Origin of the sequence: Afipia massiliensis (assembly GCF_014203115.1) — a bacterium.
GTDB lineage: Bacteria > Pseudomonadota > Alphaproteobacteria > Rhizobiales > Xanthobacteraceae > Afipia > Afipia massiliensis.
On record NZ_JACHIJ010000009.1, the window covers coordinates 1 to 103,758 of the forward strand.

Genomic DNA, 103,758 nt, shown 5'->3' on the forward strand with positions numbered 1-103,758 from the left:
TCTTCGGTAAACCTGCTCTTACGCATCGTCTGTCTCCTGGCTGGAGAACAGAAATCCTAACTCAAAATCGAGGGCGTTTCAGGGGTGCAGGTCAACGGTACTTGGCTAAACCCTGTAACCAAGTCGGTTTCAGACACCATTTTTTTGGGAACTGTCATCGAAAGCGTTTGGCGATTTCGATAGCTTGCATAATTCGTTACGCTGAACTCTATTAGCATTTGTACTTTTATCCCGTTTAAATGCCATTTTGCGCGCATTTTCTGCACAAGGCAACTTTTATAAAGGATTTGATCCGACCCTTGGTGACCTTGACATTCACGAGAATAGGTTTATATTCCTATTCATCCCGCCCCGTCATGAGGGGCGTTTCGCGATCGTCACGATACGCGGGGCGGGATGCGGTGGCGCGGCAGCGTCAGGCGCGAGCGAGGATGGCCGGGCGCGTTCCTTGTACAAAGGGCGTGTGAGTCATCCGAAGCGGACGCAAGACGGACCACGCTGTGCGCGGGACTGCGAAGCGGTAACGCTTGGCATGAACGCGTAACTCCGCGCCGGCCCAAGTCGTGTGGTCCTGCGAAATCCGGCCTGCTCTTTTCACCTCCAACCGGAGGAGAAAAGTACCGCGGAGACGACGGCGTCAGCCCGAGGGCGTTGCCGGGGAGAGCACGAAGCAAGCCGGAGCACCACCGCGTGCGGAACGCCGGATGACTCCGGCGCGACCGTGGCGACTAACTCGTGTGCTTTCTACCTTTGCACACGAGGCTACGGATGCGCTTGCGCATCCGGCGTTCCGCGCGCCCTCATTGGGGGGCGGATGCGTATAAGAATACCGGGCGCCCCCGCGCCGTCATAACAACAGGGGCGATAACGCACATCTGCATAAAAACGAGGAGATGAAGCACAATGCGCATCACACATGTGATGTCGTCCCCGCGAAAGCGGGGACCCATACTCCCCGGCCGTCGATGCCACCACGATAGCGGGCCAACTCTTTCCTTCATCATCACCACAGGCGGTGGTTATGGGTCCCCGCTTTCGCGGGGACGACCGGAGAGGGATCACGCGCGCGTCTTGCCCCGTCTGGAGCCCGCCGCATAAGATGCACGGCATTTCACCCATTTGTATTCAGCGGATTTTTTGGGAACTTTTGAGCATGACGCGCCGGACCGATCTTGATGCCCTGCGTATCGTGCTGTGTGCGGCGGTGATCCTGCTGCACGCCTTCATGATCTTCTCGGCGGACCCCTACTATCACATCAAGAGCGCGCAGCCCTCGCCGTTCGCCAGCATCGCAGCCGAATTTCTGCGCGTCACCGCCATGGTGACGTTCTTCGCCATCGCGGGCTATGCGGCGGTGACCTCGCTGCGCCGGCGCAGCCCGCTGCAATTCATGAGGGAGCGCGCGCTGCGGCTGCTGGTTCCGCTCGCCGTCGGGATCTGGACCTCGGGCACGATCATCAAGTACGTCGAAATGATGCATGGCCGCGATCTCGGCCTGCACGGCCTGCGCAAGGCGCGCACGCTGCAGGCGATGCTCGACGTCGAGCCCGACGTGCCGCTCGGCTTTTTCGATTTCTTCCCGCGCAATCTCGGCATCCTGAACCTGCTGACCTGGTCGCACCTCTGGTTTCTGGCCTACCTGTTTTTGATTTCGCTGATGCTCCTGCCGCTGCTGTTGTGGCTGGCCCGGCGCGCGCCGAACAGCGCAAAGCTGAACGCCGTGGTGCTGTATCTGCCCGCGCTGCCGCTCGGCCTGTATGTCACGGCGTCTCACGCCTACTGGCCTTATCTGCCGAACCTGATCGCCGACTGGGCCAACTTCATCTACTTCGCGATGTACATGGCGTTCGGCGCGGCGATCGCGGCGTGGCCGGGCATCGAAGTGCAGATGCGCGCGCAGGCGCCGCGCTTCGCGGTGCTGATGGCGCTGGCGTTCATAGGCGTGGCGTATTTCGGCGTCTCAACTGCGGGGCGTGTGTTCGTCGGAGTGACAGCGTGGTTCGCGGTCTGCACTGCGTTGGGCTTCGCCACGCGGTACAAGCCCTCAGCGACTGCGGCGTTGACCTACCTGACCGAGGCGACGCTGCCGGTCTACATCATCCACCACGCAGCACTGCTGCTGATCGGCCTCGAGGTAATGAATCTGCCGCTGCCGGTATGGGGCAAGGTCGCTGTGGTCTGGCTCGCGACCATCGCCGTGTCGCTTGCTGTGTATCACTGGCTGATCCGGCCGTGGCGGCCGATGCGATGGCTGGCCGGGATGAGCACTGCGCCTGCGGTCTCGGCGCGGGACAGCGCAGCAGCCGAACCCGCGCTGTCGCGATGAACGGAGGTGACGCGTTAGTTCAGGCTTGCGACGACGACCAGGCGCCTCACTTCGCCGTTCTGGTAGGCCTTCAGGAATGCGTTGTAGTCCTTGAACGACACGCAGCCGTTCGAGTCGCCGTTCGGTCCCAGCAGGTAGCTGTGCGTCAACAGGCCGGTGCGGCCGTGGATCGCGCCCTCGCCGCCCACCGGCGTCAGCCGCAGCGCCGCCACGCCGTGAAACAGCGCCTCGCGCGGCTTCAGCGTGTAGATATGCGGCGGCGTCGCGCCGTGCATGCGGACGTGGACGTAACGCGGATCGTCCATCTTGCTGCCGAGGCCGGAATGCGCTTCCAGCTTGGTGCCGTTCGGCATGTAGACGGTGCGCGCGGTGATGTCGTAGATCGCGGTCAGCTTGTCGTCTTCGCTCGATCCGCCGGGCGTGGCCGATGTGCCGTCGCTCATCACGCCGCCATCGGAGCCGGCATAGGCGAGCACAGGCCCCGGCGCGGGCGTCTTGCCGAACAGCTTGTCAAACAGGCTCGGGGTCTTGCTTGCCATCGCGGCGAGCGCGGCGTTCTTGGCCCGCTCCACCATCTCGGAGTGACCGGGCTTGACGCGGCTCTGCGGGAATTTGAAGTCGGTCGGTCGCGCCGATGGAAGCGGCACGCTGGCTACGCGCGCAGGCGGCGGCGCAAGTGCTACGTCAGGCGCGCTGGCGATTTCGGCCCGCGATGGCGCGGGCTTCTGATTATCGGGAGCCGCAACAACGGTCGGCTTGAACATGACCGGCGGAGCGCCAAGCGAATGGGTCACGTCGAGCAATGCGGCGTAGTTCTTCTGCTCGACGGTGAGTGCTGGCGGCTCGGCGTCGGCAACGGTCAGCGCGGTGAAGCGATCGGCGAACGCCTGCTGGTCGAGGCCGGGAGCCGCGGCGGTAAACACGACGCGGCGCTCAGGGACAGGCGCATCAACGTAAGCGCCGAACGGGTTGCTGCCGAACACATTGCTGTAGAGCGTCCAGCCGCACGCCAGCGTCACGAACGCAATCGCTGCGCCGCCGACGATATTCAGAGGGCTGGAAGTCCGCGAGGAACGTCCGTCATGGTTGGCCGTGTAGCCGGTACGCGCAACAGAACTGGTACTCATACGCCTTGCATCCAGAACAATCCCACCTTGTCCTGCCGGCTGCATTCGGCGGTTCATGCGCGAACGGCGCATGCGAAAGCGGGCCAGCGTCAGTTGCCGTGCGGAGCTTGGAGTTCCCCACGCAACATCTCGCAAAGGTGCGGAGCGGCATTAAGGCGGCATTTAGTTAAATGCGGATTAAGTGCGGGCAGATGTAAGGCAGGCGGGCAGCCGGGTTCCCCATCAAGCCTATCGGGGCCCGCCAAGCTCAGGCGGCAGGGCGCGGTCCAGCACCTCGCCCTTCGCGCCGTCCAGCAGATCGACCGCGTAGGTCTCGATCGCGACCCCGCTGCGTTTGCGGGTCAGTTCCGCGAGGTTTTCAACGCGCGCATATCGGGCACGATACGCAAAACTTGCGCCCGCCGGGCCGATCAGGAGCGCTTTGCCTTTGAGCAGATTCGCGTCCGGCTCGTTCATGAATGTCCAGCGATAGCGCTGCTGAAACTGGGCAACACACGTTCCTTTCGGCAGATAGAACATCAGCCACGAGATAGTGCCGTAATCCGCTGCAAGCACGCAGTTTGCGTTTTGCTTGAGACGGATCGCCTCGATTTCGTCGGCGAGTGCCGGCCAGCCCACGCCGACGCTGCGTACCGTGGCATCACGCCGAAAGCCCGTGAACAGTCCGGTGTTGGTTTGAACGATCAGCGCGACGAACAGCGCGACGCCGATCGGCAAAGCAAGGCGGCGCGACCAGTTCATCGTGCGCTGCTCACGCGGATTCCACGTCGTGCCCCACGCGGCATATGCGGCCGCGATGGCAAATGCAGGATAGACCGGCCCGAGCCAGTTGGCCTCGACGCGGGCGTGCAGCGCATGCCAGACGAAATAAAGGAAGATTATCCAAACGCTGATATTGATGAGTGTAGCGCCTCCCACATGCGCAGCCTTCGCCCGCGCCAGCGCATAAAGGCCGAAGACCCCGAGAATGAACACCGATGGGGTTGCGAAGGCGAACTGCGTCGGGATCATCTCGCCGAGATACTTGAGCGTCATGCCCTCGACACGCGCGCGGCCGAGTTGCTTGATGAACGACACCCATTGGTGATCGGCATTCCAGAGGATCACCGGCGAGAAGACCACGAATGCGACGATGCCGCCGAGATAAGGCCACGGCGACGCCAGCCAGCGGCGCTGATCCTTGACCAGCACGAGCCACAGCAGTATCTGCGCGCCGAAGAACAATGCGGTGTATTTCGACAGCAGTCCCGCCCCCACCGCCGCGCCGACCGCGAGCCACCAGGCGCCGCGGCCGGTCTGCCAGATCTTGGCAAGGAAATAGAGGACGAAGCTCGCGGCCACCATCAGCGGCGCATCCGGCGTCACGATGGTGGTGCCGACCGAAGCCATTAGCGTTGCGTTGAGAAAGATCGTCGCCGCCGCCGCAATCCAGGCATCGTCAAACAGGATCCTGGCGGCGCGATAGACCGCCCAGCTCATTGGCAGCGCGAGCAGGATCGAGATCAGCCGCACACCTAACTCGGTGTCACCCGCAATCATGATGCCGAGACGGATCACCACCGCAACCATCGGCGGATGATCGTAATAGCCGCCCGCGAGATGCTTGGCCCACGTCCAGTAATAGGCTTCGTCGAAGGTCAGCGGCGTGACGGCTGCGGCGATTAGACGAAGCACCACAAGCGCGGCCACGGTGACAGCGGTCACACGTACCAGCCTCGTCTCGGAGGAAGTCATTTTGCGCGCCAGACAAAGAGACTGGAGACGCCGTAATTCCAGACCACGCCCATCAGCGCGCCGGCTGCGCCCGCCAGCCACCAGATCGGTTCTTGATCGAAGACAGTCGCCGCGACGCCGACATTGGCGAGCAGACCGACGCTGCAGACCAGATAGAACAGCAGCAGGCCACGAATAAGAGCGAAGCCCTTCAGGCGCTGGTCCCGATAGGTCAGCCGGTTGTTGAGCAGGAAGTTTCCGGTCATCGCGACGAACGCAGCGAGGCCCTGCGCCTCGGCGAAAGGAACACTAAGTCCGAGCGCGGTATAAAGCGTGACGAGGTGCACGCCGAGGCCGATCCCACCAACCAGCGCGAACAGCAGGAAGCGCAGCGACACCAGATCACCAGTCAGCTTGGCAAGGACGAGGCCAAGGAAATCCAACACGACCATCGAATCCAGTTTGCTCTCGCCGTGCAGCCGCGCCCCGAAGGAATACGGCACCTCGACGACGCGAAGTTTTCCGCCCGCGGTCGCCACGATATCCAGCAGGATCTTGAAGCCCTGCACCGAGAGCGATGGCGCAAGCTGTTCGAAGCGGTCGCGGCGAAGCATGAAGAAGCCGCTCATCGGATCGGCGATCTCGATATGCAGCAGCTTCTTCGCGATATTGGTCGCAAACACGCTGCCGCCGAGGCGCGCGCTACCGAAACTTCCGGTATCGCCGCCGCTGATATAGCGACTGCCGACGGCGAGTTCGGCTTCGCCCGATTGCAGCAGCGCGAGCATCTTCGGCAGTTGGGTTTCGTCGTGCTGAAGGTCGGCGTCCATGACGGCGACATAGGGTGCGCTCGAGGCCAGGATGCCCTCGATGCAGGCTCCGGACAGCCCGCGCCGGCCGATACGGCGGATACACCGCACCCGGGGATCGGTCTGCGCCAACTGGCGGGCAACTTCCCACGTCCCGTCTGGGGAGTTGTCGTCAACGAAGATGACTTCCCACGCGATGCCGGCAAGCGCGGCGTCCAGCTTTGCGAAAAGCTTGGGGACGTTGTCGCGCTCTTTGAAAGTTGGCACCACGACGCATAGTTGACGCGCAGGTGCCGCCCCAGGTGAGATGGCCTCAGTCATGGACCCAGCGTATATCCGGGGTGCAGGACGATGCCAAGACGCCCTGCCGGGGCGCGATTTCGATGCGACAATACCGGGAAACCGGGTGGCGGCAGGTTGTGATGGGGCCAAAATGCCAACGACCACGGAGGGAAACCGGTGAGAGAATCAAGGCCGCGCGTACATCCGGCGCGCTCAATCTCTCATGGTATCTTCTCGTGGTCGTCCCGGCGACGGAGCGTGGCTGCAACATCGCCGATAGAAACTAGATAGGTACGCAACCGGCGTTCCGCAAGGGGGCCTCAAGGGAAGCGAGAAATGGCAAAAAAATCAGGTCAAATCCACATCGGGATCGGCGGCTGGACCTTCGCGCCGTGGCGGGGCGTGTTCTATCCGGAAAAACTGACCCAGGCGAAAGAACTCTCCTACGCCGCCTCCAAGCTGACCTCGATCGAGATCAACGGCACCTATTACGGGTCGCAGAAGCCCGAAAGCTTCCGCAAGTGGGCCAGCGAAGTCCCGGACGGCTTCGTGTTCTCGGTCAAGGGACCGCGGTTCGCCACCAACCGCCGCGTGCTGGCGGAGGCTGGCGATTCCATCAAGCGCTTCTACGATTCCGGCGTCACGGAGATGGGCGATCGGCTCGGGCCGGTGCTGTGGCAATTCGCGCCAACCAAGAAATTCGACGAAGCCGACTTCGGCGCCTTTCTCGAACTGCTGCCGCGCAAGTTCGACGGCGTCGCTCTGCGCCATGTGGTGGAAGTGCGCAACGACAGTTTCTGCACGCCGTCATTCATCGCGCTGCTGCGCAAGTATAACGTCGCGGTGGTCTACGCCGATCATGCGAAGTATCCGGCGATCTCCGACATAACCTCCGATTTCGTTTACGTCCGGCTTCAGACCGGCCAGGATACCGTCAAGACCGCCTATCCGCCCAAGGTGCTGGATGAATGGGCGAAACGGCTGACGCTGTGGGCACAGGGCGGCGAACCCACCGACCTCGCCCGCGCCGACAAGACGCCTGCGAAGAAAGAACCGCGCGACGTGTTCGCCTATGTGATTCACGAAGGAAAGATCCGGGCCCCCGCCGGGGCGATGGAATTGATCGAACGGGTCCAGTGAGCCGATAATTGAGTTCGCGAGCCAACCAGGCCCAGGAGACAGCATGGCCAAGGCCAAGAAGCTTTTCACCATCGGCTACGAACAAACGCCCGCGAAGGCCGTGCTCGACGAACTTCAGCGTGCCGGTGTGAAACTGCTGGTCGACGTGCGTGCCGTCGCATCGTCGCGCCGGCCGGGCTTTTCCAAATCCCAGCTCGCGGCCGGCCTCGACGCGCGGGGCATCTCCTACATCCATCTTCGGGGCCTTGGCACACCGAAGGATGGCCGCCTGGCTGCGCGCAGCGGCGACATGAAGGCGCTTGCGAAAATCTATCAAGCTCACCTGAAAACGCCGCAAGCCCGTGGGGAAATGGATGAACTGGCGGCGCTTGTGACGAAGGCAGGACCGGTCTGCATCCTGTGCTATGAGCGCGATCACAACGTCTGCCACCGCAAATTCATCGCCGAGATCATCGAGGATCGTGAAGGCGTGAAGATCGAAGACCTGGCCGCCCCGCAGATCTGAGTTATCCACAGGGCCCGCGAATCTTCTGGACCTGTTCGCTTCGCGTTCCCGACCCGTTCGCTAGACGAACCTCCGCTTCAGGGCTCTAATTTCTGCGTATTTTTACGTAAGCATTTCAGTAGCCGGGGCTCGGGGCTCCATGCGTTGCGTTGGATGGGTGTACGCGTTTTGCGTCACCGCCGCCGCTCTGTTTTGCGGAGGCTCTCCAACTGTTGCCGATCCCCTGACCGATCCCTTGCCCTCGTCGAGCCAACTGAGCGGCGGCGCATATCCCGAAAAGTTTCTCTATTTCAGCGGCTTCGATCTCTGGCGCAGCGGTGGCTCGGTCTATGGCGGCGCTCAATGGGCGCCAAGCGGCCTGAACGAGGACGGTTTCACACTCAAGCTGCTACTGGCCGAAGGCACCTATCGTTATCTCGCCGGCAGCGCCAGCATCCGCGGCGCCGGCCTGCTCGCGTCGATCCTTCCCGGCTGGCGGATCAAGCGCGGCGACTTCGAAATCAAGTTCTTCGCCGGGCTCGACCTTCAGAACCACCGCCTGTCGCCGGACGACCCCGGCAACAGCCTGCGCGGCAATCATGTAGGCCTGCGTGTCGCGGCTGATCTGTGGTGGGAGCCGACCCAGACACTCATGCTTGCGTCGTCAATTTCGGGTTCGACCATCGGCAACAGCTTCGGCATCCGTGGAGCTGCGGGCTGGCGCGTCATGGACCGCTTCTGGGTCGGTCCGGAGATCGAGACATCGGGGGACGAAGTCTATCGCCAGTACCGGATCGGCGCTCATATGACTTCGCTGAAGTTTGCAGCGTTTGAATGGTCGCTCGGCGCAGGTTATGTTGAGGACAACAGCCATCGCTCCGGACTCTATGGGCGCATCAGTCTGCTCACGCGTCGATAGCAAGCCAGACTCCGGCAGTCTCTAAAGTCTAATACACAAAAGGTTGAATGGCATGATTCACATCATGCCATAAAAGCCTGCTCCCGACTTCGCTAGGATACACAATGATTTCCGCATGGGTTTCTGCGCGCCTCGCCGATCGAGACATTCACTACGGCTGGGTCATGGTGGCCGTGACGTTCTTCACCGCGCTTGTCAGTTCGGCTTCCGTCGGTGCACCGGGCGTCTTCATCCTGCCGCTGGAAAAAGAATTCGGCTGGAGCACCACGCAGATTTCGTCGGCACTGTCGATTCGCCTGCTGCTGTTCGGGCTGATGGCCCCTTTCGCCGCCGCGCTGATGGTGCGCTTTGGGCTGCGCAACGTCGTGATGTCGGCGCTGACGATCATCACGGTTGGTCTGCTGGCATCGCTGGCCATGACGCAGGCGTGGCATCTGATCGCGCTGTGGGGCTTCGTCGTCGGATTCGGCACCGGCATGACGGCGATGGTACTCGGCGCAACGGTCGCGACGCGCTGGTTCGTCGCGCATCGAGGGCTGGTCGTCGGAATTCTGGCTGCCAGCGTCGCCACCGGCCAGCTCATCTTTCTTCCCGTCATGGCTTACCTGACCGAAGCGTTCGGATGGCGCGCCGCCATGGGCACCATGTGCGTGATGCTCGCCATCGCTGCCGTGGCAGTACTGCTGTTCATGAGCGACAGGCCGTCGGACCTCGGGCTGCGGCCGGTCGGCGATGACGGTACCGCCCCCGTTCCCGCGGCGCCCCCGGCGACGTCGATCGTCTCGGCGGCTTTTACGGCCTTGCGAGATGCATCGAAGACCCGTGTGTTCTGGATTCTGTTCGGCACCTTCTTCGTCTGCGGCGCGAGCACCAATGGGCTGGTCCAGACCCATTTCATTCCGATGTGTGCAGACTTCGGAATCTCCACGACTATGTCCGCAAGCCTGCTCGCCGCCATGGGCATCTTCGACTTTGTCGGAACCATCGCCTCCGGTTGGCTGTCTGACCGTTACAACAATCGCTGGCTGCTGTTCTGGTACTATGGTCTGCGCGGCCTTTCGCTGGTGTTCCTGCCGTTTACTGATTTCTCGTTCTACGGATTGTCGTTGTTCGCAGTATTCTACGGTCTGGACTGGATCGCTACCGTCCCGCCCACCGTCAAACTAACGGCCAAGCATTTCGGACCGGAGCGCGCAGCGATGGTGTTCGGCTGGATTTTCGTCGGCCATCAGCTCGGGTCGGCAACCGCCGCATTCGGCGCCGGTCTGACGCGAACGCTGTACGAAAGCTATCTGCCGGCGTTCTTCGTGGCAGGCATCCTCTGCCTGATCGCAGCGGCGGTGATGATGCTGCTCCGGACCGGTCCGAAAGCCGCAACGGCGTGAAACGGTCAGCCGAGGCGCCAGACCGCCATCGGCTGTTCGTAACCTTTGACCGCGACCTCGCCGAGCGACACGGCGTCGGCGCATGCTTCGCCAAGAGTATCGCGGACGACCGCCGAGATTAGCAGTTGCGAATTGAACTCCTTGTTGAGGGACTCAAGCCGCGACGCAAAGTTCACGGTGTCGCCGATGACGGTATATTCCTTGCGCCGCGTTGAGCCGACATTGCCGGCAACCACATCGCCGAAGTGAACCCCGATCCCGATGCGAAGCGGCCAACTGCTGGCTTCGTTGTTGCGTGTCATGGCCACAAGCATTTCGCGCCCGGCAGCGACCGCATGTTGCGTGGCATCCGACGCCTCGAAGGGGGCTCCGAACAGCGCAAGAAACCCATCGCCCATGAACTTGTTCACAATGCCGCCGTGGCGATCGACAATCTCCACCAGCACAGCGAACGCTTCGTCCAGCCGATCGACAACCTCCTGCGGGCTGCGCGATCGCGCCGCCGCTGTGAAGCTGCGAAAATCCACGAACATGACCGCGACGCGGCGGATGTCACTCGTCGTGCTCGTTCCCTCGGCCAGCAACCGCTCGACAACCTGCGGCGAAACGTGTTGACCGAACAGGTTGGTCACCCGGTCGCGCGCGGTCGCTGCGACGATGCTTTTCTCGAATTGACGCCGCAACAGGACGCCGACAGCGCCTGCAAGCACGCCGCATATGAAGACGATCAGACTCCGTATGACATGATAATCCACATCGGGCGCTGCATCCGGATGATAGAACAGCGCCATACCCAGCAACTGGACGGCGGCCACGAACCCGGTGAAGGTGGATAGCCAGAAATCGAGCCGAAGTGTCGAGAGAATAATGAATATGAAGTAGCTCAACGGCACGATGTAACCAAGCGCCTGAACCGATCCCATATTGTCGATGTGAAGCGCCAATGCGATCGTTGGCGTGCTCGTCTCGATAAAGGCGCTGAGGTATCGTCGGAAAATCGGCAGATCGCGATCGAGCTTCAGCTGCCGATTGACCATGGCATGGACAACCAACTCGAACAGGATAAACGGCACCAGAGTAATATAGAGATAGGCCGGCTTGAATTTTCCGTGCCATAGCTCGTTCAACTGCTCGGGTGCGAGAAAATAGAAGGTCCAGAGCACCAAGGTGAGGACGGATGTCGTCACGATCAGCGCCTTGATACGCACCAGCTCGGTCTTCAGGATCTCCCGCGTCAGCACACGCTGGAAATCATCCGAAACCTCCGCACTATCGGCCTTCCCTCCCCAAATCTTCAGCCAACGCATGCCTCGCCTCACAGTATCTGCCATTCCGCGCACAGGACAACGAATTGCAGGTCGCCCTCAATCCAGCGTTCGCCTGAATCGCGTCACTGCGATGGTCATGGCAACCAACACCAGCACGCACAGCGCAATCGCATCGTATTGGAGATTCTCCAGCGACGCACCTTTGAGCATGATCGCGCGCACTATGCGGATATAGTGGGTGAGTGGCAGCGCTTCGCCGATCCACTGCGCCCACACCGGCATGCCCGCAAACGGGAACATGAAGCCGGACAGAAGAATGTTCGGCAGAAAGAACATCATCGACATCTGCATGGCCTGAAGCTGATTCTGCGCGATGGTCGAGAACGTGTAACCGATCGACAGATTGGCCGCGATAAACAGAGTCGACAGTACCGCCAGCATGGTCAGGCTGCCGAGGATCGGCACCTGAAACAGGAAATAGCCGATACCGATGATGATCGTCGCTTGCAGAAAGCCGACCAGCACGTAGGGAATGATCTTGCCGAGCATCACCTCCACCGGGGTGATCGGCATGGCGAGCAGATTTTCCATCGTGCCGCGCTCGATCTCGCGGGTGACGGACAGCGCGGTGAAGATCAGCATGGTCATGGTCAGGATCGTGCCGACCAGCCCCGGCACGATGTTGAGCCGCGATTCCGCCGCCGGATTGTAGCGGGCATGGGCGCGGATCTCGAACGGCATCTCCGGTGGATCGCCCACCTGCAGATCGTGCTTGAGCGCCGATTGCACCACTTGCCCCAACGCACCGAGCGCCGAGCCCGATGCCACCGGATCGGTCGCATCCGCCGCCACCAACAGCGCCGGCTTGTCGCCGCGGCGCACCCCGCGCTCGAAGCCGCGCGGGATTTCGACGCCGAACAACACCTTGCCGGATTCCAGCAGGCTGTCGAATTCGGCAACGGTATGAACCTCGCGGGTAAAGCGGAAATACGCGGTATTCTGAAGCGCCTTGAGGATCGAGCGTCCGAGATCGCTATCCTCCTGCAACAGGACAGCCGTCGGCAGATAGCGCGGCGTGGTGTTGATGGCATAGCCGAACAGCAGGAGTTGCATGATCGGCAGCATCACGATCATCGCGAACGAAACGCGGTCGCGACGCAGCTGAAGGAACTCCTTCACCAACATGGCATAGGTGCGCTGCCAGAAGCCGCGTGCGCCGCCATTGTTTGTTTCGGTTGCGCTCACTGGAAGTTATCCTTCGCGCGGCCCATCAGTTCGATGAAGACATCTTCAAGCGACGGTTCGGACTTCTGCCATAGAGTGTCGCCGCTGGATTTGTACGGCGCGACCGCGTCTTCGAGCGCGGCAGCGTCGCGCCCGGAAACATGCAGGCTGGTGCCGAACGGCGCGACCATATCGATGCCGGGCCTATCGGTCAGATCGGCTGTGAGCTTGTTCAAGCCCTCGCCCGTCACGGTGTAGGTCGTCAACGCCGAGTTGGCGATGACCTCCTCGACGGTGCCGTGCACCAGCAGATTGCCGTAGGCGATATACGCGATCTCATGACAGCGCTCCGCTTCGTCCATGTAGTGGGTCGAAACGAGCACGGTCAGCCCCTCCGCGGCGAGTGCATGGATCTCGTTCCAGAACTCACGCCGCGCCTTCGGATCGACGCCCGCAGTCGGCTCGTCAAGCAACAGCAGTTGCGGACTCGGCAACGTGCAGGCGCCTAGCGCGAGCCGTTGCTTCCAGCCGCCGGACAGTTCACCGGCAAGCTGCTCCTCACGCCCCGACAACCCGATGCGCTTGATCATTTCGCGCGCGGCCCCGCGCGGATCGGAAACGCCGTAAAGCCGCGCGACGAATTCCAGGTTCTCGCGCACCGAGAGATCCTGATACAGACTGAAGCGCTGGGTCATGTAGCCCACATGCCGCTTGATCTTGTCAGCCTCACGCCGGATATCGTAGCCAAGGCACGTCCCCTCGCCGCTGTCCGGCGTCAGCAGGCCGCACAGCATGCGAATGGTCGTGGTCTTGCCGGAGCCGTTGGGTCCGAGGAATCCGTAGATCGAGCCACGCTTCACCTGCATCGACAGGTCATGCACCACCTCGCGGCCATTGAACGACTTCGACAGGCCGTTGACCTCGATCGCGATGTCTGACTGTGCGATGTCGCGGCTCACGGCGTCTTGCCATTGGTGAAGATGCTGACCGGCTGGCCGACACGCAGGCTGTCCGGCTTGTTCGGCCGCGCCTGGATCAGATAGACCAGCTTCGATCGTTCATCGAGGCTGTAGATCACCGGCGGCGTGTACTCCGCCGTGGTGGCGATGAAGTAGACTTTCGCGGTCAGACCGATGGGACAGCCGTCGCACGTCACCCGCACCTCGTCGCCGACCTTGATCTTTGGCAATTCAGGCTCCGGCACGAAAAAGCGCATCTTCATGTTGCCGGGCGGCAGGATCGAAATCACAGGACGCTGCGCCGCAACGGTTTCGCCTTCGCGGAAGTAGATCTGCTGAATGGTGCCGGCGATGGGGGCCTTCATCCGCCTGCGTTCCAGTTTGGTCTGCGATGTGTTCACGCGCGCTTCGGCGACACGAAGATTCGCCAGCGCCGAATCGAAATTTGCCTGCGTGCCGGAGCCGGTCTTGCTCAGGGCTGCCGCACGGTCATAGGCCTGCTTCGCGTTGGCGAGCGTCGCATTGCTCTGGTTCAGATCGGCCTGCTGGAGATCATCATCCACCGCATAAAGCGGCGCGCCGGGCTCGACATGATCGCCCTCGCGGACGTTGAGCTTGACGACGCGCCCCTGCTCATCCGGACTTACGAAAATCATGTCGGCCTCGATCCATCCCTGATAGCCGGGATTTTTGGAATCCCAGCATCCGGCGAGCGATCCAGCGACGAGCAACAGCGCGACTGTCCGCGCAACACTTCGCGACGCAATCATGCCGCTCTCCCTTCATCAAAAATCAGATCGAGATGAACCCGCAGCATCGCGGCGACATCGAGCGGCGCGTGCTTGCCGAACAGGCCTTGCCAGATCACGGTAACAATCATCGGTCCGACCAGAAGCTGCGGAAAGTTCGCCAATCCCAGATTGCGGATTTCGCCGCGCGCGATGCCGTATTCGATCAGCTTGCGCATTCCGGCGATGCCGTGCGCCACCACCTCGCGGTAATAGAATTCGGCAAGCTGCGGAAAGCGCGTGCCTTCGGAAATAATCATCCGCACAATGTCGGCGCGTTTTGTACCAATGACTTCGCGGGCGAACGTCTCGGCCAACGCTTCCATCGCGGCGCGTGCCGATCCCCCTCCCACGCCGATTGGAGGATTTGCGATCCGCACGATCAGCGGGCCGAGCGCGGTGCGCACCAGTTCCTGAAACAGCGCTTCCTTGTCCTTGAAGTGCAGATAGATCGTACCCTTGGCGACGCCAGCGCGTTTGGCCACGTCATCGAGGCGGGTCGCGGCAAAGCCTTTCGCCGTGAACTCATCGAGACCCGCGGCGACAATCGCCGCGCGGCGCTCCGTCGCGCCGACGGCGCGCTTCGATGGACGCGGGTGCGCGGCACGGTCGGCAGGCGCACGCGCTTTGGTACTGCGCGCGGGCTTGTCTTTGACGGGACGGGTGTCGATCAACGGGAGTTTTGCCATACATTGAATATGACTGACTGGTCAGTCATATTCAATGACAAAAATTGACTCACCTTAAGACACTGATTTCTTGAGATTATTTAGAAATACCCCGAGGTGACTTCACCGCCACGATGCCCATAGCAGTACCGGACGGTCAGCCCTTGGCGTCGCAGGCCCAGGCGCGGATGACGCATTCCTTGCCGCCGAAGGCGTAGCACTTCTTCATCGCTTCATTGAGCGCGCTCGAAATGCGCGGTGCGACGGCATAGCCGTGAGGGCCGCAAGGCTTGGTCATGTCGAGAGACAGCGCGGCACACGCACGTTTCATGGTCACGGCAGTGCAATCGCCCTTGCATTGCTTGAGAGCAGCCGCGCGTGCAGCCTGCTCGGCCGGATAGTCGAATGCCTGGCCATAAGCGCCGCACTTGCCAATCGCCAGCGCGCCGGCTGCGGAAGCCGGTGTAACGGCGAGATGGGCGGCAAAAGCTGAAACCAAAGCAACAATAAAAAGCGCGCGAACATGCGCGACGGTACGGTCGAACAAAATCCCCTCCCCCGAGGCCTAACGGAGTCACTCTACGCAGGAGGGCGTTTCAACTTGGTGAACGAAACGGAAAGGGCGTCGGCTGATCTCTACCCGCGCCGCGCGTCGGCCAGCATTTCCGGCGTGTCGATGTCGAGGAATGCGCTTTTACCTTCGACTTCGACCTCGGCCACCGCTTCCGCGTGCTGCGCGATCAGGTGGCGCGCGCCGATGTCGCCATCAAGCGTCATCAATTCTGGGAAAAATCTCCGCGACCACAACACCGGATTACCGCGCCGTCTACCGGCCACCGGCACCACGATCAGCGAGCCGCGATCGGGCGCGAAAGCATCGACCAGCCGGTCGATCAGTTTCGCATCGATCAGCGGCATGTCGCCAAGACAGACCATCGCGCCATCAGCGGTTTCAGGGACCGCGCCGATGCCCGCTTTCACAGACGTTGCGAGGCCTTCGGCAAAATCCGGATTGCGGGCGAACTCGACTTTCAGTCCCTTCAGCGCGGCCTCGATCTCGAGGCTTTGGTGGCCAGTGACGACGATCACCGGCGAAGCCTTCGAGGCCAGCGCCTGCTCGGCGACGATCCGCACCAGCTTCTTGCCGTTCAGTTCGGCCAGAAGCTTGTTTGGCCCACCCATCCGGGTGGAGCGGCCGGCAGCGAGAATGACCGCAGCGACCTTGCGATTGCCGTCGGCTTCAATCGGCACGCGCGGCTGCGGCCGCGTCACGATTTCCATCAGCAAGCCGCCGACGCCCATGCCGGTGACATCCGCGCGGGTGACCGGAATCCCTGCCAGCAGGCGCATCAGTATCCAGTCGAAACCGTTTTCCTTCGGCGAGCGGGCACAGCCCGGAGCGCCGAGCACCGGTGCATTCTTGACCTTGCCAATCAGCATGAGATTGCCGGGATCGACCGGCATGCCGAAGTGCTCAACCGCGCCGCCGATCAGTTCGATCGCGGCGGGGATCACGTCGCGCCGATCGGCAATCGCGGACGCACCGAACACCAGCACCAGTTCGGCGCCAAGTCCGAGCAGTTCGTCGATGGCCGGCGCAAGCGCACTCTCATCATGCGGAACGCGACGTTCGCCGATAATGCGGGCGCCTGTCGGTGCAAGACGCTCTTCGGTCACGCGCAACGTCTTTTCGATCACCTTAGGGGCCAGCCCCGGCAGCATGGTCGAGACGATACCGACGCGCTTGATCGTGAACGGCGCGACCCGCATCCGCCCCGCGCTGGCGGCAACGACCGCAGCGTCGCGCAGCTTTGCCTCCACGCCGAACGGAATGATCTTGACGGTGGCGATCATTTCACCGGCAACCACCGGCTTGAACGCCGAGAGCGTTGCGAAGGTGATCGCTTCATCCACCCGGTTGATGCGGTCGACGGCGTCGCGGTCCACCACCAGCACGCCGGCTTCCGCCGCGAACAGGTTGGCGCGGCCGGTAAAGGCGCGCTCGACGTTGACGCCCTCGCCCGCGACCGCCGCGGCGATGCTCGCGGCCGCCTCGTCCTCGGACACATCGTCCTTATCGAGGCGCGCGACAACAATTTCCTTCACGCCCGCCTGCATCAGCGCAGCGATTTCCGGCGCACCTATCACAGTGCCTTTCTTGAGAACGAGCGATCCCTGACGAATTGCGTGAACGGTGACGCCGCCAAGCCCGTCTTCAGGCGTAACAGGACCGAACTTCATGCCGCTGACTTCGTCTTGAGTGGCGCATCGGCGGGAAGCCGCAACCGCGCGGTGATCTCTGCCATGATGGCCACCGCGATCTCCGACGGCGACACCGCGCCGATGTTGAGACCGATGGGCGCGTGGATGCGCGCCAGCGCGGCGTCGCTCGCGCCGTGCTCTTTCAGCCGATCCACGCGCTTGGCATGGGTCTTCCGTGAGCCGAGCGCGCCGATGTAGAAGCAATCTCGCTCGAGCGCATGCAGCAATGCCGGATCGTCGATCTTGGGATCGTGAGTCAGCGCGACAAACGCCGTGTAGCGGTCAATGTTAAGCGGCGGCAACGCGACATCGGGCCAGTCGGCGAACAGCGGCACATCCGGAAAACGCTCCGGTGACGCGAAGGCCGTGCGCGGATCCACCACATACACATCGTAATCCAGTGATTGCGCCAGCGGCGCCAGCGCCTGACTGATGTGGACCGCGCCGATGATGACCAGGCGCGCGGTCGGGGCATAGACATTGAGAAACAACTTCTTGCCGTCGCTCTCGATCATGCCGCTCTTGCCCATACGCAAGTGCCTGTCGAGCTCTTCATGCAGCGGATCGGACGCGGCGTCCGCGGCCTTGATCAATCGCTGATCACCAGTGACAACATCGGTCACAACGACCACCGCCCGGCGCGCGGCGCGCTCGGCGTTCAGTTCGGCCAGCGTATTCTGTTTCAAGAGTTGCCCACCTTCTCGACAAACACGCGAATGGTGCCGCCGCATGACAGCCCGACGTTCCAGGCGGTTTCATCGGCCACACCGAATTCCAGCATCTTCGGCTTGCCACTGGCGATCACATCGAGCGCCTCGGTGACCACCGCGCCCTCGACGCACCCGCCAGACACGGAGCCGAGAAACGTCCCGTCATCGCTGATGACAAGGCACGATCCCGCCGGGCGCGGCGCCGAGCCCCAGGTCTCGACCACGGTGGCGAGAGCGACACCGTGTCCGGACTTCGTCCAGGTCTCGGCGGCTTTCAGGATGTCCTCATCACGGTTGAGCATGGTGTGTGTCCTCAGGCTGCGGAGCGGGAGTCGATGCGCCGGGGCGGCTGGTCGGAGGTCAGCGCGGCGATCAGCCCTTCCATGGACTTCAAGTTATGCACGGGACGGAATTCATCAACATGCGGCAGCATCATTTTGATGCCCTGCGCCTTGGCCTCGAAGCCCTCGAAACGCAGCAGCGGGTTGAGCCAGATCAGGCGGCGGCAGGAGCGATGCAGCCGGTCCATCTCGAACTCCAGCCGGGAGTCCGCCTCGCGCTCCAGCCCGTCCGAGATCAGGAGCACCGTGGCTCCCTGCCCCAGCACGCGGCGGCCCCACAGGTTGTTGAAGTTGTGCAGCGAGGTCGCGATCCGTGTCCCGCCCGCCCAGTCCTCGACGCTGCTTGAGCAGGCCGCCAGCGCCTCGTCCGGATCGCGTGCGCGCAAGGCCCGCGTGACATTGGTCAGCCGGGTGCCGAACAGGAACACCGAGACGCGCTTGCGCGCATCGGTGATCGCATGGAGGAACTGCAGGAATAGCCGGGTGTAGTCGGTCATCGAGCCGGAAATATCGAGCAACGCCACGATCGGCGCGGGCTTGTCGATGCGGCCGAGCCGCTGGAGTTTCACGATCTCACCGCCGGTGCGGAGGCTCCCGCGTAACGTGCGCCGCAGATCAAGCCGCTGGCCTCTTGCATCCGGCTTGAAGCGCCGTGTGCGCAATTCGGCCTGCGGCAATTTCATCTGTGCGATGGCGCGGGTGACCTCCGCGATCTCTGCAGCGCTCATCTGCGCAAAGTCCTTGCGCTGCAAGACCTCGCGGTCGGAGACCGAGAGCTGAACGTCCTTCTCCTCGATCTCCGGGCCCTCAATATTGCGGCTGTGGGCGAAGGCTTCCTGAACCCGCCGCGAGGCCGGAGGCGGAGGCTTCTGCGCTTCGGGCGGCAGCGGGACCGAGTCGAGCATGCTTTCCGTGCCTTCGGCGCGGCGAAAGAACAGATCGAACGCCTGCGCGAATATCAGTGCGTGCTCGTGACGTTTGACGAAGATCGATTCGAGCGTCGTGAACAGATCGGCGCGGTTGCCGATGTCGATCAGCCGCATCGCCTTCAGCGCATCGATCACCGCACCCGGCCCGATCGGCAGACCGGCGACGCGCAGCGCGCGCGCAAAGCCGACGACATTGTCCGCGATCAATCCGGCCGCTGGGGTCTCGATGTCATTCGGCATCCTGTCACTCATCATGACGATTTCCGGATTGCGTTCACGCTGCCGGATCGTTGACGGCTTCCTTGATCACCTTGTCGAGCGCAGGCCCCTGCATGCGTCCGATGTCGTCCTGATACTTCAGCAGCGCGCCAAGCGTATCGCCAACCACCTGCGGCGTCAGCGAGCGTGCGTCGAGTTCGGTCAACGCGGTCGCCCAGTCGATGGTCTCGGCCACACCCGGCACCTTGAACAGATCCTGCTCGCGCAACGCCTGCACGAAGCCGACCACCTGTTGCGACAGCTTCGCGCCGATGTTCGGCACGCGCGACTTGACGATGGCGAGTTCGCGCTCAGCGTTGGGATAGTCGACCCAGTGATAAAGGCAGCGGCGCTTGAGCGCGTCGTGGATTTCGCGGGTGCGGTTCGAAGTCACGATCACGATGGGCGCCTGCGGCGCTTTCACCGTGCCGAACTCCGGGATCGTCACCTGAAAGTCGCTGAGAATTTCCAAAAGGTAGGCCTCGAAGGCTTCATCCGCGCGGTCGAGTTCGTCAATCAGCAGCACCGGCGGCCCGGCGACATCCGGCTCCAGGGCCTGAAGCAGAGGACGTTTGATCAGATACTTTTCCGCAAAGACGTCTGCGGACAACTGCTCGCGGTCGGTTTCGCCGCTGGCCTCGGCCAGACGAATGGCAATCATCTGCGCCGCACTGTTCCACTCATACACCGCGGATGCGACGTCGAGACCTTCATAGCATTGCAGACGGATCAGCTTGCGCCCGAGCGCTGCGCTCAGAACCTTGGCGATCTCGGTCTTGCCGACGCCCGCCTCGCCTTCGAGGAACAGCGGCCGGCCCATCTTGAGCGACAGATAGACCACCGTCGCGAGCGAACGCTCCGCGAGATAGCCGCGGCTGGTGAGCAGATCGAGCGTTGCATCGACCGATGCGGGAATTTTGCTCATGCTCACACCGACTCCAAACTCAGGCCTTGGCGGTCGCGGCTTCCACAGCACGGCGCGCGAGTACGCCGATGAGATGCGCGCGATATTCGGCGCTGCCGTGAATGTCGCTGTTGAGACCGTCGGCGGATACCGTCAGCCCGTCGAGCGATTTCGGCGAGAATCGCTTCTTCAGCGCCTCCTCGAATTCCGTCGCACGGAACACGCCGTCCCCGCCCGCGCCGGTTACCGCAACACGAACATCGGACGGACGCCGTGCGACGAACACACCAACGAGCGCATAGCGCGAAGCCTGATTGCGGAATTTCTGGTACGCGGCCTTCTTCGGCAGCGGAAACATCACGCGTGTAATGATCTCGTCCGGCTCAAGCGCGGTGGTGAACAGGCCCTGGAAGAATTCCTCCGGCTTCAGCCGGCGCTTGTTGGTGACGATAGTCGCGCCAAGCGCCGTGACCGCAGCCGGATAATCCGCGGTCGGGTCATTGTTGGCGAGCGAACCGCCAATGGTGCCCTTGTGGCGAACGGCCGGATCGCCGATCAGACCGGCAAGCTCCGCAAGCGCGGGAATGGCCTCGCCGACAATGCTGGAGTTCGCGACTTCAGCATGGGTCGCGGTCGCACCGATCATCAGATTACGCCCCTTCATCTCGATGCCGTTGAGGCCTTCGATGTGGCTGAGATCGACCAGATGCGGCGGACTGGCGAGCCGCTGCTTCATCACAGGCACCAGCGTGTGGCCGCCGGCGATCAGCTTGGCGTCTTCATTCTTGACGAGAAGATTGGCGGCCTGCCGCACAGTCCCCGGACGATGATACTTAAAGTCGTACATGAGCTGTCCTTCGGGAAAATCGTCGATTACGCGAGATCGGATTTGGCCATCGCCTTGGCGCCGGCCGCGATCGACAGCACAATGTTCTGGTAACCGGTGCAGCGGCACAGATTTCCTTCAAGCTCTTCGCGGATGACGTGATCGCTGAGGTCATGCCCCTTGCGGTGCACGAGATCGACAGCAGTCATGATCATGCCGGGCGTACAGAAGCCGCACTGCAGACCATGATGTTCGCGGAACGCCTCCTGCATCGGATGCAGCGGCGCGCCGTCGGCAGCAAGGCCCTCGATGGTTGTCACATTATGACCGTCCGCCATCACTGCCAACGTGGTGCAGGACTTCACCGCCTTGCCGTCGAGATGAACGACGCAGGCTCCGCACTGCGAGGTATCGCAGCCGACGTGAGTCCCGGTCAGACGAAGCTGCTCGCGCAAGAATTGGACGAGCAGCGTGCGCGAATCGACCTTACCCGTCACAGGATTGCCGTTCACGATCAGTGAAATCTTGGCCATCAACACTCTCTTGTTTTCGGCTTGGCGCCCAAGGCTTAGACAGAAGGCTTTGGACACAAGTTTCGCAGCGCCGCATGGCGCGGCGCAAAACGCGTTTAAAATGGTTCCAAATTCATAATATGGGCCATTGCGGCAATGAGCAACCTCACCGCACCGCGCTTTCGGACAAGAAGGCTTGATTTGTGCGAGGACCTGATATGCCGAAACGGGCTCAGCCCGCTTTCACCGCGTCTGCGAACTTCGCGAAGAATTCATCGGCCAGCTTCTTGGCCGCGCCGTTGATCAACCGCTGACCGAGCTGCGCCAGCTTGCCGCCGATCTGGGCCTCGACATTATAGCTCAGCAGCGTGCCGCCATCCTTTTCCGCCAGCGCTACCGTGGCCCCGCCCTTGGCAAATCCGGCGACGCCGCCCTCGCCTTCGCCGGAGATCTTGTAGCTGTTCGGTGGATCGAAATCGCTCAGGGTGACCTTGCCCTTGAAGCGCGCAGACACCGGCCCGACCTTCATCTTGGCGACGGCCTGAAACTGGTTGTCCCCGGCCCGCTCCAATTCCTCGCAGCCTGGAATGCAGGCTTTCAGAACAGCCGGATCGTTCAGTTTTTCCCAGACCACTTCACGAGAAGCAGGAAGCTGCACCTCACCCGTCATCGTCATTGCCATGTGCAAGCCTCCTTCATTCGATAGCCGCATCCCGCGACCCTGCCGGTCTCAATTAGGATACAGCGTCCGCAAAAGAAAGGGTACCGTACGGGAAGGAGCGTTGCAAAAACATCGAACAGCAACCCCTGCCGTGTTGCAGTGCTTTCGGCGAGGGTATCGCGCTATTGGCAGGCGTCGGAGCCTTGGGTAGGGTCCGCGCATCATGAGTTCATCACTGCCTCCCCTGCTCGCACCTTTGCTGTCGAGCGCCGCCATGCGCACTGTGTGCGACGATGAAGTGTATCTGCAGCATATGCTGGACTTTGAGCATGCCCTTGCACGCGCTGAAGCAGCCGTCGGCATCATTCCAGCCAGCGCCGTCGTCAGCATCGCGAAAGCCTGCCATGCCGAATCGTTTGACCGCGTCGCGCTTGCCGAGGCTGCGGTTCACGCTGGAAATCTCGCCATTCCGCTGGTGAAAATGCTGACCGCGAAGGTCGCCGACGCGGATCCTTCCGCCGCGCGCTATGTGCATTGGGGCGCAACCAGCCAGGACGTGATCGACACTGCGACGATGCTGGGCCTGCGCGCGGCGATCAACGCGCTGATTGTCGATCTCGATCGTGCAATCACGGGGTTTGCCCGGATGGCCCTCCAGCATCGCGAAACGGCGGTGGTCGCGCGCACTTGGTTGCAGCATGCCCTGCCGATGCCATTCGGACTAAAGCTGGCGGAATATGCGGCTGCGCTGCATCGTTCGCGCGGGCGGCTGAAGCGATTGCGCAGCGAAACGCTGGCCCTGCAGTTCGGCGGCGCCGCGGGAACGCTTGCCGCTCTCGGCGACAAAGGTCTCAAGGTTGCCGAACAGCTTGCCCAGGAACTGTCGCTGCCGCTGCCGGATGCGCCGTGGCACACGCATCGCGACCGAATCGCGGATGTGGCGTCAGCCCTGGCCATTCTCACAGGCACCTGCGGCAAAATCGCCCGCGACGTGTCGCTGATGATGCAGACCGATGTCGCGGAAGCGTTCGAGCCTGCGGGCGAAGGCCGCGGTGGCTCGTCGACGATGCCGCACAAGCGCAATCCTGTGGCGGCGGTAAGGGTACTGGCGGCGGCGACGATGGCGCCGAATCTTGCAGCGACGATATTCGCTGCGCAGATTCAGGATCATGAACGCAGCGCCGGTCCCTGGCATGCCGAATGGCCGACATTGCCGACGCTGCAACTCGTGACGTCGGGTGCACTCTCCGCGATCGCCGAGATCGCAGAAGGCCTCGAAGTCGATGCCGCGCGGATGCGCGCCAATCTCGATATGACCCAGGGTCTCGTCATGGCCGAGGCTGTAGCGATGGCGCTGGCGGAAAAGATCGGCAAAGGCGAAGCCCATCTCATCGTCGAGGCTGCGAGCCGCAGAGCTATCGAAACCCGGCAGCATCTGCGCAGCGTTCTCGCGGACGACACACGCGTCACCACCCACATCGACACCGATACGCTCGAAAGCCTGTTCGACCCGATGGCCTATCAGGGCGTCGCGCAAACGCTGATCGACCGGCTGCTCGCTTCGCTGGACAGCGAATAACAACAAGAATTCACGGAGAATACATATGCCTATGATCGACGCCGACGGATGCCTGCTCAATGTTTCGGTGGAGGGGCGCGACGGCGGACCGACGATCATGCTGTCGAATTCGCTCGGCGCGACGATGCAGATGTGGGAGCCGCAAATGGCGGCGCTGACGAAGCTCTATCGCGTCGTCCGCTATGACCGGCGCGGCCACGGAAAATCCGGCGTTCCGGCTGGGCCCTATTCGATGGAGCGTTTTGGCAAGGACGTGCTGGCGATCCTTGACGACCTCAACATCGAGCGGGTGCACTGGTGCGGACTATCGATGGGCGGCATGGTCGGCCAGTGGCTGGGAGCGAACGCGCCGGAGCGCATCGACAGGATGATCCTCGCGAATACATCTTGCTATTATCCCGATCCCACCAACTGGCTGAACCGCATCAAGGCTGTCAGCGATGGTGGCATCGCGGCAATCGCCGACGCGGTGATCGCGGCGTGGCTGACCGAGGATTATCGTGATCGCGAACCGCAGATCGCGGCGCGCATGAAGGCGATGCTGATGGCCACACCGGTGCAGGGCTATGTCGCCTGCTGCGAGGCCCTGAGCCGGCTCGATCAACGCGACCTGCTTCCGCAGATCAAGACGCCGACGCTGGTGATCGCGGGCCGCCACGATATGGCGACGCCGGTTGAAGCCAGTGTCTTTATCCGCAGCCACATTCCGAATGCGAGCATGACCCTGCTCGATGCGGCCCATATCTCCAACATCGAGCAGTCGCACAACTTCACCGAAGCCGTGGTTGGCTTCCTGACCCAGCGCTGAGAACATCTCATGGACGACGATCAACGCCGCGATCAAGGAACCGCCCAACGACGCAAGGTGCTCGGCAACGCATGGGTCGACAAGTCCGCGGCGAGCAGGAACTCATTCAACGCCGACTTCCTCGATCTCATCACGCGCTATGCGTGGGGTGAGATCTGGACGCGTCCGCATTTCGACGAGCGGACGCGCCGTGTCCTTGTGATCGGCACCATGGTGGCGCTCGGACAATGGGATGAATTTCGCCTGCATGTTCGCGCTGCCTTGAGCGAAGGCGGATTCACGCCGGACGACATCAAGGAAATTCTGCTGCAGCAGGCGATCTATTGCGGCGTCCCCGCCGCCAACCATGCGGTCAAGGAAGCCGCCAGCGTGGTTCAGGAATTGGGGCTACTCGACAAGTAGTCGTAATTCGGCGCGGCCTGCACCGACGCCCCGTTTTTCCGCTCCTCCACAGGATCGGTGTCGATGATCAACAGGATCGCGGCGCCGATCAGCAGCAGGGACTCGCTGGCGTGAAGGCGCAACGCCGCCAGTTCCCCGACCTTCGAGGCGGCTATCAGGCTTGCCATGCTGATGAACGCCCCAACTCCCAACGCGAAAGCAAGCGCCTCGTCGGCTCCGCCCTTGTTGCGGATCGCAGCACGGATGACCAACAGCAGGAAGACGAGGAAGAATGCAGCGACCGTGATCTTGCAGAGTGCAATCATCCACGCGAGACGGATGGTGCCCATCGCGGAAAGGCTGAGATAATCACTGACATACATCGCAGCAGCGATATTGGTGCGGTCATAGAAGCCGCGGATCGGCGAGATCCAGATCTTCATCGCCGAAATGGTCCACGACGGAATGAAGTAGCACGCCAGAAGCACGCCGTTGATCGTACTGATCCGCCAATCCTTCGACATGCCGCCTGCCCCTGACTTGAGGAACATGGCGTCCGAAACCAAGGCTTCGATGTCATGCTCCGGCCAAAGCCGCGCCGTCGGGCGCCGCATCGGCGGAGCTAACTCCGCTCAAACGCAAGCGGCAATTTAAACCATTCCTTAACCTTAACGGTGCGGCCGGAGCTGTGGACAACCAGAGCGGATCGGCGCGCCCCAAAGAAAAGTCCCGCCTTCCGGCGGGATACCCTCTTCTATCGGATGGCTCAGGTCCCTAACCGGGAACCAAGCTCATCCTGCAAACTAGTGTCCGCCCTTCTGGCTCTGCTGATCCTGCTGGTCGGGCTTCCGGCTTGAACCTGCTGCTGGCCGGGCTTCTGCCCGCCGCCCTGCTGCTGACTTCTGGCCCGGGTTCTGGCTCTGCTGGCCCGGGTTCTGGTTCGGATTGTTCCGATTGCCCATGTTGGCACCTCCATTGTTGAACATGGAGCCAACCGACGGCATCTCCATCGGTTGCGAAGGAACCCCAGTTCCGGCACCGTTTCGCGGCAGCGAAATGTTGGGTGGATGACGACCGGAAGCCGCACCCAGTACGGTTGCCGCCCTCAGTCCCCGCTGTTAGAAAATGGGACGACGCGACGATCCGGCTGCCGGAGCCTTCGACGTGTCGATCGCTTTGCTCAAACACGGCAGCCCATGGATTATTTTGCCCAGCAGCTCATCAACGGATTAGTGCTCGGCTCAATCTATGGCCTGATCGCGATCGGTTACACGATGGTGTACGGCATCGTGGGCATGATCAATTTCGCTCACGGCGACATCTTCATGATCGGCGGCTTCATCGCCCTCATCACCTTTCTCATCCTGGTCTCGATCGGCCTCACCACCGTTCCCGTCATCCTGCTTCTGGTGCTGTTGGTTGCGATGGCGATCACGGCGCTTTACGGCTGGACCGTCGAACGGATCGCCTACCGTCCGCTGCGGCAATCGTTCCGCCTGGCGCCGATGCTGTCCGCCATAGGCATGTCGTTTGTCCTGACCAACTACGCGCAGGTGTCGCAGGGCGCGCGCGTCAAGCCCGTGCCGCCGGTGATCACGGGCGGTCATACGCTGTTCGAAAACGACGGCTTCGTGGTGCGGCTGTCGAACATCCAGATCATCGTCGTCATCACCACGATTATCCTGCTTGCGGTCTTCTCATGGCTTGTGGCGCGCACACGGCTCGGCCGCGACATGCGCGCCTGCGAGCAGGACCAGACCATGGCCTCGCTGCTCGGCGTGGACGTCGACCGCACCATCTCGATGACGTTCGTGATCGGTGCCGCGCTCGCCGCCGTCGCGGGCATGATGTACCTGCTCTATTACGGCGTGGTCGATTTCTTCATGGGCTTCGTCGCCGGCATCAAGGCGTTCACCGCCGCCGTGCTCGGCGGCATCGGCTCCCTCCCCGGCGCGATGCTGGGCGGACTTCTGATCGGCCTGATCGAGACCTTCTGGGCCGCCTACTTCACCTCCGAATACAAGGACGTTGCGGCGTTCTCGATTCTCATCGTCGTCCTTATTTTTCTTCCGACCGGTCTGCTGGGCCGTCCGGAAGTCGAAAAAGTCTGAGAGGCAGCGTGGCGCGCTCCACCGATCCCGCCATTCGTGCGCCAAAAGCCGCCGCGGCCCCACACGGGGTCGCCTTCATTCTCAAGAAATCATTCATCAGCGCCCTTGTGGCGCTGGTTCTGTTTTCACTCATGATCGGCGTCCGGACCGAAGCCGGACCGGAAGGCCAGTTGATCTACTGGACGCGATTCGGTGATCTCGCCGCGATCGTTGCCGCGGTGTTTTTCGGAAGCATCATTGTCGAACTGTTACGGCAATGGATCGGACCGTCGAAGGGAGTTTCGTTTATTCCCGAGTCGGCCAACGGCACGATCGCGACCCTGCGTCGCTTTTTCGCCCCCGCGCTTCTCGTCTTTGCGGCGCTGGTTCCGGTGATTTTCTACGACCAACGCTACATTCTCGATCTCGGCATCCTCGTTTTGACTTACGTCATGCTGGGATGGGGACTGAACATCGTCGTCGGTCTCGCCGGCCTGTTAGACCTCGGTTACGTCGCATTCTATGCGGTCGGCGCCTATTCCTACGCCCTCCTGGCGACGACCTTCGACCTGTCGTTCTGGGTTTGCCTGCCGCTGGCCGGAATTCTCGCCGCATTCTGGGGCGTCTTGCTCGGCTTTCCCGTGCTGCGATTGCGCGGCGACTACCTTGCCATCGTGACCCTGGCCTTCGGCGAAATCATCCGGCTCATTCTGCTCAACTGGCAGTACGTCACCGGCGGCCCGAACGGCATCACCGGCATTCCGCGGCCGTCATTCTTCGGCATTCCGCTCACCAACACTGACGACGGGCTCGCCGCCCGGCTCGGCATCGAGTTCTCCACCACGCATCGCGTGGTCTTCCTGTTCTATCTGATCCTCGCACTCGCGCTGCTGACGAACTGGGTCACCATCCGCCTGCGGCGTCTGCCGATTGGCCGCGCATGGGAAGCGTTGCGCGAGGACGAAGTCGCCTGCCGCTCGCTTGGCATCAACACCACCACGACGAAGCTGACGGCGTTTGCGACCGGCGCGATGTTCGGCGGCTTTGCCGGTGCATTCTTCGCCACCCGTCAGGGCTTCATCAGCCCCGAGTCCTTCACGTTCCATGAATCCGCGCTCGTGCTCGCGATCGTCGTGCTCGGCGGCATGGGCTCACAGCTTGGCGTTGCGCTCGCAGCCCTTGCAATGATCGGCGGGTTCGAGTTGTTCCGCGGTCTGGAACAATTCCGCATGCTGGTGTTTGGTTCAGCGATGGTGCTGTTGATGATCTGGCGGCCGCGCGGCCTGATCGGTCACCGCGCGCCATCGGTATTTCTGGAGCCCTCCGAGATTTCATCCGCAGTGGCCAAGGAAGGCCACGGATGACGACGAACAATACCAGCGACGATATTCTCGACGTCGATCATCTGTCGATGCGCTTCGGCGGCATCGTTGCGGTCAACGATCTGTCGTTCACGGCGAAGCGCGGTGACATCACCGCGCTGATCGGTCCCAATGGCGCGGGCAAGACCACCGTATTCAACTGCATCACCGGCTTCTACAAGCCGACCACCGGCATGATGCGCCTCATTCATGAGGATCGCCGCGAATTTCTTCTGGAGCGATTGTTCGACTATCGCATCTCAAAGGTCGCGAAGGTCGCGCGCACGTTCCAGAATATCCGGCTGTTCGCGGGCATGACCGCGCTGGAAAACCTGATGGTGGCGCAGCACAATCCGCTGATGCTCGCGTCGGGCTACACATTTCTCGGCCTGATCGGCGCACCCGGTTTCCGCCGCGCGGAAAAGAATGCCATCGAGCGCTCACGCTATTGGCTCGACCGTATCGGCCTCACGTCGCGCGCCGATGACGCAGCGGGCAACCTGCCCTACGGCGATCAGCGCAGGCTCGAGATCGCGCGCGCGATGTGTTCTGAACCGGTACTGCTGTGCCTCGACGAACCCGCCGCCGGATTGAACGCAAGGGAAAGCGATGAACTGAGCCAGTTGCTGCTGGCAATCCGCAAAGATCACGGCACGTCGGTGCTGCTGATCGAACACGATATGTCGGTGGTGATGGAAATCTCCGACTGCATCTTCGTGCTCGACCATGGCGTGAAGATCGCGGCGGGCACGCCACAGGAAATCCGCAACGACCCGAAGGTCATCGCCGCCTATCTCGGCGCGGACGAGCAAACCGCGATCGAAGTGATGGAGGGCGGCACGTGAGCGCAGCGCCCCTCCTCTCTATTCGCGGCCTTGTGGCCGCCTATGGCAATATCGAAGCCTTGAAAGGTGTCGATCTCGACATCAACCCGGGCGAAATCGTCGCGCTGATCGGCTCCAACGGCGCCGGCAAGTCCACGCTGATGATGTCGGTGTTCGGGCGCCCCCGCGCCCGCGCCGGGGTCATCACCTTCGATGGCCGGGACATCACGAACGAACCGACCCATCATGTCGCGCGGCTGCGCATCGCACAGTCACCCGAAGGACGACGCATTTTCCCGCGCATGTCGGTCGCGGAAAACCTGCGCATGGGCGCGGACGTCGCCGGTGAGAGCACCGAAGCCGAGCGCAACGAAGATCTGGAACGCGTTTTCACGCTGTTTCCGCGCCTCAAGGAACGCATCGCGCAACGCGGCGGCACGCTGTCCGGCGGCGAACAGCAGATGCTAGCGATCGGACGCGCGCTGATGAGCCGCCCCCGCCTGTTGATGCTGGACGAACCATCGCTTGGCCTCGCGCCCCTGATCGCGCGGCAAATCTTCGATGCCGTCCGCACGCTCAACCGGCAGGATGGCCTCACCGTCCTGATCGTCGAACAGAACGCCAACCACGCCTTGAAGCTGGCGCACCGCGGCTATGTGATGGTCAATGGCCTTATCACGCTCAGCGGAACCGGTGACGAACTCCTCGCCCGGCCGGAGATCCGCGCAGCTTATCTTGAGGGAGGGCGTCATTGATGGCCTTCTATTCCAACGAATCCATTTTTCAGGTTCTGTTCGTTACCCTGGTGCTCGGCGGCGGCTGTGCGTTGCTGGCCGGCCGCGCCATTGCGCTGACCTGGCGGAGCATCTGGATCGCTGCCATCTCGATGGTCCCGCTGGGGATGGCCGTGCGATTCGTGCACTTCGCGCTGTTCAATGAGACCCTGTTGCAGCCGCAAGCCTATGTGGCCGAAACCGTTATCCTGATCGCAGCCGCCTGCCTGTCTTTTCAGCGCACCCGGGCGCAGCAGATGGTCCGACAGTATTACTGGCTGTACGAACCAAGCGGCCCCCTCGGCTGGCGGCTGCGGCAAGATGCGCCAGCCAAGGCCTGAGCGCGGCCCAAAATTGCCGATGACTTGGCGGTAAAATCAGCGGACAATATCCGGGATCTGTTTGTCCGGCGGGCCGTCTGGCCGCGCCATTCGAGACCTGCATGAGGATTACCCTATGAAACCAACCCATATCCTTGGCCTCGCACTCGGCGCGTCGATTGCACTGTCGACTGCTGCGTTTGCGCAAGACATTCCCGTCGCAGTCGCCGGTCCAATGACGGGCGGCGAATCCGCGTTCGGCCGTCAGATGAAGAACGGCGCGGACCTGGCTGTTGCCGACATCAACGCCGCGGGCGGCGTCAATGGCAAGAAGCTCGCGCTCCAGGTCGGTGACGACGCCTGCGACCCAAAGCAGGCCCGCTCAGTTGCCGAAAAGTTCGCAAGCTCCAAGGTCCCGTTCGTCGCGGGCCATTTCTGCTCGTCGTCGTCGATCCCGGCCTCGGAAGCCTACGCCGAAGGCAACGTGTTGCAGATCACGCCGGCATCGACAAATCCGGTCTTCACGGAACGCAAGCTGTGGAACGTGCTGCGCGTCTGCGGCCGTGACGACCAGCAAGGCCTTGTCGCCGCGCAGTACATTATCAAGGCGTTCGCCGGCAAGAATATCGCCATCCTGAACGACAAAACGACCTACGGCAAAGGCCTCGCGGACGAGACCAAGAAGGCGCTGAACGCCGGCGGCGTGAAGGAGAAACTGTTCGAGTCCTACAACAAGGGCGACAAGGATTTTAACTCCATCGTCTCGCGGCTGAAGCGCGAGAACATCGATCTGGTCTATGTCGGTGGCTACCATCAGGAATCAGGACTGATCCTGCGCCAAATGCGCGATCAGGGCATGAAGACGCTTCTGATGGCGGGCGACGCTCTGAACGACAAGGAGTTCGCCTCGATCACGGGCGCGGCCGCGGAAGGCACCCTGTTCACCTTCGGTCCCGATCCGCGCAACAAGCCGACCGCGAAGGCCATCGTCGACAAGTTCAAGGCGAAGGGCATCGATCCCGAGGGTTATACGCTTTACACCTATGCCGCGTTCCAGGTCTGGTCGCAGGCCGCCGCGAAGGTCAAAAGCACCGACTCCAAGAAGGTGATGGAAGCCATCAAGGGCGCTGAATGGGATACCGTGCTTGGCAAGCTTTCTTTCGACGCCAAGGGCGACATCAAGGTGATCGACTATGTCGTCTATCGCTGGGACGCCAAGGGCAACTACGCCGAGATCAACAAGGGATCGTAACGCGTTCCTGCATCCTTAAAGCAACGTCATGGCCGGGCTTGTCCCGGCCATTTTCTTTATGCGCTGATCAGCCAAAATTCTGTAGCGCCGGGAACGTCTCCAGCAGCCAGATGCTCACGTCCGTAACCGCGCCGGTCAGAAACCCGATCCCCACGAGAATCATCAGGACGCCCATCGCACGCTCGACCGTAGCGAGGTGCTTTTTCATGCGCGCGAGCACCGATGAAAATCGCTCGACCATGAACGCCGCGATCAGGAACGGAATGCCGAGACCGGCGGAATAGACCGCGAGCAGCCCTGCTCCCTTCGTGACCGTTGTCTCTGACGCCGCGACCGACAGAATTGCGGCCAGGATCGGCCCGATGCACGGTGTCCAGCCGAACGCGAAGGCCAGCCCCATCACATAGGCGCCCCACAGCCCGACGGGCTTGGGGATTGGCAGGCGTCCTTCGCGCATCAAAAAGCCGATGCGCGTGAGGCCAAGGAAATGCAGCCCCATCAGGATGATCGCGATGCCAGCGACGATGGACAACTGCGCGGACCAGGCGCGGATCCAGCCGCCGATCAGGCTGGCGCTGGCGCCGAGCGCCACGAATACGGTCGAGAATCCCAGCACGAAAACCAGCGCCGACAGCATCACGGCGCGCTTTGAGACCTGCGGCTTCTCGTCATTGGCCACATGCTCGATGGTCGCGCCGGTGAGATAGATCAGATATGGCGGGACCAGCGGCAACACGCAGGGCGAGAGAAAGCTGATGACGCCGGCGGCAAGCGCTGCGGGGATGGAAACGTCTTGAATCATGCCGCTTATTGCACTGTCGCCCATATGCTATGCAAGCTCCGCGCCTGTCCTTCCGCGTGTTGTGATCGAGCGTGATCATAAAAAGGTGAGAGTTATGAAGAACCTGCTGACCGACATTCCCGGCGTCCGGGTCGGCCACGCCCATGACGCGACGATCGCATCCGGCGTGACCGCGGTGATCTTCGACAAGGCCACTGTCACCTCCGCCGATGTGCGTGGCGGTGGCCCTGGAATCCGGGACGGCGCATTGCTCGAACCGGTCAACACAGTCGAGGGCATCGATGCGATCGCGCTTTCCGGAGGCTCGGCTTTCGGGCTGGAAGCGGGCGGCGGCGTACAGGCGTGGCTCGCCGAACAGGGACGCGGCTTTGCCGTTGGCGACGCGCTGATCCCGATTGTCCCGGGTGCCGTGATGTTCGACATGCTGAACGGCGGCGACAAGGCATGGGGCCGCTTCCCGCCCTATCGCGATCTTGGCTATGCAGCGGCGGCGGCAGCAACCGATGACCCGTTTGCACTCGGCAGCGTCGGCGCGGGATTCGGCGCGACCACCGCCAACTTCAAAGGCGGACTTGGCTCCGCGTCCGCGGTGATGACCAACGGCGTGCGGGTTGCAGCCATCGCTTCCGTCAATGCGGTCGGCAGCGTCAACGTCGGCGACGGGCCATGGTTCTGGGCCGCGCCCTTCGAACAAAACGGCGAGTTCGGCGGTCGTGGCCTGCCGCCATCCTTTACGCCGGACATGCTGGCGATGCGGCTCAAGGGCGGGCCCGCCGCGACGGCGATCGAGAACACCACGCTGGCCATCGTCGTCACCGACGCCTTCCTCACCAAGCCGCAGGTCAAGCGCCTTGCGATGATCGCACAGACCGGTTTCGCCCGCGCGATCTATCCGGTACACGCGCCGCTCGACGGTGACATCGTGTTCGCAGCAGCGACCGGCGAAAAACCAGTTGATCCACTTTTCGGGCTCACTGAACTTGGCGCGGTCGCGGCTAACGTCATCGCGCGCGCCATTGCGCGCGGTGTCTATGAAGCGAAGGCACTGCCTTTCGCCGGCGCGCTGCCGTCGTGGAAAGATAGGTTTGGGAAGTAACGGTCAGCGCTGGACATGCTGACCCGATTCAGCCCGCAGGCTAATCCCGGTTACATCAGACCCTGACCGAAACCGATTGCTTCGCAGATGCGGCAAGTGCGTCCGTCTGACGCTGCATCATTTTCTCGACGAGATTGTATTGCGTGGAAGCGCCGGTCGACGTGGTCGATGACGCGGGCTGGCTCAGCGTGATCTTCGATCCGTCGGCATATGTCAGCGTGGTCGAGATCGAGCCGCCGCTGTTTGTCGTCGTCGTGCTCGACGCGCCTTGCAGAGCCTCCTTCAGCGCGTCGGCGCCACCACCGGCCTGATGTGCATGAAGACCGCCACCCTTGCCTTTGAGCGCCGTTGCCATTTCATCGAGACTGACGGAGCCGTCGCCGTTGGTATCCATCCTGTTGAAAACATTATTCGCGGCCGCGATATTGGTGCCGCCCGCGCCGAGCTTGTCCTCGAATTCAGCGCTGGTGATCTTGCCGTCGCCGTTGCCGTCGATCTGCGTGAACAGACGCTTCAACGCCTCCGAGGGATTGGCTTTGCCGTTGGCATCCTGCGCCGACAGCAGCGCGTTGAATGTCGACGGTGACAAGGCTCCGGCCCGCGTCGGACTTGCCGAGGATGAGGACGACACGCTCGATGTGCTGGTGTTCGACCCGATCAAATCGAAGAGGGAATTCGTCTGCTTGACGCCGGTCTTGGCCGCAGCAGCCTTGTTGGGCGTCAGCGAGGACAGCAAATCCAGTGCGCCAATAGCGGCGGCTCCAACGGCACCTGCGGCAAAGAACATCGCGATACTCCCCAAAGCCGGTGACACGCGGCTCAGATCATCCCGAGTAGTATCCAGCAATTGCCGTGCCGCTACGAGAAACCCAATAAATACGGTCATTTCCACCGTCCGGACGGTGCTTCCAGCACGGCAATTTCTGCCGTGACGGCAGGATTTGCCGCCGAATCCGTGCTGTTCCTGTGTACGCCGCCCGCCTCACATTGCCCGCGCCCGGGCGGCGTGTTAGGCGAAACCAGCCGTCCAGAATACGCCAAGGGAAGCACCGGAAGCCGCCATGTCACAGCCCCTTGCACCCCGCCCGCTGATTATCGCGCCATCGATTCTGGCGTCGGATTTCTCGAAGCTCGGCGAGGAAGTCCGCTCCGTCGATCAGGCGGGCGCCGACTGGATCCATCTCGACGTGATGGACGGCCATTTCGTGCCGAACATTTCCTACGGCCCCGATGTCATCAAGGCGATGCGCCCGCATTCCAAGAAGATATTCGATGCGCATTTGATGATCGCGCCGTGCGATCCCTATCTCGAAGCTTTCGCCAAGGCCGGTTGCGACTACATCACGGTCCACGCCGAAGCCGGGCCGCATCTGCATCGCTCGCTGCAGGCGATCCGCGCGCTGGGCAAGAAGGCCGGTGTGTCGCTCAATCCCGGAACTTCCGCGAGTGCCATCGAGTACGTCATCGACATGGTCGATCTCGTGCTGGTGATGTCGGTCAATCCCGGCTTCGGCGGCCAGTCGTTCATCCCCTCCGTGCTGGAAAAGATTTCGCAGGTTCGCGCGATGTGTGCCGGACGGCCGATCGATATCGAAGTCGATGGCGGCGTCACGGCAGACAACGCTGCCAAGGTCGCGGCCGCCGGCGCGAACGCTCTGGTCGCCGGATCGGCCGTGTTCAAGGGCGGCACGATGGACAGCTACAGGGCGAATATCTCGGCGATCCGCAACGCGGCCGTCTCCGCGCGCGGCGAAGCGATTTAGGCCTGAAAAGCCTCGATTTCCTGCCAGAATCGCGGCTCAAGGGTGGCCTCGCCGGAAGCGATCTGCTAAAGCGCGGCGTAATCCCCCAAGCCCAAGAGTTCGCGATGATCCCCCGTTATTCCCGCCCCGAAATGGTCTCCATTTGGGAGCCGCAGACGCGTTTCAAGATCTGGTTCGAGATCGAGGCACATGCAGCCGACGCGCTCGCCGAACTCGGCACCATCCCGAAGGACGCCGCCAAAACCATCTGGGCGAAGGCCAAGGACGCGACCTTCAACGTCGAGCGCATCGACGAGATCGAACGCGAGACCAAACACGACGTCATCGCCTTCCTGACGCATCTGGCCGAGATCGTCGGCCCGGAAGCCCGCTTCGTGCATCAGGGCATGACCTCGTCGGACGTGCTCGACACCTGCCTCAACGTGCAGCTTTCGCGTGCCGCCGATATCCTGATCGCCGACGTCGACAAGGTGCTGGCCGCGCTCAAGACCCGTGCCTTCGAGCACAAGATGACGCCGACCATCGGCCGCTCGCACGGCATCCACGCCGAGCCGGTGACGTTCGGGCTGAAGCTCGCCTACGCCTACGCTGAATTTACTCGCGCCCGCGAACGTCTTGTTCTGGCGCGCAAGGAGATCGCGACCTGCGCCATCTCCGGCGCAGTCGGGACCTTCGCGCAGATCGATCCGCGCGTCGAAGAACATGTTGCCAAGGCCATGGGCCTCGCGGTCGAACCGATCTCGACGCAGGTGATCCCGCGCGACCGCCATGCGATGTTCTTCGCGACATTGGGCGTCGTCGCCTCGTCGGTGGAACGTCTTGCCACTGAAATCCGCCACATGCAGCGCACCGAAGTGCTGGAAGCCGAGGAATTCTTCTCCGAAGGCCAGAAGGGCTCGTCGGCGATGCCGCACAAGCGCAATCCGGTGCTGACGGAAAACCTCACCGGCCTCTCCCGCATGGTGCGCGCTTACGTGACGCCCGCGCTGGAAAACGTCGTGCTCTGGCACGAGCGCGACATCTCGCACTCCTCCGCCGAGCGCATGATGGGCCCGGATGCAACCGTGACCCTCGACTTCGCGCTCAATCGTCTCGCCGGCGTGATCGAAAAGCTGCTGGTCTATCCGGCTAACATGCAGAAGAACCTCGACCGCCTCGGTGGCCTCGTCCACTCGCAGCGGCTGCTGATCGCGCTGACGCAAAAAGGCGCATCGCGCGAGGACGCCTACAAGCTCGTGCAGCGCAACGCGATGCCAGTCTGGCGCGGCGAAGGCGACTTCCAGTCACTTCTGAAGAAGGACGCCGACGTGAAGAAATATCTGTCGGACAAGGAGATCGAGGAACAATTTGATCTCGCGTATCACTTCAAGCACGTCGATACGATCTTCAAGCGGGTCTTTGGTGCATGATTCCGAAAAGTGGATTCCGGTTTTCGGATAAAATCATGCCCACTATCAAAGGAGCTTCCTGAACCGATGGGCATCGTCACCGCGGTGAGCCTGCGCAAAGGCCACCACTTCCGCAAGACCAACAGCCTGAGCATTCGCCTGCTGAGGGGGCTCGGCGTCGACGGTGACGCGCACATGGGCGAGACGGTGAAACACCGCTCGCGTGTCGCAAGGGATCCGACCCAGCCGAACCTGCGTCAGGTGCATCTGATCCACGAAGAGCTGTTTGACGAACTGGCCCCGAAAAACTTCATCGTCCGGCCCGGCGAGATGGGCGAGAACGTCACCACCCGCGGCATCAACCTGCTGACACTGCCGACTGGCACGCGGCTGCATCTCGGCGAGACCGCCCTGGTCGAAGTCACCGGGCTGCGCAATCCCTGCATCCAGATCGACCGCTTCCAGCAGGGCCTGATGGCCGCAACGCTGGACAAGGACGCCGACGGCAACCTGATCCGCAAAGCCGGGGTCATGAGCGTGGTTCTGGCCGACGGCGACGTCCGGCCGGGCGACACCATCCGGATCGTCCTGCCAGAGGGACCGCGCCGCGCCCTTCAGCCGGTGTAGCCGCCCCGATTACAACAAAGTGGTAACCGCACATCGGCTATCATGGCTTTCGTGTCCCAGACGCCCACGATACTGGTTTTCGATTCCGGCCTTGGCGGTCTCACCGTATTCCGCGAGATCGTCAGGCTGCGGCCGGGCGCGCGCTATATCTACGTCGCGGATGACGCCTATTTCCCCTACGGCCAGCACACCGAGGACGAAATCGTCGCCCGTGTGGTGCCGCTGGTCGGCGATCTGATCGCCGAACACACACCGGACCTCGTCGTCATTGCCTGCAACACGGCCTCGACCCTGGTGATGACGCATCTGCGCGAGGCTTACACCGTGCCGTTCGTCGGTACCGTGCCGGCAATCAAGCCCGCCTGCGCCTCATCCAAGACAAAGCGTGTGTCGGTGCTGGGCACGCGCGGCACCGTCAAGCGCGAGTACACCAAGGCGCTGATCCGCGATTTTGCGCAGGGCTGCGACGTGACGCTGGTCGGTGCGGAAAATCTCGCGAGTCTTGCGGAGGCCGCGTTGCGCGGCGAACGTGTCAGCGACGATGCCATCGCGGCAGAGATCGCGCCGTGCTTCGTCAATGGCCAAAATAGTGATGAAGCACGGACCGATACTGTGGTGCTGGCCTGCACGCATTATCCGCTGCTCAGCGGCCAGATGATCGCGCTGGCACCGTGGGTTGTGGACTGGATCGATCCCGCGCCCGCCATCGCACGCCGCGTGAGCGACCTGCTCGGCAGGGCCAACGGCACCGGCGAAGCACTCCCGGCGCGGTTCATCTTCACATCGGGACAGGCACCCTCTCCGGTTCTGGCGATGGCGCTGGAGCCCTTCCTTGGTGCCAGCCCTGTAGGTTGAGACCCTTCCGTAGATACCGTTCGGCTGTTAGCCTCCCGCCCGGTCTGTTCCGAAAGAGAACAGCGAAAGGGAGATTCACATGCTCAAGAAGACAGTGCTTTGCGTTTCTGTTCTCGCGCTCGCCGGCATAGGCGCGGCCCTCGCCCAGCAGCCGCCCGCGGGCATCAAGCGTACGCCACTCCAGACCATCGCTTTCCCCGAGGGCTACAACACAGTCACCGGCCTTGCCGAACTGGCTCCAGGAACAAAGGCCGGACGGCACACCCATCCCGGCGTCGAGACCGGCTACGTCCTTGAGGGCGAACTGGTGTTGTCCATAGACGGGCAGCCCGACAAAACGCTGAAAGCCGGCGAATCCTACCAAATTCCAGCCGGCGCCGTTCACGATGCCGCCGTTCATGGCGATAAGCCTATGAAAGTGCTGGGAGTTTACGTGGTGGACAAGACCAAACCGCTGGCCTCCCCGGCCCCCGCGAAATAGCCGATCTGTTTGACATTACGGGGGATTTTTCATAGAACCCCGTTGCTCGCGGGCCGGTTTCGGCCCGCGTTGCGTTTCGCGACCCGTGGTCTTTCTCATCAAGCTTATGAGGCGGACCTGTCAGCACCGGGATCATATCCCGCTGCACAGGAGGGCGCGTTTCCTCAAAACTCAAACTTACGAAAGAGGACGCGATGACTAAGCGTAGTGAGGCGAAGTATAAAATCGATCGCCGTATGGGCCAGAACATCTGGGGCCGCCCGAAGAGCCCCGTTAACAAGCGTGAATACGGCCCCGGCCAGCACGGCCAGCGCCGCAAAGGCAAGCTCTCCGACTTCGGCACGCAGCTGCGCGCCAAGCAGAAGCTGAAGGGCTATTACGCCAACATTTCCGAGCGTCAGTTCCACGCGATCTACGTCGAAGCCAGCCGCCTGAAGGGCGACTCGGGTGAAAACCTGATCGGCCTGCTCGAGCGCCGCCTCGATACCGTGGTGTATCGCGCGAAGTTCGTCGCCACCATGTTCGCGGCCCGTCAGTTCATCAACCACGGCCACATCAAGGTGAACGGCAAACGCGTCAACATCGCCAGCTACAAGGTCAAGGTCGGCGACGTCATCGAGATCAAGGAATCTTCCAAGCAGCTCACCTTCGTTCTCGAAGCCAACCAGCTCGGCGAGCGTGACACCCCCGACTACCTCGAGGTCGATCACGGCAAGCAGACTGCCAAGGTCACGCGCGTTCCGGGTCTTTCGGAAGTGCCGTTCCCGGTTCAGATGGAACCGCACCTCATCATCGAATTCTATTCGCGCTGATCTCTTCAGCCGAACAGAAATACGAAAGGCCGCCTCATCGGGCGGCCTTTTTGTTTGCGTGAATTCCGTCTGCTATTTCAACGCGCCGTAGATCAGGCTTCTGAGTGCCGATTGAATCCGGCCGCGCTGCGACGGCGACTGGATCATCAGGACAGCGAACATGTCTTCCTTCGGATCGACAAGAAAGTATGTCCCGCTGCCCCCGCTCCACTCGTACTCGCCAACGGAGCCGGCCCAGTGGCTCACGCCCGCTTCCGTCCGCACGGCCACGCCGAGACCGAAGCCATAGCCCGCACCGGGAAAATAATAGACCCACGGCTTGATGCCGGCAGCTTCACCGATATGGTTCGACGTCATCAGGTCGACGGTCTTGCGCGCCAGAATGCGCTTGCCGTTCAGTTCACCGCGATTGAGCAGCATCTGCACAAAGCGCGCGTAGTCCGCGATCGACGACACCATGCCGCCGCCGCCCGATTCCCATTTTGTAACGACACGCGGATCGCGATCCAGCTTGTCATGCCTGTTCGGAAGCGGATCGGCGAGCAGCGCCTGTTTTGCGGGATCCGCGACAAAGAAGCTTGTGTTCGTCATGCCGAGCGGATCGAGCAGGTTTTCCTTTTCGAACTGATAGAGCGATTTTCCTGACACCACCTCGATCACCCGTCCGAGCACATCGGTGGCGTGGCCGTAGGTCCAGTAATCGCCGGGGTGACTGATCAGCGGCAGCGCGGCGATGCGGTTCGCCACCTCCTCATTGGTAAACTTACCCGACATCAAGTCGGCGTCTTCATAAGGCTTCTTCACCACGCCATAGGCCAGCGAAGCGTAGGGTATGCCCGCTGACTGCCGCAGCAGATCGTGGATCTGGATCGGGCGCTTCGGCGCGACCAGGTCAAGCGCGGGCCTGCCGTCAGGACCAGGTTTCTCCTCACCGACCTTGATATTGTAAAAGCCGTGAATGTATTGCCCGACCTCGTCATCGAGCGCGAGCTTGCCTTGCTCCACAAGCATCAGCGCCGCCACCGAGGTGATCGGCTTCGTCATCGAAAACAGCGTGAAGATGGTGTCCGACGTCATTGGCGCCTTGGTGGCGACACTGCGCACACCGAAAGCTTCGTAATAGGCGGGCTGGCCGCGACGCTGGATCAGCACGATGGCGCCGGGGATTTTGCCGGTCGTCACCTCATTGTTGAAGTATTCGGTGATGCGGCCCAGCCGCTCGCTCGAAAAGCCTGCCGCTGCCGGGTCGGTTTTTCCGATGCTGCCGGCTGACGCCTGCGCGACGAAAAAGCCTACCGCCGCCATCTGAAATACGCACATCGCCAAGGCACGGGCGGTCGAGCGATAATCAATTGTGAAATGCAAAGTCAGCCTCATGCGGAAACAGAAATGCAAGCGGCAAGCCTAGCGATTGGCAGCCCCATTGCAAGCAACCTCATACTGGCACGCGGACGGTCATGGACCCGTGGTCCGTTTTTGAATACATCAGGGAACGGCGCAGATCACCGCACAGGACTTTCCGATGAGAATGACCCCAGCCTCGCCAGATCCGAAGCTACCACCTGTTCGCATCAATCTGATGTCTGACACCCAGACCCGGCCGACACTGGCCATGCGCGAGGCGATGGCGCGTGCGGAGGTCGGCGACGAGCAGATCGGCGACGATCCCACCACGATAGCTCTGTGCGAACGCGTCGCCGACATGCTCGGCAAGGAAGCCGCAGTCTTCCTGCCGTCGGGGACCATGTGCAATGTGGCGGCAACGCTGGTGCATTGCCGTCCGGGCGACGAAATCCTGGCGCATCCCTCCGCGCATGTGCTGACCCGCGAAGGCGGCGCGCATGCAGCACTCGGCGGATTTCAGATCACGCCGCTGCCCGGCGAAAACGGAGTTTTCACACCGGAGACATTTCGCGCAGCGATCCAGCCGGTCTCGCGCTACTCGGCGCCACAGCGCGTTGTAACCGTCGAGCAGACCGCGAATGTCGGGGGCGGCACGATCTGGAAAAAATCCACTCTCGACGAGATCACTGCCATCGCGCGCGCGCACAAGCTTATCACTCACATGGATGGCGCGCGGCTGATGAATGCCTGCGTGGCCACCGGGGTATCCGCGCGGGACATGGCAGAAGGCTGGGACTCGGTCTGGATCGACTTCAGCAAGGGATTAGGCGCCCCCATCGGCGCGGTGATCGCAGGGACGGATACTTTCATCGACGAGGTGTGGCGCTGGAAGCAGCGTCTTGGCGGGGCGATGCGCCAGAGCGGAATTTGCGCTGCGGCCTGTCTCTACGCGCTCGATCATCATATCGACCGGCTCGCGGACGACCATGCCAATGCCCGCACGCTGGCCCGCGGTCTCGCGCAAATCCCGGGCATCACGGTCAATCAGCCCGAGACCAATCTGATCTTCTTCGATCCGACAGCAACCGGCATCACGACACAGCGAATGATTTCAGAACTGCGCAAGCGCGGCATCCTGACCGGCGCACTCGATCACCGCATCCGCGCCTGCACCCATCTCGATGTGACGGCAACAATGATCGAAGAGACCGTTTCAGCGATCCGCGATATCGCATCCAAGGCGTGATCTATCGCTCGAAGGCGTCGTAGACCATGGCCTTCAGCGCCGGCTGAATACGGCCGCGCTCCGACGGTGACTGGATCATCAGGATGACGAACATGTCCTGCGCGCGATCAATCCAGAAATAGGTACCGCCCGCGCCGTCCCACTTGATCTCGCCAAGCGATCCCGGAGGCGGCGGCGTGGCGTTGCCGGGTTCGGTGCGAACCCCGAAGCCGAGGCCATATCCAAAGCCGTCGCCGGGGAAATAGTAATCTCCGCGCTTCACCGCCGTTGCAGGCGCGATATGGTTCATGGTCATTGTCGCGAAAGTCTCAGGCTTCAGATAACGCCTGCCGTCGAGTTCGCCGCCATTGAGCAGCATCTGAGCAAACCGGCTGAAGTCGCCGATGGTCGTGACCAGTCCACTGCCGCCGGATTCCCGCTTCGTAAACAGGCGCGGATTCCGCGCACTGCTCGTCCTGAAGTTACCATCACTGGGCAACGGCTCGGCGATGCGGCGATGCTTGGCCGGGTCGGCAACATAGTAGGCCGTGTCGGTCATGCCGAGCGGCTCAAACAGCCGCTCCTTCTCGAATTCGAAAAGCGACTTGCCTGACGCCACCTCGATGACGCGGCCCAGAACATCCATCGAGTGACCGTAGTCCCACAGCGTGCCGGGGTGCTCGGATAGCGGGAGGCGCGCGATCTTTTCTGCGAGCGACGCATTATCGGCTTCGGCGAACAGATCGGCGCTGGCATAAGCCTTTCTGACAAGGCCCTTGCCGTAGAAACCGTAAGTGATTCCGGATGAGTGCCGCAGCAGGTCTTTGATGATGATCGGCCGGTCCGTCGGCACGAGCTTGAGCACGGGATCACCGTTCTCGGCCGTGGCTTCAACACCCACCTTCACCGTCGCAAATGACGGAATGTACCTGTACAGCGGATCGTCGAGTTTAAGCTTGCCGTCGTCCACCAGCAGCATCGCCGCCACGCTGGTCACCGGCTTCGACATCGAGAAAATTCGGAAGATCGCATCCGGCGTCATCGGCTCGCCGGAGACCGTATCGATCTTGCCGAAGGACCTGAGGTAGACCTGCTTGCCGTGGCGCTGAATCAGAACCACTGCGCCGGAAATCTTTGCGTTGGCAACTTCGGTATCAAAATATTCGGTGATCCGTTCAAGCCGCTGCGGAGAGAGGACGGCATCCGGGGGGTAGACCCGCATCGCGCCGTCGGCACATGCATGACTGGCCGCGAGCGCGACTATCGCGGCAGGAAGCAAGCTCCAGATACGCCGCGATCTCATCGGGTTCCTGCTTTCAGTTGGCAGAGATCCATCAGATACGCCCACCGCCCGGCGCGGTTGCACCGGGCAGCCGTAGGCCGGGCCATTACTTCTCGAACGCACCGTAAGCGAGATTCTTCAGCGCGATGCGGTGACGGCCGCGATGCTGCACGGTCTGGGACATGAACACCACGAACATATCTTCCTTCGGATCGACCCAGAAGGTGGTGCCGCCCGCGCCCGACCAGTTCATCTCGCCGGCGCTACCCTCCATGACGCTGACGCCAGGCTCGGTCCGTACCGCGAATCCGAGACCGAAACCGAAGCCTGGACCGGGCAGATAGTATGGACCATTCACCACCCCCGACGCGGGACCGATATGGTTCGACCCCATATAGGCGATGGTCTTCGGGCTCAGGTAGCGCTTGCCGTCGAGCATTCCGCCATTCGCGATCATGCGCGCGAACCGGGCGTAATCGCCGATGGTCGACATCATGCCGCCGCCGCCGGATTCCCACTTGCGCACGATCCGCGGGTCATTCATATCGGCGTCATTACCGATCTTTCGGTCGTTCGCGAACGGTTCGGCAATCAGCGGCTGCTTGGTCTTGTCGGTGACATAGAATGTGGTGTCCTTCATGCCGAGCGGATCGAGAATGCGCTCCTTCTCGAACTGATAAAGCGATTTGCCCGACACGACTTCGACCACACGCCCCAGGATGTCGGTCGAATGGCTGTAGTCCCATGTCGATCCCGGCTGATAGGCCAGCGGCAGCTTGGCGATACGATCCGCGAAGCCGGCGTTGTCGACATCTTCCGAGAAGATTTTCGCATCGACATAGGCTTTCTTGACGAGACCCTCCCCGAAGAAGCCGTAGGTGATGCCCGACGTGTGGCGCATCAGATCCTGCACCGTCATGGGACGGCGGGACGGCACGAGATCGAGCGTCGTCTTTCCGTCCTCGCCCTTCTTTTCGACGCCGACCTTCACATCCTTGAACGCGGGAATGAAATTCGCGACGGGATCGCCCAGCTGGAGCTTGCCCTCCTCCACCAGCATCATCGCCGCCACGGTGGTGATCGGCTTCGACATCGAGTAGATGCGGAAGATCGTGTTCGCCGTCATCGGCGCCTTGGTGGCGGGATCGCGGACGCCGAACGTCTCGTAATAGGCGATCTTGCCGCGACGCTGGATCATCATCACGGCGCCTGGAATCTTGTTGGTGGCGATTTCATTCTTGAGGTAGTCGCCGATCCGTGCGAGCCCTTTGGGCGATAGCCCAGCTTCAATGGGCTGGGTGCGGACAACGCTGTCGGCAAAAGCGCTTTGTGCGGCGAGCAGTGTGGCGGCAACGACAAGCGACGCCGTGGTGTGGCGAGACACGAGCATAGAAAAACCTCCCAAGTCTTTTCAGACGAACGCCCGGATCGTTTGCGTCCGGGCTTGGGAGGACTGTACTGGCCCGAAAGGCCGGCAGACAAGCGAGACGGCGAACGGCCGCCTCGCCCGGAAATATCAGCCAGCGGGCTGCTGGATCGCGACGCCCTTGTCAGCAAGCAACTGCTGCAATTCGCCGGCCTGGAACATCTCGCGGATGATGTCGCAACCACCGACGAACTCACCCTTGACGTAAAGCTGCGGGATGGTCGGCCAGTTCGAATAGATCTTGATGCCGTCGCGCAGTTCGGACGATTCAAGCACGTTCAGGCCCTTGTAGGCGATGCCGACGTGATCGAGAATCTGGACCACCTGGCCCGAAAATCCGCACTGCGGAAACTGCGGCGTGCCCTTCATGAACAGCACGACGTCGTTGGACTTCACTTCGTTGTCGATGAATTGGTCGATGCTCATATTCGCGTCCTTAACTGCCTCGGTCCTGCGGCTGGGCCAGGAATCTTCAACGGCCTGTCGCTCTGACCATATATGTAGCGTGAAACGGTTCCGCAGCCCAATCAAATCGCTGAAAGGGTGCCATGCCACCCCCAGAGGGGGAATGCGGGTCTGCCATGCCTCTCTCTCCGTAACAGCGTCGTAGCCAACGCGTATCCATTTCATGGCCGACGGTGCCTTTTTTCTCCGGCGAGGCGCCCTATCTAGAGCATCCGTTCTGCGGAACCGATCCGCAGAAGCATCGTTCTCTCCTCAACCGGAGAATCTCGTGACGAAACCAGCATCCCAGCCAGACGCCCGTGTCGCCACGTCCTCCGCCAATACGGCCGAATCCAGCCAAAAACTCCTTCAGGAATCCCGCGACGAACGGGCCGCTAGGCTGCTGACGGCCTACCGCACCGTCCGGGACGAGACCGAGCGGCGGGCGGCTCCGTTGTCCCCCGAGGATCAGCTGGTTCAGTCGATGCCGGACGCCAGCCCGACCAAATGGCACCGCGCCCACGTCACCTGGTTCTGGGAGCAATTCCTGCTCGGCGAGCATTCCCCCGGCTACCAGCCCTATCACCCCGACTACGCCTACCTGTTCAATTCCTATTACGTCAGCGCCGGGCCGCGCCACGCCCGGGCCCAGCGCGGTCACCTCACCCGTCCCGGTGCGGACGAGGTGACGGCCTATCGCAAGCATGTCGATGCCGCAGTCGCGGCATTTTTCAGTTCGGCGGATGTGGACACGCTGGCGAAACTAGAGCCGCTGATTGAGGTCGGCCTCAATCACGAGCAGCAGCATCAGGAATTGCTTCTCACCGACATCCTGCATGCCTTCGCACAGAATCCGATCCCGCCGGCCTATGAACCCGGCTGGGCATTCCCGGCTGCGACCCGCACCGGCGACGCATGGGTCACCCTGATGGAAGGCATCCACACCATCGGCCACGCCGACAATTCATTTCATTTCGACAACGAAAAGCCCGCGCACCGCGCGCTGGTCGGCCCCGTCAAGCTGGCGCGCAATCTCGTGACCAACGCCGAGTGGCTCGCCTTCATGAAGGACGGCGGATACACGACGCCGACGCTGTGGCTGATGGACGGCTTCGCGGCCGCCGAACGTGAGGAATGGCAGGCCCCCGGTCATTGGCGCAACATTAATGGCGAATGGAAGATCATGACGCTCGGCGGCTTGCAGCCCATCGATCCCACGGCTCCCGTTTCACATGTCAGCTACTATGAAGCCGATGCTTTTGCGCGCTGGAGCGGCAAGCATCTGCCGACCGAAATGGAATGGGAAGTCGCCGCCCGCGCCGGTCATCTTAACGACGCCTTCGGCATCGTCTGGCAGTGGACCCGCAGTTCGTACTCGCCCTACCCCGGTTACCGCGCCATCGACGGCGCGCTCGGGGAATACAACGGCAAATTCATGGTCAACCAACTGGTGCTGCGCGGCTCATCGCTGGCAACGCCGGACAATCATAGCCGCATTACCTATCGCAATTTCTTCTATCCACATCATCGCTGGCAGTTCACCGGACTGCGGCTCACCGATTACGCCGTTTAAACCCTGAACACACGAGACCGTCATGAATGTGCATGTCAACGCGCGGGCCGAGGCTCCGCTTCACGATCAGATTGACCATTCTTTCGCTCAGGACGTGATTGCTGGATTGTCGCAGCAACCGAAAAAGCTGTCGCCTAAATATTTCTACGACGAGGCTGGCTCGAAACTGTTCGAGCAGATCACGCTGCTGCCGGAGTACTATCCGACCCGCACCGAACTACGCATCCTGCGCGACCGTGGTTCGGAGATCGCCCAGGCGATCCCCGCAAACGCCGCGCTGGTCGAATTCGGCGCAGGCGCCACAACCAAGGTGCGCCTTCTGCTCAAGCAGTGCTCGTTCAAGGCCTACGTCCCGGTGGATATCTCCGGTGATTTCCTCAACGGTCAGGCGAGCGCCTTGCGTGAAGACTTCCTCGATCTCGCGGTTTATCCGGTGACGGCCGACTTCACCAAGCCGTTCGAACTGCCGCTGGAAGTCAAGGACATGCCGAAAGTCGGCTTCTTTCCCGGATCGACCATCGGCAATTTCGATCCGCATGAAGCCTGTGCCTTCCTGCGCAGCGCCCGCGCCATTCTCGGCGAAGGCGCGACGCTGATCGTCGGCGTCGATCTCGAGAAGGACGAGCGCGTGCTTCACGACGCCTACAACGATGCGGCGGGCGTGACCGGCCAGTTCAATCTCAATGTGCTTGCGCGGATCAACCGCGAACTCGGCGGCAATCTCGATCTCGACGGATTCAAGCATCGCGCGATCTACAACCGCCAGCGCCATCGCATCGAGATGCATCTCATCAGCCGCAAGCCGCAGACCGTGCGGGTGCTGGATCACACGGCGACGTTCCGCACCGGCGAGACGATCCACACCGAGAGCAGCTACAAATACAGCATCGAGCGCTTCACGGCGCTGGCGCGGGGCTCGGGATGGACTCCGCGTGCATCATGGACCGATCCTGACGGGATGTTCTCCGTTCACGCGCTGGTGGCGGAAAACGGGGTCTGATTTCAGACCTCGTCGGATAACGTCCGCGAACCAAGCGAGATCGCTTCCCATGTTGCGACGATCAGCATGATGACCGTTGTCGCTGACGACAACAGCAGCGGCGACAAACTGTGCGCGAACGGGATCAGCACGATCAGCAGACCGATACCGACCATATGCGAGAGCTGAAAGATGCCTCTGATGCTGCGCTTGAACAGAATGGTGCCGATCAGAAACAGCAACGGCCCGCCGATCATGGTGAGTATGGTCTTGGTGTCGGCATGGCCATCGGGATGCGCCAGCAGCAACTCGTCGCCGACCGCCGACACCACAATGCCCGCGACAATCGGAAGATGCAGGTAGGTATAGGCGAGCCGCGCCAACCGCCCCGTATCCTTCGCGTGCGAGATATGCTCCGCCCCCGCCTCCGCGCCGATATGGAAGTACACCCACCACATGGCGATGCTGCCGATCAGCGCCACAACGAAGCCCATGATCACCGGCGCTGTCCATGCGGCCGACGCGAAGGTCGCGCCGGTGACCACGAGCGATTCTCCGAGCGCGATGATGATGAACAACGCGCAGCGCTCGGCCATGTGGCCGCCTTCGACCTCCCAGTCTTCGAGAGGTGTGGCGCCTAAACCGGGAAACCGGAACCGCATCACCGGTCCGCAATACTCAATTGCCACCGCGACGATCCACAGGATGAGCCGCGTTTCCCCCTCCGCAAGCCCGCCCGCAATCCAGAACACGCCACTGCATGCCAACCAGCAAGTGATGCGCAACAGGTTCATGCGCCAGCCGGGCTTCGACTTCGGTATCGAAAGGAACGTGAAAGCCGATCGTCCGACCTGCATGACGACGAAGGCCAGCGCAAACGCCAGCCCCCGGCTTTCAAACGCCTTGGGAATGGAGGTGGACAGCAACAGGCCGGCGACCATCAGCCCGAACAGCATCACGCGGACCGGCGTGCGCTCCGGGTCGAGCCAGTTGGTGATCCAGGATGTGTAGATCCAGACCCACCACACCGCCAGAAACAGGATCGTGGTCTGCAGCACGCCCAGCGGCGTGAAATGCGCCAGCAGCGTGTGGGAGATCTGCGTAATGGCAAAAACGAAAACGAGGTCGAAGAATAGTTCGACGTAAGTGACACGGTGATGCTGGTGCGGCGCACGGGCTCGCAACAGGGTTTCGTTTGTCGACACCGTTGTGCCCCCCGCTTTCGACGGTTCAGGCGTCAGGCACGCCCGTCTGCAGCGCCAGCGCATGCAGGACGCCGCCCATCTGCCCCTTCAGCGACTGATAGACGATCTGGTGCTGCTGTACCCGCGATTTACCGCGAAAAGCTTCCGAGATGACGGTGGCAGCGTAGTGGTCGCCGTCGCCTGCGAGGTCGCGGATTTCCACCTTCGCGTCGGGCAACGCAGCCTTGATCATCGTTTCGATGTCCCGCGCGTCCATTGGCATGTCTTTGAATCTCCCGATCTTGAGCCATTCCGGGCCCAGGCAATGCACCGAAATATGACTGATTCTAGCCCTTGCAACCTGCGCCGTCACGCAAGCATTGCGCTAGTGTGGGGGTTCGCAAGTCCGCATTGTTTCCCCGGCGCGTACATATGCGGACTTGCGAACCCAAACCACACTAGAATCATAGTCTTCTAGTGTCCTTTTGAAACCGAAGTTCGCTACGGGAGCCGGAAAATAAGGCGAACTTCGGTTTCAGGACACTAGATCGCACCTATATTGCGACTTCAACAGGAAGCCCGTCATGAACGTTCGCATGAGAATTCCAGGCCCGGACCACCCAATTGCGATCTCAGCGAACTCAAAACGGGTCCGGATCAGCGTCGGCGGCGAGCTCATCGCCGAAACCAGCCGCGCCCTGACCCTCAAGGAAGCCAACTATCCGCCAGTTCAGTACATTCCGCGCGAGGATGCCAACCCTGCCAGGTTGAAGCGCACCGACCACAGCACCTATTGCCCCTACAAGGGCGATGCGAGCTATTTCAGCATCGTTTCCGGCGGCAAGACGCTGGAGAACGCCATCTGGACCTACGAGACGCCCTACGATTCGATGAAAGACATCGCCGGGCATCTGGCGTTCTATCCAAACAAAGTCACGATCGAAGAGATCTAACGCTCCCAATCGTCCTCCGACAAACGGCAACACCCGCCGGAATAACCGGCGGGCGTTGCTCAAGGCGCTTTCGTTGCGCTTTTATTTGACCAGAGGGCACTCGCTTCCGGCGAGCGGCTTGAACGACTGCTCACCCGACATCTCAGCCAACTGCTGATAGAAATCGCCGCGATACTTCGACTGCGCAGGCGACTTCACCTTCATCAGGAAGGTCTTGTGCATGACACGGCCGTCCTGCCGGATCTGGACGTTCTTGTTGTAGAAGTCGTTGACCGGCAGTTCCTTCATCTTTGCCGCCACGGCCTTGCCCTCATCGGTCCCTGCCGCCTCAACCGCCTTCAGATAGTGAAGCACGGACGCGTAGGTTCCCGCGGTGATCAGGTTGGGAATGAAACCACCCGAGCGCTCCATGAACCGCTTCGCCCAGGCGCGCGTTTCGTCATTTGCGTCCCAGTAGAAGGAGGTCGTGAGCGTCAAGCCCTCTGCGATGTTCAGACCAACGCCTTCGATATCGTTGATGTAAACGACGAGGCTAGCGAGGCTCTGTCCGGACTGGACGATGCCGAACTCACGCGCCTGCTTGATGGCGCTCAAAAGGTCCGCACCAGACATGGCAAGACCGATCACCTTGGCCTTGGAGGCCTGCGCCTGAAGCAGGAACGACGAGAAGTCCGGCGAGCCGAACGGGAAGCGCACGCTGCCAAGCACCTTGCCCCCGGTTTCGGTGACGAAGTGACTGGCGTCGCGCTGGAGCGAATGACCGAAGGCGTAGTCGCTGGTCAGGAAGTACCAGCTGTCGCCGCCCTGCTTGGTGACCTGGCTCGCCGTTCCCTTGGCGAACGCATAAGTGTCGTAGCTCCACTGCGATGTCGTCGCCGAACAGGCCTTGCCCGTCAGCTCGGTGGTCGCGGCGCCTGAAATCAGCAACACCTTGCCGCGCGACCGCGCGATTTCCTGAGTGGCAAGGGCGACCGCCGAGCCGGCCACGTCAGTAATGGTGTCGACGCCCTCGGTCTCGAACCATTTGCGGCTCAGCGCGGAAGCAATGTCGGCCTTGTTCTGATGATCGGCGGTGATGACGCTGATCGGCTTGCCCAGCACCTTGCCGCCGAAATCATCGACCGCCATCTGCGTCGCTTCGACAGAGTACTTGCCGACAAGATAGGCGAAGCCGCCCGAATGGTCGGTCAGCACGCCGATCTTGACGGCGTCGTCAGACACCTGCGCCTGCACAGCACTGGATGCCATCAGCATGGCCGCAACCGTCAGTCCGATCCTGGTTGTTCTCACGATATCCCTTCCTCCTTCTGTGTCCTGTTGTTCGGCTTCAGACCGGCAACGCGATGCCGTCGTGGCCGGGGTCGGCGCCGCCGTCGAGCTTGTCGCCATCGATCCGGATGCCATGCACGGCCGCAAAGCCGAACGTGTAAGGGCTGCGGATCACCTGATAGCCATCGGCTTCGAGTTCGTTGGTGACGCCGTGTACGATGCGATTGGTAACGTCGATGGCGTTGCTGGTCGCGGAGAAGCGCGGCGCACTGACTGCTTCGGTCATGGTCATGCCGAAATCGATGACGTTGAGAACGGCCTGCAGCACACCCATGGCGATCTGCGTCGCGCCAGGCGCGCCGATCACCAGATAAGGCTTCTTGTCGCGGAAAATGATCGACGGGACGACCGACGTGAAACGCGCCTTGCCCGGCGCGATCGAGCCGGCGCGGCCTGGCCGCGGATCGAACACACCCATGCAGCCGTTGTAGAAGAAACCGAGGCCATCGGTGATGACACCGGACGGCATACCGAGGGAATGGGTCATCGTCACGCAGTTGCCGTCGCGATCGACCACCGAAACGTGGGTGGTGTCCTTCGATGGCATGCCCGAGTTGAACCGCGGCACGTCGCCTTTGACGTGCGACTTGATTTCGCTGGCCAATGCAGCGGCATAATCCTTCGACGTCAGCTTCTGGACGGGCACGTCGAGAAAGGCCGGATCGCCGATCGAGCGATCCTTGTCGGCGGTCGAACGTTTCATCGCCTCGCACACCACCCGCAGATATTCGGCGGAGTTATGCCCGATGCCGGAAAGATCGAAATGCTCAAGCACGTTGAGCATCTCGACCAGCATGACGCCGCCGCCCGGCGGGTTGTTGGTGGTGACTTCATAGCCGCGATAGTTGCCGCGCAGCGGCTCGCGCCATTGCGGCTGGTAGTTCGCAAGATCTTCAGCGGTGATGAGGCCGCCATTTGCCTTCATGTCCGCGGCGATGCGCTGTGCCAGTTCGCCGCGATAGAAGACGTCGGAACCGCCCTCGGCGATCATGCGCAGCGTCTGCGCGTAGTCCGGGTTGTGAACCACATCACCGACGCGCTTGTAGGTACCGTCCTCGCGGCAATAAAGCTTCTTCCCGGAAGCCGTGAACGAGAGACGATCGATTCCCGAAGCGCGATCCATTATGCCGGGATCGGACCAGAAAAATTCGACATGGGGACGCACCATCCAGCCGCGCTCCGCCCACGCGATCGCCGGCGCGACAATGTCCCGCCACGGCAGCACGCCGAATCTGGAATGCGCCTCGTAATAAGCCTTCAGCGAAGCCGGCACGCAGACCGACTGATAGCCGAGGTCGTTCACCTTGCCGCGCAGGATGAAGCCATAACCGTCGCGCGCTTCACCTTCGATCAGGTCGGCCCACATGTCGGGACGCGCGGCCGCCGGCGCCGGCGCATGGAAATCGAGATACTGATGGAAGCCCTGTCCGGGGAAATAGATGCCGGCGCTGCCGAAACCGGCGATGCCGGTCATCAACGGATCGACGACGCCCTGAACCAGCGCACAGGCGATCGCTGCGTCAATGGCGTTTCCGCCCGCCCGCAATACGTCCGCACCGGCCTCCGCCGCTTCGGCCTGCGCCGCGACGATCATCGCCTTCCCTTTCGGCATGCTCTCTCCGTCAGATGTCTTGTGGCTACACCATGCACCCGCGCAGAAAGGCGGCCGAAACACCGCATTCTTTCAAGGGAACCATGGCGCGATTTGACAGAGGGCATTCATGCCTGTCCAATACCAATGATGCCTCGATTGATACTTTATTGGTAACAAAGGAAAGGCCGCCTGCGCGGCCCTTGCGCGATGGTCCGTCCCCTGCTTCCAGCCAAAATTCCTTACTTTCTCGCCGTCGGTGAGACGCTGAGCTTCCGCAAGGCCGCCGAGAAGCTTGGGATCGCCCAGCCGGCGCTCAGCCGCAGCATCCGGGATCTTGAACACCACCTCGGCTTCACGCTTTTCGAACGATCGACCCGCCGGGTGATGCTGACGCCCGCCGGCGAGGTGCTTTACCGCGAAAGCGCTGACGCCATGCAGCGCCTCGCGCGCGCCACAGTGCACGCGGAACGCGTTGCACAGGGGCTCAGCGGCACCGTCAGCGTCGGCTACTCGACGTTTGCCGCGACCGGCCCTATGTCCGACATCATCATAGAATTCCGGAAACGCCATCCACAGGCGCAGGTCGGCCTGCGCCTGCTTGCTTCGTCCGAACAAGCTGCGGCATTCGACGAGGGGGCGCTCGATCTCGGCTTCATGATGTCGAATGTCGTCGGGCCGCTGCAACAGACAATTCCCATCTCGCGCGAACGGCTGGTCGCGCTGGTTCCCACAAGCCATGCCTGGGCGGCAAACCGTGCGATCTCGCTGCGAACCCTGTCCACCGCTCCGCTGGTGATCGGCAGCGCCCGGCGATGGCGCGGTTTCCGCGCGCTCATCAACGGGCTGATGACGGACCGCGGGCTCTCCCTGACAATTGCCGAAGAAGCCGATGACGTGCCCGTACTGCTGCAACTGGTGCGATCAGGTTTCGGCTGCACGATTCTAGATGCATCGTTCATCCCGACGCTGCCGCCGGGGATTGCACCGCTGGAGATCGAAGACGCGACCGCGACGCTCGATATCTCGCTGGTCTGGCGCAAGGACAATCTGTCGCCACTGGTGGCGCGTTTCGTCGATGTGGCGAACGCATTCATGGCGGCGCGCCAGGAGCCGCCGCGACGGCGGACTCGCCAGAACCGAAGGTAACCGCCACGCGCCGTGACCATGCGTGGGCATCGACAAGCCGCCGAAACGCATGGAACGAAGTCCTGTGGCTTCAATTACCTCCCCAACGGCACTTTCTGCCGACAGGAGACGTACCATGAGACATTTCACAATAGCGCTTTTGGCCGGCGCAGGCGCTGTTTTTGCCGGCGGCGCGATTGCCGCGCCAATAACGAACGGCATTTCGGGTGTTCAAACAGGTTCGAATGTCGAACACATCCGCACAGTGTGTGATGAAGATGGCCGATGCTACCGGACTCGCGGCGCCCGCCGCGTGATTATTCAGGACGACTCGTATGCTTACGCTCCGCGGCGCCAATATCGGGAGCGTCGCTACTACAACGAAGGTCCGAGTGTAGGCGTATACGGTGCACCGGGCGTCGGTGTCAGCGTTGGCGTAGGACGCTGGTAGGTCCCACTAGCAGCAGTTTTGAAGATCGCGGGCGCGTCCCGCGATTTTCCTGTTTCAGCCCTTGCCCGCCATGTAGGCCGGCAGCCAGTTCTCGTAGCCCGCCTTGAGTGACGCCACCGAAACCGAAGTCTCGCCTTCGACCGCAATGTCGTGACCACCGGTCTTGCCGATGACGTGGCACGGTACACCGACAGCCTTCAGCTTGCTCAGCACCGTCAGCAAATTCTCTTCCTGCACGGTGATGACATAGCGCGCCTGATCCTCGCCAAACCACCACGCATGCGGCACGATCTCGTCCGGCGGTGCATCGAGGATAGCGCCGATACCGCTGGCCATCGCCATTTCGGTGAGCGCCACCAGCAAGCCGCCATCCGCGACGTCGTGAACCGCGGTCGCTGTGCCACCCTTGATCATACCGCGCACCACGTCGCCGTTGCGCTTCTCAACGTCGAGGTCGACCGGCGGCGGTGCGCCTTCTTCCTTGCCGCAGATGTCGCGCAGATACACCGACTGGCCGAGCCACCCCTGGGTGTCGCCGATCAGAAGGATCGCCTCGTTCTCAGCCTTGAACGCCAGGGTCGCCGACTTGGTGAAATCATCCAGCAGCCCCACGCCGCCGATGGACGGCGTCGGCAGGATGCCGCGTCCGTTGGTCTCGTTGTAGAGCGAGACGTTGCCAGACACGACCGGGAAATCCAGTGCGGTACACGCCGCCGCGATGCCCTTCAGGCAGCCGACGAACTGCCCCATGATCTCGGGCCGCTCGGGATTGCCGAAATTGAGATTGTCGGTGATCGCGAGCGGACGCCCGCCCACCGCCGTGATGTTGCGCCACGCTTCGGCCACCGCCTGCTTGCCGCCCTCGAACGGATCGGCCTCGCAATAGCGCGGCGTCACATCGCAGGTCAGGGCCAGCCCCTTCGGTCCGTCCTGCACGCGCACCACCGCGGCATCGCCACCGGGGCGCTGCATGGTGTTGCCGCCGATGACGTGATCGTACTGTTCCCACACCCAGCGCTTCGAGCACAGCTCCGGCGTGGCGATGAGCTTGGACAGCGCCTCTGAAATCGAGACGGGTGGTTTCACATCGCGCGCGTGAATGACGGGCAACTGTGGCGATGGCACATGCGGGCGGTCATAGAGCGGCGCTTCCGACTCCAGTTCCTTGATCGGCAGATCGACCATCACGTCGCCGCCATGCTTCACGACGAAGCGCTGCGTCGGCGTGGTGTAGCCGACGATGGCGAAATCCAGACCCCACTTCTTGAAGATCGCCTCGGCCTGCTTTTCCTTCTCGGGCTTCAGCACCATGAGCATGCGCTCCTGGGACTCCGAGAGCATCATCTCGTAGGCGCTCATGCCGGTTTCGCGCGTCGGCACCGAATCCAGATCGAGCTCGACGCCAAGATCGCCCTTCGCGCCCATCTCGACCGCGGAGCAGGTGAGACCCGCAGCGCCCATGTCCTGAATCGCGATCACGCAATCCGCTTCCATGATTTCGAGACACGCTTCGAGCAGCAGCTTCTCCGCGAACGGATCGCCGACCTGCACGGTCGGGCGCTTCTCGGCGCTGTCGTCATCGAACTCGGCAGAGGCCATGGTCGCGCCGTGAATGCCGTCGCGGCCGGTCTTGGAGCCGAGATAGACGATCGGCATGTTCACGCCGGAGGCCGCCGCGTAGAAAATCTTGTCGGTCTCAGCGAGGCCCACCGCCATCGCGTTGACGAGAATGTTGCCGTCGTAGCGCGTGTGGAAACGCGTCTGGCCGCCGACCGTCGGCACGCCGAACGAGTTGCCGTAGCCGCCGACGCCCGCGACGACGCCCGACACCAGATGACGCGTCTTCGGATGGCTCGGATCGCCGAAGCTCAGTGCATTGAGGCATGCAATGGGTCGCGCGCCCATGGTGAACACGTCGCGCAGAATGCCACCGACGCCGGTGGTCGCGCCCTGATATGGCTCGATGTAGCTCGGGTGGTTGTGGCTCTCCATCTTGAAGACCACCGCCTGCCCGTCGCCGATGTCGATGACACCCGCGTTTTCGCCCGGGCCCTGGATCACCCACGGCGCCTTGGTCGGCAGGCCGCGCAGATGGATGCGCGATGACTTGTAGGAGCAGTGCTCGTTCCACATCGCCGAGAAGATGCCGAGTTCCGTGAACGTCGGCACCCGGCCGATCAGCTTCAGGATGCGCTCGTACTCGTCCGGCTTGAGACCGTGGCTGGCGACGAGATCGGGGGTGATCTGGGGTTCGTTCCTGATCGTCAAGGTGACGTCGCTCCGGGTCAAATGCTTCGGCATCCCTCCGGGCAACCAGAGGGTCGGATAAGGCGGAATAGGCGTGATTTCTAGTGTGGTGGTTCGCAGGTCCGTATCATTTCCTTCGCGCGCTCATATACGGACCTGCGAACCAAAACCACACTAGAATCTATGATTTCCAGTGTCCTTTCGAAGCCGACGTTCGCACGGAAGCCGCTGCAAAATGGAGCGAACGTCGGCTTCGGGACACTGGCCTCTTTGTGCACGGCAGCCCGGCCTGCGGCAAGCATCAGATAGGGAGAAATCCCGGCTAAAAAACCCCCGGTTGCGGGCCTGCCCCTAGAGGCTCTAAGAGAGGCCCGGCACGGCCCGCAGGGCCTCATTTTCAAGGATCACGATATCTTGGATGACGTTCCGCAGAAGACACCCCGTTTCCGTCCCGACCTCCTGATCGCGACCGAGGGCGAGTTCGCCGGATGGCGGACCTGGAGCCGCGACAGCTTCGAATCCAACAACGGTCCGTTCTGGCACCGTTTCGAGGACGACGGCAGCATCCGCTGTGCGTTCCGCGTCGAGCGGAAGCACCTGAACGGCATGCGCAACGTCCATGGTGGCTGCTACATGACGTTCGCCGACTACTGCCTGTTCGCCTTCGCCGCCCGCGAGCTTGAAGCTCCGGCGGTCACAGTGTCATTCGGCTGCGAATTCCTCGCGGCCGCGCGCGAAGGCGACCTCGTCGTCTCAACCGGTGAAGTGACCCGTGCTGCCGGATCGCTCATCTTCCTGCGCGGCATCATGCACACCGGCGACAAGCCGCTGTTCACGTTTTCCGGCACGATCAAGCGGATGAAGAAGAAAGCGTAAGGCGGTCTGGCGCTTACGCCGCCGCCTTCAGATGCGCCACCAGACCCGCGAACAGGCCGCGGCCGTCAGTGCAGCCCATGATGTCTTCGACGTGGTTTTCCGGATGCGGCATCATGCCGAGCACGTTGCCCTTGTCGCTGACGATGCCAGCGATCGAAGCGGCAGCGCCGTTGATGTTGTGAGTGTCGCCGACTTCGCCATCGGCTGAACAGTAGCGATAAAGCACCCGGCCCTCGCCCTCGAGCCGCCGGATCGTATCCTCATCGGCGGCGTAGTTGCCTTCGCCGTGCGCCACCGGCACGCGGATCACCTGCCCGGCGTTGTAGCCACGCGTAAAAGCCGTATCGGAGCGCTCGACGCGCAGGTGCACGTCGCGGCAGATGAACTTGAGCTGCGCGTTGCGCATCAGCACGCCGGGCAACAGGCCCGACTCGCAGAGGATCTGGAAGCCGTTGCAAACGCCAAGCACGAGGCCGCCATTGGCGGCATGGGCGCGGACGGCGTCCATGATCGGCGCACGCGCAGCAATCGCGCCGCAGCGCAGGTAATCGCCGTACGAGAAGCCACCCGGCACGACGACGAGGTCGGTGCCCTTCGGCAAGGCGGTGTCGGCGTGCCAGACCATCGTGGAATCGTTGCCGGACGCGAGCTTGAGGGCGCGCGCCATGTCGCGCTCGCGGTTGATGCCGGGGAAGACGAGAACGGCTGATTTCATGGTGATTCCGGACAATGGACAGGTTCGGCGATTCACCGCCGCTGAGGGCCAGACATACCCATTTGACGGTGGTTTTTCCAGTGCTAGCCTTGCTGAAAAGCCCTGCATCGCGCGCAGGACACAGCAATTCAGGGACGGAAACCATGAATGTCGCTTCGTCGGCGGTCTCCGCCACCGCGCCCGTCACCTCCGAAGGTGTCGTCGCCGCCAGCGTCTATGCCGATGGCCGGCGCATTACCAACATCGCCATCGAGGAGGCGTCAAGCTGGTGCAACAAGCCGGGTCATGTGGTCTGGATCGGGCTGCACGAACCGGACATGGCGCTGCTGAGCAGCGTGCAGCGGCAATTCCATCTGCACGACCTCGCGATCGAGGACGCCAACAACGCCCATCAACGGCCGAAGATCGAGCAATATGGCGACGCCCTGTTCATCGTGGCGCGAACTGCCCAGCTCATCGACGGGCGGATCGCGTTTGGTGAAACTCACCTGTTTGTCGGCGAAGGCTACATCGTCTCGGTCCGTCACGGCGCCTCGACATCCTATGCGCCGGTCCGTGAGCGCTGCGAAAGCTGCCCGCGCGCGCTGGCCCGCGGCGAGGACTACATCCTCTACGCCATCCTCGATTTCATCGTCGATAACTACTCGCCGGTGTTGGAGACGATTTATGAGGAGGTTGAGGCGATCGAGGAATACGTGCTGGCCAATACCATCACGCAGCAGCAGATCCAGCGCCTCTACCTGCTGCGCCGCGACCTGTTGCGGCTCCGCAACGCCATCGGGCCGCTTGTCGAAGTCTGCCGACGTCTCGAACACGATAATCTGACGATGATTCGCACAACCATGCAGCCGCTGTTTCGCGACGTCACCGATCACGTCAGGACCATTCAGGAGCGGATCGATTCGATGCGGGAGGTGCTGGCGTTCGCGTTCGAGGCGAGCCTGCTCGTCGGACAGGCGCAGGAAACCGCAGTATCCAAGAAACTGGCGTCATGGCTTGCGATCATCGCCGTTCCCACCGCATTCGCGGGCATCTATGGCATGAACTTCGAACACATGCCGGAGCTCAAATGGAAGTACGGCTATTATGTCGCGCTTGGCGCGATTGCCGCGGTCTGTCTGTCGCTTTTCTACCGATTCCGGCGTGCAGGATGGTTGTAAGCACGCCGAACCGTTGCCGGAAGCGGGGTTAGCCTAGAACCTCAACCCGATAATTCTCGATCACCGTGTTGGCGAGCAGCTTGTCGGCGGCTTCCTTGAGCGCGGTTTCGGCCTTCGCCTTGTCCGCGCCGGCGACTTCGATGTCGAACACCTTGCCCTGCCGCACGCTGGCAATGCCATCGACGCCGAGCGATTTCAGCGCCCCTTCGATGGCCTTGCCCTGCGGATCGAGAATGCCGTTCTTCAATGTGACGGTGATGCGCGCCTTCATCGAATTCAGCTCTTCACCAGCACCGGGCCGGAGCCCGCGGGGCGGTCGTTCTCGATCAGGATGCCTAGACGCTTGGCAACTTCGGTGTAGGCCTCAAGCAGCCCACCGAGATCGCGGCGGAAGCGGTCCTTGTCCATCTTCTCGTTCGACTTGATGTCCCACAGCCGGCACGAGTCCGGCGAGATTTCATCGGCAACGATGATGCGCATCATGTCGTTCTCGAACAGCCGTCCGCATTCCATCTTGAAGTCCACAAGACGGATGCCGACGCCAAGAAACAGTCCGGTCAGGAAGTCGTTGACGCGAATGGCAAGAGCCATCATGTCGTCGATTTCCTGCGGCGTGGCCCAGCCGAACGCGGTGATGTGCTCTTCGGAGACCATCGGATCGCCGAGCTGATCGTTCTTGTAATAGAACTCGATGATCGAGCGCGGCAGCTGCGTGCCTTCCTCGATGCCGAGGCGCTGCGACAGCGATCCAGCGGCAACGTTACGCACCACGACTTCCAGCGGCACGATCTCGACCTCGCGGATCAACTGCTCGCGCATGTTGAGCCGTTTGATGAAATGGGTCGGCACGCCGATGTCGTTCAGATGCTGGAAAACGTACTCCGAGATCCGGTTGTTGAGGACACCCTTGCCCTCGATGATCTGGTGTTTCTTGGCATTGAACGCGGTGGCGTCATCCTTGAAATGCTGGATCAGGGTTCCGGGCTCAGGCCCTTCGTAAAGGGTCTTGCCCTTGCCTTCGTAAATGCGACGCCGACGGCTCATAGGGATGTACCGTGTTTTGTTGAAGTCCATGAATGGGGTGCTCCGGGTGATTTTACGCGACCCACGGCGGAGCTGCCGTGAAGTCCGGAATCGTGAAACAAACCGCGAACCAGACTCATCGGCAACCTAACCGATTGATGTGACGGATACAACGCAACGAAAGGCGTTTTACCCGCTTCCTGCGACTTCTGGGACATTGCTTTGAGGGGAGCCGACCCCCTATATGCTGGGTTCCGCCGCCGGTTCAGGCAAATCCCAGATTCAGCTTACGGAACAGATATATGTCGTCTTTTGACAAGCGCCAGGAAGGCTTCGAGAAGAAGTTCGCCCTCGACGAGGAACAGAAGTTCAAGGCGGAAGCCCGCCGGAACAAGCTGCTGGGCCTGTGGGCCGCCGAAAAGCTGGGCAAAACCGGCGATGAAGCCGCTGCCTATGCCAAGGAAGTGGTTTCGGCAGATTTCGAGGAAGCCGGCGATGCCGACGTCCTGCGCAAGGTCGCAACGGACCTCGCAGGCAAGGCCACCGAGCAGGAAATCCGCGCCAAGATGGACGAACTGGTGGCGGTCGCCGTCGCCCAGATCAAGGCCGGGCAGTAACTCTGCCGCGTTGAAACGAAAACGCCGCGCGATCGGATCGCGCGGCTTTTTTTCAGACCGGACGCAGTTACTTCAAAGTGTCCTGAACCTTCGCAATGCCAGCGAGGACGCAGACTTCGTCCTTTTCACCGCCCGGTGCACCCGATGCACCCACCGCGCCAATCACTTCGTTGCCGACCTTGATCGGGACAGCGCCACCCGCTGCAACCACACCCGGGATCTGCCTCAGGGAGGCGGTTTCAGGCTTGTCCGTCTGCTTCATGAATTCGAGGGACGTTATCCCGCGCGTGCGCGAGGTGTAGGCCTTCAGGCGGCTGAACTCCATGGTGTGCGGATTGGTGCCGTCACCGCGAACCTGCGCCGCGACGTTACCGGCCTTGTCCACCACGGTGACGGACACCTTGAAGCCGTCTTTGGTGCACTGCTCGATGGTGCCCTGGATAATGGCCATCGCCATCGCCATCGAGATGTTCTTTTCAACCTGCGGCGCCTGCGCATAAGCCGGACCGGCAAGAACGACCGCAGCCGTCGTTAGTGCTGCGAGACCAAGTGAACGCATATGGAAGCCTCCCTATTTTATTTGGTTAGTTGGCAATCATCCTGAGCAACAACATTTTCTAGCGCGCTTTAATCCCGCGGCAGAACAACAATCGATGCTGCGGGAGCGAAGCGGGTTAGGCGACAGCGAGCCGGTCGAGCTGCGCGGCAAGGTCGCCTTCCACATCCGCCGCCTTGATCAGGCAAACGCGATATCCCCGCGCTGCGAGCCATTCACCACGCGCCGCGCGGTCCCGCACGATCACGTCGTTCTCGTTGGCGTTGACCAGCTCGACGGCGATGCGTTTCGTGAACGACACGAAATCCGGGATATGACGCCCCACCGGCGTCTGCCGCTTGAAATGAGATGCGAAGCGGCGGTCCGTGGTCAGAGCCTGCCACAGGATGCGTTCTGCATCGGTGGGATTCCGCCGCAGCAGGCGCGCAAGCCCCCGCACCGTGCCGCTATCAGACGGCGCCCGTCCGTCGGAGTGCTCGGCCAGCAGCGCGCGCAGCCGCGTCGCTTCGTTGCCGTCGAGAACCCCGCCTTTTGCAGGGCCCTTGCGGCCCTCTGCGATGGCCATCACCACGCCGTGCAGGGTGTGCATGTCCTGCTTGGTGGGCTCCATCCGCGTGAAGATGTTGCGCATGTTCACCAGCATCGTGTCGCGCTTTTCCGGCGGACGCAGGAATTCGACCTTGTCGAGTTCATTCACGAGATTGTCGAAAAACGCCTGCATCTGGTGGTTCGAGGCCCGCTCCGAACGTTCCGGCATGTCGAACGGCAGCGTGTTGGCGGTGACGAGCTTGAACCATTCGTAGCCCATCAGCAGAACCGCCTGAGCGAGGTTCAGCGAAGCAAAACCTGGATTGACCGGAAACGTGACAATGCGGTTGGCGAGCGCGACCTCGTCGTTCTGCAAGCCGTAGCGCTCGCGCCCGAACATGATCGCTGCCGTGCCGCTCACAGCGGCTTCTCCGACGATCTGGCGGGCGGCCTCCCCGGGACCGACCACCGGCTTGGCCTGATCGTGCGCCCGCGCGGTGGTCGCGAACAGCAGTGAGCAGTCGGCCACCGCCGCCTCGACGGTGTCGAACAATTCGACTTCATCGAGAATGTGATCGGCACCGGCCGCGGCGCGCTGGGCGGCCATATTGGGCCAGCCATCGCGCGGATTGACGATGCGCAACCGCGTAAGCCCGAAATTGCCCATGGCGCGCGCGCACATGCCGATGTTCTCACCAAGCTGCGGCTCGACCAGGACCACCACAGGTCCGGCCAACTCCTTGCGCGTCTTGGTTTTGTCGGTGCCTGAACCGGACATCGGGCTCACTTTTTGATTCAAGTTCTTAAGATTTTGATTCAGCTTCTGAGCTGCGCCGGAGCCCTTCTCGCTTCGCCCTTCGTTCGCCCGTCTGGCGGAAATTCTCAAGCAAATAATAGACCTAGATTGCTCTTTTGAATCTCTTGCGGAGGCTGAAAAGGATCGCCCGGCCGCCGGCGGTTCAGCCGCCGCAGTCGGCCGCCCGTTTAAGCAAGAATTCCTTCTCGCGCGCGTTGCGGCTCAGCTCCGCGGCTCGCTCGAATTCGAACCTGGCGTCGGTGAACCGGCCCGCCCGAAACAAGAAATCGCCCTTCGCGGCCGGCATCGGCGCGTAATTTCGCAGTGCCGCGGCCTCCGCGATCTCGTCGATCAGTTTCAGACCAGCCTCCGGGCCAAAGGCCATGCTGTGAGCCACGGCCCGGTTGAGATCGACCACCGGTGACGGCATCACGTCCCGCAGGTTGTCGTACAGGCCCGCGATCTTTTCCCAGTTCGTCTCGTCCGCGTTGCGTGCGCGCATGGCAGGCAGCGAGTGCGGCCTGCAACGCATAGGGCCCATGACTGCCGCCGAGTGTCTCTGCGCGTTCGAGCGCAGCCAGCCCGCGGCGGATCAGGAGCTGATCCCAGCGGCTGCGGTTTTGTTCGGTGATGGGAATCGAAGAGCCGTCCGCTGCCGTGCGGGCTGCCAGTCGCGAGGCCTGAATTTCCATCAGCGCAAGAAGGCCGAAGACCTCGGGCTCGTTCGGAGCGAGACCGGCGATGATACGGCCAAGGCGCTGCGCCTCGGCACACAGAGCCGGGCGGATCAGGTCTTCGCCGGCGGTGGCCGAATAGCCTTCGTTGAAGATCAGGTAGACGACCTCAAGCACGGAGGCGAGACGCATCCCGCGATCCTTGCCGCGTGGCACCTCATAGGTCAGTCCGGCATTGCCGATGGTCTTCTTCGCCCGGACGATACGCTGGGCGATGGTTGCCTCGTTCGAGAGAAACGCGCGTGCGATTTCGTCCGTCGTCAGCCCGCCGATCAGGCGCAAGGTCAGGGCTGCCCGCGCATCGGGAGCCAGCACCGGGTGGCACGCGGTGAAGATCAGACTCAACAACTCGTCGCCGAGATCGTCGTCCATGGCCGCTTCCGCGTCCTCGATGCTGCTATCGCGCTGGTCTTCGAAATCCTGGCCGATTTCCGCATGCTTCCGTGCCAGCATCTTGCTGCGCCGGAAACCGTCGATGGCCCGGCGCTTGGCCGCGGCCATCAGCCAGGCGCCGGGATGTATCGGAACACCGGTCTTCGGCCATTCGGACAGAGCGGAGACGAGCGCGTCTTGCGCCAGCTCTTCGGCCAGGCCGACGTCCCGCACCATTCGGGCCAGTCCGGCTATCAGCCTGGCCCGTTCGATCCGGAAGACCGTTTCGATCGCTTGATGGGTGTCGTTCGCCGCCACGGGTCTCGCTTAGGGGAAGAACGAGGGGAAAGGCAAGTCGCGGCGGCGACCGGAACGTTTAGCGTTTCGTCAGTTTTTCGCGCAGGCGATCCTCCGCTTCGGCGATCTCCGGCGTCAGAGCTTCGCCGAAATCGGCCGCCTCGAACACCTGCCGGATCTCGATCTCGCTCGGCCCGAGCATCGGATTGGGGCAGCGCTTCACCCACTCCACCGCTTCCGCCATGTCCTTGACTTCCCAGAGCCAGAAACCGGCGACCAGTTCGCGGGTCTCGGCGAAGGGCCCATCGATCACGGTGCGGGCCGGGCCGTCGAAAGCGACCCGTTTTCCCTTTGAGGACGGGTGCAGCCCCTCACCTGCCAGCATCATGCCGGCGTTCACCAGCTCTTCGTTGAACTTGCCCATGGCCTCGAGGAGCTCGGTTGAAGGCATGGTGCCCGCTTCGCTGTCCTTCGTCGCCTTGACCATCACCATAACGCGCATTGTCTTTCTCCCTGGTTCCGTAGAGGGCCCCAATGGCCTCCTGCTCTCACGACGAACGAGCACCGACGGGATCGACATCCCGCCCAAACTTTTTCGAAAAAGGGGCAAGGTCAGGACGGATGGGCAATCTGTCAGGTTTTGTCGCCTTCCAGCCTGCGTTTCGCAGTGCTATAGCCTCGCTACGGAACCGGTTGCGGTTCTCTCGCCCTCTCCGCCCCCAATATTAAGGCCCCATCCCCATGGCAAAAATCAAGGTGACCAACCCCGTCGTCGAACTCGATGGCGACGAGATGACCCGGATCATCTGGCAGTACATCAAGGACAAGCTGATCCACCCGTTCCTCGATGTGAAACTCGAATACTACGACCTTGGGATGGAATACCGCGACAAGACCAACGATCAGGTCACCATCGACGCAGCCAATGCGATCAAGAAGCACGGCGTCGGCGTCAAATGCGCCACCATCACCCCGGACGAAGCCCGCGTGAAGGAATTCGGCCTCAAGGAAATGTGGAAGTCGCCGAACGGCACCATCCGCAACATCCTCGGCGGCGTTGTCTTCCGCGAGCCGATTATCTGCAAAAACGTGCCCCGTCTGGTTCCGGGCTGGACCAAGCCGATCATCATCGGCCGCCACGCCTTCGGCGACCAGTACCGCGCTACCGATTTCAAGTTCCCGACCCCGGGCACCATCACCCTGAAATTCACCGGCGACGACGGCAAGGTGATCGAGCGCGAAGTGTTCAAGGCGCCCAGCGCCGGCGTGACGCTCGCGATGTTCAACCTCGACGATTCGATCCGCGATTTCGCCCGCGCCTCGATGAACCTCGGCCTGACGAAGGGCTATCCGGTCTATCTCTCGACCAAGAACACAATCCTCAAGCAGTACGACGGCCGCTTCAAGGACATCTTCCAGGAAGTGTTCGACACCGAGTTCAAGAAGGACTTCGATGCCAAGGGCATCACTTACGAGCATCGCCTGATCGACGACATGGTGGCGGCTGCAATGAAGTGGTCCGGCGGCTACGTTTGGGCCTGTAAGAACTACGACGGCGACGTGCAGTCGGACACCGTGGCGCAGGGCTACGGCTCGCTGGGCCTCATGACCTCCGTGCTGCTCACGCCGGACGGCAAGACCATGGAAGCGGAAGCCGCCCACGGCACTGTGACCCGCCACTACCGCGAGCACCAGAAGGGCAAGGAAACCTCGACCAACTCGATCGCGTCGATTTTCGCCTGGACCCGCGGCCTCGGACATCGCGCCAAGCTCGACAACAATGCCGAACTGGCAAAGTTCGCGAACACCTTGGAGCGAGTTTGTGTCGAGACGGTCGAATCCGGTTTCATGACCAAGGATCTTGCCTTGCTCGTCGGCGCCGATCAGCGCTGGCTCTCGACCACCGGCTTCCTCGACAAGGTCGCGGAAAATCTCACCAAGGCAATGGCGGCCTAAGGCGCGCAGCACGCCGCACTTCAAGTCTTTCAACGGCGCAGACACTGTCTGCGCCGTTTGCTTGTGAACTAAAAAAGAAACGGAATGACGAACATGACTCGGGATCAATTCAGCTTCTTCCACCCCTTCCGGATCCGCTATTCGGAGATCGACGGCCAGGGTGTCGTGTTCAACGCCCATTATCTGACGTTCTACGACACCGCGATCACCGAATATTTCCGCGCGCTGGGATACGACCAGTATGCGGACGCCAAGAAGACCGGCATGGATTTCCATGTCGTCAAATCAGTCGTGGAATACAAAGCGCCCATTCGCTTCGATGCGGAGATCGAGGTCGGCGCCCGCGTCGCGCGGATCGGTAGTTCCAGCATGACGTTCGAGACGGCGATCTTCCTGAAAGACAGCGCGGACCTGATGGCCACCGGCGAAGTGGTGTGGGTCAACACCGACCAGTCCACGCATCGTCCCGCTCCGATCACGACGGCAATTCGCAACCTCATCGCCGCGCGCGAAAAACACCTCGCCGCCTGATCGGGAGAGGCGCCTAGGCGCCTGCCAGTCCGATTTGCGCAATCATCGCCTTGGCGATTTCCTGCTCGCCCATGATGACGAAATTCGCGCCGTGATGCTTGAGGTGCGCGATTTCCTCTTCCGAGTGGGCGCGCGCGATAATCGGCAGCGTAAGGCTGATCGCGCGGGCCTTGGCGACGATCTGTCCGCCCTCGAATGCATTCGGAATCGCAACGATAAGCCCGCGCGCGACTTCCAGATTGGCCGCGACCAGCATTCCCGGCGCAGCCGCGTTGCCCGTGATCTTCTCGATCCCAGCCTCGGCAAGCCTTTCGAGGCAGCCCGGATCATCCTCGATGACGAGGAACGGCACGCCTCCTTGCTGCAAGGACTTGCCGACAACGCTTCCCACGCGCCCATACCCGACCAGCACGACATGATTGGTTAGCGCCGTGACCGGTAGTTCAACGCGGGCCGACTTCTTCTTTGCAGACACCCTTGCAGCTTCTGCGACGGCCTCGGCAGCAGTGTCCTGCGCGGACTGTGCTGCCGCCGCGGCCTCCTCAGCTTCCTCGGCTGCTTTCTTCTTCGCCTCGTAGCGATCGAGCAGCGCGAAGAACAGCGGGTTCAGCATGATCGAGATGATCGCGCCCGCAAGAACCAGATCGCGGCCGCGATCCGGCAACAGCGCAAGGCTGACCCCGAGACTGACCAGAATGAAGGAAAATTCGCCGATCTGGGCGAGACTCGCCGAGATCGTCAGCGCCGTCGATGTCGGATGCCCGAACATCCGCACGATGCCGAACGCCGCGACGGATTTTCCGAAGATGATGATGAAGACAGTCGCGAGCAACGGCAGCGGTTCGCGCACGATGATCGCCGGATCGACCAGCATTCCGACGGACACGAAGAACAGCACGGCAAACGCATCGCGCAGCGGTAGCGTTTCGTTGGCCGCGCGCTGACTCAGTTCAGATTCGCTCAGGATCATGCCGGCGAAGAATGCGCCGAGTGCGAACGAGACATCGAACAGGAGCGCCGCGCCGAAGGCGACCCCGAGCGAGATCGCGAACACCGCGAGCCGAAACAGTTCGCGCGAGCCGGTATGCGCAACGTAATGCAGGATCCACGGGATCACCCGGCGGCCGACCACCAGCATGAAGATGACGAATGCCGCGACCTTGCCGAGCGTGATGAGGACCGGCTGCGCCATGGCATAAGCACTGAGGCCATTGGCACCCTCGCCTTTCAGCAATCCGGCAAGCGCGGGCAGCAGCACCAGCGTCAACACCATGGCGAGGTCCTCGACGATCAGCCAGCCGACCGCGATCCGCCCACGCTCTGTGTCGACCAGCCGCCTCTCCTGCAAGGCGCGCAGCAGCACGACGGTACTGGCAACCGACAGCGCGAGCCCGAACACCAGCCCGCCGCCGATCGGCCAGCCGAGCGTCCAGCCAAGGCCCATGCCGAGCAGCGTCGCCACTGCGATCTGCACCACCGCGCCGGGGACAGCGATGGCGCGCACCGACAGCAGGTCCTTCAGCGAGAAATGCAGGCCGACGCCAAACATCAGCAGAATGATGCCGATCTCGGCGAGTTCGTTGGCTATGTTCTGATCCGCCACGTAACCGGGCGTAAACGGGCCCATGACGACGCCCGCGAGGAGATAGCCGACAAGCGGCGAGATGCGGACCCGCTGAGCCAGCGCGCCGAGTATGAAAGCCAGTACGAGGCCGACGACAACCGTTGAAATCAAAGGAGTATTGTGATGCATGCCGCATTTTGCTGCATGAAGGAGATAGATGCAAGTGCATCCTTCGCTACTCATCGCCGCAGTGCCCAAGCGCAGTGAGGCCATTGAAAAACGACGTGCAAGATTAGATATCAACTGAGCGGGCTAGATTGCCACCCGCTTGATCTGAGTCGATTTCCGGTATCCGCCCGCGCTGCTGCGAGGGACCGCCATGATCAGGGACATCCTCGTCAAGGTCGAGAGCGATCAGCCAAATGATCCCGCTCTTGATTATGCCGTCACAGTCGCCGAAGCATTCGACGCGCACCTTGCCTGCATTGCTTTCGGCGACCTGGTGAATATGCCGGCTTTCATGATGCCCGGCCTGCCCTCGGAAGCGCTTGCGGAAATACTGGCCGCCAGTGAAAAATCTGCCCGCGCGGCGGTCGAACGATTTGAGATGGCGGCGCAGCGACGTCTTATCTCGACTGAGCACCATCTTGTAACTCAAGGCGGTCTCAGCCCGGGCGAAGCCTTTGCGACGATGGCGCGGCGTTTCGATCTCAGCGTTCTTGAGCAGTCCGGGGCGGACGGCGCAAACAACGAACTTCTGATCGAAGCGGCCCTGTTCAGTTCCGGACGACCCGTGATGATCGTGCCCTACATCCAGAAAGCCGGGCTGAAGCTCGGCCACGTGCTGTGCTGCTGGGATGGAGGCGCCGCCGCCGCGCGCGCCATCAACGATGCTCTACCGTTCCTGAGAAAGGCTGAAACCGTTGAAATTGTGGTCGTCGTCACCGAGAGAGCCAAACATCCGAAGCGCGAAGTTCGAGGCGCCGAGATCGCAAGACATCTGGAACATCACGGCATCAAGGCCGAGGTCAAAACCATCTCGGGGTCTCATATCGATGTCACCGATTCAATCCTGTCGCACGCTGCGGATTGCTCGGCCGACATGATCGTGATGGGCGGCTATGGGCATTCGCGCCTGCGCGAATTCGTGCTCGGCGGCGCGACGCGGGGCATCCTGTCCACGATGACCGTTCCGGTCTTCATGTCGCACTGAATGTCGCGGATGCGCCTCGAAGGCGCGTCCGCTAAGCGCCCATCGCGGCTTCGATCGCCTTCAGCGCTGCGTCCGCCTTCGCGCCATCGGGGCCGCCGGCCTGCGCCATGTCGGGACGGCCGCCGCCGCCCTTGCCGCCCAAGGCTTCCGACGCGATCTTCACCAGATCGACCGCGCTGAAGCGCGAGGTCAGGTCCGCCGTGACGCCGACCACCGCGCCAGCCTTGCCGTCTTCGCCGACATTGATGATCGCGACAACGCCGGAGCCGATCTGCTTCTTGCCGTCGTCGGCAAGGCTCTTGAGATCCTTCATCTCGATGCCCTGCACGGCGCGGCCGAGGAATTTCACATCGCCGATGGTGCGGATGTCCGACGTCGCACCCGCACCGCCGCCCGCCGCGGCACCGCCGCCCATGGCCAGCTTCTTGCGCGCGTCAGACAACGCATTTTCGAGCTTCTTGCGTTCTTCGACGAGTGCGGCGATACGCGCCGGCAGATCGTCCAGCGTGGTTTTCAGCTCCGCCGCCGCTGCCTTCGCGGTGTGAATGGTCGCGTTCACCGCGTGACGCGCATTGTTTCCGGTCAGCGCCTCGATGCGCCGCACGCCGGAGGCCACCGCGCTTTCGCCGCTGATGGAAATCAAACCGATGTCGCCGGTGCGCCGCACATGGGTGCCGCCACACAGTTCGACCGACCAGCCGAGCGCATTGCCCTGCCCCGCGCCCATCGACACCACGCGGACCTCGTCACCGTACTTTTCGCCGAACAGCGCGCGCGCACCGGAATCCCGCGCGTCGTCCACCGCCATCGAGCGGGTGACGACTTCGCCGTTCTCCAGCACGACATCGTTGGCGATGTCTTCAATACGGCGCAGTTCGTCCGCCGAAATCGGCTTGTTGTGGGCGAAATCGAAGCGCAGCCGCTCGGGAGCAACCAGCGAACCGCGCTGCGCGATGTGATCGCCCAGCACCTGACGCAGCGCCTCATGCAACAGATGCGTCGCGGAGTGATTGGCGCGGATCGATGTGCGCCGCGCGTGATCGACTTCGAGCTGCAGCGGCAAACCGGGTTTCACAACGCCCTGTTCGACGGTGCCGAGATGCACATAAAGATCGCCCGCCTTCTTCTGGGTGTCGGTGACGCGCACACGCACGCCCTCGCCGCTCAAAACACCGGTGTCACCGACCTGGCCGCCGGATTCCGCATAGAACGGCGTCTGGTTCATGACGATTGCGACGTTATCGCCGGTCGCGGCAGCTTCGATCTCCTTGCCGTCCTTCACCAAAGCGGTGACGACGCCTTCGGCGATCTCTGTATCGTAGCCCAAGAACTCACTCGCGCCGAGCTTCTCGCGCAGCGGAAACCAGATGTTCTCGGTCGCGGTGTCGCCGGACCCGGCCCACGCCGCGCGCGCTTTCTTGCGCTGCTGTTCCATCGCGTCGGTGAACGAGGCGATGTCGACGCCGATGCCGCGATTTCGCAGCGCATCCTGCGTGAGATCGAGCGGGAAGCCATAGGTGTCGTACAGCGTGAACGCGGTCTCGCCGTCGAACATGTCGCCCTTCTTCAGCGACGCGCTTTTCTCGTCCAGAATTGTGAGGCCGCGATCCAGTGTCTTGCGGAAGCGGGTTTCCTCCAGCTTCAGCGTTTCCTCGATCAGGTTCTCGGCGCGCACCAGTTCGGGATAGGCCTGACCCATCTCGCGCACCAGCGCCCAGACGAGGCGATACATCAGCGGCTCTTTCGCCCCGAGCAACTGCCCGTGGCGCATCGCGCGGCGCATGATCCGGCGCAGCACATAGCCGCGGCCTTCGTTCGACGGCAGCACGCCGTCGGAAATCAGGAACGACGACGCGCGCAGATGGTCGGCGATCACGCGCAGTGACGCCTTTTGTTCGCCCTGCGGATCGGCGCCGGTCAACTCGGCAATGGCTCGGATCAACGCGACAAACAGGTCGATCTCGTAGTTGTCGTGCTTGCCCTGCAGCACGGCGGCGATGCGCTCCAGACCCATGCCGGTGTCGATCGACGGCTTCGGCAGCGCAACGCGGTTGCCGGGCGCGATCTGGTCGAACTGCATGAACACAAGATTCCAGATCTCGATGAACCGGTCGCCGTCTTCCTCGAGCGAGCCGGGAGGGCCGCCCCAGATCTTGTCGCCGTGATCGAAAAAGATTTCGGAGCACGGACCGCACGGGCCGGTGTCACCCATCTGCCAGAAATTGTCCGAGGTCCCGATCCGGATGATTTTCGATTCGGGCAGGCCCGCGATCTTTTTCCAGAGTTTCGCAGCGTCCTCGTCCTCGGAATAAACCGTGACAAGCAGCCTGTCCTTCGGGAGGCTGTACTCCTTGGTGATCAAATTCCAGGCAAGTTCGATGGCGCGCTCTTTGAAATAATCGCCGAACGAGAAGTTCCCGAGCATCTCGAAGAAGGTGTGATGCCGCGCGGTGTAGCCGACATTGTCGAGGTCGTTGTGCTTGCCGCCGGCGCGGACGCATTTCTGCGACGAGGTCGCGCGCTGATAGGGACGCTTCTCGAGCCCGGTGAACACATTCTTGAACTGCACCATGCCCGCATTGGTGAACATCAATGTCGGGTCGTTTCGCGGAACCAGCGGCGACGACGGCACGATGTCGTGGCCGTTTTTCGCGAAATAATTCAGATACGCCGACCTGATCTCGTTAACGCCGCTCATAATCGTCCAATCGCGCCCAAAAGCTCTATGTTTGACGCGTTTTCTTCACGCGAACCGGGTCCCACTTCGCTCGAAAACGCTCTCGATGTTTGACGCATTTTCGTTACGCGAACCGGCAGCCGCCTCGCCCGAAAACGCCCTGTTGCGCAGCCCGCCTTCAATGACGCGTGCAGCGCAGTTTGTCCTGCCCCGTTTCTAGACGGAACGGGCCTGCAATGTCCAGAAAGTGTGCACCAGATCAGCGGCTTGCAAGCAGTCTCAAGTGCGCCTCGAAGCTCGTTGATAATCTCGCAGTCGCGTTGACAGGGCCTCGAAAGGCGTGTTTCCCTGCTTATGTGAGCTATATGCTAAGCTGACAAGTCACGTCGGGAGAGACCGGCTTTATGCCGGCGCCGAAGGAGCAACCGCCCCGGAAACTCTCAGGCAAACGGACCGTGTGACTGACTGAAATCTGGAAAGAGATGCGGCCGGAACGTCCGGCGCGGCATCCGCCGACGGGATAATACTCTCAGGCGCAGCGACAGATGGGGCTTCGACAAGGTTTCGGGAACCGTCCCGGAATCCGTCAGGAGCCCAACCATGCAAGCCGCCGAACGACATCCATCCTCCCCTGCCGACACTGCGCTGAAGCGCGTTCCGCTGCATGATCTCCATGTGGCGCGCGGCGGCAAGATCGTGCCGTTCGCCGGCTACGAGATGCCGGTGCAATACGCCGCCGGCGTGCTGAAGGAACATCTCCACACCCGCGCCTCCGCTGGCCTGTTCGACGTCTCCCATATGGGCCAGATCACGCTCACGGCGAAATCCGGCAAGGTCGAGGACGCCGCCCGCGCGCTGGAACGGCTGGTGCCGCAGGACATTCTGGCCGTCCCGCACGGCCGCCAGCGCTATGCGCAGTTCACCAGCGATACCGGCGGCATTCTCGATGACCTGATGGTCGCGAACTTTGGCGATCACCTGTTCCTGGTGGTCAACGCCGCCTGCAAGATGGAAGACGAGGCGCATCTTCGCAAGCATCTGTCGGACGTCTGCATCATCGAGCCGCTCCCGGACCGCGCGCTGATCGCGCTGCAGGGCCCGAAGGCGGTCGAGGTTCTCAGCAAACATGCGCCGACGGTCGCCGCGATGCGCTTTATGGACGCCGGACCGCACAAGGTGCAAATCTCTGGTCGAGCCATCGACTGCTTCGTCTCGCGTTCGGGTTACACCGGCGAGGACGGATTCGAGATTTCGGTTCCAGCGAAAGACGTCGAGCGTGTCGCAACCACGCTGCTCGCCGATCCCGCCGTGCTGCCAATCGGCCTTGGCGCGCGCGACAGCCTGCGGCTCGAAGCCGGTCTCTGTCTCTATGGCCATGACATCGACACCACGACCACCCCGGTCGAAGGCGCGCTGGAATGGTCCGTACAAAAGAGCCGCCGCAACAGCGGCGCGCGGGCCGGCGGATTTCCCGGCGCGGACACTATCCTGAAGCAGTTCGAGACCGGCGCATCGCGCCGCCGTGTCGGTCTGCGTGCAGAGGGCCGCGCGCCGGTGCGAGAGCACGCGTCGCTCTACGCCAGCGAAACCTCAACCGACAAAATCGGCACCGTCACATCCGGCGGCTTCGGGCCGACCCTGAACGCTCCGGTGGCGATGGGTTATCTGCCGACGTCCCTTTCCACCGAAGGCACCATCGTCTTCGCCGACGTGCGCGGGCAGCGCTTAGCCCTGCGCGTCTCAGCGATGCCGTTCGTACCCAACGGTTACAAACGATAGCAACATCAACACTGCAAATGCTGAGGACACCATGACCACGCTGTTTACCTCCGATCACGAATGGCTCCAGATCGACGGCGATGTCGCCACCATCGGCATCACCGATTACGCGCAGACCCAGCTCGGCGACGTCGTGTTCGTCGAACTGCCGAAGGTCGGCCGCACGCTGAAGAAGGCCGAAGCCGCCGCTGTAGTCGAAAGCGTCAAGGCTGCGTCCGACGTTTATGCGCCGATCGCGGGTGAAGTGCTCGAGGTCAACGACTCCGTCGCCGCCGATCCGTCGCTGGTGAATTCCGATCCCGGCAAGGCCGCCTGGTTCTTCAAGCTACGTATCGCCAACAAGAGCGATCTCGACGGCCTGATGGATGAAGCCGCCTACAAGGCCCACACGGCTTAATTTTTGGACGCGTTTTCTTCACGCGAACCGGTGCCCACTTCGCTCGAAAACGCTTTTAGGAGACACAGCATGACCGCGCATCGCAAACCTGCCGAACCCGCTGTCGATTTCGTGCGCCGGCATATCGGCCCCTCATCGCGCGACATCGACGCCATGCTGCAAACCGTCGGCGCGTCGAGCCTTCAGGCGCTGATGAGCGAGACGCTGCCGGCGTCGATCCGGCTGAAGGCGCCGCTCGATCTCGGCAAGCCGCTCAGCGAAATCGACGCGATCACGCATATGCGCGGTATCGCCGCACGTAATCAGGTGTTCACCTCGCTGATCGGCCAAGGCTACTCGGGCACGGTCCTGCCGGCGGTGATCCAGCGCAACATCCTCGAAAGTCCCGCGTGGTACACGGCTTACACACCGTATCAGCCCGAGATCAGCCAGGGGCGGCTGGAAGCGCTGTTCAATTTCCAGACCATGATCTGCGACCTCACCGGGCTCGACATCGCCAATGCGTCGCTGCTGGATGAGGGCACCGCGGCCGCGGAAGCCATGGCGCTCGCCGAGCGCTCGTCCTCGGTGAAGACCAAGGCGTTCTTCATTGATCATGAGGTGCATCCGCAGACGCTGGCGGTGCTGCGCACCCGCGCCGAGCCGCTCGGCTGGTCGCTGATCGTCGGCGATCCCGCGCGCGATGTCGCAAGCGCCGACGTGTTCGGCGCGTTGTTCCAGTACCCCGGCACGCATGGCGGCCTCTTCGATCCGCGCGCAGCGATCACCGCATTGAAGGCAAAGGGTGCTATCACCGTCGTTGCCGCCGATCCGCTGGCGCTGACGCTGGTGGCATCTCCCGGCGATCTCGGCGCGGACATTGCGATTGGTTCGACGCAGCGCTTCGGCGTGCCGATGGGCTACGGCGGACCGCACGCCGCCTACATGGCGGTGAAGGATGCGCTGAAGCGCTCGCTGCCCGGCCGCATCGTCGGTCTGTCGGTGGATTCGCGCGGTGCGCCCGCCTATCGCCTCGCACTGCAGACCCGCGAACAGCACATCCGCCGCGAGAAGGCGACCTCGAACATCTGCACCGCGCAGGTGCTGCTGGCGGTAATCGCGTCGATGTACGCGGTCTATCACGGCCCCGAAGGCCTGACGCACATCGCGCGGACCGTGCACCGGCGCGCAGCCGTGCTGGCTTTGGGCCTGCGCAAGCTCGGCTTCGCATCGCTGAACGACGCCTATTTCGACACGATCACTGTCGCTATCAACGGTCAGCGGCAAGCCATCATCTCCCACGCTGCCCATGAGAGCATCAATCTGCGGCTCAACGAGACCACCGTCAGCATCGCGCTGGACGAGACCACGACGCCTGCCGTCGTCGAGAGCGTGTGGCGCACCTTCGGCGGCAACCTCGTCTATGCCGACATCGAGAAAGAGGCGCGCGACGCGCTGCCGCCTGCGCTCAATCGCACCAGCAAATTCCTGACCCATCCGGTGTTCCACGAGCACCGCTCGGAGACCGAACTGTTGCGCTACATGCGCAAGCTCTCCGACCGCGATCTCGCGCTCGACCGCGCCATGATCCCGCTCGGCTCCTGCACCATGAAGCTGAACGCCACCACCGAAATGATCCCGGTAACATGGCCGGAATTCGGCGGATTGCATCCGTTCGCGCCGAAAGAACAGGCGGCGGGCTATCACGCCATGTTCGCCACGCTGGAGAAGTGGCTCGCCGACATCACAGGCTATGACGCGGTGTCGCTGCAGCCGAATTCCGGCGCGCAGGGCGAATATGCCGGGCTGCTCGCGATCCGCGCCTATCACGCCTCGCGCAACGAGCCGCACCGCAAGGTCTGCCTCATCCCCTCCTCGGCCCACGGCACCAATCCGGCGTCCGCCAGCATGGTCGGCATGGATGTGGTTGTCGTCGCCTGCGACGCGCGCGGCGACGTCGACGTGGAAGACCTGCGCAAGAAGGCCGACGAGCACGCGAACGACCTCGCCGCGGTGATGATCACCTATCCCTCGACCCACGGCGTGTTCGAGGAACACATCCGCGAGATTTGCGACATCGTTCATGGCCACGGCGGACAGGTCTATCTCGACGGCGCGAACCTCAATGCGCAGGTCGGCCTCGCGCGGCCCGGCGACTACGGCGCGGACGTGAGCCATCTCAACCTGCACAAGACGTTCTGCATCCCGCACGGCGGCGGCGGACCGGGCATGGGCCCGATCGGCGTGAAGAAGCACCTCGCGCCGTTCCTTCCGGCGAATATCACGAACGATAGTGACGCTGTGGTTGGTCCCGTGTCGGCCGCGCCTTACGGATCGGCGTCGATCCTTGTGATCTCCTACATCTACATCCTGATGATGGGCGGCGAAGGCCTGACCCGCGCCACGGAAGTCGCGATCCTAAACGCGAACTACATCGCCAAACGTCTCGATCCGCATTTTCCGGTGCTGTATCGCAACCACAACGGCCGCGTGGCGCACGAGTGCATCGTCGATCCGCGCGGGCTCAAGGCGGGATCTGGCGTCACCGTGGACGACATCGCCAAGCGCCTGATCGACTACGGCTTCCATGCCCCGACCATGAGCTTCCCGGTGCCGGGCACGCTGATGATCGAACCGACGGAATCCGAATCGAAGGCGGAACTGGATCGATTCTGCGACGCGATGATCGCGATCCGCCGCGAGATCGCCGACGTCGAATCCGGGCGTTTCAAAATCGAGGCGTCGCCGCTGCGCCACGCGCCGCACACCGTGCACGACATCGCGGAGGACAAGTGGGACCGGCCGTATTCGCGCGCGGAGGGCTGCTTCCCGGCCGGCACCTCGCGCACCGACAAGTACTGGTGTCCGGTCGGACGCGTCGACAATGTCCACGGCGACCGCAATCTGGTCTGCTCGTGCCCGCCGGTGGCGGATTACGCACAGGCTGCGGAGTAACACGCTCGGAGCTTCCAGGTCGTCGTCCCCGCGACCGCGGGGACCCAATCCCTGGACTGTGGTTCATGTGTCGAGCGCGCAACGCGCCAAACCAATGCAGGGGTTATGGGTCCCGGCTCGCGCTGCGCTTGGCCGGGACGACGCGGAGAGAAACGCTGTCGCCCTGCTCTTCAAAACAAATCGGGCGCTGGGGATGTCGGCAACTCAACATCCACAACGCCCGTTTGCTTTCCGAAGGTGCGATGGATGCCCGAAAAGGATTCCCGTTCTTTTCGGATCGCACCCGAACCCGGGCGATGAAGCCCGAGCCGGAAATAGATTTAGTCTTCCACAGGCTCCTCGCCGTCGGCATCGCGCTCCGGCGAGCCTGCGAGAATCTGCTCGGCGATCAGGCCGGAGTTCTGGCGGATCAAGGCTTCGATCTTCGCCGTCACCTCAGGATTGGCCTTCAGGAAGGTCTTGGAATTCTCGCGGCCCTGACCGAGGCGCACGCTGTCATAGGAGAACCAAGCGCCGGACTTCTCGACGATGCCGGCTTTAACGCCGAGATCGAGAATTTCGCCCAGCTTCGAGACGCCCTCGCCGTACATGATGTCGAATTCGACCTGCTTGAACGGTGGCGCCAGTTTGTTCTTCACGACCTTGACGCGGGTCGAATTGCCGATCACTTCGTCGCGTTCCTTGATCTGGCCGATGCGGCGGATGTCGAGGCGCACGGACGCGTAGAACTTCAAGGCGTTGCCGCCGGTGGTGGTTTCCGGCGAGCCGTACATCACACCGATCTTCATGCGGATCTGGTTGATGAAGATCACCATGGTGTGGGACTTGTTGATCGAAGCGGTGAGCTTGCGCAGCGCCTGGCTCATCAGCCGCGCCTGCAGGCCGGGAAGGCTGTCGCCCATCTCGCCTTCGAGTTCGGCGCGCGGCACCAGCGCCGCCACCGAGTCCACAACCAGCACATCGACCGCGCCGGAGCGCACCAGCGTGTCGGCGATTTCCAGCGCCTGCTCGCCGTGATCGGGCTGCGAGATCAGAAGTTCATCGACATTGACGCCGAGCTTGCGGGCATAGACCGGATCGAGGGCATGTTCCGCGTCGATGAAGGCGCAGATGCCGCCCTTCTTCTGGGCCTCGGCCACGGTGTGCAGCGCCAGCGTGGTCTTGCCGGACGATTCCGGCCCGTAGATCTCGACCACGCGGCCCTTCGGCAGACCGCCGACGCCCAACGCGATATCCAGCCCGAGCGAGCCCGAGGAAATCGTTTCGATATCCATGGAGCGGTCGTTCTTGCCGAGCTTCATCACGGAGCCCTTGCCGAACTGGCGCTCGATCTGGGAGAGCGCGGCCGACAGGGCCTTGGTCTTGTCCATGGATGATCCTTCAACGATACGCAGGGCGGCGGGGGCCATAGTGGTGCTCCTTATGAACGGGATTCGCCAGCCGGACAAACAAGCTGGCTGGCCTGCTGCCCCTGCGGCGGACCGGAATCAGGATCGATCCGATGGAACAAAATGTACCCCATTTGTTCTAAGTTCGCAATATGTTCTTTTTCGAGGACCGGTACTGGCCTGTTTTAATCCCCTAGTGGCCTATTTTGATTTTTAAAGTGGCCTAGTTTGCGGCGTATTGCTTATCGGTAAGCCACGCGCAGAAGGCCGCCGCGAGCGCCCAAGCCAGCGCATACAGCAGTCCAGCAAGCATCCATGAGGCGGACAAATGCGAGCGCCAAAATCCGAAGGCGCCTACGGCCAGAAAAGAAATTGCAGCCAGCCAAATGGGCCGATTTTCAACCTGACCACGGCTCAGGCCCCAATGTATCAAGCAGAGCAGCAGCCAAGGAATGAGCATTGTATAGTAAGCTAACGCAGCCCCGGCGATTGCCAGAAAGAACGACGGAGTTTCAATGCGCCCGCGCTCAAACGCGATGACGATTGGGCTCCCCACCAGCCAGAACAACAGTGGTGGTATCGGCGGCCCCGCAATTGCAAAAGTCAAAATTCGAATCATGAGGCATTATAAGGCCGCCTCAGTTGGCGGCCCCTTTCTCAACCCATCGACCTGGACATAACGCATAAACGAAAAAAGAGGGCCGAAGCCCTCTTTTCAAAACTCACAAGCGGCCAACGGGGCGCCAATTCCCGCCACCACCTCCGTGACCGTGTCCGTATCCGCGCCCCCGATGACGATCGTAGCGCGGTGCATGGCCATACCGGTGGCCATGGCCGTAACGCGGTCCGCTTCGATAGCCGTATCCGCGCGACTGGTAGCAACGTCCGTAACGGTCACACACCAGGCGAACCTGATCTACGTTCGATTCGATGCCGCTCTTTGTGGTCAAGCCGTTCGGCATCGCTGACGCGGTTTCAGTGACCGCAAGAATGCCGAGAGCGGCAAGTCCAACAAGGGCGAATGAGAATTTCATTTCTTACTCCGGTATGTGATTCAAGTGAGCGCACATCGCCACCCAAACATGACCGCAATATGAGTTCCGCGCCGGTTACCTCCCCCCGCTTCCCGGCGGAGGGTTGTTTTTCGGTTCTGTCGGAAGATGAACAGGCATATAAAGCTGCGAGCGTTAACGTCGAACTCCTGCGTTCGGTAATGCGCGATGTCTCAGCCGGATGATTTCTTCGATCCGCGTACTGAACCGCTTTCGGCGGCAGAGTGGTTCTTTTTATCGCTGGTCATTCTAGGCGGACTGCTTCTGATCGGAGCCACCGTCTATTACTCGCTGGTGTGGTAAGATGATCCCAATGGCCTCGTTTTGCCCCGCGCGATTGTCATCAGCCGTCACCTGTCGCGGCTGACAAAGAATTGACCCCGATTCTGTGCGTCTGCCGCTAGGTTCTCCTGAACAAGGGAGGAAAAGCCAATGCGCTCACTTCTCGCCTCGACTGCCATAGCCCTGCTGATCGGCCTTTCACCGGCTGCCGCGATGTGTGGCGGCTCGGGCCAGCAGGCTCAGAACACCACGGCCCAGGGCGGCATGTGCGGCAAGTCCGCCGCCGTTACGGACCCGATGGCCGACAAGCCCGCCATGTCCATGAAACAGTCCGGCATGGGCATGTGCGGTTGCTGCAAGAACATGGCGATGATGGACGGCATGAAAGCGGACGATCCGCACAAGGGCATGGATATGCCCAAGCAGTAACGCCGCCAGCGGCCCAGCGCGGCCTGACCGTGCGGCTGCCGAATGCGCCAGACATCGAGGCCGCACCTGGCGGCCTCTTGCGTTTGCGGCTCTGCGTGAACCGTAATTTTTTGCTGAAACTGTCGTGCGTCAGGAACCGGAACGGTCGGCCTCGTTCGCCTGTCCCTCGCCCTGCCCGTCAGACGAAGCGGCCGGCTCGTGTTCGGCTCCGAGCAACCGCACCAGATCGGCCATGCTGGTCGTATCCTGCGCTTCTGTCGAAATTTCCGCAGCCGCCGGCCACAGCCAGCGTTGCACCAATCGGATCAAACCAGTCATCGTCCCGCCGCGTAATGTTTCATGTGACAGACGAATGCGGGGCGAGATTGGTTCCTGCGCGGAGCAAAAAAATACGACACACGGGCGTTGCGCGCCTGCGGATCATTTCAGCCAACCGGGGGTTGAGACAGATCATGCACCGGCGATCACAAAGCGGTGTGCTCACACCTGACAGCCAGGAGAGCGTCATCCATGCACAGGACGAACGAGATTTCCATCGGAGAGAAGTGGCAGAAGATCGCGGATGAAACCCGGGACAAGGCCCGCGCGATGCCGCCATGCGAGCAGCGCGACGATCTTCTGAAAAAAGCCCGCCAGCTCGACGTTGCCGTCAACCTGAACAACTGGCTTTCCGCAGAGACGAAGATCCCGAAGTAACGCCGCCGCGCGGCGGGAACTTCACTTCGCGGTCGATTTCGCCTTTGCGGATTTCGCGGCAGGCTCGGTTCGCACCGTGGCCCATGGATCGTTGCTCGCCTTGGCATCGGGGATCTTGGACCGCGCGGCTTTCGCCGCGTCTTCGTTGGCCTTCGCGCGCGCCTTTTCTTCCTCGGAGAGTTCCTTGCCTTCTCCCAGCTTGAACCCCGGCATCATCTGGGCATATGCCGGCACAGCGACGGGAACCATCGTCAAGCCGATCAGCATCGCCACACGAAACACCCGCATCGAAACTCTCCCCGGATCAGTCATCTGTTGTGAGGTTGGTATTTGTTGTGAACCTGGACATATCGTCCGGACGCGCGCCTGCCCGCCATCGACAGTCTACCCCACCGCAAAACGATGGCCAAGGCGGGGCAAGACGCGACCAGGGCGAGGCAACCCCCGCAAAAGGGCATGAGTAGCCGCTGTGCAGCTGTTCCAGCCGGGCCCCAGGCACGAGACCCGGCTCAATGTCGTGAATCAATCCTAAACGCGAGCCAAGGCAGCAACAGGTATCGCTTTATGGACTGGCAACCCGCTGTACCTACGGTGGCGGCCATGACTCACAAGGTCGCGGCCATGACAGACACACCATTGGCGGAGAGGCGGTCGGAAACGCGTCGCCGTGTTTTCAAGGGCGGCGTCATCACGTTCAATGGCGCGGGCGTCGACTGCACGGTACGCAACATATCCAATCGTGGCGCGGCGCTGGATGTCGCCAATGCCGCGATGATCCCGCCGCGATTCAGCCTTGCCATCAAGGCGGATGATTTTATCGCCCGCTGCCGTATGGTCTGGAACAACGGTCAGCGCGTGGGCATCGCGTTCGACTGAACGCCTCCGGTCATCGGCTAGAACGAAACGCCGAGGCGCGGGCCTTTCACCCACACCACGCGGCATTTCTTTTTCGATCCGGCGTAGAGCAGCTCGAACCTGTCCGGCAATGGCATGCGGGGTACAACCTCGAGACATGCGCCGCCCGCGGAATAATCCACGACGTTGCAGCCGATCACCGGGGATTTCGGGTCGACAATGATCTTGGCCGTGCGGGAGAGATTTCCCGAAGGCCGGACGCGGCTAAAGCGACGATCTTGATGCATGAGGGCTCACACCTCGGACTCTCACAACGCTCTTGCGGATCTGACGTCAGGCCAATCCTTCTACCGACACCCGTCGCGCAGATGGGGATGCAGACTTCTTCTTGACGTCAGGTCTCAGAAAAATCACGCCGATCTGGTCGCCGTTCACCCGCACCATCTTGCATCGCCGGTAAGCGAGACCGGTCGAGGACAGCAGCAGGAAAAATTCCTTCAGATCGAGATCGCCGACGGAGCCATCAACTTTCAGCAAGGCGCCGCCTTCGGATACATCCAGCATCCGGCACGACCGGCGCCAGGTGCCGTCGATTCCCATGATCTGCACATCAATGCCGCGTTCGAAATCGATCCGCTGGCTCTTACGAAGTTCCTTGCCCATTGCGACCTCCGTGGAGATTGCTGCCTGGTAGAATTGCGCTCCGAGAATCTCGGTTTACAAAAACTGACTTCTTAAAATTCCCACCGCCGCTGAAATTTCACGCAGGCGGTGTCATGGTAATTCTACACTGCGCGCAATTGCTTAAATTTTTCCTGCGCGCTGTCGTTTCCAACCAAATGATACCGGCAACGGCTGTCACGCCTTCGTGAGCGCGCCAGCATCGTTAACAACCGATGAAAAAAGCGCGCCGCATTTAACCCTAATCCAACATCCGATTTTGATGTTTGGCGCATACCGTCGAAAATCAGGGACGCCAAAAAACAACAACGCACGCAGCTCCGAAAGGCCGCATGCCGAAGAACACGTGGAATGGGATCAGGGACGTGGTCGAGATTGCCAATGCAACACAAGCCGCCGCGCGCCGCGAGGTGAGTTACACCGTTGAGCGAACGGGCGACCGTTCCGCGGCTGAATCAACCGCCGCGCTCACACCGCTCGACATGGTTTCCACTGAGCGCTGGCGCCGCCTGAGCGACAACGCCGTTGAGCCGAACGGCTATTATCTGCCCGAATGGAAGCTCGCTGTGAATGCGTCCGCGCAGGGACGCACCAACGTCCGCGCTCTCACAGCCACAACAGCGAACAACGACAGTCCGCGCCTGATCGGCCTGCTGCCGGTGATCTCCGCCTGGCGCGCCTACGGCCTTCCCCTGCCCGCGCTGGTCAGCGCCGATCCTTACGGCACACTCGCCACGCCATTGCTCGATCGCGACCAGGCCGACGAGGCCGCTGCCGAACTGATGCAACAGGCACGCAATGCCGGCGCGCATGCGCTGATCCTGCGCGACATCCCGCTCGAAGGCTTCGCGATGGCGGCGTTGACCCGCGCACTGGCGTGCCGCGGGCTGAAGCCGCGTATCCTGCAAAGCCATGCGCGCGCCAGCCTCGACGCAACACGCAGCGCCGACGATCTGCTCCGCGACGCGCTCGGCCCGAAAAAGCTGAAAGAGCTTCGCCGCCAGCGCAACCGGCTCGCCGAACATGGCGATGTGATCTTCACGATTGCGACCGCGCCGAGCGAAATCAAACGCGACCTTGGAATTTTCCTCACCCTCGAAGCCAGCGGCTGGAAGGCCAAGCGCGGCACGGCGCTGGCGCAGCACGACGGTGACGCCGCTTTCGTCCGCCGCGCGGTGTTTGACGCCGCGGCACGCGGCAACTGCGAAATCGTGACGCTGCATGCCGGCGAAACGCCGGTGGCCTCCGGCATCGTGCTCCGGCACCTCGACCGCGCCTTCTATTTCAAGCTCGGCGTCGACGAAAACTTCGCCAAATGGTCGCCCGGCGTTCAGTTGACGCTGGAGCTGACGCGGCACATGTGCGCCGATGACACGATCACGATGGTCGATTCCACCGCGATCCCCGGTCATCCCATGATCGATCCGATCTGGCGCGGGCGCCTTGTCATCGGCGACGTGCTGATCCCGCTTAACCGCCGCGATCCGTTTGTGCCGGCCATTCGGCTCGGCCTCGCCTTGCGCAAGCTCGCCCGCGAGCCGGCGCGCCGCCTTGTTCACACCATCAGAAAACTCCGGGAGACACGCGCATGAACGTCGCCTCAAGCATTTCGCCGGTCATCACCGCCGACAATGAATCGCTGAAGCGGGATTTTCCGCTGAAGCCCTTCGCGATCCGCCACAAGCTTGCGGGCCATCCGCTGCTGACGCTGTCGCGCATCGCACAGCTTGCCTCGGACATGCCGCGCGACCTGATCGAGTACAATTCCGGCGACGCCTCCGTCAGCCAGGATCCGGACAAGGTGAAGAGCGTCGATCTCGATCCGGTCGAGGTCGTCAATCGCATCCAGACCGCCGGTGCATGGATGGTGCTCAAGCGCGTGGAAAAATCCCCTGAGTATCGCCAGCTGCTCGAAGACGCGCTGACGTCGGTGGCCCGTGCACGCGGCTTCAAGAGCATCGAGGATGCCGGCTTCTCGCAGATCGAAGGCTTCCTGTTCGTGTCGTCGCCGAATTCGACCACACCGTTCCACATGGACGCCGAAGACAACTTCTTCGTGCAGATCTACGGCGAGAAGATCTTCGCCGTCTACGACAACCGCGACGGCAAGATCGCCGACGACGCGCAGGTCGAGCATTCCACCGTCAAGCACCGCAACGTGCCCTTCAACGAGAGCTTCCGGCCGCGCGGGATCGAGTTCAACCTCGACGCTGGCGACGGCTGCTACATTCCTTATCAGTGGCCGCACTGGGTGAAGACTGCAGGATCGCATTCGATCTCGCTGGCGATCACCTGGAAGACCGAGGAAGTGCGTCGGCTGAACGACCTGCATCGCTTCAACTCGATGCTGCGCGGCATCGGCCTGCCGCAGGCCGCTCCCGGCGCGAAGCCGGGGCTCGACGCTGCGAAGCTCGCGGTCTACCGCACCGCCGCCGCGATCATCGAACCGCTGCGCGGATCGGAGACCATGCGCCGGATCATCCGCCGCATCGCCCTCGGCAAGAATGCCAATTACTATCTGAAGAAGGCGTGAGATAGCTTCACCGGCAACCTGTCGCTTGTGACCACCGACGACACTCGCTAAACTCTGGCGAGGGGCGAGACGTGAAGGTCAAGGATGCCATCGCATTGCTGGAAGGTGACGGATGGTACCTCGTGGCCACCCGTGGCTCCCATCGGCAATTCAAGCATCCGATAAAGCCGGGGCGGGTGACGGTCGCCGGAAAGCCCTCGGACGACCTTGCGCCGGGTACTTTCAACAGTATCTTGAAGCAATCCAGTCTTAAGGAAACCCGCTGATGCGCTACGCCGTGGTTATCGAAAAGGCGTCGGGAAATTATTCGGCATTCGTGCCCGATTTGCCCGGCTGCATTGCCACGGCAGAGACTGTAGCTGGCGTCGAAGCCGAAATTCGCGAAGCGATCCGATTTCACATTGAAGGCATGAAGGCTGACGGCCTGGACGTTCCGGCTCCTACCAGTCTCGCGGAGTATGTCGAAACGTAGCTTGGTTTGCGAGAATCTCATCCAAGTCTGCACAGCCGTTAACTGCCCTTCATCCTGTCGCCCCTTCTCCCCTTAGCGAACTTGGCGGCTGGCCCATCGCCTTACGGAACGCCGCCGAGAACGCGCTCGAACTGCGATAGCCGTTGCGTTCCGCGACGCGCGAGATCGGCTCGCCCGCGACAATAGCTTCCAGCGCGTTGTGGAAGCGCACGCGCTGCCGCCATGCCGCGAAGCTCAATCCCAGTTCAGCCTCGAACAGCCGCGCCAGCGTCCGTGCCGACGCGCCCGCCGTATCGACCCAGCTATCCAGCGTGAGACGGCTTGCCGGATCGGCCAGCAGTGCGTTGCAAACCCGCAGCAGGCGCGGATCGCGCGGCATCGGGATCACCAGCGACAATCGCCGCGCGCTGGCGATTTCCGCCAGGATCAGAAACGCCACCGCCCCCGCGCGCCCCTGCTCGTCATAGATCACGGGCTCCTCGATCAGCGCCAGCACCAGTTCACGCAACAAACCCGAGACTTCCAGCACGGTCGGCGTAGCCGGCAAGTCGTCATGGGCATCGCGCACGATGTAGAGCGTGCGCATCTCGACGTGGCCGCGAATGCTGATCGAATGTTCCGTGCGCGCGGGCAGGTACACCGCGCGATCCGGCGGCACGATCCACGCCTCGGTCGCGGTGCGGACGCGCATTGCGCCGGTCACCGCGTAGACGAGCTGGTCGCGGGCGTGATGGTGCGGCTCGATCTCGAAGCCGTCATTGAAGCTTTTCGACATCGCCGCGAGCGGGCGCGGCACGAACTGATAGTCGTTGGCATTGGTGCTGCGGCGTGGACGCGGGGTCATGGCGGCAACCCTTAATGGCAGATTTTCGACGATTTTTGGCATGACAGCGCCATCGTGCCAAGGGTACTTTTGGAGGCAGAATCAGAAGGCATGATCCCGAAAAGCATGCCCTCGGGCACGACCCGAGGGTGGGTACCGGCTTTCGGACCAGATCATGCCCAACAGGGCCTCCCATGACGCGTGACCGCATCCATTTCCTGTTCCTGAATATCGGCCACTATCTGGACCACCTGTTCACGCTGATCTTCGCGACGGTGGCGGCACTCGCGCTCTCGCGCGAGTGGGGATTGAGCTACGGCGAACTCCTGACATACGCGACGCCGGGCTTTTTCGCCTTCGGCCTGTTCGCGCTGCCCGCCGGATGGCTCGCCGACAAATGGAGCCGCGAGGGCATGATCGCGGTGTTCTTCGTCGGCATCGGCGCCTCGTCGATCGCGACCGCATTCGCGCAGACGCCCTTGCAGATGGGCATCGGTCTGTTTGTGGTGGGCGTGTTTGCCGCGATCTATCATCCGGTCGGCCTCGCCATCGTGACTCAGCGCTGGAAGAACACCGGCATGCGCCTCGCCGTGAACGGCGTCTGGGGCAATCTCGGCGTCGCCAGCGCGGCGCTGATCACCGGTTACTTCATCGACAACGGCGGTTGGCGCATGGCCTTCGTGGTGCCGGGCGTATTCTCCATCATTATCGGCGTGCTTTACGCAGCCCATCAGTGGAGCGAGGTTTCCACTGCGCACCAGAAGGCCCCGGTACCCGCTGCCGCCGCTCCTGCGCAGTCCTCCGACATGAAAGCGCTGATCCTGCGGATTTCCGCGATTGTGTTTCTCACCACGGCGGTCTCCAGCCTCGTGTTCCAGTCGACGACCTTCGCGTTGCCGAAAATCTTCGACGAGCGGCTGCAAGGCATCGCGACCGAGATGACGCAATGGCTGTCGGCAAGCGGCGTCACAGCCGCCAAGGGCGACATCGCGACCATGGTCGGCGCATTCACCTTCATCGTGTTCGCGGTCGCCTCGCTGGCGCAGCTTGTTGTCGGCAGCCTGCTCGACAAGCTCGGGCCCCGTACCGTGTTTCTGATCGTCGCCGCGATCCAGATCGTTTTCTTTGCACTGATGCCTGGCCTGCGCGACGCATGGGCGCTGGCGGCGGCGTTTGGCTTCATGCTCGGCGCGTTCGGGCAAATTCCAATCAACGATTTCATGATTGGCAAGATGGCGAGCGGCGAAGCCCGCGCGCGCATCTATGGCGTGCGCTATGTCGTCAGCTTCACGGTGCTTGCGCTCGCGCTGCCGATGATTTCGTTCGTCTACGGCAACTACGGCTTCGACACGCTGTTCCGCCTGATGGCAAGCGCGGCGGCTGTGATCTTCGTTGCGGTGGCGTGCCTTCCGGCGCGGTTGCCCACACCGGCTACCGCACCTCACGCTGCCTGATTGATCTCCGCCGAGATTTGCCGAATCGCGCGGGCGAGCTGGTCCGCCGGCTGTGCGCCCGAGACGGCGTACTTACCGGCAAAGACGAACGTGGGAACGCCGGAGATTCCCTTCTCAGACGCCTCCTGCGCATGGCCTGAAATCAGGTCCACGTCCTCGTCGGTCGCAAGACGCTTGCGCACGCTGTCCGCATCCATGCCGATGTCGGCCGCCGCCTGCACCAGAACGTCCGTGCTGGTGAGATCACCGCCGTCGCGGAAATAAAGCTCCATGAGCTTCTGCTTCATCTGCGCAGACTTTCCGTCGGCCTCGGCCCAATGGATCAGGCGATGGCAATCGATGGTGTTGGGCTGACGCTTCACGCGGTCGGAATTGTACTCAAGCCCCTCTTCCGCTGCCGCCGCGACGACGCGGCCTGCGATGCCCTTGTAGGCTTCCGGCGAGCCGAACTTTGCGGTCAGATATTCGTCGCGCGAAATGCCTTCGCGCGGCACCCACGGATTGAGGAAGAACGGCCGCCAGTTCACGTGCACCGGCACATCGCTTGCCAGAGCCAGCGCATCCTCGATGCGCTTCTTGCCGATGTAGCACCACGGGCACACAACGTCGGAGACGATATCGATCTGCAGCGGCTTCAGGGTGCCCATGGGATGTCCTCGCGAGAATGAACCCGGAAGATAATCAGACAGGGCTGCGAGGCAAGGGCACACGCCGCAGGGCTGACGCTCCGTCCGGCATAACCGCCATATTGATCCCAGAAGGACCGCTGTTCAGGGCAACCGAACTGGCCGGGGGACCATGGTCTGCTTCACATAGGCTTCAATCGCGGAAAATCCGGAAGCCTTCGGCATGCCTTCGAGAACCTCGCCGGGTGTGCACCAGGGATATGGCAGGCCGGAAAGCCAATTCATTGTCGCCGCGAGTTCAGTGGCCGGGAACATGTTCATCACATCGATAGTGATGACCAGTTTTTCGACCAGACCGCCCGAACCGAAATGCCAGTCGTAGCGCCCGCAGCCGACCCGTACCTGTCCGTCGCTCTTGGCGGACATTCCGACCAGCCAGTGGCACGAAAAGTGACGGCGGTCGGCGTCCGACGGACGCGAGAGGCAAACCGTGTAGACGTTTTCGTAGTCGATGCCGAAACGATGAACCAGAACGTCCGCGATGGCCTTCACGCCCTTCGCCGTGGCTGGAAACGAAATGGCGTCGGTCTTCACCACCATTTCAAGCTCGGCATCCGGAGCGAATGCGCGCTGCATCAGGAACGGCCGGTTGCCGTCCTTGGCGAGAATGTAGGTCTCAACGGCGTCAGCGGGGCTAATCATGATGTCCATCGGTTCAGGCGTTGTTTTCCGCTTGTAGGCGATGAACGAGAGGACACGCAATCACCGCGGCTGCATCGCGCGCATCTTGTCAGCGGTCTTGTCGTCCGCCGGAAAGAACGTCTCCAGCGCCAGTTCCGACAGCGTGACATCCAGCGGCGTGCCGAACACCATCGTGGTCGAAATGAAACTCAGCACATCGTCGCCCATCCGCATCTGGAACGGGACCGCAAGACTGTTCTCTGCGCCGACGAGATGCGGCGTCTTCCGTGCTGGAATCGGATAGGTCTTCAGCTCATCATACAGCGCGATCAGCACAGGATCGGCGGTTGCCTCGCACTGGCGATGCAGGCGCTCCAGCAGATGCGCGCACCACTCGGCCAGATTGACGGTGAGCGGCGCGATCCCCTGCGGATGAAAACTCAGGCGCATCACGTTGATGGGCGGCGCCAGCAGTGACGGCGTGACGCCGGTGAGGAACGGCGCGATCATCGCGTTGGCCGACACCAGATTCCAGTGCCGGTCCACCGCCAGCGCCGGATAAGGCTCGTGCGCCTTCAACACGGTTTCGACCGCCTGACGCGCCGCGGCCAGCGCGGGATCGTCGAGCGAGCGATTGGGAAATGCCGGCGCAAATCCCGCGGCCACCAGCAAAACGTTGCGCTCGCGGAGCGGCACGTCGAGCCGCTCGGCAAGGCGCAGCACCATGTCGCGCGACGGCGCGGCGCGGCCGGTTTCAACGAAACTCAGATGCCGCGCGGAAATCTCGGCATCGCCCGCAAGATCGAGTTGGCTGAGATGCCGGCGCTGCCGCCACTCGCGCAAATGATCGCCGAAGGCGTTGGGTCTGGCCTTGGCGGCGGATTTGACGGCGCGGCGCGCCGAAGACTGTGGGTTCATCATGGCTGAAACCTAGTGTCCCGAATCCGACGTTCGCCCCACTTGCAGCGCCCTCTTAGCGAACGTCGGATTCGAAAGGACACTAGGAAATTATAACTTGTAGCGTGGCTTTGGTTCGCTAGTCCGCAAACGGATCCCCGTTTGAGGACGATGCGGACTAGCGAACCGCCACGCTACCATGCAGATTTCGCACGTTCCATTACCTGCAAGGTAATCGATTTGGTCCCGCCACCGGATCATCTTCCGCACCACAGGAGATGACCGATGACCACGCATGACCGCCCAACGAGCCGCCCAACCGCCGCCATCAGCCGTCCCGCCGACGCCTTCAATTGGGCCCTCCGGCTCGCGACACGGATGACGGCGCGCTCACTCAACATGCCCGAGCCTCTGCTCCACCACACCGGCGCGTTCGTGTTTGCGCATGTCGCTGCCGCTGAGCGGCGCGCCGTGAAAACCCTCTGCCCGTTCACCCTGCTGCGTCAGGCCCTCGCCCGCCGCCGCAAATCCTGATCGTCCAACCACCGACCAACCCAAAGGAGAACCATCATGATCAATCCGTCCCTGTTCCTTCGCCGCGCTCTTCAGATCGACGCCATCTTCAGCGGAGCCGCCGCGCTGCTGCTGGTGTTCGGCGCCGGTTTCCTTGCTTCACTGCTGAACCTGCCTGAAGCCTTCCTGCGCAACACCGGCCTCGTCCTGGTGGTGTTTGCGCTGGGCGTCGGCTACCTCGCCTCGCGCGACATGATGTCGAAGACGGCGGTATGGGCCGTGATCGCCATCAACGCGGTCTGGACCATCGACAGCATCGTGCTGCTCGCCAGCGGCTGGGTCTCGCCCAATCTCCTCGGACAGGCTTTCATCGTGATGCAGGCGATCGCCGTCGGCGTGTTCGCCGAGCTGGAGTTCGTCGGGCTGCGCAAGAGTGCGAGCGCCGTCACGGCCCGCTGAGGGTCATTATCCCGAAACAAATGCCGGGCCGGATACGCCATCCGCCCGGCATTTTCCCATTCGATAAAAGTTTATCGATCTCCGTTCCGGCCATTTAATTCAAACCGGCTAGCTTCCGCGTGTCGCCATGGGAGCCGAATATGTCGGTTATTGAAGCGGAATTTGGAATGACCACCGAAGACACGTTCGATCATCGCCTGCCGCTCGTCCTGCTGCGCGAACGGCGCCGCGAACTGGTGATGCAGATGGGCTCGGGAGCGCCTTCGATCTCCAAGGCCCTGATTCAGGAAATCGCGGCCGTTCAGCAGACCATCAAGGCTGTCGAAGCCGTCATCGCCGAATAACGGATCGAGCCGGCGCAGTATTCATCCACAGCCTCAAGCGGCCATGCCCTTGCCGGGAGCGCCGCGGGCAGGCTTCAGTCCCCTCACCGCAATCGTGCGGCGCATCTAGTCCGGGGACTTGCCATGAATCTCAGCGCGCCATCTTTTCCGATTTTCCTCGTATCGATCATTCTCGCCATTCTCGCCGCGCTCACGGTCTATGCGCGGGTCAAAATCCCGTTCATCAGCGGCCACGGATTTGCGACGCTGGGGATCAGCTATCTGCTGCTGCTGGCCGGCAACATGTTCAAGGGCCTCTAGTGTGGGACACTAGATCGCGCTCGCGCGTTCCACGGCGAATTTGAACCGAGGCAGAAAAATGCTCAACGTGGCCTTCCCCATCGCGCTCGCTTTCGCGGCGGGCATCAGCATTGTCATTCAGCAGGCTCTGAACGCAAACCTGCGGACCGCACTCGACTCGGCCGCGTGGTCCGGCTTCGTGAGCTATTTTGTCGGTGTTCTATGCATGGCCTTGCTGGCGATTGCGTTGCGCGACCCGATTCCGTCGGCCAGCGTCGTGAGCCGCATCCCTTGGTGGGCATGGAGCGGCGGTCTCTTTGGCGCTATCTTCATCGGCCTGGCGATCTATCTGGTCCCGCTCCTTGGCGCGGCCACGTTCATTTCGATTCTGATCGCCGGTCAGATGATCGCATCGATCACCTTCGACCACTTCGGCTGGCTTGGCCTTGCGCAACGTTCGATCGATTTGCCGCGCCTTCTCGGCGCGGCGCTCCTGATCGCGGGCGTGGTTCTTATCCGGCGCTGACCGAAGGCCTGCCGCCGGAAACCGGAATGTGGAGTTTATGACGCGCGGTTCGCGCGAGCCGGGCTTTTTGGCTGTACGCGCCCAAGCGGCTTGGTCCGTGCCGCCTTGGTCTTGGTCGGCTTGCCGGTGCCCCGCGCATGCGCGTTGGCCTTGACGCCGCTGAGCGTGTTCCGCTTTGCCGCCTTCGACGTCGTAACCTTGGCAGCCGCCTTCTTTTTGCGAGCGTCCTTGGCCGCCTGCTTATCCGCCTTTTTGGCAGCCTTCTTCTCGGCCTTCAACTTCAGTCGCAGCTTTTCGGCGCGGGCCTCGGCGCGCTTTTTCGCCCGCTTCTTCTCGCAGTGATCGCACTTGCAGCCGATGGGCTTGAGGAAAATCTTGAAGTAGTCGGTGCCGTAATCGTAGTTGATTTCCTCGCCCGGCTCGATGGTCTTGATGGCGCGGATCACGACCTTGCGCTTGCGCGAACTAACGTCGGACTCGGCATTCGGCCTGCAGGCGTGGTTGATGTAGCGGGCGATGTTCTTGCGCACCGACCCGTCGATGGTCCAGCGATTGTTGATTTCGAACAGATACTTGTTGTCGATGTCGTCGTGCTTCTTGTTCTTCGAATCAAGCATCGGCCCGAAATAGCGGATGATCTTGCTGCCCTTCTTGATCTTCTGGGTGGCGAAGAGACCGAGCCCGGTTTTGGACCGGCCGATGCGATAGGGCTTGCTGGACGAGATTTCGGGCATGGCTCACTGCAAACGAAACGAGGACAACTGAACGAGGACACATAAAGCGCGCTGACAGTGCTTCTAATGCGATTCCGCTCATGATGACACGTTTTTCGCACGCACAGCATGAACGATCCACACGCCTGATACGACCAAAGAGACTATCCGTGTGACAACACGGCCTTTCATAACGGGTTCCAGATCATGCCGGGCGACGACCGATGCATTACGATGACATCTTTGCTGCTGGCCTGCGTGTATGCGGGCCTCATGGGTCCTGCGTCCGGGCAAACCGCTCAAAATATCAGCAACTACAGCTCAACCGCCGAGAAGGATTGCCGGAAACTCAAGGGCGGCAGCGCCGATGACGACGGCGGAACGCGGATCTGTCCCGGTCCTTCGGGACTTGTTGTCGTGGTGAGCGAAGGCGACCTGCGCGAGACCGTCTCGGTTGGGCGGAATGCGAAGGAAGCTTCCAGCGAACCTGCCGCGAAAGCCTGGTTCGGGCCGTTCAGTTCAACCACGCCGACCATTGAATGGCGCCGGACCGCCAAGGACAAGCCGCCTTTCGCGATGATCCAGCGCTGGCATCTGGCCGATATCGAGGATGAGGGTAAGGACGGCCGCCCGATTGCCAAGCAGCTTCTCGTGCTGACTAGGCTGCAGCCCGGCAGCGCGTATTCCGCAGAAGTGGGCACCGGTTCTGCGAACAGAATACGCGCAAACTCTGAAAATGCGGTGTGTCACGTCGCGTACATCGACGTGAAGGCCAATGCCAATCCGAATGATCTGGCCCGCGAGGCCGCGGACACCATCGCCCGTGACTTCAAATGCGGAACTGACAGGGTGCAGGTGATGGGCGCGAGCGGACGGGCGGTGAAACTGGCGCTGCCGCGCTAGAACTCTCGCTACGCGGGCCGGCGCTCCATCAGCATCGCAGCTAACAGCGTCTCTTCAGTGGTGCCAGGCGGCAGGCCCTGCATGATCGGCGTCAGCCGGCCGTCGAGATAGAGCATCGCAAAGCCATGCACCATCGACCAGATCCGCGCGATGTCGGCCGCCTGCTCCAGCGTCAGGTGGTCAGGCGCGACATCTTCGTGACGGCGGGCCGCAACGAGATCGGCGAGTTTATGGAAGGCAGCGTCGGCTGCCTCCTGCAACGCGGGCCTGGCCTGATCGAGCCGCTCCCCTCGAAACATCAGCTGGAACATGCACGGATTTTCACGCGCGAACGCGACGTAAGCGCTGGCCTTGCGGGCCGCCGCGGCATCAGGTGCGGTTTCGCTGCGCACTGCCGCGCCAAGCTTCTCCGTGAAAATCTTGAAACCGATCGCTGCCAGTTCGCTGAGCAGTCCGGTGACGTCGCCGAAGTGATGCGACGGCGCGGCATGGGAGACGCCTGCCTCGCGCGCCACCGCCCGCAGCGTCAGCCCGTTGATCCCGTCACGTTCCGCGACCCGCTTGGCCGCCTGAAGCAGGGCCTCGTGCAAATCGCCGTGATGATAGGGCTGGTCGCGATCAGGTTTGTGTACGGATTTGGCCGCAGATGGAGAGATTTTTTTCGCAGACAGGCGCTTGGGCAGCGGTTTTTTACGCACCGTTGCAGCTTTGGGGAGTTTTTCCCGCCGTGTTGCGTTCCGAGCACCCATGCACGCAATTTAGGTATGCATGTTGACGGTGTCAAGATTTTCCTTGACGGGCCCTCCGGCGGCGGCTAAATGCATCTTTACATCGTCAAGATATTTTCCGGCAGGCAGCCATGGCCCTCTTTCTGATCCTTGCCCCGTTCGCCACCTTCGCCTCGCTGATGATGTTGACCACGGTCAAGATCAGCCTCGCGGCAAGCGCAGTGGTTGCCTTCGGCCTGGTGTGCCGAGATATGGTCGGCGGCCGCTCGATCAAGATATTGACCACCGGCGCGCTCATTCTTTTTGCATCGCTGGCCGGATATCACCTGATCGCCGCGACCGAGATGCATCCGACCTCGGTCCGCCTCGCCGTCGATGGCGGCGTGCTCGCTATTGCGCTGGGTTCGATCGCGATCCGCCTGCCCTTCACGCTGCAATACGCACGGGAGATGGTCGATCCTGAAACACTCAAGCAGCCGCGCTTCCTGCGCACCAACTACATTCTCACCTGGGTCTGGAGCGCCGCTTTCGTTCTGATGCTCGTCGCCGACATCGTGGCGGTCTATCTGCCCAGCATGCCGTTATGGGTTTGCGCCGCGATCACATTCGCTGCCCGCAACAGCGCCTCCTACTTCACGCAATGGTACCCGAAGCACGTTCGCGCCGGGGTCGCGGCCAGCGCCAGTACGGCCGCCGCCTGATCCCGACAACAGCGCAAATCGTTTCAGCCTCAAGGAGCCTTCAATGGCCCGCACTGCCCTCAAGATCCTTCTCGGCTTCCTGTCGACCGCCGTGTTTTTTGCAGCCTTCGTTCTCATCGGCGACGTTCTGCTGGCGGCAATCGCCGCCACCGCCGTCGTCGTCGTCCAGTTCGTGTTCGGACGAACCACCGGCGCAAAACCCAGCGTCTCGATGTGGGCGAGCCTTGCGATTGTCCTCATCCTCACCGGTGTTTCGCTGAAGGGCGACGACGTGACCGCTTCGCTGGCGTCAGAGACGGACGTCACGGGCTCGGTCGCCAACTGTGCCTGCACACCTGCGGATAAGGTGCGACGCCTCGCGGTCCCGTTCCGACAAACGCCAACGGCACCCGCGCCCGGCGGCGTGTGATACATGGCCGGAGCCCTTCGCAAGCTTTTCGCAGACTTCTTTTCGACCATCGTCTTTCTCGCGGTCTACGCCGCGACCGGCGACATCCTGATCGCGACCGGCGTCGCCATCGCGGGTGCTGTCCTCCAGTTCATCCGCTCGCGGATCAGGCAAGAAAAGCTGGATATCATGACATGGGCGAGCCTCGGGCTCGTCATCGTGCTCGGCGGCGCGACGCTGCTGACCAAGGACCCCCGTTTCGTTCTGCTCAAGCCCGCGATCGGCCATTTCGCCATCGGCACGATCATGCTGCGCAAGGACTGGATGCTGCGTTACTCGCCGCCGATGGTCCGCGAAACCGTTCCCCACATCGCCACCATCGCCGGCTATATCTGGGCCGCATTCATTTTCCTGCTGGGGTTTGGCGTGATCGCCGTGGCCATGACCGGCGACATCAAACTGTGGGCGATTTACGTCTCGGTGGTCGCCGTCGGCGCCAAGATCGTGGCATTCGGCATCACCTGGATCATCCTGCGCGTCGCCATCGCGCGGAAGCTGCGCGCGGCGGCGGCAGCCTGAAGCAGGTGCCAATCCACCATCATCGGCGCCACTCTGCGATGATCTGGCCGGTATCGGCGATCTCGATCTGGATCTCGAAGCGTCGCCGATAAAGGTCCGTCAGCGCATCGTGACTCTCATCGGACGAACTGCAAACGGCATCTGCGGCGAGGATCACGCGATAGCCGTGATCGACGGCGGCCATCACGGACGACAGCACGCAGACATCGGTTTCCGAACCGCTTACGACCAGCGTGTCGCATTGCCGCGCGCGCAGTTCGGCATGCAGCCGGCCATTGGCGAATGCCGAATAGACCATCTTGTCGAGCACGCCCGCCGGCGGGACGAACTGCTGCAGCTCCGGCATCAGATCCAGCAGGCGTGGATCCAGCCGCTCGCGTGTCACGTTCTGCCACTTCTCATAATAGCGGGCCCACGTGCCCGGCAGGTCAGACGCGCGGTGCGGCGTGATGAAGCGCGTGAAAATGGTTTTCTCTGGCGCATGACCGGCCAGCGCAACGGTGTTGGGAAGCACGCGTTCCATCCAGGGGGTCGGCCACGGCCCGTCACGGGAGAACATCCGCTGCATGTCGACGCAGAGATGGACGGCGTGTGACGGCACCTCCCGCGCCAGCTCTCCCATCGCCCGCCTCCTCCCAGAAACGCTCAGGGCAACGGTCATCGCGTCCGGGAGTTCCGGCACAAAATTTGTCTGTCGTATGACAAATGGCTCCGACAAAAAGTCGGGCTCGCGCCGGGAAAATACGCTATATCGGCGGCAGCGTGTGCTGCGCCAAGACCAATTCAGGCTGTGCGGCACGGCAAAGGGGGACAACAATGGCAGTCGATGGAAACTGGAATATCACCTTGAGCACGCCGCTGGGCGATCGCGAAGCAACGCTGACGCTGGCGAGCGCAGGCAACACGCTGACCGGCAAGCAGGCGGCGGACGGCAATGAAGCCGATATCATTGATGGCACGGTGAACGGCAACGACGTCGCATGGAAGGCGGCGATCACCAATCCGATGCCTCTGACCCTTGCCTTCAGCGGCAAGGTCGATGGCGATTCCATTTCCGGCGATGTCAGCATCGGCCCGATGGGCAACTTCCCGTTCAAGGGAACGCGGGCGTAAGACACGCGCAAAAACATTTCAACAGGGTCGTCCCCGCGAAAGCGGGGACCCATACTCCCTGAATGTGCGGCTGATAAGAAGCCAACCGCCTTCTTCTTGAAACGAAAAGCCGGTGGTTATGGGTCCCCGCTTTCGCGGGGACGACGTTTAGAGATTCCGCATACAGCCGCGAGGGCGATCAAACCCCCGGCATCCAGTTGCCGTGGAAGCCTTGCGGCACCCGTGCTGGAAGCATGATGCGCGCGACAGGCTTTGCACCCATCCGCTGGGCGTCGAGGATCGTCAGGTCGCTTGCACCGCGAGCGCGGTCGTAGACGAACCCGATCAGCCAGCCATCGTCTTCGCCCTTGCCGCCCTCACCCGGCACGTGAACGAATTCGCTGGCCATGCCCTTGTCGAACGTGTGCTCGGTGTTCTTGCCGGTCTTCAGATCGTATTTGCGCAGCGAGCTGTAAGAACTGGTCGCGAGGTTCTCATCTCCGGCATCGACCGTGTAGACGATGTCGTGATGCATTCCGGCGCGATCATCGTTGACGCGCGGAAATTCGATCGACCTGTCATCCAGCGTCTGCTCCTGCGCCTTGGTCGCACCCGGCGCAATGCGCCAGCGCCGCAGCACCGCCTTGTCGAACGTCTTTGATGACGGGCCGCCGCGCCACAGTTCGTTGTACCAGGCGACATCGATCACAATGGTACCGTCTGCTTCCTCGAACGCGTTGGCGACGTGAAAAACATAACACGGCTCGATCTCGACCCAGCGCAAGGACTCGATGCCCGCGCCGCGCTTCAGGATTCCAAGCCGCGCGCCGTAAGTATCACTCCAGGCAAACGGCATGGTGCCGCGCTGCGCGGCGGGCATGTCGAACACCACCGGCAGATCCATGAAAATGACGTGCTGCGATGTCATCGCGAAGTCATGCACCATGGTCGGCGCACGGGTGGGAACCGGGATGCTGCGCAAGAGCGTGCCGTTGGCGTCGGCCGCATGATAGGTCAGAAACGGCGGCTGAAAGCCGTAGCCGAAGAAGTGCAGTTCGCCCGAGGTCGGGCAAATCTTCGGATGCGCGGTGAACGGCGTGTCGAGCTTGCCATCGTAGTCGTAGGACCCGATGGTATCGAGTTCGCGGTTCATAACCACGGGCAGCGCGCTCTCGACCAGCGCCATGATCTTTCCGGCATGGGCCATGACGTTGGTGTTGGCAACGCCGGAGCGAATGTCGGGCATGCCCGGCTTCCGCGGCGCGCCGTTGAAACGCGGAGTGCGGACCCAGCGATTGCGGTACCACTCCGCCCGGCCGGCCTTCAGCGACACCCCATGCAGCATGCCGTCGCCGAGAAACCAGTGGCCGCTGTGACCTTCACGCGGATTGGCGCCGTTGCGGGCGTACAGCCCGTTCAGTTCGGGCGGTATCGCGCCCTCCACCGGCAGATCGAACGCGGTCACCTCTTCGTGGACCGGCGCGAGATTGCCCTTCTCCCAGAACGGCTCGCTCTCGGCGGTGGTTTCCAGCTGGCTCATTGCAATGTCCTCCCGACTTTTATGGCTTGAAGTGAACAGTGCATACTTTACGGCCATGCCGCCGTAATGTAAACAGCGGTTACATGAGGACTGCCAAAAAAGAGAGCTATCACCACGGCGACCTGCGCAGCGCGCTGGTGGCGCTGGCGTTGGAGCGCGTTCGCAAAGGCGGCGCGGAGAGCTTCAGCCTGCGCGAAGCCGCGCGCGATGCCGGCGTGACATCAGGCGCCGCGTACAAACACTTTGCTGACAAGGACCAGTTGCTGGCGGCGGTCGCTGCCGAGGCGCTGGCGCTGCTCGCGCATCGCTCGCAAAAGGCGACCTCGGGGCTCAAAGGCAAGGAACGCCTGCACGCCTCGGCGATGGCCTATATCGACTTCGCTGCTGCGGAGCCACGGCTGTTCCGTCTCGCCTTCAGCCGCTTCGGATCGGACGACCAGACGCAAAAGGACGGCATCCCCAGCGCGTTCGCGCAATTACGCTTTGCGGTTACCGAACTTCAGACCGACCCCGGCAAGCCTGCCGATCCGGATGCACTCGCGCTGGCCTGGGCCGTCGCACACGGCATCGCCTCGCTGATCAGCGACGGCATGTGGAAAAAGAACGATCCGCGCGTTGCGGCGGCGCTGCGGCTGTCGTTCAAGGGCATCGCGCCGCAGAAGTAGCGCGCTTTACTTCCTGCAGATCGCCTCAGCCCGCTTGTTGTACTCCGCGATCCCGGTGTCGATCGCGCTGACGTTCTGCGCGCGATTGGAGCCGCTGTCGCAGCGTTCGATCACGCTTCGCTGCACACCCAGCGCCGCGGTGTAGCGGCGATAGGCGGCGCACTTCGCGGCATCGGTGCCGTCCGCCAGTTTCTCGATGCCCGCTCGCGTCCGGCGCACGTTCTGGTCCGCCGCGTCGTGATCCTCGCGGCAATCTGCCATGGCAGCGCTGACGCCGCCGCACATCAGCATCACAACGATTGCAGCAGACGGACCTGAGCGATGCATGCTGCCCCTTCGGAATCTAACCCAGATTCAGTTCCTTGAAGAAGTCGTTGCCCTTGTCATCCATGATGATGAAGGCTGGGAAGTTCTCGACCTCGATACGCCAGATCGCTTCCATGCCGAGTTCTGGATACTCAGTCACCTCGACCTTCTTGATGCAATGCTCGGCGAGATTCGCCGCCGAGCCGCCGATCGAGCCCAGATAGAATCCGCCGTACTTCTTGCATGCGTCGCGCACCTGCGCCGAGCGATTGCCCTTCGCCAGCATCACCATCGAGCCGCCCGCCGCCTGGAACTGATCGACGAACGAATCCATGCGTCCCGCCGTGGTCGGGCCGAACGAACCGGACGCGTAGCCCTCCGGTGTCTTCGCCGGACCGGCGTAGTAGATCGGATGGTTCTTGAAGTAGTCCGGCAGCGGCTCGCCCTTCTCCAGCCGCTCGCGCAATTTCGCATGCGCGGAGTCGCGCGCCACGATCATGGTGCCGGTGAGCGACAGCCGCGTCTTGGTCGGATACTGCGACAGCGTTGAGAGAATATCCTTCATCGGCTGGTTGAGGTCGATCTGCACCACCTCGCCGCCGAGGGTCGCTTCCACCGCAGGCAGATACTGCGCGGGATTGTGCTCCAGCTCTTCGAGATACACACCGTCCTTGGTGATCTTGCCCAGCACCTGACGGTCCGCCGAGCACGACACGCCAAGACCGATCGGCAGCGATGCGCCATGACGCGGCAGACGAATGACGCGCACGTCGTGGCAGAAATACTTGCCGCCGAACTGCGCGCCGACGCCGAGCGACTGCGTCATCTTCAGGATTTCCTGCTCCATCTCCAGATCGCGGAAGGCATTGCCGTCAGGCGAGCCGTGCGTCGGCAATTCATCGAGATAGCGCGCCGACGCCAGCTTTACCGTCTTCATGCACAGTTCAGCGGACATGCCGCCGATGACGATGGCGAGGTGATACGGCGGGCACGCAGCGGTGCCGAGCGTGAGCACCTTCTCTTTCAGGAATGCGTGCAGGCGATCCTTGGTCAGCAGCGACGGCGTGCCCTGAAACAGGAAGCTCTTGTTGGCGGAGCCTCCACCTTTTGCCATGAACATGAACTTGTAGGCGTCATCGCCTTCCGCATAGATCTCGCACTGCGCCGGCATGTTGTTGGCGGTGTTCTTCTCCTCGAACATGGAGAGCGGCGCGACCTGCGAATAGCGCAGGTTGCGGCGGAGATAGGCGTCGCGCGCGCCCTCGGACAAAGCCGCCTCGTCGTCACCTTCGGTAATGACGCGTGCGCCCTTCTTGCCCATGATGATCGCGGTGCCGGTGTCCTGACACATCGGCAGGATGCCGCCGGCGGCAATGTTGGCGTTCTTCAGAAAATCGAACGCGACGAACTTGTCGTTGTCGCTGGCCTCGGGATCGTCGAGAATCTTGCGAAGCTGCGCCAGATGGCCCGGCCGCAGGTAGTGGTTGATGTCCCCGAAGGCCGCCTCGGAGAGCGCGCGCAGCGCCTCGCGCGTCACCACCAGCATCTCCTTGCCCATAACGCTCTCGACGCGGACGCCATCGCTGGTAATCTTGCGATACGGTGTCTTGTCCGCTCCCAGCGGAAACAGCGGGGTGTGCTTGTAGGGCGGGACGGCGGATGGCGCAGGCACAGGGATCGGGGCGTTCATCAAGGATCTCGCGGGTTAAAGAGCGAAAAGCGCCGGAATTTCAATGGTCCGGCCATCGCAAGGCACTGGTTTGAACCGTTCTAATCGCTTTTCCGACAAAGGGAAGATGGCCAAAAGCCGTCTAGGCCCCTTGCAGGGCGGCTGTGCGCCAGCCGGGGATGAGCCAGGGATGAACACCGTGACGCCGACCGCTGCCGATTCCGCCGCGCCTGTGCCGCGTATGCTGGGCCTGCGCACCGTCCTGATCGTTCTCGCCCTTATCGAGGCGTGGTTCGGCATTTCCGACGCGCCGGTCCTGTTCGGCGATACGTCGCATATCGGCTCGGGCATCGGCAGCGGCCTGGTCAAGGCGCATCTCGCGGCGCATCCGGTGCTGGCCGTTGCGGCCATCGCGTTCGCATCCCTCGGCTACGTGCGGCACGCGATTATCGCGCTCGGCACCATCATCATCATGACCTGGCTCAGCGACATGCCCTCTGTCATTGCGCACGGGCTTGAGTTCAAAAGCGCGTTCAGCGCCGTGGAGACCACGGCGAAGGTCATCGCCTTTCCGCTGATCGCCGCCTGCGCCATCGCCTATGCTGCGCACAACGAACACCTCGGCCGCGCGACGTTCCTTGTCGCCGTCCCGACGCTGTTCAATGTCGTCCTGATCGTGGGGTTCGCGATCGGTGTGATGATTTACGGGTTTTGATGCTTCGCTGCTTCCGATGACAGCTTGGGAAGGATGAAGGCGCGCCATCCTCAATGTCGTCCCCGCGAAAGCGGGGACCCATAACCACCGGCGGGTCTGTTCAGGAAGGTGTCAAAATCGGCATCGCAAAACGCGAGGTCAGGGCCTATGGGTCCCCGCTTTCGCGGGGACGACCGGCGGAGAGATCTGCTCCCCTTGCACTCACCCCGCCCGCACGCTTCAATGGCGCGGGGGAAACCATGACAAAACGCATTCTCAGATTTCCAGCTTTCGCGGCGGCCCTTGCGATCACGGTCGCGGCGCTCGGCAGCACCCCTGCCCGCGCCGACCGCTGCGACGACCTCGCCAAGGATCTGGTCAAGCAGATCCCGGACCTCAAGATCGGCAAGACGGTGGCCGGCGTGATCTATCTCGAGCATCCCGCCGTGACGCAGGCCTCGCTCGGCTGTTCGAGCCGCAACCGCAGCAACGAGATGTTCGCCGCCACCGACAAGAAGAAGCCTACGGACGCCTATTACGAATTCCTCGGCACCGCGGCGGCGCTAGTGTTCACCATTCCGAAGCCCGACGCGGTCAAGGGCACCAAGCGCTGCGTCAGTCGCACCAACCTCGTGCGCGGCTACAACATCGACTCACGCTACCGCAAGCTCGACATCCACTGCACGGTCGCAAAGACCGGCGTGCGGATCACCGTGTCGCGCGAAAAGGGTGTGTGAGGATCTTCAGGCCAGCCTTACCGGCATTTACTCTGAACGAACATATTTTCTTAATCCAAGAACATCTTTGAATCCTGAGTGCACGCGAAATTGTGAGGCGTTCTCGTTAAACGTACTTCGCTTGTCTTTATACTTAAATACGTACTCAGCTCCACCGCCTCCCCCGCCTGGCGAGTAGCAGCCTATCAAAGAAAAATCGTAGAGCTGCTTCATTGCGAGGTCAGGATTGTCCTCATTCGTGAGAAGTGACTTTCGCTTCTCCCAAGCATCAAGGAAATCTTGTTTCTTGAATTGTAAGGCCTCCAGATTTTTTAGAACCTCTACATAAAATTCGTAATTCGGAAGATGTTTGTGAATTTCATCTTCCAGCTTGACCTGCACCCCTGAAACGCCCTCGATTTTGAGTTAGGATTTCTGTTCTCCAGCCAGGAGACAGACGATGCGTAAGAGCAGGTTTACCGAAGA

Annotated in this window: 115 protein-coding genes and 1 riboswitch; of the genes, 58 read left to right on the forward strand and 57 right to left on the reverse strand. The window is 62.0% G+C overall.

Translation table 11 applies throughout. The annotated features are described in order from the left end of the window. Nucleotides 1–1,153 precede the first annotated feature (1,153 nt). Nucleotides 1,154–2,326, forward strand: a complete 1,173-nt coding sequence (locus HNQ36_RS23705; protein WP_184089809.1) for an acyltransferase family protein — start codon at nucleotides 1,154–1,156, stop codon at nucleotides 2,324–2,326. Nucleotides 2,327–2,340: 14 nt separating this feature from the next. Here the strand turns inward: HNQ36_RS23705 and HNQ36_RS23710 are convergent, their stop codons facing one another. From HNQ36_RS23710 to HNQ36_RS23720, 3 genes are all read right to left on the reverse strand, one after another. Then, nucleotides 2,341–3,453, reverse strand: a complete 1,113-nt coding sequence (locus HNQ36_RS23710; RefSeq protein ID WP_184089812.1) for a DUF2778 domain-containing protein — start codon at nucleotides 3,451–3,453, stop codon at nucleotides 2,341–2,343. Nucleotides 3,454–3,681: 228 nt separating this feature from the next. Further along, entirely contained in the window at nucleotides 3,682–5,187 is a 1,506-nt protein-coding gene (locus HNQ36_RS23715) for a glycosyltransferase family 39 protein (protein ID WP_184089815.1), read from the reverse strand. After that, a complete protein-coding gene (locus HNQ36_RS23720) occupies nucleotides 5,184–6,296 on the reverse strand; it encodes a glycosyltransferase (protein ID WP_184089818.1) in 1,113 nt (370 codons plus the stop codon). Before HNQ36_RS23720 ends, HNQ36_RS23715 begins: the two co-directional genes overlap by 4 nt. A gap of 297 nt (nucleotides 6,297–6,593) precedes the next feature. Between HNQ36_RS23720 and HNQ36_RS23725 the strand changes: the two genes are divergently transcribed. From HNQ36_RS23725 to HNQ36_RS23740, 4 genes are all read left to right on the forward strand, one after another. Further along, the gene (locus tag HNQ36_RS23725; protein ID WP_184089821.1) at nucleotides 6,594–7,397 is read left to right on the forward strand and encodes a DUF72 domain-containing protein; all 804 of its coding nucleotides are present in this window, start codon (nucleotides 6,594–6,596) and stop codon (nucleotides 7,395–7,397) included. Between the two features lie 43 nt (nucleotides 7,398–7,440). After that, entirely contained in the window at nucleotides 7,441–7,902 is a 462-nt protein-coding gene (locus HNQ36_RS23730; RefSeq protein WP_184089824.1) for a DUF488 domain-containing protein, read from the forward strand. A 139-nt stretch (nucleotides 7,903–8,041) separates the two neighbouring features. After that, nucleotides 8,042–8,800, forward strand: coding sequence for a cellulose biosynthesis protein BcsS (bcsS, locus tag HNQ36_RS23735; protein ID WP_184089827.1), 759 nt, complete (start codon nucleotides 8,042–8,044; stop codon nucleotides 8,798–8,800). A 104-nt stretch (nucleotides 8,801–8,904) separates the two neighbouring features. After that, nucleotides 8,905–10,185 carry an MFS transporter gene (locus tag HNQ36_RS23740; protein ID WP_184089830.1) on the forward strand — a complete coding sequence of 427 codons (1,281 nt, stop codon included), beginning with the start codon at nucleotides 8,905–8,907 and terminating at the stop codon, nucleotides 10,183–10,185. Between the two features lie 5 nt (nucleotides 10,186–10,190). Here HNQ36_RS23740 and HNQ36_RS23745 read toward each other — a convergent pair whose 3' ends face one another. From HNQ36_RS23745 to HNQ36_RS23810, 14 genes are all read right to left on the reverse strand, one after another. After that, nucleotides 10,191–11,492: an adenylate/guanylate cyclase domain-containing protein gene (locus HNQ36_RS23745; RefSeq protein ID WP_184089833.1), complete on the reverse strand. Its 1,302-nt coding sequence runs from the start codon at nucleotides 11,490–11,492 to the stop codon at nucleotides 10,191–10,193. A 57-nt stretch (nucleotides 11,493–11,549) separates the two neighbouring features. Further along, a complete protein-coding gene (locus HNQ36_RS23750) occupies nucleotides 11,550–12,698 on the reverse strand; it encodes an ABC transporter permease (protein WP_184089836.1) in 1,149 nt (382 codons plus the stop codon). After that, on the reverse strand, nucleotides 12,695–13,636 hold the full coding sequence (locus HNQ36_RS23755; protein WP_184089839.1) for an ATP-binding cassette domain-containing protein: 942 nt from the start codon (nucleotides 13,634–13,636) through the stop codon (nucleotides 12,695–12,697). The genes HNQ36_RS23750 and HNQ36_RS23755 overlap by 4 nt, the downstream gene beginning before the upstream one ends. Then, a complete protein-coding gene (locus tag HNQ36_RS23760) occupies nucleotides 13,633–14,406 on the reverse strand; it encodes an HlyD family secretion protein (RefSeq protein ID WP_184089842.1) in 774 nt (257 codons plus the stop codon). The genes HNQ36_RS23755 and HNQ36_RS23760 overlap by 4 nt, the downstream gene beginning before the upstream one ends. After that, nucleotides 14,403–15,113, reverse strand: a complete 711-nt coding sequence (locus tag HNQ36_RS23765) for a TetR/AcrR family transcriptional regulator (protein WP_184089846.1) — start codon at nucleotides 15,111–15,113, stop codon at nucleotides 14,403–14,405. The genes HNQ36_RS23760 and HNQ36_RS23765 overlap by 4 nt, the downstream gene beginning before the upstream one ends. A gap of 136 nt (nucleotides 15,114–15,249) precedes the next feature. Continuing rightward, nucleotides 15,250–15,639 carry a DUF4189 domain-containing protein gene (locus HNQ36_RS23770; RefSeq protein ID WP_184089849.1) on the reverse strand — a complete coding sequence of 130 codons (390 nt, stop codon included), beginning with the start codon at nucleotides 15,637–15,639 and terminating at the stop codon, nucleotides 15,250–15,252. Nucleotides 15,640–15,728: 89 nt separating this feature from the next. Further along, entirely contained in the window at nucleotides 15,729–17,333 is a 1,605-nt protein-coding gene (locus tag HNQ36_RS23775) for an NTP transferase domain-containing protein (RefSeq protein WP_184089852.1), read from the reverse strand. Continuing rightward, nucleotides 17,330–18,040 carry an XdhC family protein gene (locus tag HNQ36_RS23780; RefSeq protein WP_184089856.1) on the reverse strand — a complete coding sequence of 237 codons (711 nt, stop codon included), beginning with the start codon at nucleotides 18,038–18,040 and terminating at the stop codon, nucleotides 17,330–17,332. The genes HNQ36_RS23775 and HNQ36_RS23780 overlap by 4 nt, the downstream gene beginning before the upstream one ends. Further along, a complete protein-coding gene (locus tag HNQ36_RS23785) occupies nucleotides 18,037–18,366 on the reverse strand; it encodes an XdhC family protein (RefSeq protein WP_184089859.1) in 330 nt (109 codons plus the stop codon). Before HNQ36_RS23785 ends, HNQ36_RS23780 begins: the two co-directional genes overlap by 4 nt. Nucleotides 18,367–18,377: 11 nt before the next feature. Next, complete coding sequence (locus HNQ36_RS23790; RefSeq protein WP_184090053.1) at nucleotides 18,378–19,574, reverse strand: vWA domain-containing protein; 1,197 nt, start codon at nucleotides 19,572–19,574, stop codon at nucleotides 18,378–18,380. Nucleotides 19,575–19,608: 34 nt separating this feature from the next. Then, nucleotides 19,609–20,517 carry an AAA family ATPase gene (locus tag HNQ36_RS23795; protein WP_184089862.1) on the reverse strand — a complete coding sequence of 303 codons (909 nt, stop codon included), beginning with the start codon at nucleotides 20,515–20,517 and terminating at the stop codon, nucleotides 19,609–19,611. Between the two features lie 19 nt (nucleotides 20,518–20,536). Beyond that, complete coding sequence (locus tag HNQ36_RS23800; protein WP_184089865.1) at nucleotides 20,537–21,343, reverse strand: FAD binding domain-containing protein; 807 nt, start codon at nucleotides 21,341–21,343, stop codon at nucleotides 20,537–20,539. Between the two features lie 26 nt (nucleotides 21,344–21,369). After that, entirely contained in the window at nucleotides 21,370–21,855 is a 486-nt protein-coding gene (locus tag HNQ36_RS23805; RefSeq protein WP_184089868.1) for a (2Fe-2S)-binding protein, read from the reverse strand. Between the two features lie 211 nt (nucleotides 21,856–22,066). After that, on the reverse strand, nucleotides 22,067–22,516 hold the full coding sequence (locus HNQ36_RS23810) for an SRPBCC family protein (protein ID WP_184089871.1): 450 nt from the start codon (nucleotides 22,514–22,516) through the stop codon (nucleotides 22,067–22,069). A 202-nt stretch (nucleotides 22,517–22,718) separates the two neighbouring features. On the opposite strand from HNQ36_RS23810, the gene HNQ36_RS23815 reads away from it, so the two are divergent. The 3 genes from HNQ36_RS23815 to HNQ36_RS23825 are packed head-to-tail and all read left to right on the forward strand — an operon-like array spanning nucleotide 22,719 to nucleotide 25,284. Next, nucleotides 22,719–24,074, forward strand: coding sequence for a 3-carboxy-cis,cis-muconate cycloisomerase (locus tag HNQ36_RS23815; protein WP_184089874.1), 1,356 nt, complete (start codon nucleotides 22,719–22,721; stop codon nucleotides 24,072–24,074). 25 nt (nucleotides 24,075–24,099) lie between these two features. Then, the gene (gene pcaD, locus HNQ36_RS23820) at nucleotides 24,100–24,882 is read left to right on the forward strand and encodes a 3-oxoadipate enol-lactonase (RefSeq protein WP_184089877.1); all 783 of its coding nucleotides are present in this window, start codon (nucleotides 24,100–24,102) and stop codon (nucleotides 24,880–24,882) included. Between the two features lie 9 nt (nucleotides 24,883–24,891). Next, the gene (locus HNQ36_RS23825; RefSeq protein WP_184089880.1) at nucleotides 24,892–25,284 is read left to right on the forward strand and encodes a carboxymuconolactone decarboxylase family protein; all 393 of its coding nucleotides are present in this window, start codon (nucleotides 24,892–24,894) and stop codon (nucleotides 25,282–25,284) included. Here the strand turns inward: HNQ36_RS23825 and HNQ36_RS23830 are convergent. Next, nucleotides 25,257–25,787 (reverse strand): hypothetical protein, encoded by a 531-nt coding sequence (locus HNQ36_RS23830; protein WP_184090055.1) that lies wholly within the window; start codon nucleotides 25,785–25,787, stop codon nucleotides 25,257–25,259. The two genes, HNQ36_RS23825 and HNQ36_RS23830, sit on opposite strands and share 28 nt — an antisense overlap. 279 nt (nucleotides 25,788–26,066) lie before the next feature. Continuing rightward, nucleotides 26,067–26,225, reverse strand: coding sequence for a hypothetical protein (locus HNQ36_RS23835; RefSeq protein WP_184090096.1), 159 nt, complete (start codon nucleotides 26,223–26,225; stop codon nucleotides 26,067–26,069). Between the two features lie 234 nt (nucleotides 26,226–26,459). Between HNQ36_RS23835 and HNQ36_RS23840 the strand changes: the two genes are divergently transcribed. The 6 genes from HNQ36_RS23840 to HNQ36_RS23865 all read left to right on the forward strand — a co-directional run bounded on the left by HNQ36_RS23840 (nucleotide 26,460) and on the right by HNQ36_RS23865 (nucleotide 31,883). Next, nucleotides 26,460–27,374: an ABC transporter permease subunit gene (locus HNQ36_RS23840; protein ID WP_046826961.1), complete on the forward strand. Its 915-nt coding sequence runs from the start codon at nucleotides 26,460–26,462 to the stop codon at nucleotides 27,372–27,374. A gap of 8 nt (nucleotides 27,375–27,382) precedes the next feature. Further along, a complete protein-coding gene (gene livM, locus HNQ36_RS23845; RefSeq protein WP_184089884.1) occupies nucleotides 27,383–28,717 on the forward strand; it encodes a high-affinity branched-chain amino acid ABC transporter permease LivM in 1,335 nt (444 codons plus the stop codon). After that, nucleotides 28,714–29,559: an ABC transporter ATP-binding protein gene (locus HNQ36_RS23850; protein ID WP_184089887.1), complete on the forward strand. Its 846-nt coding sequence runs from the start codon at nucleotides 28,714–28,716 to the stop codon at nucleotides 29,557–29,559. The genes livM and HNQ36_RS23850 overlap by 4 nt, the downstream gene beginning before the upstream one ends. Continuing rightward, nucleotides 29,556–30,293: an ATP-binding cassette domain-containing protein gene (locus tag HNQ36_RS23855; RefSeq protein WP_184089890.1), complete on the forward strand. Its 738-nt coding sequence runs from the start codon at nucleotides 29,556–29,558 to the stop codon at nucleotides 30,291–30,293. Before HNQ36_RS23850 ends, HNQ36_RS23855 begins: the two co-directional genes overlap by 4 nt. Continuing rightward, entirely contained in the window at nucleotides 30,293–30,652 is a 360-nt protein-coding gene (locus HNQ36_RS23860; protein WP_184090058.1) for a DUF6867 family protein, read from the forward strand. Before HNQ36_RS23855 ends, HNQ36_RS23860 begins: the two co-directional genes overlap by 1 nt. A 115-nt stretch (nucleotides 30,653–30,767) precedes the next feature. Then, entirely contained in the window at nucleotides 30,768–31,883 is a 1,116-nt protein-coding gene (locus HNQ36_RS23865) for a branched-chain amino acid ABC transporter substrate-binding protein (RefSeq protein ID WP_184089893.1), read from the forward strand. 67 nt (nucleotides 31,884–31,950) lie between these two features. On the opposite strand, the gene HNQ36_RS23870 is transcribed toward HNQ36_RS23865, so the two are convergent. After that, nucleotides 31,951–32,685 (reverse strand): cytochrome c biogenesis CcdA family protein, encoded by a 735-nt coding sequence (locus tag HNQ36_RS23870; RefSeq protein ID WP_046826967.1) that lies wholly within the window; start codon nucleotides 32,683–32,685, stop codon nucleotides 31,951–31,953. A gap of 94 nt (nucleotides 32,686–32,779) precedes the next feature. On the opposite strand from HNQ36_RS23870, the gene HNQ36_RS23875 reads away from it, so the two are divergent. Next, nucleotides 32,780–33,781: a P1 family peptidase gene (locus tag HNQ36_RS23875; protein WP_184089896.1), complete on the forward strand. Its 1,002-nt coding sequence runs from the start codon at nucleotides 32,780–32,782 to the stop codon at nucleotides 33,779–33,781. A gap of 55 nt (nucleotides 33,782–33,836) precedes the next feature. Here the strand turns inward: HNQ36_RS23875 and HNQ36_RS23880 are convergent, their stop codons facing one another. Further along, entirely contained in the window at nucleotides 33,837–34,568 is a 732-nt protein-coding gene (locus tag HNQ36_RS23880; RefSeq protein WP_184090061.1) for an EF-hand domain-containing protein, read from the reverse strand. A gap of 274 nt (nucleotides 34,569–34,842) precedes the next feature. Here HNQ36_RS23880 and rpe point away from each other — a divergent pair, with 274 nt between their 5' ends. The 6 genes from rpe (at nucleotide 34,843) to rpsD (ending at nucleotide 39,707) form a co-directional block, all read left to right on the forward strand. After that, complete coding sequence (gene rpe / locus HNQ36_RS23885; RefSeq protein ID WP_184089899.1) at nucleotides 34,843–35,544, forward strand: ribulose-phosphate 3-epimerase; 702 nt, start codon at nucleotides 34,843–34,845, stop codon at nucleotides 35,542–35,544. A gap of 104 nt (nucleotides 35,545–35,648) precedes the next feature. Beyond that, nucleotides 35,649–36,953, forward strand: a complete 1,305-nt coding sequence (gene purB / locus HNQ36_RS23890) for an adenylosuccinate lyase (RefSeq protein WP_184089901.1) — start codon at nucleotides 35,649–35,651, stop codon at nucleotides 36,951–36,953. 66 nt (nucleotides 36,954–37,019) lie between these two features. Continuing rightward, entirely contained in the window at nucleotides 37,020–37,559 is a 540-nt protein-coding gene (locus tag HNQ36_RS23895) for an MOSC domain-containing protein (RefSeq protein ID WP_184089904.1), read from the forward strand. A 51-nt stretch (nucleotides 37,560–37,610) separates the two neighbouring features. Next, nucleotides 37,611–38,414, forward strand: coding sequence for a glutamate racemase (gene murI / locus HNQ36_RS23900; RefSeq protein ID WP_184090064.1), 804 nt, complete (start codon nucleotides 37,611–37,613; stop codon nucleotides 38,412–38,414). A gap of 79 nt (nucleotides 38,415–38,493) precedes the next feature. Continuing rightward, nucleotides 38,494–38,895 (forward strand): cupin domain-containing protein, encoded by a 402-nt coding sequence (locus HNQ36_RS23905; RefSeq protein WP_184089907.1) that lies wholly within the window; start codon nucleotides 38,494–38,496, stop codon nucleotides 38,893–38,895. A 194-nt stretch (nucleotides 38,896–39,089) separates the two neighbouring features. Continuing rightward, nucleotides 39,090–39,707: a 30S ribosomal protein S4 gene (gene rpsD, locus HNQ36_RS23910; protein ID WP_019196340.1), complete on the forward strand. Its 618-nt coding sequence runs from the start codon at nucleotides 39,090–39,092 to the stop codon at nucleotides 39,705–39,707. Nucleotides 39,708–39,779: 72 nt separating this feature from the next. Here rpsD and HNQ36_RS23915 read toward each other — a convergent pair whose 3' ends face one another. Beyond that, nucleotides 39,780–41,027 carry a serine hydrolase domain-containing protein gene (locus tag HNQ36_RS23915; protein WP_430641405.1) on the reverse strand — a complete coding sequence of 416 codons (1,248 nt, stop codon included), beginning with the start codon at nucleotides 41,025–41,027 and terminating at the stop codon, nucleotides 39,780–39,782. A 202-nt stretch (nucleotides 41,028–41,229) separates the two neighbouring features. Here HNQ36_RS23915 and HNQ36_RS23920 point away from each other — a divergent pair, with 202 nt between their 5' ends. Further along, the gene (locus tag HNQ36_RS23920) at nucleotides 41,230–42,297 is read left to right on the forward strand and encodes a threonine aldolase family protein (protein WP_184089913.1); all 1,068 of its coding nucleotides are present in this window, start codon (nucleotides 41,230–41,232) and stop codon (nucleotides 42,295–42,297) included. 1 nt (nucleotide 42,298) lies between these two features. On the opposite strand, the gene HNQ36_RS23925 is transcribed toward HNQ36_RS23920, so the two are convergent. From HNQ36_RS23925 to grxD, 3 genes are all read right to left on the reverse strand, one after another. Then, nucleotides 42,299–43,579: a serine hydrolase domain-containing protein gene (locus tag HNQ36_RS23925; RefSeq protein ID WP_184089916.1), complete on the reverse strand. Its 1,281-nt coding sequence runs from the start codon at nucleotides 43,577–43,579 to the stop codon at nucleotides 42,299–42,301. 85 nt (nucleotides 43,580–43,664) lie between these two features. Further along, a complete protein-coding gene (locus HNQ36_RS23930; protein ID WP_184089918.1) occupies nucleotides 43,665–44,948 on the reverse strand; it encodes a serine hydrolase domain-containing protein in 1,284 nt (427 codons plus the stop codon). 126 nt (nucleotides 44,949–45,074) lie between these two features. Continuing rightward, nucleotides 45,075–45,410 (reverse strand): Grx4 family monothiol glutaredoxin, encoded by a 336-nt coding sequence (gene grxD / locus HNQ36_RS23935; RefSeq protein ID WP_184089921.1) that lies wholly within the window; start codon nucleotides 45,408–45,410, stop codon nucleotides 45,075–45,077. A gap of 307 nt (nucleotides 45,411–45,717) precedes the next feature. Between grxD and egtB the strand changes: the two genes are divergently transcribed. Both egtB and egtD read left to right on the forward strand, forming a co-directional pair. Next, nucleotides 45,718–47,001 (forward strand): ergothioneine biosynthesis protein EgtB, encoded by a 1,284-nt coding sequence (gene egtB, locus HNQ36_RS23940; protein ID WP_184089924.1) that lies wholly within the window; start codon nucleotides 45,718–45,720, stop codon nucleotides 46,999–47,001. A 22-nt stretch (nucleotides 47,002–47,023) separates the two neighbouring features. Then, entirely contained in the window at nucleotides 47,024–48,001 is a 978-nt protein-coding gene (egtD, locus tag HNQ36_RS23945; RefSeq protein ID WP_184089927.1) for an L-histidine N(alpha)-methyltransferase, read from the forward strand. A gap of 2 nt (nucleotides 48,002–48,003) precedes the next feature. Here the strand turns inward: egtD and HNQ36_RS23950 are convergent, their stop codons facing one another. Further along, nucleotides 48,004–49,185: a low temperature requirement protein A gene (locus HNQ36_RS23950; protein ID WP_184089930.1), complete on the reverse strand. Its 1,182-nt coding sequence runs from the start codon at nucleotides 49,183–49,185 to the stop codon at nucleotides 48,004–48,006. A 25-nt stretch (nucleotides 49,186–49,210) separates the two neighbouring features. Continuing rightward, nucleotides 49,211–49,447 (reverse strand): BolA family protein, encoded by a 237-nt coding sequence (locus HNQ36_RS23955; RefSeq protein WP_040427058.1) that lies wholly within the window; start codon nucleotides 49,445–49,447, stop codon nucleotides 49,211–49,213. 313 nt (nucleotides 49,448–49,760) lie between these two features. On the opposite strand from HNQ36_RS23955, the gene HNQ36_RS23960 reads away from it, so the two are divergent. Continuing rightward, entirely contained in the window at nucleotides 49,761–50,117 is a 357-nt protein-coding gene (locus HNQ36_RS23960; protein WP_184090067.1) for a DUF427 domain-containing protein, read from the forward strand. Nucleotides 50,118–50,198: 81 nt separating this feature from the next. On the opposite strand, the gene HNQ36_RS23965 is transcribed toward HNQ36_RS23960, so the two are convergent. Both HNQ36_RS23965 and ggt read right to left on the reverse strand, forming a co-directional pair. Beyond that, entirely contained in the window at nucleotides 50,199–51,407 is a 1,209-nt protein-coding gene (locus HNQ36_RS23965; RefSeq protein WP_430641403.1) for an ABC transporter substrate-binding protein, read from the reverse strand. Nucleotides 51,408–51,444: 37 nt separating this feature from the next. Then, entirely contained in the window at nucleotides 51,445–53,058 is a 1,614-nt protein-coding gene (gene ggt, locus HNQ36_RS23970) for a gamma-glutamyltransferase (protein WP_184089933.1), read from the reverse strand. Nucleotides 53,059–53,247: 189 nt separating this feature from the next. Here ggt and HNQ36_RS23975 point away from each other — a divergent pair, with 189 nt between their 5' ends. Continuing rightward, nucleotides 53,248–54,186, forward strand: coding sequence for a LysR family transcriptional regulator (locus tag HNQ36_RS23975; protein ID WP_184089936.1), 939 nt, complete (start codon nucleotides 53,248–53,250; stop codon nucleotides 54,184–54,186). 115 nt (nucleotides 54,187–54,301) lie between these two features. Then, on the forward strand, nucleotides 54,302–54,616 hold the full coding sequence (locus HNQ36_RS23980; RefSeq protein ID WP_184089939.1) for a hypothetical protein: 315 nt from the start codon (nucleotides 54,302–54,304) through the stop codon (nucleotides 54,614–54,616). Between the two features lie 54 nt (nucleotides 54,617–54,670). On the opposite strand, the gene purL is transcribed toward HNQ36_RS23980, so the two are convergent. Further along, complete coding sequence (gene purL, locus HNQ36_RS23985) at nucleotides 54,671–56,917, reverse strand: phosphoribosylformylglycinamidine synthase subunit PurL (protein ID WP_246395514.1); 2,247 nt, start codon at nucleotides 56,915–56,917, stop codon at nucleotides 54,671–54,673. A 360-nt stretch (nucleotides 56,918–57,277) separates the two neighbouring features. Here purL and HNQ36_RS23990 point away from each other — a divergent pair, with 360 nt between their 5' ends. Next, a complete protein-coding gene (locus HNQ36_RS23990; RefSeq protein WP_184089942.1) occupies nucleotides 57,278–57,739 on the forward strand; it encodes a PaaI family thioesterase in 462 nt (153 codons plus the stop codon). 13 nt (nucleotides 57,740–57,752) lie between these two features. Here the strand turns inward: HNQ36_RS23990 and purQ are convergent, their stop codons facing one another. Next, complete coding sequence (gene purQ / locus HNQ36_RS23995; RefSeq protein ID WP_184089945.1) at nucleotides 57,753–58,454, reverse strand: phosphoribosylformylglycinamidine synthase subunit PurQ; 702 nt, start codon at nucleotides 58,452–58,454, stop codon at nucleotides 57,753–57,755. 143 nt (nucleotides 58,455–58,597) lie between these two features. Here purQ and HNQ36_RS24000 point away from each other — a divergent pair, with 143 nt between their 5' ends. Beyond that, the gene (locus HNQ36_RS24000; protein ID WP_184089948.1) at nucleotides 58,598–59,614 is read left to right on the forward strand and encodes a magnesium and cobalt transport protein CorA; all 1,017 of its coding nucleotides are present in this window, start codon (nucleotides 58,598–58,600) and stop codon (nucleotides 59,612–59,614) included. A gap of 28 nt (nucleotides 59,615–59,642) precedes the next feature. On the opposite strand, the gene purS is transcribed toward HNQ36_RS24000, so the two are convergent. Continuing rightward, the gene (purS, locus tag HNQ36_RS24005; protein ID WP_046826988.1) at nucleotides 59,643–59,885 is read right to left on the reverse strand and encodes a phosphoribosylformylglycinamidine synthase subunit PurS; all 243 of its coding nucleotides are present in this window, start codon (nucleotides 59,883–59,885) and stop codon (nucleotides 59,643–59,645) included. A gap of 5 nt (nucleotides 59,886–59,890) precedes the next feature. After that, a complete protein-coding gene (gene purC / locus HNQ36_RS24010; protein ID WP_019196322.1) occupies nucleotides 59,891–60,658 on the reverse strand; it encodes a phosphoribosylaminoimidazolesuccinocarboxamide synthase in 768 nt (255 codons plus the stop codon). Between the two features lie 281 nt (nucleotides 60,659–60,939). Here purC and HNQ36_RS24015 point away from each other — a divergent pair, with 281 nt between their 5' ends. Beyond that, complete coding sequence (locus tag HNQ36_RS24015) at nucleotides 60,940–61,254, forward strand: DUF1476 domain-containing protein (RefSeq protein WP_046826990.1); 315 nt, start codon at nucleotides 60,940–60,942, stop codon at nucleotides 61,252–61,254. 67 nt (nucleotides 61,255–61,321) lie between these two features. Here HNQ36_RS24015 and HNQ36_RS24020 read toward each other — a convergent pair whose 3' ends face one another. The 4 genes from HNQ36_RS24020 to HNQ36_RS24035 form a co-directional block, all read right to left on the reverse strand. Next, the gene (locus tag HNQ36_RS24020; RefSeq protein ID WP_184089951.1) at nucleotides 61,322–61,813 is read right to left on the reverse strand and encodes a GlcG/HbpS family heme-binding protein; all 492 of its coding nucleotides are present in this window, start codon (nucleotides 61,811–61,813) and stop codon (nucleotides 61,322–61,324) included. Nucleotides 61,814–61,928: 115 nt separating this feature from the next. Continuing rightward, nucleotides 61,929–63,116 (reverse strand): TrmJ/YjtD family RNA methyltransferase, encoded by a 1,188-nt coding sequence (locus HNQ36_RS24025; protein ID WP_184089954.1) that lies wholly within the window; start codon nucleotides 63,114–63,116, stop codon nucleotides 61,929–61,931. 206 nt (nucleotides 63,117–63,322) lie between these two features. Next, a complete protein-coding gene (locus HNQ36_RS24030; RefSeq protein ID WP_347340002.1) occupies nucleotides 63,323–64,558 on the reverse strand; it encodes an RNA polymerase sigma factor in 1,236 nt (411 codons plus the stop codon). Between the two features lie 58 nt (nucleotides 64,559–64,616). Further along, a complete protein-coding gene (locus HNQ36_RS24035) occupies nucleotides 64,617–65,039 on the reverse strand; it encodes a YciI family protein (protein WP_184089957.1) in 423 nt (140 codons plus the stop codon). A 239-nt stretch (nucleotides 65,040–65,278) separates the two neighbouring features. On the opposite strand from HNQ36_RS24035, the gene HNQ36_RS24040 reads away from it, so the two are divergent. Both HNQ36_RS24040 and HNQ36_RS24045 read left to right on the forward strand, forming a co-directional pair. Next, complete coding sequence (locus tag HNQ36_RS24040; protein ID WP_184089959.1) at nucleotides 65,279–66,493, forward strand: NADP-dependent isocitrate dehydrogenase; 1,215 nt, start codon at nucleotides 65,279–65,281, stop codon at nucleotides 66,491–66,493. A gap of 93 nt (nucleotides 66,494–66,586) precedes the next feature. Continuing rightward, on the forward strand, nucleotides 66,587–67,024 hold the full coding sequence (locus tag HNQ36_RS24045; protein WP_184089961.1) for an acyl-CoA thioesterase: 438 nt from the start codon (nucleotides 66,587–66,589) through the stop codon (nucleotides 67,022–67,024). A 13-nt stretch (nucleotides 67,025–67,037) separates the two neighbouring features. Here the strand turns inward: HNQ36_RS24045 and ybaL are convergent, their stop codons facing one another. Then, the gene (gene ybaL / locus HNQ36_RS24050; protein WP_184089963.1) at nucleotides 67,038–68,777 is read right to left on the reverse strand and encodes a YbaL family putative K(+) efflux transporter; all 1,740 of its coding nucleotides are present in this window, start codon (nucleotides 68,775–68,777) and stop codon (nucleotides 67,038–67,040) included. Nucleotides 68,778–68,967: 190 nt separating this feature from the next. On the opposite strand from ybaL, the gene HNQ36_RS24055 reads away from it, so the two are divergent. Further along, the gene (locus HNQ36_RS24055; protein ID WP_184089965.1) at nucleotides 68,968–69,801 is read left to right on the forward strand and encodes a universal stress protein; all 834 of its coding nucleotides are present in this window, start codon (nucleotides 68,968–68,970) and stop codon (nucleotides 69,799–69,801) included. 31 nt (nucleotides 69,802–69,832) lie between these two features. Here HNQ36_RS24055 and alaS read toward each other — a convergent pair whose 3' ends face one another. Continuing rightward, the gene (alaS, locus tag HNQ36_RS24060) at nucleotides 69,833–72,499 is read right to left on the reverse strand and encodes an alanine--tRNA ligase (RefSeq protein WP_184089967.1); all 2,667 of its coding nucleotides are present in this window, start codon (nucleotides 72,497–72,499) and stop codon (nucleotides 69,833–69,835) included. Between the two features lie 355 nt (nucleotides 72,500–72,854). Continuing rightward, nucleotides 72,855–72,944: riboswitch (glycine riboswitch) on the forward strand. A gap of 134 nt (nucleotides 72,945–73,078) precedes the next feature. Here alaS and gcvT point away from each other — a divergent pair. The 3 genes from gcvT (at nucleotide 73,079) to gcvP (ending at nucleotide 77,588) form a co-directional block, all read left to right on the forward strand. Continuing rightward, a complete protein-coding gene (gene gcvT, locus HNQ36_RS24065) occupies nucleotides 73,079–74,257 on the forward strand; it encodes a glycine cleavage system aminomethyltransferase GcvT (protein WP_184089969.1) in 1,179 nt (392 codons plus the stop codon). Nucleotides 74,258–74,288: 31 nt separating this feature from the next. Beyond that, nucleotides 74,289–74,654 carry a glycine cleavage system protein GcvH gene (gene gcvH / locus HNQ36_RS24070; protein WP_184089971.1) on the forward strand — a complete coding sequence of 122 codons (366 nt, stop codon included), beginning with the start codon at nucleotides 74,289–74,291 and terminating at the stop codon, nucleotides 74,652–74,654. Between the two features lie 69 nt (nucleotides 74,655–74,723). Beyond that, a complete protein-coding gene (gcvP, locus tag HNQ36_RS24075; RefSeq protein ID WP_184089974.1) occupies nucleotides 74,724–77,588 on the forward strand; it encodes an aminomethyl-transferring glycine dehydrogenase in 2,865 nt (954 codons plus the stop codon). A 320-nt stretch (nucleotides 77,589–77,908) separates the two neighbouring features. Here the strand turns inward: gcvP and recA are convergent, their stop codons facing one another. The 3 genes from recA to HNQ36_RS24090 form a co-directional block, all read right to left on the reverse strand. Beyond that, nucleotides 77,909–78,997 carry a recombinase RecA gene (gene recA, locus HNQ36_RS24080; RefSeq protein WP_046827003.1) on the reverse strand — a complete coding sequence of 363 codons (1,089 nt, stop codon included), beginning with the start codon at nucleotides 78,995–78,997 and terminating at the stop codon, nucleotides 77,909–77,911. A 202-nt stretch (nucleotides 78,998–79,199) separates the two neighbouring features. After that, nucleotides 79,200–79,595, reverse strand: coding sequence for a hypothetical protein (locus HNQ36_RS24085; RefSeq protein ID WP_184089977.1), 396 nt, complete (start codon nucleotides 79,593–79,595; stop codon nucleotides 79,200–79,202). Between the two features lie 103 nt (nucleotides 79,596–79,698). Then, nucleotides 79,699–80,010, reverse strand: coding sequence for a hypothetical protein (locus HNQ36_RS24090; protein ID WP_184089980.1), 312 nt, complete (start codon nucleotides 80,008–80,010; stop codon nucleotides 79,699–79,701). A gap of 186 nt (nucleotides 80,011–80,196) precedes the next feature. Between HNQ36_RS24090 and HNQ36_RS26515 the strand changes: the two genes are divergently transcribed. Together HNQ36_RS26515 and HNQ36_RS24095 are read left to right on the forward strand one after the other, a co-directional pair. Further along, the gene (locus HNQ36_RS26515) at nucleotides 80,197–80,331 is read left to right on the forward strand and encodes a hypothetical protein (protein WP_283809704.1); all 135 of its coding nucleotides are present in this window, start codon (nucleotides 80,197–80,199) and stop codon (nucleotides 80,329–80,331) included. 129 nt (nucleotides 80,332–80,460) lie between these two features. Then, entirely contained in the window at nucleotides 80,461–80,739 is a 279-nt protein-coding gene (locus HNQ36_RS24095; protein ID WP_184089983.1) for a hypothetical protein, read from the forward strand. Between the two features lie 129 nt (nucleotides 80,740–80,868). Here the strand turns inward: HNQ36_RS24095 and HNQ36_RS24100 are convergent, their stop codons facing one another. After that, entirely contained in the window at nucleotides 80,869–81,057 is a 189-nt protein-coding gene (locus HNQ36_RS24100) for a hypothetical protein (protein WP_210312185.1), read from the reverse strand. Nucleotides 81,058–81,249: 192 nt separating this feature from the next. Between HNQ36_RS24100 and HNQ36_RS24105 the strand changes: the two genes are divergently transcribed. After that, nucleotides 81,250–81,435, forward strand: coding sequence for a hypothetical protein (locus HNQ36_RS24105; RefSeq protein WP_046827008.1), 186 nt, complete (start codon nucleotides 81,250–81,252; stop codon nucleotides 81,433–81,435). Between the two features lie 21 nt (nucleotides 81,436–81,456). Here the strand turns inward: HNQ36_RS24105 and HNQ36_RS24110 are convergent, their stop codons facing one another. Then, nucleotides 81,457–81,723 (reverse strand): hypothetical protein, encoded by a 267-nt coding sequence (locus HNQ36_RS24110; RefSeq protein WP_246395515.1) that lies wholly within the window; start codon nucleotides 81,721–81,723, stop codon nucleotides 81,457–81,459. A 333-nt stretch (nucleotides 81,724–82,056) separates the two neighbouring features. Between HNQ36_RS24110 and HNQ36_RS24115 the strand changes: the two genes are divergently transcribed. Continuing rightward, a complete protein-coding gene (locus HNQ36_RS24115; protein WP_184090083.1) occupies nucleotides 82,057–82,311 on the forward strand; it encodes a PilZ domain-containing protein in 255 nt (84 codons plus the stop codon). A gap of 17 nt (nucleotides 82,312–82,328) precedes the next feature. Here the strand turns inward: HNQ36_RS24115 and HNQ36_RS24120 are convergent, their stop codons facing one another. Next, a complete protein-coding gene (locus tag HNQ36_RS24120) occupies nucleotides 82,329–82,577 on the reverse strand; it encodes a PilZ domain-containing protein (protein ID WP_019196298.1) in 249 nt (82 codons plus the stop codon). A 46-nt stretch (nucleotides 82,578–82,623) separates the two neighbouring features. Further along, nucleotides 82,624–82,953 (reverse strand): PilZ domain-containing protein, encoded by a 330-nt coding sequence (locus HNQ36_RS24125; protein WP_184089986.1) that lies wholly within the window; start codon nucleotides 82,951–82,953, stop codon nucleotides 82,624–82,626. A gap of 383 nt (nucleotides 82,954–83,336) precedes the next feature. Here HNQ36_RS24125 and HNQ36_RS24130 point away from each other — a divergent pair, with 383 nt between their 5' ends. From HNQ36_RS24130 to HNQ36_RS24145, 4 genes are all read left to right on the forward strand, one after another. Further along, nucleotides 83,337–84,563 carry a GNAT family N-acetyltransferase gene (locus tag HNQ36_RS24130; protein WP_184090086.1) on the forward strand — a complete coding sequence of 409 codons (1,227 nt, stop codon included), beginning with the start codon at nucleotides 83,337–83,339 and terminating at the stop codon, nucleotides 84,561–84,563. Further along, the gene (locus HNQ36_RS24135; protein ID WP_184089989.1) at nucleotides 84,560–85,504 is read left to right on the forward strand and encodes a JmjC domain-containing protein; all 945 of its coding nucleotides are present in this window, start codon (nucleotides 84,560–84,562) and stop codon (nucleotides 85,502–85,504) included. The genes HNQ36_RS24130 and HNQ36_RS24135 overlap by 4 nt, the downstream gene beginning before the upstream one ends. Nucleotides 85,505–85,575: 71 nt before the next feature. After that, nucleotides 85,576–85,770 carry a type II toxin-antitoxin system HicA family toxin gene (locus HNQ36_RS24140; protein WP_184089992.1) on the forward strand — a complete coding sequence of 65 codons (195 nt, stop codon included), beginning with the start codon at nucleotides 85,576–85,578 and terminating at the stop codon, nucleotides 85,768–85,770. Next, a complete protein-coding gene (locus HNQ36_RS24145) occupies nucleotides 85,770–85,976 on the forward strand; it encodes a type II toxin-antitoxin system HicB family antitoxin (protein WP_184089995.1) in 207 nt (68 codons plus the stop codon). The genes HNQ36_RS24140 and HNQ36_RS24145 overlap by 1 nt, the downstream gene beginning before the upstream one ends. Before the next feature lie 49 nt (nucleotides 85,977–86,025). Here the strand turns inward: HNQ36_RS24145 and HNQ36_RS24150 are convergent, their stop codons facing one another. After that, nucleotides 86,026–86,820 (reverse strand): AraC family transcriptional regulator, encoded by a 795-nt coding sequence (locus HNQ36_RS24150; RefSeq protein WP_210312187.1) that lies wholly within the window; start codon nucleotides 86,818–86,820, stop codon nucleotides 86,026–86,028. 173 nt (nucleotides 86,821–86,993) lie between these two features. Here HNQ36_RS24150 and HNQ36_RS24155 point away from each other — a divergent pair, with 173 nt between their 5' ends. Continuing rightward, a complete protein-coding gene (locus tag HNQ36_RS24155) occupies nucleotides 86,994–88,253 on the forward strand; it encodes an MFS transporter (RefSeq protein ID WP_184089999.1) in 1,260 nt (419 codons plus the stop codon). Here the strand turns inward: HNQ36_RS24155 and HNQ36_RS24160 are convergent. The 3 genes from HNQ36_RS24160 to HNQ36_RS24170 all read right to left on the reverse strand — a co-directional run bounded on the left by HNQ36_RS24160 (nucleotide 88,241) and on the right by HNQ36_RS24170 (nucleotide 90,481). Continuing rightward, nucleotides 88,241–88,900 (reverse strand): DsbA family oxidoreductase, encoded by a 660-nt coding sequence (locus HNQ36_RS24160; RefSeq protein WP_184090001.1) that lies wholly within the window; start codon nucleotides 88,898–88,900, stop codon nucleotides 88,241–88,243. The two genes, HNQ36_RS24155 and HNQ36_RS24160, sit on opposite strands and share 13 nt — an antisense overlap. A gap of 123 nt (nucleotides 88,901–89,023) precedes the next feature. Continuing rightward, nucleotides 89,024–89,581 carry a hypothetical protein gene (locus HNQ36_RS24165; protein ID WP_210312188.1) on the reverse strand — a complete coding sequence of 186 codons (558 nt, stop codon included), beginning with the start codon at nucleotides 89,579–89,581 and terminating at the stop codon, nucleotides 89,024–89,026. A 60-nt stretch (nucleotides 89,582–89,641) separates the two neighbouring features. Beyond that, nucleotides 89,642–90,481 (reverse strand): helix-turn-helix domain-containing protein, encoded by an 840-nt coding sequence (locus tag HNQ36_RS24170; RefSeq protein ID WP_184090003.1) that lies wholly within the window; start codon nucleotides 90,479–90,481, stop codon nucleotides 89,642–89,644. 261 nt (nucleotides 90,482–90,742) lie between these two features. On the opposite strand from HNQ36_RS24170, the gene HNQ36_RS24175 reads away from it, so the two are divergent. The 5 genes from HNQ36_RS24175 to HNQ36_RS24195 all read left to right on the forward strand — a co-directional run bounded on the left by HNQ36_RS24175 (nucleotide 90,743) and on the right by HNQ36_RS24195 (nucleotide 92,578). Further along, a complete protein-coding gene (locus tag HNQ36_RS24175) occupies nucleotides 90,743–90,991 on the forward strand; it encodes a hypothetical protein (protein ID WP_210312189.1) in 249 nt (82 codons plus the stop codon). A 36-nt stretch (nucleotides 90,992–91,027) separates the two neighbouring features. Continuing rightward, nucleotides 91,028–91,429, forward strand: coding sequence for a hypothetical protein (locus HNQ36_RS24180; RefSeq protein ID WP_184090005.1), 402 nt, complete (start codon nucleotides 91,028–91,030; stop codon nucleotides 91,427–91,429). A gap of 140 nt (nucleotides 91,430–91,569) precedes the next feature. Continuing rightward, on the forward strand, nucleotides 91,570–91,773 hold the full coding sequence (locus HNQ36_RS24185; RefSeq protein WP_046827019.1) for a hypothetical protein: 204 nt from the start codon (nucleotides 91,570–91,572) through the stop codon (nucleotides 91,771–91,773). A gap of 123 nt (nucleotides 91,774–91,896) precedes the next feature. Next, nucleotides 91,897–92,073 (forward strand): hypothetical protein, encoded by a 177-nt coding sequence (locus tag HNQ36_RS24190; RefSeq protein ID WP_170978694.1) that lies wholly within the window; start codon nucleotides 91,897–91,899, stop codon nucleotides 92,071–92,073. 58 nt (nucleotides 92,074–92,131) lie between these two features. Continuing rightward, nucleotides 92,132–92,578: a DMT family transporter gene (locus HNQ36_RS24195; RefSeq protein ID WP_184090008.1), complete on the forward strand. Its 447-nt coding sequence runs from the start codon at nucleotides 92,132–92,134 to the stop codon at nucleotides 92,576–92,578. 35 nt (nucleotides 92,579–92,613) lie between these two features. Here HNQ36_RS24195 and HNQ36_RS24200 read toward each other — a convergent pair whose 3' ends face one another. Continuing rightward, on the reverse strand, nucleotides 92,614–93,312 hold the full coding sequence (locus HNQ36_RS24200) for an SET domain-containing protein (protein ID WP_184090011.1): 699 nt from the start codon (nucleotides 93,310–93,312) through the stop codon (nucleotides 92,614–92,616). Nucleotides 93,313–93,525: 213 nt separating this feature from the next. Between HNQ36_RS24200 and HNQ36_RS24205 the strand changes: the two genes are divergently transcribed. Then, on the forward strand, nucleotides 93,526–94,194 hold the full coding sequence (locus tag HNQ36_RS24205; protein ID WP_246395516.1) for a hypothetical protein: 669 nt from the start codon (nucleotides 93,526–93,528) through the stop codon (nucleotides 94,192–94,194). Between the two features lie 8 nt (nucleotides 94,195–94,202). On the opposite strand, the gene HNQ36_RS24210 is transcribed toward HNQ36_RS24205, so the two are convergent. Next, on the reverse strand, nucleotides 94,203–94,943 hold the full coding sequence (locus tag HNQ36_RS24210; protein WP_184090017.1) for a TetR/AcrR family transcriptional regulator: 741 nt from the start codon (nucleotides 94,941–94,943) through the stop codon (nucleotides 94,203–94,205). Nucleotides 94,944–95,053: 110 nt separating this feature from the next. Between HNQ36_RS24210 and HNQ36_RS24215 the strand changes: the two genes are divergently transcribed. From HNQ36_RS24215 to HNQ36_RS24225, 3 genes are read left to right on the forward strand one after another with little or no spacing between them, the layout of a single operon-like run. After that, complete coding sequence (locus HNQ36_RS24215; protein WP_184090020.1) at nucleotides 95,054–95,623, forward strand: hypothetical protein; 570 nt, start codon at nucleotides 95,054–95,056, stop codon at nucleotides 95,621–95,623. A 43-nt stretch (nucleotides 95,624–95,666) separates the two neighbouring features. After that, nucleotides 95,667–96,032, forward strand: coding sequence for a hypothetical protein (locus tag HNQ36_RS24220; protein WP_184090024.1), 366 nt, complete (start codon nucleotides 95,667–95,669; stop codon nucleotides 96,030–96,032). A 3-nt stretch (nucleotides 96,033–96,035) separates the two neighbouring features. Beyond that, complete coding sequence (locus HNQ36_RS24225; protein ID WP_184090027.1) at nucleotides 96,036–96,590, forward strand: inner membrane-spanning protein YciB; 555 nt, start codon at nucleotides 96,036–96,038, stop codon at nucleotides 96,588–96,590. A 19-nt stretch (nucleotides 96,591–96,609) separates the two neighbouring features. On the opposite strand, the gene HNQ36_RS24230 is transcribed toward HNQ36_RS24225, so the two are convergent. Then, a complete protein-coding gene (locus tag HNQ36_RS24230; protein WP_184090028.1) occupies nucleotides 96,610–97,212 on the reverse strand; it encodes a cysteine hydrolase family protein in 603 nt (200 codons plus the stop codon). A gap of 194 nt (nucleotides 97,213–97,406) precedes the next feature. On the opposite strand from HNQ36_RS24230, the gene HNQ36_RS24235 reads away from it, so the two are divergent. Next, complete coding sequence (locus HNQ36_RS24235; RefSeq protein WP_184090031.1) at nucleotides 97,407–97,703, forward strand: hypothetical protein; 297 nt, start codon at nucleotides 97,407–97,409, stop codon at nucleotides 97,701–97,703. Nucleotides 97,704–97,881: 178 nt separating this feature from the next. Here HNQ36_RS24235 and HNQ36_RS24240 read toward each other — a convergent pair whose 3' ends face one another. After that, nucleotides 97,882–99,222, reverse strand: a complete 1,341-nt coding sequence (locus tag HNQ36_RS24240; protein WP_184090035.1) for a carotenoid oxygenase family protein — start codon at nucleotides 99,220–99,222, stop codon at nucleotides 97,882–97,884. An 83-nt stretch (nucleotides 99,223–99,305) separates the two neighbouring features. Between HNQ36_RS24240 and HNQ36_RS24245 the strand changes: the two genes are divergently transcribed. Further along, nucleotides 99,306–99,887 carry a TetR/AcrR family transcriptional regulator gene (locus HNQ36_RS24245; RefSeq protein ID WP_046827028.1) on the forward strand — a complete coding sequence of 194 codons (582 nt, stop codon included), beginning with the start codon at nucleotides 99,306–99,308 and terminating at the stop codon, nucleotides 99,885–99,887. Nucleotides 99,888–99,893: 6 nt separating this feature from the next. Here HNQ36_RS24245 and HNQ36_RS24250 read toward each other — a convergent pair whose 3' ends face one another. Both HNQ36_RS24250 and HNQ36_RS24255 read right to left on the reverse strand, forming a co-directional pair. Beyond that, complete coding sequence (locus HNQ36_RS24250; protein WP_184090038.1) at nucleotides 99,894–100,214, reverse strand: hypothetical protein; 321 nt, start codon at nucleotides 100,212–100,214, stop codon at nucleotides 99,894–99,896. A gap of 16 nt (nucleotides 100,215–100,230) precedes the next feature. Then, nucleotides 100,231–101,883, reverse strand: a complete 1,653-nt coding sequence (locus HNQ36_RS24255) for a fumarate hydratase (RefSeq protein ID WP_184090041.1) — start codon at nucleotides 101,881–101,883, stop codon at nucleotides 100,231–100,233. A 169-nt stretch (nucleotides 101,884–102,052) separates the two neighbouring features. Here HNQ36_RS24255 and HNQ36_RS24260 point away from each other — a divergent pair, with 169 nt between their 5' ends. Both HNQ36_RS24260 and HNQ36_RS24265 read left to right on the forward strand, forming a co-directional pair. After that, nucleotides 102,053–102,577 (forward strand): hypothetical protein, encoded by a 525-nt coding sequence (locus HNQ36_RS24260; RefSeq protein ID WP_184090044.1) that lies wholly within the window; start codon nucleotides 102,053–102,055, stop codon nucleotides 102,575–102,577. Nucleotides 102,578–102,816: 239 nt separating this feature from the next. Further along, on the forward strand, nucleotides 102,817–103,293 hold the full coding sequence (locus HNQ36_RS24265; protein WP_184090047.1) for a hypothetical protein: 477 nt from the start codon (nucleotides 102,817–102,819) through the stop codon (nucleotides 103,291–103,293). Nucleotides 103,294–103,320: 27 nt separating this feature from the next. Here the strand turns inward: HNQ36_RS24265 and HNQ36_RS24270 are convergent, their stop codons facing one another. Further along, nucleotides 103,321–103,674 carry a hypothetical protein gene (locus HNQ36_RS24270; protein WP_184090050.1) on the reverse strand — a complete coding sequence of 118 codons (354 nt, stop codon included), beginning with the start codon at nucleotides 103,672–103,674 and terminating at the stop codon, nucleotides 103,321–103,323. Between the last annotated feature and the right edge of the window lie 84 nt (nucleotides 103,675–103,758).

What these genes read in the sequence shown, in the direction of transcription:
- HNQ36_RS23705 (WP_184089809.1), top strand. Translation starts at nt 1,154, where the DNA reads ATGACGCGCCGGACCGATCTTGATGCCCTGCGTATCGTGCTGTGTGCG.
- HNQ36_RS23710 (WP_184089812.1), bottom strand. Translation starts at nt 3,453, where the DNA reads ATGAGTACCAGTTCTGTTGCGCGTACCGGCTACACGGCCAACCATGAC.
- HNQ36_RS23715 (WP_184089815.1), bottom strand. Translation starts at nt 5,187, where the DNA reads ATGACTTCCTCCGAGACGAGGCTGGTACGTGTGACCGCTGTCACCGTG.
- HNQ36_RS23720 (WP_184089818.1), bottom strand. Translation starts at nt 6,296, where the DNA reads ATGACTGAGGCCATCTCACCTGGGGCGGCACCTGCGCGTCAACTATGC.
- HNQ36_RS23725 (WP_184089821.1), top strand. Translation starts at nt 6,594, where the DNA reads ATGGCAAAAAAATCAGGTCAAATCCACATCGGGATCGGCGGCTGGACC.
- HNQ36_RS23730 (WP_184089824.1), top strand. Translation starts at nt 7,441, where the DNA reads ATGGCCAAGGCCAAGAAGCTTTTCACCATCGGCTACGAACAAACGCCC.
- bcsS (WP_184089827.1), top strand. Translation starts at nt 8,042, where the DNA reads ATGCGTTGCGTTGGATGGGTGTACGCGTTTTGCGTCACCGCCGCCGCT.
- HNQ36_RS23740 (WP_184089830.1), top strand. Translation starts at nt 8,905, where the DNA reads ATGATTTCCGCATGGGTTTCTGCGCGCCTCGCCGATCGAGACATTCAC.
- HNQ36_RS23745 (WP_184089833.1), bottom strand. Translation starts at nt 11,492, where the DNA reads ATGCGTTGGCTGAAGATTTGGGGAGGGAAGGCCGATAGTGCGGAGGTT.
- HNQ36_RS23760 (WP_184089842.1), bottom strand. Translation starts at nt 14,406, where the DNA reads ATGATTGCGTCGCGAAGTGTTGCGCGGACAGTCGCGCTGTTGCTCGTC.
- HNQ36_RS23765 (WP_184089846.1), bottom strand. Translation starts at nt 15,113, where the DNA reads ATGGCAAAACTCCCGTTGATCGACACCCGTCCCGTCAAAGACAAGCCC.
- HNQ36_RS23775 (WP_184089852.1), bottom strand. Translation starts at nt 17,333, where the DNA reads ATGAAGTTCGGTCCTGTTACGCCTGAAGACGGGCTTGGCGGCGTCACC.
- HNQ36_RS23785 (WP_184089859.1), bottom strand. Translation starts at nt 18,366, where the DNA reads ATGCTCAACCGTGATGAGGACATCCTGAAAGCCGCCGAGACCTGGACG.
- HNQ36_RS23790 (WP_184090053.1), bottom strand. Translation starts at nt 19,574, where the DNA reads ATGCCGAATGACATCGAGACCCCAGCGGCCGGATTGATCGCGGACAAT.
- HNQ36_RS23795 (WP_184089862.1), bottom strand. Translation starts at nt 20,517, where the DNA reads ATGAGCAAAATTCCCGCATCGGTCGATGCAACGCTCGATCTGCTCACC.
- HNQ36_RS23800 (WP_184089865.1), bottom strand. Translation starts at nt 21,343, where the DNA reads ATGTACGACTTTAAGTATCATCGTCCGGGGACTGTGCGGCAGGCCGCC.
- HNQ36_RS23805 (WP_184089868.1), bottom strand. Translation starts at nt 21,855, where the DNA reads ATGGCCAAGATTTCACTGATCGTGAACGGCAATCCTGTGACGGGTAAG.
- HNQ36_RS23810 (WP_184089871.1), bottom strand. Translation starts at nt 22,516, where the DNA reads ATGGCAATGACGATGACGGGTGAGGTGCAGCTTCCTGCTTCTCGTGAA.
- HNQ36_RS23815 (WP_184089874.1), top strand. Translation starts at nt 22,719, where the DNA reads ATGAGTTCATCACTGCCTCCCCTGCTCGCACCTTTGCTGTCGAGCGCC.
- pcaD (WP_184089877.1), top strand. Translation starts at nt 24,100, where the DNA reads ATGCCTATGATCGACGCCGACGGATGCCTGCTCAATGTTTCGGTGGAG.
- HNQ36_RS23825 (WP_184089880.1), top strand. Translation starts at nt 24,892, where the DNA reads ATGGACGACGATCAACGCCGCGATCAAGGAACCGCCCAACGACGCAAG.
- HNQ36_RS23830 (WP_184090055.1), bottom strand. Translation starts at nt 25,787, where the DNA reads ATGTCGAAGGATTGGCGGATCAGTACGATCAACGGCGTGCTTCTGGCG.
- HNQ36_RS23835 (WP_184090096.1), bottom strand. Translation starts at nt 26,225, where the DNA reads ATGGGCAATCGGAACAATCCGAACCAGAACCCGGGCCAGCAGAGCCAG.
- HNQ36_RS23840 (WP_046826961.1), top strand. Translation starts at nt 26,460, where the DNA reads ATGGATTATTTTGCCCAGCAGCTCATCAACGGATTAGTGCTCGGCTCA.
- HNQ36_RS23850 (WP_184089887.1), top strand. Translation starts at nt 28,714, where the DNA reads ATGACGACGAACAATACCAGCGACGATATTCTCGACGTCGATCATCTG.
- HNQ36_RS23860 (WP_184090058.1), top strand. Translation starts at nt 30,293, where the DNA reads ATGGCCTTCTATTCCAACGAATCCATTTTTCAGGTTCTGTTCGTTACC.
- HNQ36_RS23865 (WP_184089893.1), top strand. Translation starts at nt 30,768, where the DNA reads ATGAAACCAACCCATATCCTTGGCCTCGCACTCGGCGCGTCGATTGCA.
- HNQ36_RS23870 (WP_046826967.1), bottom strand. Translation starts at nt 32,685, where the DNA reads ATGATTCAAGACGTTTCCATCCCCGCAGCGCTTGCCGCCGGCGTCATC.
- HNQ36_RS23875 (WP_184089896.1), top strand. Translation starts at nt 32,780, where the DNA reads ATGAAGAACCTGCTGACCGACATTCCCGGCGTCCGGGTCGGCCACGCC.
- HNQ36_RS23880 (WP_184090061.1), bottom strand. Translation starts at nt 34,568, where the DNA reads ATGTTCTTTGCCGCAGGTGCCGTTGGAGCCGCCGCTATTGGCGCACTG.
- rpe (WP_184089899.1), top strand. Translation starts at nt 34,843, where the DNA reads ATGTCACAGCCCCTTGCACCCCGCCCGCTGATTATCGCGCCATCGATT.
- purB (WP_184089901.1), top strand. Translation starts at nt 35,649, where the DNA reads ATGATCCCCCGTTATTCCCGCCCCGAAATGGTCTCCATTTGGGAGCCG.
- HNQ36_RS23895 (WP_184089904.1), top strand. Translation starts at nt 37,020, where the DNA reads ATGGGCATCGTCACCGCGGTGAGCCTGCGCAAAGGCCACCACTTCCGC.
- HNQ36_RS23905 (WP_184089907.1), top strand. Translation starts at nt 38,494, where the DNA reads ATGCTCAAGAAGACAGTGCTTTGCGTTTCTGTTCTCGCGCTCGCCGGC.
- rpsD (WP_019196340.1), top strand. Translation starts at nt 39,090, where the DNA reads ATGACTAAGCGTAGTGAGGCGAAGTATAAAATCGATCGCCGTATGGGC.
- HNQ36_RS23915 (WP_430641405.1), bottom strand. Translation starts at nt 41,027, where the DNA reads ATGTGCGTATTTCAGATGGCGGCGGTAGGCTTTTTCGTCGCGCAGGCG.
- HNQ36_RS23920 (WP_184089913.1), top strand. Translation starts at nt 41,230, where the DNA reads ATGAGAATGACCCCAGCCTCGCCAGATCCGAAGCTACCACCTGTTCGC.
- HNQ36_RS23925 (WP_184089916.1), bottom strand. Translation starts at nt 43,579, where the DNA reads ATGAGATCGCGGCGTATCTGGAGCTTGCTTCCTGCCGCGATAGTCGCG.
- HNQ36_RS23930 (WP_184089918.1), bottom strand. Translation starts at nt 44,948, where the DNA reads ATGCTCGTGTCTCGCCACACCACGGCGTCGCTTGTCGTTGCCGCCACA.
- grxD (WP_184089921.1), bottom strand. Translation starts at nt 45,410, where the DNA reads ATGAGCATCGACCAATTCATCGACAACGAAGTGAAGTCCAACGACGTC.
- egtD (WP_184089927.1), top strand. Translation starts at nt 47,024, where the DNA reads ATGAATGTGCATGTCAACGCGCGGGCCGAGGCTCCGCTTCACGATCAG.
- HNQ36_RS23955 (WP_040427058.1), bottom strand. Translation starts at nt 49,447, where the DNA reads ATGCCAATGGACGCGCGGGACATCGAAACGATGATCAAGGCTGCGTTG.
- HNQ36_RS23960 (WP_184090067.1), top strand. Translation starts at nt 49,761, where the DNA reads ATGAGAATTCCAGGCCCGGACCACCCAATTGCGATCTCAGCGAACTCA.
- ggt (WP_184089933.1), bottom strand. Translation starts at nt 53,058, where the DNA reads ATGCCGAAAGGGAAGGCGATGATCGTCGCGGCGCAGGCCGAAGCGGCG.
- HNQ36_RS23975 (WP_184089936.1), top strand. Translation starts at nt 53,248, where the DNA reads ATGGTCCGTCCCCTGCTTCCAGCCAAAATTCCTTACTTTCTCGCCGTC.
- HNQ36_RS23980 (WP_184089939.1), top strand. Translation starts at nt 54,302, where the DNA reads ATGAGACATTTCACAATAGCGCTTTTGGCCGGCGCAGGCGCTGTTTTT.
- purL (WP_246395514.1), bottom strand. Translation starts at nt 56,917, where the DNA reads ATGCCGAAGCATTTGACCCGGAGCGACGTCACCTTGACGATCAGGAAC.
- purQ (WP_184089945.1), bottom strand. Translation starts at nt 58,454, where the DNA reads ATGAAATCAGCCGTTCTCGTCTTCCCCGGCATCAACCGCGAGCGCGAC.
- HNQ36_RS24000 (WP_184089948.1), top strand. Translation starts at nt 58,598, where the DNA reads ATGAATGTCGCTTCGTCGGCGGTCTCCGCCACCGCGCCCGTCACCTCC.
- purS (WP_046826988.1), bottom strand. Translation starts at nt 59,885, where the DNA reads ATGAAGGCGCGCATCACCGTCACATTGAAGAACGGCATTCTCGATCCG.
- purC (WP_019196322.1), bottom strand. Translation starts at nt 60,658, where the DNA reads ATGAGCCGTCGGCGTCGCATTTACGAAGGCAAGGGCAAGACCCTTTAC.
- HNQ36_RS24015 (WP_046826990.1), top strand. Translation starts at nt 60,940, where the DNA reads ATGTCGTCTTTTGACAAGCGCCAGGAAGGCTTCGAGAAGAAGTTCGCC.
- HNQ36_RS24020 (WP_184089951.1), bottom strand. Translation starts at nt 61,813, where the DNA reads ATGCGTTCACTTGGTCTCGCAGCACTAACGACGGCTGCGGTCGTTCTT.
- HNQ36_RS24025 (WP_184089954.1), bottom strand. Translation starts at nt 63,116, where the DNA reads ATGTCCGGTTCAGGCACCGACAAAACCAAGACGCGCAAGGAGTTGGCC.
- HNQ36_RS24035 (WP_184089957.1), bottom strand. Translation starts at nt 65,039, where the DNA reads ATGCGCGTTATGGTGATGGTCAAGGCGACGAAGGACAGCGAAGCGGGC.
- HNQ36_RS24040 (WP_184089959.1), top strand. Translation starts at nt 65,279, where the DNA reads ATGGCAAAAATCAAGGTGACCAACCCCGTCGTCGAACTCGATGGCGAC.
- HNQ36_RS24045 (WP_184089961.1), top strand. Translation starts at nt 66,587, where the DNA reads ATGACTCGGGATCAATTCAGCTTCTTCCACCCCTTCCGGATCCGCTAT.
- ybaL (WP_184089963.1), bottom strand. Translation starts at nt 68,777, where the DNA reads ATGCATCACAATACTCCTTTGATTTCAACGGTTGTCGTCGGCCTCGTA.
- HNQ36_RS24055 (WP_184089965.1), top strand. Translation starts at nt 68,968, where the DNA reads ATGATCAGGGACATCCTCGTCAAGGTCGAGAGCGATCAGCCAAATGAT.
- alaS (WP_184089967.1), bottom strand. Translation starts at nt 72,499, where the DNA reads ATGAGCGGCGTTAACGAGATCAGGTCGGCGTATCTGAATTATTTCGCG.
- gcvT (WP_184089969.1), top strand. Translation starts at nt 73,079, where the DNA reads ATGCAAGCCGCCGAACGACATCCATCCTCCCCTGCCGACACTGCGCTG.
- gcvH (WP_184089971.1), top strand. Translation starts at nt 74,289, where the DNA reads ATGACCACGCTGTTTACCTCCGATCACGAATGGCTCCAGATCGACGGC.
- gcvP (WP_184089974.1), top strand. Translation starts at nt 74,724, where the DNA reads ATGACCGCGCATCGCAAACCTGCCGAACCCGCTGTCGATTTCGTGCGC.
- recA (WP_046827003.1), bottom strand. Translation starts at nt 78,997, where the DNA reads ATGGCCCCCGCCGCCCTGCGTATCGTTGAAGGATCATCCATGGACAAG.
- HNQ36_RS24085 (WP_184089977.1), bottom strand. Translation starts at nt 79,595, where the DNA reads ATGATTCGAATTTTGACTTTTGCAATTGCGGGGCCGCCGATACCACCA.
- HNQ36_RS24090 (WP_184089980.1), bottom strand. Translation starts at nt 80,010, where the DNA reads ATGAAATTCTCATTCGCCCTTGTTGGACTTGCCGCTCTCGGCATTCTT.
- HNQ36_RS26515 (WP_283809704.1), top strand. Translation starts at nt 80,197, where the DNA reads ATGTCTCAGCCGGATGATTTCTTCGATCCGCGTACTGAACCGCTTTCG.
- HNQ36_RS24095 (WP_184089983.1), top strand. Translation starts at nt 80,461, where the DNA reads ATGCGCTCACTTCTCGCCTCGACTGCCATAGCCCTGCTGATCGGCCTT.
- HNQ36_RS24100 (WP_210312185.1), bottom strand. Translation starts at nt 81,057, where the DNA reads ATGACTGGTTTGATCCGATTGGTGCAACGCTGGCTGTGGCCGGCGGCT.
- HNQ36_RS24105 (WP_046827008.1), top strand. Translation starts at nt 81,250, where the DNA reads ATGCACAGGACGAACGAGATTTCCATCGGAGAGAAGTGGCAGAAGATC.
- HNQ36_RS24110 (WP_246395515.1), bottom strand. Translation starts at nt 81,723, where the DNA reads ATGCGGGTGTTTCGTGTGGCGATGCTGATCGGCTTGACGATGGTTCCC.
- HNQ36_RS24115 (WP_184090083.1), top strand. Translation starts at nt 82,057, where the DNA reads ATGACAGACACACCATTGGCGGAGAGGCGGTCGGAAACGCGTCGCCGT.
- HNQ36_RS24120 (WP_019196298.1), bottom strand. Translation starts at nt 82,577, where the DNA reads ATGCATCAAGATCGTCGCTTTAGCCGCGTCCGGCCTTCGGGAAATCTC.
- HNQ36_RS24125 (WP_184089986.1), bottom strand. Translation starts at nt 82,953, where the DNA reads ATGGGCAAGGAACTTCGTAAGAGCCAGCGGATCGATTTCGAACGCGGC.
- HNQ36_RS24135 (WP_184089989.1), top strand. Translation starts at nt 84,560, where the DNA reads ATGAACGTCGCCTCAAGCATTTCGCCGGTCATCACCGCCGACAATGAA.
- HNQ36_RS24145 (WP_184089995.1), top strand. Translation starts at nt 85,770, where the DNA reads ATGCGCTACGCCGTGGTTATCGAAAAGGCGTCGGGAAATTATTCGGCA.
- HNQ36_RS24150 (WP_210312187.1), bottom strand. Translation starts at nt 86,820, where the DNA reads ATGACCCCGCGTCCACGCCGCAGCACCAATGCCAACGACTATCAGTTC.
- HNQ36_RS24155 (WP_184089999.1), top strand. Translation starts at nt 86,994, where the DNA reads ATGACGCGTGACCGCATCCATTTCCTGTTCCTGAATATCGGCCACTAT.
- HNQ36_RS24160 (WP_184090001.1), bottom strand. Translation starts at nt 88,900, where the DNA reads ATGGGCACCCTGAAGCCGCTGCAGATCGATATCGTCTCCGACGTTGTG.
- HNQ36_RS24165 (WP_210312188.1), bottom strand. Translation starts at nt 89,581, where the DNA reads ATGATTAGCCCCGCTGACGCCGTTGAGACCTACATTCTCGCCAAGGAC.
- HNQ36_RS24170 (WP_184090003.1), bottom strand. Translation starts at nt 90,481, where the DNA reads ATGATGAACCCACAGTCTTCGGCGCGCCGCGCCGTCAAATCCGCCGCC.
- HNQ36_RS24175 (WP_210312189.1), top strand. Translation starts at nt 90,743, where the DNA reads ATGACCACGCATGACCGCCCAACGAGCCGCCCAACCGCCGCCATCAGC.
- HNQ36_RS24180 (WP_184090005.1), top strand. Translation starts at nt 91,028, where the DNA reads ATGATCAATCCGTCCCTGTTCCTTCGCCGCGCTCTTCAGATCGACGCC.
- HNQ36_RS24185 (WP_046827019.1), top strand. Translation starts at nt 91,570, where the DNA reads ATGTCGGTTATTGAAGCGGAATTTGGAATGACCACCGAAGACACGTTC.
- HNQ36_RS24190 (WP_170978694.1), top strand. Translation starts at nt 91,897, where the DNA reads ATGAATCTCAGCGCGCCATCTTTTCCGATTTTCCTCGTATCGATCATT.
- HNQ36_RS24195 (WP_184090008.1), top strand. Translation starts at nt 92,132, where the DNA reads ATGCTCAACGTGGCCTTCCCCATCGCGCTCGCTTTCGCGGCGGGCATC.
- HNQ36_RS24200 (WP_184090011.1), bottom strand. Translation starts at nt 93,312, where the DNA reads ATGCCCGAAATCTCGTCCAGCAAGCCCTATCGCATCGGCCGGTCCAAA.
- HNQ36_RS24205 (WP_246395516.1), top strand. Translation starts at nt 93,526, where the DNA reads ATGACATCTTTGCTGCTGGCCTGCGTGTATGCGGGCCTCATGGGTCCT.
- HNQ36_RS24210 (WP_184090017.1), bottom strand. Translation starts at nt 94,943, where the DNA reads ATGGGTGCTCGGAACGCAACACGGCGGGAAAAACTCCCCAAAGCTGCA.
- HNQ36_RS24215 (WP_184090020.1), top strand. Translation starts at nt 95,054, where the DNA reads ATGGCCCTCTTTCTGATCCTTGCCCCGTTCGCCACCTTCGCCTCGCTG.
- HNQ36_RS24220 (WP_184090024.1), top strand. Translation starts at nt 95,667, where the DNA reads ATGGCCCGCACTGCCCTCAAGATCCTTCTCGGCTTCCTGTCGACCGCC.
- HNQ36_RS24225 (WP_184090027.1), top strand. Translation starts at nt 96,036, where the DNA reads ATGGCCGGAGCCCTTCGCAAGCTTTTCGCAGACTTCTTTTCGACCATC.
- HNQ36_RS24230 (WP_184090028.1), bottom strand. Translation starts at nt 97,212, where the DNA reads ATGGGAGAGCTGGCGCGGGAGGTGCCGTCACACGCCGTCCATCTCTGC.
- HNQ36_RS24235 (WP_184090031.1), top strand. Translation starts at nt 97,407, where the DNA reads ATGGCAGTCGATGGAAACTGGAATATCACCTTGAGCACGCCGCTGGGC.
- HNQ36_RS24240 (WP_184090035.1), bottom strand. Translation starts at nt 99,222, where the DNA reads ATGAGCCAGCTGGAAACCACCGCCGAGAGCGAGCCGTTCTGGGAGAAG.
- HNQ36_RS24245 (WP_046827028.1), top strand. Translation starts at nt 99,306, where the DNA reads ATGAGGACTGCCAAAAAAGAGAGCTATCACCACGGCGACCTGCGCAGC.
- HNQ36_RS24250 (WP_184090038.1), bottom strand. Translation starts at nt 100,214, where the DNA reads ATGCATCGCTCAGGTCCGTCTGCTGCAATCGTTGTGATGCTGATGTGC.
- HNQ36_RS24255 (WP_184090041.1), bottom strand. Translation starts at nt 101,883, where the DNA reads ATGAACGCCCCGATCCCTGTGCCTGCGCCATCCGCCGTCCCGCCCTAC.
- HNQ36_RS24260 (WP_184090044.1), top strand. Translation starts at nt 102,053, where the DNA reads ATGAACACCGTGACGCCGACCGCTGCCGATTCCGCCGCGCCTGTGCCG.
- HNQ36_RS24265 (WP_184090047.1), top strand. Translation starts at nt 102,817, where the DNA reads ATGACAAAACGCATTCTCAGATTTCCAGCTTTCGCGGCGGCCCTTGCG.